Genomic DNA, 115343 nt, shown 5'->3' on the forward strand with positions numbered 1-115343 from the left:
TTCGCGGGCCGCGAGGCGGCGATATGAAGGCGACAGTCGTGACCATCGCCGCCGGGCGCCGACCGCATCTCGCCCGTCAATGCGAGGCGCTCGAGCGCTTCGCCCCGGAGTCGGAGCACGTCGTGGTCGACATGGGCTCGCAGCTCGCCGATTGGCGGATCGGTGATCCGCGGCGGCCCACCGTCATCCCCATGCCGTCGGCATCGTCTCCCCTCCCCCTTGCCGCTGCCCGCAATCTCGGCGCGCGCTCCGCTCTGGAAGCCGGCGCTGAAGCGCTGGTCTTCCTCGATGTCGACTGCGTACCGTCGGTCGACTGCCTCGGCTGGTACGGCGAAGCCCTGAACAGACGGCCCGATGCGCTGCTCACCGGCGCGGTCGGCTACCTGCCGCCCGGTGCGTCCTCGATCACGGCCACCGACAGCGACTCGCTCGACGACCTCGCCCGGTTCCACGACTTCCGCCCCCAACCCGCGCTGGGGCAGACGGTCGAAGCGGGACATCACCTCTTCTGGTCGTTGTCCTTCGCGGCGACCGCCTCGACCTGGGAGCAGATCGGCGGGTTCGACGAGAGCTACCTCGGGTACGGCGCCGAGGACACGGACTTCGGTGAGCGAGCACGAGTCGCCGGTGTTCCGCTCCTCTTCGTCGGCGGGGCCACGGCGTTTCACCAGCATCACGATGTCGAGTCGCCGCCGGTGCGGCACCTCGACGACATCCTGCGCAACGGCGCGGTGTTCGCCGAGAGGTGGGGGTACTGGCCGATGAGGGGCTGGCTCGAGGCGTTCGAGAACGACGGCCTGGTCTCACGCGACCCCGACACCGGCGCGTACCGCCGCGCGGTGGCCGCATGAGGATCGCGATCCTGTGCCACATGCACCATCCGATCCGGCAGCCCTATCAGGGCGGCACCGAGGCGCACACCGCGATGCTCGCCGATGCGCTCGTGGCGCGAGGGCACGACGTCACCCTCTACGCGAAGGAGGGGTCGGAGTCGCGTGCGCGGATCATCTCCCTGGTGCCCGCCGACTTCGACTTCGTCAATGCCGCTTCTCCGCATGTGCGGGAGCAGCAGCGCGGTTTCCTCGCTGAAGCGGCGTATCGGAGCATCCAGCTGATCGCGGCCGGGCGATACGACGCCGTCATCAACAATTCTCTGAGCTCGCTGCCGTTCCGCTCGCTGCGGGACCGGCCGATGCTGACGGTCCTGCACACTCCCGCCACCCTCGCGGACGTGACAGCCGTGCTGTCCCATCCCCTGTGGCAGCCGTCGATCCATCACGGCTATGCGACGGTCTCGCAGGCGAACGCCGTGTCATGGCGGCACCTTCTGCCCCAGGTCGAGATCGTTCCGAACGGGATCGACCTCGGCCGTTGGACATCGACGACGGCACCCCGGCCCGGAGTCGCGGTGTGGGCTGCTCGCATCACGCCGGAGAAGGGGCTCCACGTCGCCATCGATGCTGCGCGTCGCGCCGGGTTCCGACTCGAGTTCGGCGGTCCCGTCTCATCACCGTCGTACTGGGCGGAGCGGATCGTGCCACTGCTCGGCGACGACGTCGTCCACCGCGGGCATCTGGGTCACGATGAGCTGCCCGCCTTCCTCGCCTCGGGGGCGGCCTTCATCGCGTCGCCGCTGTGGGCGGAGCCGTTCGGACTGTCGGTGGTCGAGGCGATGGCGGTCGGAACACCCGTCGCGGCGCTCCCCAACGGTGCGCTGCCCGAGATCGTGACACCGCAGGCCGGTGCTCTTGCGGACAGCGATGACCCCGGATCACTCGCGCACGCGATCGTCGCGGCGTCGGGCAGAGACAGAGAAGCCGTCGCACGCACGGCATCCGCCTATTCGGTGGACGCCATGGTCGACGGCTACGAGTCGATCCTCGATCGACTCGTCAGTCGTTCCCGGTCGGCCGACGGCGCGGCCGACCTGCAGAACGCCTGAACTGCGGAGAGCACTACTCGGCGAGCGTGCGGTAGAGGTCGCGACGGACCCCGTCGAGCTGCTCGGCGAGAGCCTTGCGCTGCTCGGGAGTCGCCTCGGAGGCGAACTGCCGGATCGCGTTCGCGAGCTTTCCGAAGCTCGAGAACAGCGGGTCCTCACCCGGGTTCTGACCCGCGAGGTCGGCCCATGCGGAGGTCATCGCCTCGGCATTGTCCGCGGCGTAGGCGCGGCCTTCGTCGGTGAGGCGGTACTCCTCGCCGCGCCCGCTGCCGGTGCCTTCGACGAGTCCTTCGTCGACGAGCTGGGCGAGGGTTGGGTAGACCGATCCGGGGCTGGGCTTCCACTGGTTCTCGGTGCGCTCGGCGATGGACTTGATGAGTCCGTACCCGTTCGACGGGGCATCGGCGAGCAGCGAGATGAGGAGCATCCGCACGTCACCGCGGCGAGCGCGCGGACGTCCGCGGAAACCGGGGCCACCGGGGAAGCCGGGACCGAAGCCCGGACCGAAGCCGGGACCGCCGAAACCGAAGCCGCCGTGTCCGCCGGGGCCGCGACGGCGGAAGCGGTCGCGGGGACTGTCGTACTGATCTTGATTCGTGTGTTCGTTGTGATGGGGGTGCATGATCTCTTCTTTCGAAATGGGTGGTGAGCCGATCGGCTCCACGCCACGTTTGTAACGCGATACGTAACGATATATCGGTATATGTCAGAATGCAAGTGCCGCGTCTCCGCTCGACGGCGGGGAGAAGCGGCCGGGACCATAGACTTATGCGGTTCGTCCGCGAGCTGAGGAGCCCCTGCGACCGTGCCCGAATCCGCCGTCAGCATCCCCGTCGACTCAGTCGACGTCGCCAGCCGCACCCCTGAGAAGGAGCAGCCCTACGCGGCACTCGGTCTCAAGGACGACGAGTACCTCCGCATCCGCGAGATCCTCGGCCGACGCCCCACCAGCGGCGAGCTCGCCATGTACTCCGTCATGTGGAGCGAGCACTGCTCGTACAAGAGCAGCAAGGTGTGGCTGCGACAGTTCGGCCAGAAGGTCACGCCCGCCATGAAGAAGAACCTCATGGTCGGCATGGGTGAGAACGCGGGCGTCCTCGATGTCGGCGACGGCTGGGCCGTCACCTTCAAGATCGAGAGCCACAACCACCCCAGCTACATCGAGCCGTTCCAGGGCGCCGCGACCGGCGTCGGCGGCATCGTGCGCGACATCATCTCGATGGGCGCCCGTCCGGTCGCGGTGATGGATGCGCTCCGCTTCGGCGCGATCGACTCCTCCGACACCGCGCGGGTCGTGCACGGCGTGGTCGGCGGCATCAGCTTCTACGCCAACTGCCTCGGTCTGCCCAACATCGGCGGCGAGACCTACTTCGACCCGACCTACCAGGCGAACCCGCTCGTCAACGCCCTCGCGGTGGGCGTGCTCCGCCACGAAGACCTGCACCTCGCCAACGCGCGCGGTGTCGGCAACAAGGTCGTGCTCTTCGGCGCCCGCACCGGCGGCGACGGAATCGGCGGCGCCTCGATCCTCGCCTCCGACACGTTCGCCGAGGGCGGCCCCACCAAGCGCCCGGCCGTCCAGGTGGGCGACCCGTTCGCCGAGAAGGTGCTCATCGAGTGCTGCCTCGAGCTCTTCGCGGGCGATCTGGTCGAGGGCATTCAGGACCTCGGCGCCGCCGGCATCAGCTGCGCGACGAGCGAGCTGGCCTCCAACGGCGATGGTGGCATGGCCGTCGACCTCGACGCGGTCCTGCTCCGCGACCCCACGCTCACGGCCGAGGAGATCCTCATGTCCGAGAGCCAGGAGCGGATGATGGCCATCGTCCGCCCCGAGAAGCTCGAGGGCTTCCTGGCGGTCGTCGGCAAGTGGGACGTCGAGACCAGCGTTCTCGGAGAGGTCACCGACACCGGTCGCCTCGAGATCCGCTGGCGCGGCGAGAAGATCGTCGATGTCGACCCCCGCACCGTCGCGGTCGACGGCCCGGTCTACGACCGCCCGATCGCGTACCCGACCTGGCTCGACAACGTGCAGGCCGACACCGCCGCGATGCTCATGCGCCCCACCGAGGGCGACGATCTGCGCGAGCAGGTCATCCGCCTGACCGCGAGCCCCAACCTCGCCGACAAGAGCTGGATCACCGACCAGTACGACCGGTACGTGCTCGGCAACACGGCCCTCAGCTTCCCCGATGACGGCGGGATGGTCCGCATCGACGAGGAGTCCGGGCTCGGCTTCGCAGTCGCGACCGACGCGAACGGCCGCTACTGCTACCTCGACCCGTACCGCGGCGCCCAGCTCGCGCTGGCCGAGGCGTACCGCAATGTCGCCGTCACCGGCGCGACCCCGGTCGGCGTCTCCGACTGCCTGAACTTCGGCTCTCCCGAGAACCCCGAGGTCATGTGGCAGTTCTCGAAGGCCATCGAGGGCCTCGCCGACGGCTGCCTCGAGCTCGAGATCCCCGTCACCGGCGGCAACGTCTCGTTCTACAACCAGACCGGCACCCAGCCCATCCACCCGACGCCCGTCGTCGGCGTCCTCGGCATAATCGACGACGTCGCCCGTCGCATCCCGTCCGGATGGCAGGACGAGGGCCAGAACCTGTACCTGCTCGGCACCACGGCGCTCGAGCTCGACGGCTCGGCCTGGTCCGGAACGATCCACGGCCACCTCGGCGGCGTTCCGCCCGAGGTTGACCTGACGCGCGAGAAGGCCCTGGCTGACCTCATCCGCGCAGCCGCCAAGGAGGCGCTGATCAGCTCGGCGCACGACCTCGCCGACGGTGGACTGGCCCAGGCGATCGTCGAGTCGTCGCTGCGCTTCGGCATCGGCGCCCGGTTCTGGGTCGACGAGATCTGCCAGCGCGACGGGGTCGACGCCGCGACCGCCCTGTTCAGCGAGTCCACCGGCCGCGTCCTCGTCTCGGTGCCGCGCGAGGACGACGTCAAGTTCGTCGGCCTCTGCGAGGCCCGCCGCTACCCGGCTCTCCGCATCGGCGTGACCGACGGCGTGCCCGGCGAGAACCCGTCGCTCGACCTGCAGGGCTACTTCGGCATCCCGCTCGACGAGCTGCGCGAGGCCTCTCGCGCCACCCTGCCGGCCCACTTCGCCTGACCTACCCCCGCCGAGTTGCCCAGTTCAGCCCCTGAGATCGAGGTTCAGGGGGCCAAACTGGGCAAGTCGGTATCGGGGCGGCGGAACTTCGCCCTGTAGGCGATCGCCACGACCGCGCCCGCTGCCGCGAAGACCGCGCCCGCGATCGGCACTGCCGAGAGGCTGCCGAGGGCGATGACCCCGCTGCCCAGCAGGGAACCCAACGTGATGCCCACGTTGCTCGCGCTGTTCGCGACCGCGCCCGCCATCGAATCCGAGACGGCTCCCGTCCGGACCGCCGCAGTCGTGATCAGCGGACCGAGGGCGCCGAACGCGAGCACCCACACGGCGGAGTCCGCGACTGCCGGCAACGCGGAACCACCGACGAAGGTGAGCAGTGCGAGGGTGACCGCCACGATCGCGGAACTGGCGATGAAGACCGCGCCGAGGTGCCGGTCGGCGAGCACTCCGGCGACTAGCACCCCCGCGGCGCTCAGCACCCCGAGCAGGAGCAGCACCCCGCCGAGCGCTGCGTCTTCGATACCCGCGAGGCCCAGCAGGGGCGCGATGTAGGTGTACGCGGCATTGTGGCCGAGGTAGACGAGGCTGTTGGCGCTCACGATCGGAACGAGCCCCCGCCCCGGGCGGTACTTCGCCGTACCCGGCTCAGGTGCGGATGAGGACACGGACGGCAGCGCGATCACGACGACGATGGCGAGCAGGGCGGCAACAACCGCCATGGTCGCGAAGGACGCCTGCCATCCGAGCTGAACACCGATGAGGCTCGTGACCGGGACGCCGAGAACTGAGCCGAGGGACGCCCCCGCGAATGCGAAAGCCAACGCGCGGCCCAACCGATGGGGCGGGACGAGCGCGGCGGCGTACGCGGTGACGACGGAGTAGAAGACGGCGTGCGAGAGCCCGCCGAGCGCGCGTCCGATGCAGAGCACGAGGAAGTCGGGGGCGATCGCCCCGATCCCGTTCGACAGGGCGTATCCCGCGAGCGCCAGCAGGAGGAGGGTCTTCCGCGGCACCCGTTCGGTGACGACCGTCATCGGAATCGCCAGGACCGCGACCAGGACCGCGTAGACCGAGACCGAGAGCCCGGCCGTCGACTCCGGCACGTCCAGACCGCGGGCGACCTGCGGCAGCACTCCGATCGGGAGCAGCTCGCTCGTCACGGCGACGAAGGTCGAGAACGACAGCAGCGCGAGTCCGAGCGCGGTGCGGCGAGGCGTCACGAGCATTCCTTAGAAGCGACGGACGCCCGGTTGCGCCGTGGCCCCATCCAACCAGGCACCCCCGACCCGGTGAGTTGCCCAGTTCGGCCCCTCTCGACGCGATCGAGTGGGCGGAACTGGGCAACTCGGCGTTCAGCTGGCGGGGGTCTCCGCAACCGCCGGGGCCTCGGTGCGGTCCGCGGACCAGCCGCTGTGCGGCTTGGGCTTGGCGAAGAAGGCAACGATCACGGCGCCGACCAGGGCGACGGCCGCGGGGAGCAGGAGTGCCTGCCCCATCGCGGTCGAGAAGCCGTCCTGCAGGGCGGCGGGCAGGGCGCCCGACCCGAACCCCGCACCCGAGGCCTCACCGGCACCACCGGGCAGCTCGGCGGAGAGGCGCGACTCGATGAGCACTGCGATCGACGCGCTTCCGAGCACCGCTCCGATCTGACGGGTCGTGTTGTAGACACCCGAACCGGCGCCCGCCACACGGGGAGGGAGGTTGCGGGTGGCCGTATTCGAGATCGGCGCCCAGATACCCGCGTTGGCGAGGCCGAGGATGGCGCTCGGTATGAGCAGCATCCAGATCGGGGTGTCGGGGTGCAGCAGCACCGAGTACGACCCGAGCGCGATCGCGAACAGCAGGAGGCCGGCGACGGCCAGGTTGCGCGGGTTCACCTTGTCGATGATCTTGCCGACGACCGGAGCGAGTCCGCCCGACAGCAGCGCCATGGGAACGAGCATCAGCGCCGACTGCGTGGGAGTGAGACCGCGAACCGTCTGGAAGTAGAAGACCAGAGGGAGCGACATGCTGGTGATCGCGAAGCCGACGGTCGTGATGCCCGCGTTCGCGAGCGAGAAGTTGCGGTCACGGAACAGGTCGAGAGGGAGCAGCGGCTCGCCCTTGTTGACGCGCTGCCAGACCACGAAGCCGATGAGGACGACGATGCCGGCGATGATCAGCGACCACACCGAGATCGGCCCGACGATGGTGCCCCAGTCGTAGGTCTCGCCCTCCTGGATGCCGAAGACGAGCAGGAAGAGACCCACCGAGCTGAGCACGACACCGAGGATGTCGAAACGGTGCTTGCTCGTCGCGAGCTTGGGCACGTTCCGCAGGACGAGGATGAAACCGACGATCCCGATGGGGACGTTGATGAAGAAGATCCACTCCCAGCCGAAGCCGTCGACGAGCACACCGCCGAGGATCGGACCGACCAGCGTGGCGACGCCCGCGGTCGAACCCCACAGGCCCATGGCCGCGCCGCGTCGGTTCGGCGGGAAGATACGGGTGATGACCGCCATCGTCTGCGGCGTCATGAGCGCCGCCCCGATGCCCTGGAGGACGCGGGCGGCGATGAGGGTGCCGATACTGTCCGAGAGTCCGCAGAGCGCCGAGGCGATGGTGAAGATGGCGAGGCCGGCGAGGTAGATGTTCTTCGGTCCGAAGCGGTCACCGAGTCGGCCGGTCACCAGCAGCGGCACCGCGTACGCGAGCAGGTACGCGCTCGTGACCCAGATGACCGCGTTGATGTCGGTGTCGAGCCCGCGGAGGATCGCCGGGTTGGCGACCGACACGATGGTGGTGTCGATGAGGATCATGAAGAAACCGAGGATGAGCGACCAGAGCGCCGGCCACGGCTTGATGGGGGTTTCCATTGGTTCTGCTTTCGTGTGCGATGTCACCACGGGAGATCTCCCGTCGTGATGCGGTTCGAGAGGCGCTCGATCCAATCGATCTGCGCCTGGATGAGGTCTCGCCGGTAGTCGATGTCGATCCAGAACTTCTCGGGCACGCCCTTGGTGATCACCTTGGTGCGGGCCAGGTCGAGCAGGGTCAGCTGCGCACGCAGATGCACCGCCCTGGTGGCGAGGAGCTCGACGGTGTGCTCGGCGGTGAGGATGCTGGCCTCACTGAGACCGAGAGGGAACTCCGGATATTCGTCCGCGGGTTCCTCGAGCATGCCCGCGACCCGCTCCGCGAGCGCCGCCCGTCCGGTGTCGGTGATGGCGTAGGTCGTGCGCTCGGGCCGATTGCCCTCCCGATCGGTGCCCGCGGCGACCGCGAGGCCGTCCCGTTCGAGCCGAGCGATCGTGTGGTAGAGCGAGCCGGGTCGGAGCTTGACGATCCCGTCCTCACGCCGATGGAGCATGAGTTGATACATCTCGTACGGGTGCATCGGGCTCTCGACGAGCATGGCGAGCGCGGCGACGGCCAGCGGTGTGAGCATCGACTTCCCCTTCCAGCTCGAATATTCCACGTGGAATGTACCTGACGGATTAGGTAGTCGGCAACCCGCCGCCAGCTCGAGGTCGAATCGCGAGAGGATGAGGCGTGACCGTCCGCTTCGAGTGCCTGACCGAGACGAGCATGCCGGTCGAGCAGCTGTTCGACCTGTCGCTCGACATCGACGCGCATACGGGATCGATGGCCGCGTCCGACGAGCGGGCAATCGGGGGCGTGACATCGGGAGAGATCGGACTCGGCGAGACCGTGACCTGGAGGGCACGGCATTTCGGCGTCCCGATCACCATGACGAGCCGCATCACCGCGCAGGACCGGCCGACGTCCTTCGTCGACGAGCAGGTGCGCGGACCCTTCCGCCGCTTCCGACACCAGCACCTCTTCGAGGCCACGCCGGGCGGTTCCCGGATGCGGGACGTCGTGGAGTTCTCCGCGCCGTTCGGGCCGATCGGGCGGGTCGTCGAACGACTCGTGCTCGCACGCTACCTACGGCGCCTCATCGAGCAGCGGAACGCGTTCCTCGCCGATACGGGCCGATCCCCCAAGTCCTGACGACGCGGATCATCGAGCGGTGGGCCGTCAGGCTTCCTCGCCCGAGGCGATGCGCTCATGGTGGTGGATGACCTCGGCGACGACGAAGTTGAACCACTTCTCGGCGAAGACGGGGTCGAGACTCGCGGATTCGGCGAGCGCTTTGAGCCGCGTGATCTGACGACGCTCGCGCTCGGGGTCGGCGGCGGGAAGGCCGTGGGCGGCCTTCAACTCGCCGACCTTCTGAGTCGCCTTGAAGCGTTCGGCCAGCAGGTGAATGAGCGCGGCGTCGATGTTGTCGATGCTCTGACGGAACGACTGCAGCTCGTCGAGCGCTGCCGCGTCGTCGGGATCGAGCGGCTGGTTCAGGAGACTCATGCTCCGACCCTAGCGCCGCTCGACCCGACGTCTCGTGGGCTACTCGACGACGGTGAGGGTGACCTCGACGTTGCCCCGGGTCGCGTTCGAGTACGGGCAGATCGCGTGGGCCGCCTCGGCGAGCTTCTCGGCCTCGTCCTTGCTCACGTTGGGGACGTAGACGTCGAGTTCGACGGCGAGGCCGAACCCGCCGGCGTCGAGGCTGCCGATGCTGACGCTCGCCGAGACCGCAGCATCCTTCGTGTCGAGCTTCAGCTGCCGGCCCGCGCCGTGGAGCGCGCTGAGGAAGCAGGCGGAGTAGCCGGCTGCGAACAGCTGCTCGGGGTTGGTGCCCTCACCCGAGCCCCCCATCTCCTTCGGCGGGCGGGTCTCGAGGTCGAGACGGTCGTCCTCGGTGCGGACGCGGCCGTCGCGGCCACCTCCGGTTGCGTGCGCGATGGCGGTGTAGATGGCTTCCATGCATCCACGCTAAGTCGGCCCGGTTGCGAGAACGCCGACCCCCTCCGCGACCCAGGGGTGGGGGGTGGTGGTTCGTGTCCCAGGGCGCCGCTAGCGTGGGCGCCATGGACATCGTCGCCGACAGCCACGACCTCATCCGGGTTCAGGGCGCGCGGGAGAACAACCTCAAGAACGTCAGCGTCGAGATCCCCAAGCGCCGACTGACCGTCTTCACCGGGGTCTCCGGCTCCGGCAAGAGCTCGCTCGTGTTCGGCACCATCGCCGCCGAGTCGCAGCGCATGATCAACGAGACCTACAGCTCATTCCTGCAGGGCTTCATGCCCTCCCTCGACCGGCCCGAGGTCGACGTGCTCGAAGGCCTCACCACGGCGATCATCGTCGACCAGGAGCGGATGGGCGCCAACGTGCGATCCACCGTCGGCACGGCCACCGACGCGAACGCGATGCTGCGCATCCTGTTCAGCCGCCTCGGCGACCCCCACGTCGGCTCGCCCCAGGCGTTCTCCTTCAATGTGGCCTCCATCTCGGGCGCCGGTGCCGTCACGTTCGAGAAGGGCGGCATCACCACCAAGGAGCGCCGCGACTTCACCATCACCGGCGGCATGTGCCCGCGCTGCGAGGGCATGGGTTCCGTCTCGGACATCGACCTCTCCCAGCTGTTCGACGAGACCAAGTCGATCGCCGAGGGCGCGCTCACGATCCCCGGCTACACGGCCGACGGCTGGTACGTGAAGATCTTCGGCGCCGTCGTGCCGATGGACCAGCCGATCGCCTCGTTCACCGACAAGCAGCGCACCGAGTTCCTCTACGGCGAGTCTCGAAAGGTGAAGTTCGACAACATGAACCTCACCTTCGAGGGCCTCATCCCGAAGATCCAGAAGTCGTTCTTCGCGAAGGATCGCGAAGCGATGCAGCCGCACATCCGGGCCTTCGTCGACCGGGCCGCCACCTTCACCACCTGCCCCGAGTGCAACGGAACGAGACTCAACGAAGGCGCTCGGTCATCCAAGATCGAGGGCATCAGCATCGCCGACGCGTGCGCGATGCAGATCAGCGACCTCGCGCAGTGGGTGCACGGACTCGACGAGCCCTCGGTCGCCCCGCTTCTCGCCAAACTCGGCGAGACCCTCGACTCGTTCGTCGAGATCGGGCTCGGCTACCTCTCGCTCGACCGGCCTTCCGGCACCCTGTCGGGCGGTGAGGCGCAGCGCACGAAGATGATCCGTCACCTCGGCTCCTCGCTCACCGACGTCACCTACGTCTTCGACGAGCCGACCGTCGGTCTGCACCCGCACGACATCGAACGCATGAACGTGCTGCTCCTCCAGCTGCGCGACAAGGGCAACACCGTGCTCGTCGTGGAGCACAAGCCCGAGGCCATCGCGATCGCCGACCATGTCATCGACCTGGGCCCGCGCGCCGGAACCGAAGGCGGAACCATCTGCTTCGAGGGCACCGTCGACGGCCTCCGCGCCAGCGGCACCCTCACCGGCAAGCACCTCGACGACCGGGCCAAGCTCAAGGACTCCGTCCGCGCCCCCTCGGGCGCACTCGAGATCCGCGGTGCGAAGTCCCACAACCTGCGCGATGTGGACGTCGACATCCCGCTCGGCGTGCTGGTGGTCGTCACCGGTGTCGCAGGGTCGGGCAAGAGCTCGCTGATCCACGGATCGGTGTCGGGTCGCGACGACGTGGTGTCCATCGACCAGGCCGCGATCCGCGGCTCGCGGCGCAGCAACCCCGCGACCTATACCGGCCTGCTCGAGCCCATCCGCAAGGCCTTCGCGAAGGCGAACGGCGTGAAACCCGCCCTCTTCAGCGCCAACTCCGAAGGCGCCTGCCCGGTCTGCAACGGCAACGGCATGATCTATACCGATCTCGGCATGATGGCCAGCGTGGCCTCGACCTGCGAGGTGTGCGGCGGCAAGCGCTTCCAGGCCGCGGTCCTCGAGTACAAACTCGGAGGCAAGGACATCAGCGAAGTGCTGGCGATGCCGGTCACCGAGGCCGAGCGATTCTTCGCCGAAGGCGAGGCGAAGACACCGGCAGCCCACGCGATCCTCGACCGCATGGTCGACGTCGGCCTCGGCTACCTCAGCCTCGGACAGCCGCTCACCACGCTCTCAGGAGGCGAGCGTCAGCGACTCAAGCTCGCGACCCACATGGGCGAGAAGGGCAGCGTCTACGTACTCGACGAGCCGACGACGGGTCTGCACCTCGCCGACGTCGACCAGCTCCTCGGACTCCTCGACCGCCTGGTCGAGCATGGACGCTCCGTCATCGTCATCGAACACCATCAGGCCGTCATGGCTCACGCCGACTGGATCATCGATCTCGGTCCGGGCGCCGGCCATGACGGCGGCAGCGTGGTCTTCGAGGGAACCCCGGCCGACCTCGTCGCCGATCGCTCGACGCTGACCGGACAGCACCTCGCCGCGTACGTCGGCGTCTGAGGTCCCGGGTCAGGCCTTGGGCGAGGGCGCTGCAGCGATCTGCGCCACCAGCCCCGCGCGAACCGCGGGCCACTCGTCGACGATGATCGAGAAGATCGCGGCATCCCGCCAGGTGCCGTCGGCGCGCAGCTTGTCGCGACGGGTGATGCCCTCGAACGTCGCCCCGATCTTCGCGATCGCCGCACGCGAGCGCGCATTGCGGGCGTCGGCCTGCAGCTTGACGCGGCCGAACCCGCCTGCGAACGCGAGGTCGAGCATCAGCAGCTTGGCCTCGGGATTGACCTTGGTGCCCCACACCGTCGGAGACCACGCGGTCCAGCCGATGTGCGCGGCCTCGTTCGGCACGTCGAAGTCGGACAGTGTCGAGGTCCCGACGACCCGGCTGACGCCCCCTCGGTCGAGCAGACGGGCGACGAACGTGATCCCCGGCCCGTCCCACGCGTAATAGGAACGGGCGAACTCGACGAACCCGTCGAGAGTGTCGCGGTATCCCGCCGGCCCGCCGCCGTATCCGCCCGCGAAGACCTCGGAGTGCCCGATCGCCTCGAAGAGCTCGGGAAGATCCGCCTCGGTCAGGGGGTCGAGGCGCACGACATCGCCCTGCAGCGTCTGCGGGGCGGGGATCGTCGCGGTCATCTCAGTCGATCAGGTCGTGCCGGACGACGATCTCGTCGCGGCCGGGGCCGACGCCGATCGCGGAGATGCGGGCACCGCTCATCGCCTCGACCGCCAGGACGTACTCCTGGGCGGCGATGGGCAGGTCGGAGAACTGACGCGCACCCGTGATGTCCTCGTCCCAGCCCGGCAGCTCCTCGTAGATCGGAACCGCGTGGTGGAAGTCGGACTGGGAGACCGGCACCTCGTCGACGCGCACGCCGTCGACGTCGTAGGCGACGCAGACGGGGATGGTCTTCAGGCCCGTGAGCACGTCGAGCTTGGTGAGCACGAAGTCGGTGACGCCGTTGATGCGCGCGCTGTACCGGGCGATCGGAGCGTCGTACCAGCCGGTGCGGCGGGGACGACCCGTCGTGGTGCCGAACTCGAAACCGCGCGCCCGCAGCCACTCGCCGGATTCGTCGTTCAACTCGGTCGGGAACGGTCCGGAGCCGACGCGCGTCGTGTAGGCCTTGACGATCGCGATCACGCGGTCGAATCGGTTGGGCGCCACACCGGAGCCGGTCGCAGCTCCCCCGCTCGTCGCATTGGACGACGTGACGAAGGGGTAGGTGCCGTGGTCGACGTCGAGCATCGTCGCCTGGCCGCCCTCGAACAGCACGGTCTCGCCGCGGTCGAGCGCCTGATTCAGCACCAGCGACGTGTCGGCGACGAGAGGACGGAGACGATCGGCATACCCGAGCAGCTCGTTCACGATCTCGTCGGCCGCGATGGCGCGACGGTTGTAGATCTTCACCAGCAGGTGGTTCTTCTGGTCGAGGGCCCCCTCGACCTTCTGCCGCAGGATGCCCTCGTCGAAGATGTCCTGCACGCGGATGCCGACGCGGTTGATCTTGTCGGCGTACGCCGGGCCGATACCCCGGCCGGTGGTGCCGATCTGCCGCTTGCCGAGGAAGCGCTCGGTCACCTTGTCGATCGTGCGGTGGTAGTGCGTGATGATGTGCGCGTTCGCGCTCACCAGCAGACGGGACACATCGACACCGCGCGCGATCAGCGCGTCGAGCTCCTGGAAGAGCACCTCGATGTCGACGACGACACCGTTGGCGATGACGGGGACGACACCCTCGCTGAGGATGCCGGACGGAAGCAGGTGGAGTGCGTACTTCTTGTCGCCGATGACGACGGTGTGGCCGGCGTTGTTGCCGCCGTTGAACTTGACGACGTAGTCGACACGGCTACCGAGCAGGTCGGTCGCCTTGCCTTTGCCCTCGTCACCCCACTGGGCACCGATCAGCACGATGGCGGGCATGGCATTCCCCCTTCGGGATGTCTCGAACGAGCCACCCAAGCTTACCGAGCACCGCCCAGCCCCGCCGCGGCCCCGCGACGCGGCTGCAGTCGAACGGGAACACGCACTCGGCGGTGAGATCGTCCTGGCCCGTCCGCTCGTACTATCGGCAGATGGGCCGGCGCCACCTCTTCGTCTTCGCGCCGCTCGGCATCCTCGCCGTCGCTCTCGTTGCTTCGTCGCCCGCGCACGCGGTCGGCAACAGCTATCAGTGGAGCGGCGGCAGCTCCGTCGGGTTCGACACCAGCGACCCGACGAACTGGTCGGGTGCCGCAGGGCCGGGCTCCGGCGACGACATCTACATCCCCGCCGGTACCGACATGAACGTCGACGGGGGCCCGCTGACCGTCCGCCGGCTGATGGTCGATGTGGGGCAGGACTTCGGCATCTCCGGGCAGCCCATGACGATCACCGGGGAGATCGCCGTCACGCAGCCGGCCGGTTACGCGACGGAGATCGAGAACGACCTCACCCTCGACGATGTGGACTTCGTCTTCGTCCAGGACACGAACACCCTTTTCGTCAGCGGCCCGATGACGGTCGTCGGCGACGCCCAGCTGGGAGGCGAGGGCGACATCGTCGTCTCCGGTCAGGTCGCCGGTGGGAGCGTGACCGTCTTCGGCGACGGCGACCTCGTCCTGCGGGGAGGAGGGAGCCTGGCCGGCATCTCCGTGCAATCGGGGACCGTTCACGCCGGCTCGGTCATCACATCCGATGTCGCCGCGACCGGCGGAGTGCTGTCGGGCGGCACCCCGTCGAACACCGGCGGATCGGAGCAGAGCGTCGGCGCCGTCTCGCTCGGCTCGAGCGCCGTACTGTCCCCCGGGCCGACGCCCGGCGGAGACGACGAGGGTCTGTTCGCGACGACGGGGTCGTTGAGCGCCGCGCCCGGTTCGTCCGTCGTCCTCGGTCTCGGCGCAGCCTCGGACGCGGTCGCCGTGGCCGGCACCGCCGACATCACCGGAAGCACGCTGATCGTCCACCCACGCCCCGGACTCCAGGCGGGTGATCGCTTCGTCCCGATCACGGCGGGGGCCATCGTCGGCGAGTTCGCCGACGAATCAGGAACGCCCCTGACGGGCGGATCAACGTTCGTGCAGAGCGGTCAGCGCTGGCGCATCACCTACGGCACCACCGACATCGCGGTCGAGAACCTCGGTCCGGTGCCGACTGCAGGTTCCGCGCCGAGTGGAGCCGGAGCTCTGGCGGAGACCGGGCCCGCCGGGGCCGGCACGCTGGCCGCGCTCGGGATGACGTTCACCGCCCTGGGTGCCGCCCTCCTCGTCGCGACCCGGCTCGTACCGTCCTTCAGCCCGAGACGGCCACCCCGCTCCTCTCGCCGGTGACGCTAACTTGCACAGTGATGTGCAAGTTATTACGATGACGATATGCCTTCCTCGTCCACCCGTGCGCCCCGGCGGGATGCCGCGCAGAACCGGGAGTCGATCCTGACTGCGGCGCGCGCGGTCCTCGCCTCCAACCCCGAGGCGCCGCTCGAGGACATCGTCAGCGCCGCCGGTCTCACCCGCCGGGCGTTCTACGGCCACTTCGCGTCCCGCGACGAGCTGAGGGTCGAGCTCGCCCGGTCCGGTGCCCAGCGCGTCGCATCCGCGGTCGCCGACGCCGAACGGGACGACACTCGGATCACCCTCGCCCTGGTCGGCCTGCGGATGTGGGACGAGGTGGGCGATGTCCGCCTGCTCGCGCAGACGGCGGTGCGCGGACCGCTCCTCGGGGAACTCGCGGCTCCGCTCGCCCCCGTGCGCGCGCTTCTGCTGCGAACGGTCGAGCGGGGAGTGACGGCCGGGGAGATCCGGACCGACATCGAACCCGCCACCTTGGCCCGCCTGCTCGAGGCCTCGGCGATCGCCGTACTCGAGGAAGCCGCCCAGACCGGAATCGACGGTGAGGGAGCGCGCCGGCTCGTGGTGCGGTCGGTCCTCAGCATCTCGGGCATGTCCTGGCAGGAGATCGAGTCGCTGCTCGCTCAGACGGCCGAGTTGAGGGAAGGCGCCGCCTGATGCGCATCACAGCAGACCGGATCTCGGTCGGAACCGGGGTCGCCGCCGCGCTTCCTCCCGTCTCCTTGGAGTTCGCCTCGGCCGAGCCGGCCATGCTCGCCGTCGACACCGCGGATCGCCCCACGGTCCTCGCCCTCGCGGTGAGCGGACGGATGAGGCTGGGCGGCGGACAGGTCTATGTGGACGGGCGGATCGAGCCCGACCGGTTGCGCCGCGTGACCGCGATCGTCGATGCCCCGACTGTCGCCGAGCCCGCCGACACGGTCAGCACCCGGCACATCGTGCACGAGGAGCTCGTCATCTCGGGCCAGCGCGCGAACCGCGCAGCCGTCGAGCGACTGATCGGTCTCGCATCGGCCGACGACTTCGCCGACGAACCGCTCGGCGCGCTGCCGGGTGATCTGCGCATCCGGCTACTCGCCGAGACCGCGGCATCGCGCCCCGGCGTGCGGGCGCTGATCCTCACCTCTCCCGAACGGCACGGCGGCGACCCCGTCGAGCTCAGCCGCCTCATCGCGGACCTCAGCGACCGCGGCTTCGCGGTGCTCACCCTCACTTCGGCTGCCATGGTCACGGCGGTCGGCGGAACAGGAACACTCCAGTGACGATCCTCAACCTCATCGGCGCCGAACTGCGCCGGCTCGTCGCGTCGCCCCTCGCACGGCTCGCGTTCGTGGCGCTCATGATCGTGCCGCTCATCTACGGCGGCCTCTACCTCTGGGCCAACCGCGACCCCTACAGCGCGCTCGACAAGGTGCCCGCGGCGCTCGTCGTCGAGGACACCGGCGCGAACGTCGACGGCTCGACCACCAACTACGGCGACGACATGGCGAAGGGCGTGCTCGACGGGCATGACTTCGATTGGAGCGAGACCGACGCCGACACCGCCGCCGCCGGAGTCCGGAACGGGGACTACGACTTCAGCATCACCCTGCCGGCCGACTTCTCCCGCGATCTCGCGTCGGCATCGACCGACTCGCCGACGCAGGCCCGGATCACGCTCACGACGAGCGACACCAACAGCTACCTCATCTCGACGATCGCCGGTCAGGCCGCCAAGACCATCCGGTCCGAGATCGCCGAACAGGTCGGAGAAGAGGCCGCCAACCAGTTCCTCGTGGGCTTGGCGACGATCCGGGACGACCTGTCGGATGCCTACGACGGCGCCTCGCAGCTCGCGGACGGTGCCGCATCCGCCGCCGACGGGGCCGACCGGCTCGCCGACGGCACGAGCGCTCTCGCAGACGGTGCCGCGACACTGTCCTCCGGTGCCGACACCCTGGCGTCGGGCCTCGGGCGGCTGAACTCGCAGACCTCCGCCCTTCCGGGGCAGGCGAGCACGCTGTCGAGCGGAGCAGCGCAGGTCGCTGCCGGCAACGCTCAGCTCGCGCAGGCGGGAGCAAAGGCGGCTGAAGATTCCGCCGCGGCGGCAGCAGCCGTGCCTGTAGCTCGTGCCGACCTCGAGGCCGCCCTCCGCGCAACCGGCGCGCTCACACAGGAGCAGATCGACGAGATCATGACCGAGCTCGATCCCATCGGGGATGCAGTTCTGACTACCGACGCGACAGTCCAGGGCGTCAACGGCCAGCTCGGCGCGCTCGCCACCGGCAGCGCGCAAGTCGCCGCCGGTGCGAAGGCTCTGTCCGACGCGACTCCCACCCTCGCCGGGGCGGTCGCTCAGGCGACTGCGGGGGCTGATCGGCTCTCCACCGGTGCCGAGTCGCTCAGCAGCGGCGCGGCGACCGCGCGCGACGGCGCTGCCGCCCTCCGCGACGGCGTCGACCAGCTCGCGACCGGATCCTCGACACTGCGCGACGGTCTGAAGTCCGGCATCGACCAGATCCCCGATTCGACCGATGCTCAGCGCAGCGCCCAGGCGGCGACCATCGGCAACCCCGTCGATGTCACGACCGACGATCTCGCCGAGGCCACCGATTACGGGGCCGGCCTCGCGCCGTTCTTCCTCAGCCTCGCCGCCTGGATCGGCCTGTATGCGCTCTTCCTGATCGTGAAGCCGCTGTCTCGTCGCGCCATCACCGCGCTGACCAAACCGTGGAAGGTCACCCTCGCCGGCTGGCTGACCCCGGGCGTGCTCGGCATCGTCCAGGCCGCCCTGCTCGTCACGCTCGCGGGGTCGGTGCTCGGCTTCGGCATCGCGAACCCGATCGGGATGTTCGCGTTCGGTGCGCTCGTCGCTCTGACCTTCGCCGCCATCCTGCTCGCGCTCAACGCCCTGCTCGGGTCGGTCGGTCAGTTCATCGGGCTGGTTCTCATGGTCGTGCAGCTCGTCACCGCGGGCGGCACGTTCCCATGGCAGACGCTGCCCGAGCCGCTCGCCTGGCTGCACCGCCTGCTGCCGATGAGCTACTCGGTCGACGGATACCGGCACCTCATGTACGGCGGATCGTCCGGCGCCGTGCTGGCCGACATCCTTGTGCTGGTGGGGTGGCTGCTCGCAGCCCTGCTCGTGACGTATCTGACGGCGGCGCGGATGACGAAGTTCCGCACCCTCCGCGACCTGAGGCCGTCCCTCATCGGCTGACGCGCGCCCCGCCCGCCCATTGAGCCCGCCGAAATGAGCGGGATGCGCCTCGACCAGCTCAGCGGGCGACACCCCCGCCCATTGAGCGCAGCGAAATGAAGGGACCTACGCATCGCTCCGCTCAGCGAGCGGGACACCCCCGCCGCCCATTGAGCCCGTCGAAATGAGCGGCGCGCGCTTCGACCAGCTCAGCGAGCGGCACCCCCCCCCCCGCCCATTGAGCCCGTCGAAATGAGCGGCGCGCGCTTCGACAAGCTCAGCGGGCGGTGCTCCATCCGCCCCGGGTCAGGTGGGGGTGGGCGGGACGTGTTGGACGATCCAGGTGTGCATGACGATGGCTGCCGCCGCGGACGCGTTGAGCGAGCGGGTCGAACCGTACTGGGTGATCTCGACGGCGAGGTCCGCTGCGGCGAGCGCTTCGTCGGTGAGTCCCGGGCCCTCCTGACCGAACAGCAGCACACACGCTTCGGGGAGCGCGACCTGCTCGACGGGGCGGGATCCGGGAAGGTTGTCGACGGCGACGATCGGCAGCGACCGCTCCCGAGCCCAGTCGACCAGATCGGCGACGGTCTCGTGGTGGAGGACGTGCTGGTAGCGGTCGGTGACCATGGCGCCGCGCTTGTTCCAGCGACGGCGCCCGACGATGTGGACGGTCTCGGCGAGGAAGGCGTTGGCGGTGCGCACGATCGACCCGATGTTCATGTCGTGCTGCCAGTTCTCGATGGCGACATGGAACGGATGCCGGCGACGGTCGAGGTCGGCGACGATCGCCTCCATCGTCCAATAGCGGTACTCGTCGACGACGTTGCGGCTGTCGCCCCGCTCGAGCAGCTCGGGGTCGTACCTGAGGTCTGTGGGCCACTCCCCCGGCCACGGGCCGACGCCATGTGTGCTCAGCTCGACCGACGGCGTCGGCGCGGTGGGCTCGATGGGCTCGTTGTCGGGATCCTGCGGCACGACGCCCAGGCTATTCGACCCCCTGCTCAGCGAGAGGAGACGCGCGACTCCGCCTGCGTCCCGCCGGCCATGCTGGTCGGAGGGACCGAGGGAGAGGGCGGATAGTGGGGGAATGGTGAAGGCGCGCGGTCTCGAGGCTCCCCGTCTGTCGCGGGTGTCGCTCCCGCATCTCGAAGTTCCCGAGCCGGGGACCGAGTTCGTCGACGCGTCGCTCGACGCGTTGCGGCTCGAGTTCGACACCAGCGAGGTGAGTCTCGATCGCAGCGCCGTCATCGAATGCGACCTGTCCGACCTGCGGGTCGAGGTCCTGTCGGCGGACGGGTCGCGCTTCGCCGATGTCGTCGCGACGGGGATCGACGTCGTCACCTGGCGCGGCCACGACTCGTCCTGGCGCGACGTCGAGATCGGACGAGGGCGCATCGGCTCGATCGACCTGTCCGACAGCGATCTCAGCAGCGTGCGCTTCTCCGACCTGCGGATCGGCTACCTCGACCTGCGAGCCGCGACCCTCGGCGACGTGCTGTTCGAGCGCTGCCGGATCGGCACCCTCGACCTCCCGTCGGCGACGCTCAAACGGGTCGCGTTCGATTCCTGCACCGTCGACGAGCTCGACCTGCGCATGATCGACTGCGCCTCCGTCGACATCCGCGGACTCGAGGTCGGTGCACGCCTCGAACTCGCCGCCCGCCCGGGGCGGGAACCGCTCGCGGGCATCGTCGCGTCGCCCGAGCAGGCGCGCGACCTCGCCCCGGTGCTCGCGCGAGCAGCCGGACTCACCCTGCTCGACTGAGCGACGCGGTCAGGGGGCGAGGAGGAACTGCGCTCCCATCGGGTCCGCCGCGACGACCACGCCGTCGAGTCGCGGAGCGTCCGCCGATCCGCCTGCACGAGCGATCGCCTCGACCGTCGAATCCTGCGAGACCACGCGCAGGATCGGCCGCCACTGGGACTGATCCCCTGCCGTCAGCCGCGCCGGGTAGCCGCCCGCATCGAGGGTCACGAGACCCGAGGAGTCGTCGTCCGCGACGGTCCACCCGAGCACCTCCGTCAGGAACCGCACGGTCCCCGCGACATCGGCGGTGACGAGCTCGGCGCCGGCGAAGCGTCCCTCGACGGCCCCTACGGAATGCGGATCGAATTCGAGCGGCTGCCACACCCCGATGGTCGCGTCGAAAGGATCGGTGATCATCGCGACGATGCCGTAGTCGCCGAGCTGCATCGGGTCGAACGTGACCGCGCCGCCGGCGGCGAGCACGCTCTTCAGCAGAGCGGACATGTCATCGGTCGTGACGAACACGGTCCAGCGAGGCGGCCCCTTCGACTCCGGGATCGCCTCGGCACCCGCCACCAGCTCGTCGCCTGCCGCGAGCGCGTTGTACGGGTGGTCGTCCTCGACGACCGGTCGGAGCACCCATCCGAAGACCTGCCCATAGAAGGCGACCGATCGTGGGAAGTCGGTGCTGATGACATCCATCCATGCGAGCGGAGCGGTCATGCTCGAGCTCCCTTCGTTCGAAGTTCCGTAGTGGTCTCGATATCGAGGACTCCGTCGGCGGAGACGGCAACCAGGTAGTCCCTGGCCGCCGACTCGACGCTCACGAACCCTTCACGCACATCGGCTGCGACCGCCTCGGGATCGCGCTCAGCGGCCGGGCCGTAGCCGCCGCCGCCGGCGCCGTTCAGAACGACCGCCTCGCCGGCTCCGACGGGCACGTCGGTGCTCATGCCCGTCGACAGCTCATGGTCGGTCCCGGCGGCGACCCGCGCATCGTTGGCTCCCCGGGCGGCGGAACCGCCGCCACGTCCGGTGTCGGCGAGGCTGCCGGTGCGCTGGCCCTGGATCGTCAGGGATGCGGCCTCGTCGAAACGCCACTCGACGACGGTGCCGAGGCCGCCTCGCCACTTCCCGGGTCCACCGGTGTCGGTGACCAGCTCGTATCGGACCTTCATCGCCGGTGCCTGCGCCTCCCACACCTCCGCCGAAGCCGTCTCGATACCCGAGATGGAGAAGTGCTGGAGCGCGCTCGCCCCGTCTCTGCCGTCGAGGGCGCCGTAACCGATGGGCGCGGCGTCCCCGACCTGAACCATGCCCGACGGGAACTCCGCGAGCAGCGCCGTCGTGTGTCCCGCCGTGGGGGCGGGCACCCTCTCGGAGAGAGCGGGCATGAGGGCGGTGACGACCATCTCGCTCAGTACCGACGCGGCGACGTGCATCATGAACGATCCAGCGGGTGCCTGCGCGTTGAAGATCGACCCTTCGGGTGCCGTGACGGTGAGAGGACGGTACTCGCCGGAGTTCGCCGGCATCGTGTCCTCCGTCGTCAGCCGCTTGAGCGCCAGGCGGCAGGCGGCGACGGTCTGCTTGTACGGGACATTGAGTGCGCCGTACTGCTGCGGGCCCGAACCGGTGACGTCGACCTCGATCTCGGACCCGGAGATGCGCACCGTCACCACGAGCGGGATGACGCCCGGACCGTACCCGGTGTTGTCCAGCTCATCCTCGACGCGGTATTCGCCGTCGGGGATGCTCTCGAGCACCGCTCGCACGGCTCGCTCGCCTCTGTTCAGGAGCTCATCGATCGCGAGGCGATAGGACGCCTCGCCGTGCGCGGTGACCAGCGCCGCGATGCGGCCGGCTCCCGCGCGCGTCGCGGCGGCCGCCGACTTGAGGTTGCCGACGGTCTCCCGAGGCATCCGCGAGTTGGCGGCGACGATCTCGGAGATCACCTCATCGACCACGCCCGCTCGCACGAACTTCACCGGCGGCAGCATGAGACCCTCCTCGTAGCTGCTGTTCGCATCGGCGGGATAGGCGTTGCGAGCACCGGAATCGCCCATGTGCCCGCGGATCGCGCAGAATCCGACGAGCTCGCCGTCCGCGAACGCCGGGCTGACGACGGCGATGTCGGGCGGGTGCGCCCCCGTCAGGTAGGGCTGACTGCAGATCACCGTGTCGCCCTCCTCGAGTCGGTCGCGACCGAAGGCCTCGACCACGGCTTCGACCGTGAACGCGAGCGAGCCGACGTACTCCGGCAGCCCTGACGCATCGCCGACGACATTCACCTGGTCGTCGAAGACGGCGACGCTGAAGTCGTGCGAGTCGTAGATGGTGGGGGTGAGCGAGGTGCGGACGAACTGCGCGAACACCTCGCGCGCCGTCGAGGCCAGGCCGGCGCGGATGACCGCGGCGCTGATCGGGTCGGCGGTCGTCGGTTCGGGAGCGTTCATCGTGACATCACCAGATTCCCCTTGTCGTCGATGACCGCCGTCCATCCAGGGGGCAGCACCGTGGTCGTGGTGGGCTCCTCGACGATCGCGGGCCCCTCGACGCGGATGCCTTCGAGGATGTCGATGCGTGACCAGACCGGCCAGGTCGACCGCGTTCCGGCTGAGCGGTCTCGCACCTCACGGCTGGTCCGGGCACGTCCAGTGCCGGTGGCGTGCTGCGCGGCCGTGAACGGGGGCTTCGGCAGTTCGCCGATCGCCCGGACCAGATAGGTCAGGATCTCGGTGCCGCCGTCGACGGTGAAACCGAAGGCCGACTGGTGAGCGGCGTCGAACGCGGCCCGGAGCGCCGTCGACCCGCCGTCGTCGAACGGGATCAGGATCGTGTGCTCCTGACCCTCGTAGCGCATCTCCACGAATCGCAGCAGGGTGCTGTGCGACTCGTCGACGCCCTCCGCGCGCAGGGTGGCCACCGCTTCGTCGACGAGTTCGCCGAACGGAGCGACGAGGTCCTCCGGCGCGAAGTCCTCGGGGTTACGGATCAGCGTGCGGCTGCGCTCCTGGACCACGTCGAGCGTCTGCATGCCCCAGGCCGAGAAGACCCCCGGATGCGGCGGGATCACGACGGTGCCGATCCCCAGCTCCTCGGCCAGTCGGGCGGCCACCAGAGGCCCGCCTCCGCCGTAGGCGAAGATCGCGAAGCTGCGCGGATCCACTCCTTGGCCGACTGTCATCTCTTCGAGAAGGCGCGCCATCTTGGCCTCGACGACGCGAAGGATGCCGGCCGCAGCGGCGTCGACATCGATTCCGAGCGGGCCGGCGATCCGATCAGCGATCGCGGTGCGAGCCGCCGCGGCGTCGAGGGTCATGCCGCCGTCGATGAGGGTCGTGGGGAGCAGCCCGGTGACGACCGCGGCGTCCGTGAAGGTCGGCTCGGTGCCGCCGCGCCCGTAACTGACGGGACCGGGCGTGGATCCCGCGCTGCGGGGGCCCACCTCGAGCGCTCCCACGTCGTCGACCGATGCGAGGCTCCCGCCGCCGGCGCCGATCGTCGCGAGGTCGAGCATCGGCATCAGGTAGTGCTCGCCGGCGATCTCGGCCGATGGCGTCATGGTCGGCAGGCCGCCGCGCACCAGCGCGGCGTCGAAGCTCGTCCCGCCCATGTCGATCGCGATGATGTCCGACCAGCCGCCCGCCCGCGCGACCACAGCGGCGCCGGCGACACCCGCGGCGCATCCGGAGACGAGCGTGCGCAATGCACGTTCGCGAGCCAGTTCGACGCCCATGACGCCGCCGTCGCTCGAGGTGATGAGAAGGCGCCCGTCGAAACCACGGGCGACCATACCCTCCTCGAGCCGGTCGAAGTAGCGCGCCATCGTCGGTCGGAGGTACGCCTCGCCGACGGCCGTGGATGCGCGCTGGAACTCGCGGTAGCGGCGGGTCAGCTCGTGCGACAGCACGACCTCGAGTCCGGGGAACGCCTCCCGGATAGCCTCACCGGCGCGTCGCTCGTGCTCGGGATAGGCGTAGGAATTGATGAAGCACACGGCGATGGATTCGGCGCCCCTGCCGATCAGCTCGCGGGTGCGGGCGACGACCTGCTCGAGGTCGAGGTCGGTCTCGACCGTCCCGTCGGCGCGCACTCGGCCGTCGACTTCGGCCGACAGGCTCCGCGGAACGATGGGCGACGGCGCATCCCAGGTGAGGCGGAACGCCGGCCAGCTCGAGGTGCGCAGCACCAGCATGTCCCGGAACCCGCGGGTGGCGAGGAAACCGACCTTCGCGCCTCGCCGCTGGAGGAGGGTGTTGATGCCGATCGTCGTCCCGTGCGTGAACCGCTCGATCTGCTCGGGCGCGGCGTCCGCGCTCTCGAGGGCGGCCACGATCCCCTCGGCGGGCGCCTCTGCGACGGTCGGCTGCTTGCCGACCACGATGGTGCCGTCGGCCAGGTCGAGGGTGACGACGTCGGTGAAGGTGCCACCGACGTCCACCGAGGCTGCGAGCGGACGGGGGCTCACGCGGCGACCTCGTCGCGGATGATGCGTCCCCCCTGGAAGACGGCGGAGACGGGCCGCGTCGTGCGGAAGGGCCGCATGCTCAGCGGGTCGTCGTCGATGAGCACCGCGTCGAAGACGTACCCCGCGGCGATCCGCCCGTGGGTATCAGCGAGACCCATGAGCTCAGCACCTCCGAGCGTCGCGGCGAGCAGCACCTCGGGGGCGGGCATCCCCGCGTCGTGGAGCAGGGCGAGTTCTTCGAGGTTGCGTCCCTGGACGACCAGGTCGCTGCCCACCGCGATGCGGACCCCCGCTGCGCGTGCGACCTCGACCTGGCGGCCGCTCCGCGAGTGGACCTCGCGGACCCGGGCGGCGGCGCTGGCCGGAAGGAGCCCCTTGGCAGCGAGTTCGGCGAGCTCCTCCACCACGACGAGGGTGGGCACCAGCCACGCTCCGCGTGCCGCCATGAGGTCGGCCTGACGCTCGTCGAGGAACATGCCGTGCTCGATCGAGCGAACTCCGGCTTCGACCGCAGCCGTCAATCCGGCGCCGCCGTACGCGTGGGCTGTGACGGGGATGCCCGCACGGGTCGCCTCTTCGATCGCGGTGCGGATCTCGGCGTCGGTGAACTCGGATGTGTCGGGGTGGTCGCGGACCGTGGACAGGAGGCCGCCGGTCGTGCAGAGCTTGATCCAGTCGACGCCCGCGCGGGCCTGACGACGGATCGCCTTGCGCATCTCCTCGACCCCGTCGACGAGGTAGTCGCCTCGACCGGCGTACTCGGGGACGAGGAAGCCGCCGAGCATCTCCCGGCCGATGCTCGGCAGATAGCCGTCGGAGTGGCCGCCGGTCTGGCTGAGCGGGGGACCCGACACGCGCATCGTCGGGCCGGGCACCAGACCATCGGCGATCCCCTCGCGGATACCCGCATCCGACGTTGCCACGTCGCGCACCAGGGTGATACCCATGTCGAGCACGCGCCGCGCGTTGGCGGCGACCTCGAGTGTCCACCGCGTCGCCGTCATAGCCCCCATGAGGAACATGTCGTCGGTGAAGCAGCCGAGGTGCAGGTGGCAGTCGGCGAACCCCGGCATGAGGTACCGGCCGCGACCGTCGACCCGGACCACGCCGTCGGGGACGGGCGTCCCCTCCGGCTGGATGATCCCGTCGATCACGACGACTGTGGTGGCGGGGCCGAAACGGCCGGTCTCATCGAGGGGACGGACTCGCTCGAGTACCAGCGATCCGGGTGTCGGGGAGGTCATGCTCGGAGTTTCCCAACCGCCTCAAACACCTGTCAAGCGATAGGTATTGCCGCGGGAACATGTTTACAAAACGGAAACAGCGCCGTATTTTTCCGCGCTCTTATCCGGCTGAACCGGTCGGGAGAACGGCGGTCGGCTCACGGAGCACGAACGCCGCACCGAACGGATCGCGTGCCAGAACGGTCCCGTCCGAACGCCGCTCGCAGACCCCTCCGTCGCGGATCACGGCGTCGACGGTCTCGGCGTACGTCGTCGCAGCCAGGACGGGAATCCACGCTCCGCCGCTCCCCCGCAGCACCCGCGCATCCACTCCTCCCGCGTCGAACCGCACCCCGCCAATCGCCCCGGTGCGCGGTCGCCAACCGAGGGCCTGCTCGAGGAACTTCCCGGTCGCGTCCGGATCCGGCGTCTGGAGTTCGGCGCCGATCAGCCTCCCCGCTCCTGTCGCTCCGCCGAGAGGCGGGCTGGTCTCGGCTACCCCGAGTCCCGTTCCATCGGGGGCGAGCACGTAGGCGAGGCTGCCCCAGCCGGACAGCGGATACGGCTCGTGCCCGATCCGGCCTCCGGCGTCGACCGAACGGCGGAACAGTGCCGCGGTGTCTGCGGTGCCGACGTACAGCGTCCACGTCGAGGGCCCCTTGTGAGGCGGGATCTCCTCGGCCCCAGCAACCACCGTGCCGTCGGCGTCGCGCAGGAGGTGGTACGGGAGCCCGTTGTGCTCGATGGCGTCGTCCATGCGCCAGCCGAACACGCTCCGGTAGAACTCGGCCGTCCGTGTCAGGTCGGTGCTGATCACATCCATCCAGTGCAGCCGTGTCAGTGTCTCGATCACCTGGCGAGTGTGACCGGCCACCCGATTTCCTGTCAATCGACAGGAACGGGTCCGCGACTGCCGTCCGTCTCCCGTCGCGGAACCGACCGGCGTGACAGAATCGGGCGATGACGAGCGAGAGCGCACGTGTTCGGTCGGGACGCCCGCGCCTCGTCGACCGCGGTGACGATCAGCTCGACCCGCACGACCAGATCCTCGCCGCAGCCGCGGAGCTCTTCGCCGAGCGCGGCTACGGGGCCACGACGACGCGGGCGATCGCCGAGAAGGTCGGCATCCGACAGGCATCGCTGTACTACCACTTCGCCGGCAAGGACGAGATCCTCCTCGAGCTGCTCGAAACGTCCGTGAGGCCCAGCCTCGCGTACTTGACCGATCTTCTGCGGCACCCCGACCCCGCTGTCGCGCTCGCGGCGCTCGCCATCCTCGACGTCGACACCCTGATCGCCACGCCCCACAACATCGGCACCCTCTACCTCTCGCATGAGGTGCTCGAGCCTCGCTTCGAGAGCTTCCGCCAGGCGCGCGAAGCGCTGCGGGAGGCGTACAGCGAGTTGTGCGGGCGGATCGGCACCCACCTCGACGCCGATTTCCTCGGAGCGTGCTGCCTCCAGCTCGTCGAGCTCGTGATCACGCTCCGGCGCGACGGCGAGCCCCCGGCGTCGACGGCGATCGACATCGCCGCGGCCTGCCTCTCGGTCGTCGGCGTCTCACCGCCCGGCCCGGCGCTCGACCAGGGCATCCGGGTCGCCGGCGAGCTCCGCGCGAGACTCACCGCACAGCAGCCCGGCGAATCCTCGGCCACCGACGCGTGATCAGAGCGTGTCGCTGACCACACTCACGATCTTCCAGCGGCCGTCGAGCCGGACGAGCGAGAAGATGTCGACAGCGGGTGTGCTCGTGCCGTCGGGAAAGTCCATGCTGAAGCGCTGCAGGACCGAGGCGACATCGCCGACAACCGTGAAGCTGCGTTCACCGGGGGTCTCGACATACCCGTGCACGGCGAGATCGTCGCGCATCTGGGCGCGGGCATAACCCTCGTTGTCGAATACCCGGATGCGTTCGTCGCCGGGGAACAGCCGCAGGGCGAGCACAGCACCGGTCACATAGCCCGACGCGAACCGCGCCCAGTCCGGCTCTCCGCCCTCGTCGAAGGAGAGCGCGGCGTAGCTGTCGTCGATGATCGCCGCGATCTCCGCTTCGACACGGGTGGAACCGCCGGCCTCAGTCACGCACCGTCACCGTCGCCAGTCCTGTCGCGTCCTCGAGCACGCGATCGAGCCGCCTGTCCTCGAGAAGCGCCGACGCGCGGGCGTCGCTCTTCAGCACCGCATCGAAATGCGCCGTAGTGAGGCCCCGCCACAGCTCCTCCGTCGGTCCCTCCGGCGCGAGCTCGTCGAACGGGCGACAGACCCGGGCGACGACCTCCCAGTCGGTGCCGGGGTAGGTCTCGGCGCAACGATCGAGGAACGCCCGCATCCACTCGTGCCCGGTCTCGATGTTGTCGACGAAGTGATTGTGGTCGGCATCGAGGAGGACGACCATCCGACGCGTATCCGGCACCAGGTCGCGGTAGAGCTCGAACTGACCGAAGAGCGGCAGCATGCTGTCCCTCGAACCGACGAGCATGAGCGTCGGGACGCCGTGGTCGATGGGGCCGATCTTGTTCAGCTTGGTGGTTGCGCGCTTGCGGCCCTCACGGAACGTGGATCCTCCGCCGGGGCACATCGGCACCGCCGCTTTGATGCGCGGAGCGACGACCGGGCCGATGAGCGACGTCCATCCCCCGTAACTGGCCCCGGTGATCCCGATCTGCTCATCGGCGACGGGCAGGGTGTCGAGCGCGTGCTGGACGAGGAAGGGGACATCGCCGCGGCGGTTGTCCGCGATCGAATCCATGTGCGCGGCGAGGGCGGTCTCGTCACCGACACCCGCCTGCGAGGCGAAGAACTCGTCGACCTCGGGAGCGGTGCTCCCGAGGATGTCAGGGGCGACGACGAGATAGCCGTGCGAGGCGAGATGAGTAGCGACGAAGGTGGCCTCGCGCCGGAAGCCGGCCCAGCCGTGCACGTTGAAAACGACGGGGAACCGTCCGTCGAGCAGGGGCGCGTCGCGCACGGCCGCCTGGCGGGCGGGGTTGTCCGGATCCCAGTCGCTCGAGAAAGTGTCCTGGGTCTCCGGGTCGATGTCCCGACCCGCGATCGAGTCGACGGACGGGTAGTAGATCTCGACCGGGATATCGCGGCCGCGCGGCTCGTCGAGCCAGTACTCGGTCCGCACTCCGACGGGGTGGGTACCGCGACTGAACGGGTCGTAGGTGGTCATGTCGGTCCTTCGTTCTCTGCGGCTGCGTTGCGCATCCGTTGCGGGGTGGAGCAAAGAAGGTGGAACGGGTGACAGGAGAGCTCAGGTGGTCAGCGGGCGGTCGGCGGCGTCCCGAGCGACGCTCGGTAGGCGCGCCAGCCGCCGAACGCCGTGATATCGACCGCGGAGTCGAGCGCGTAGGGCTCGACGATGAACCCCGGAACGACGCGACCGTCCGCGAGGACGAGCTTGCCGATGCCGAGCGGGGACGGGATCTCGGCGACGAACGAGCCGAAGGCCGCGTCGTCCAGCGCCCAGAGTTCGACCGCGATGGACGCGCCGCCGTTCGCGACCCGGACGAGGCCCGGCTTCGGCGGAACCGTTTCGAGAGCGTAGAACCGGTACTCGGCCGCCGTCTCCGTCTCCTCCTCGAAGACGGCGTCGCGCTCGGTGAGCTGCGGATTGAGCGGTTGTCCGCGCAGGTGGGCCCCGACGACGGCGATAGTGATCATTCGAGCAGCTCCCCTGCGATGGTGGCGAGTCGGCGGTCCGAGAACGCGGGTCCGATGAGCTGCACGCCGAAGGGAAGCCCGTCGACCGTCCCCGCGGGAACCGCGAGCGCAGCCAGGTCGAGCAGGTTGGCGAAGTTGGTGAAGCGGCCCATCGAACCGTTGACCCCGAGCGGGTCCGCCTCGATCTCGGCGAGAGTCGGGTGCCGCACCGTTGTCGGCAGCAGCAGCGCGTCGATGTCGCCGAACAGTCGGCGCGCGACGACCTTGTACCGGTCGATGCGTTCCATGTCGGCGAACAGATCGGCGGCTCGCAGGTCGGCCGCTCCGAGGATGATGCGGCGAACGGTCGGGTCCACCTCATCCGGGTGAGCGGACACGAAGGCGCCGACGGCCGCGTAGCGCTCGGCGACGTAGGCGCCGCTGTACAGCAGGGCTGCTGCGTCGAGCAGAGGCTGGATGTCGACGAGGCGCACCGTGGCGCCCGCGTCGGTCAGGGACCGGACCGCATCGGCGAACGCCTCGGCCCATCCGGGGGCGAGGTCGCCGAGATCGAGTGGATCGGGCACCCCGATCACCCATCGCGCGGGGTCGGCCCTATCGGGGTCGGGCATCTCGCGGCTCAGGGGATCGGCCTCGTCGACGACCGTGATGATCTCGGCGGCCAGCCGGGCCAGCGCCAGGTCGGCCGCCATCACACTGACGGTCTCGTTGCTGCGGCAGGCGGGCACGACTCCGACCGCCGAAACCGTGCCCTTGGTCGGTTTCACCCCGACGAGTCCGCAGAGCGCGGCGGGCACCCGGCCGGACCCCGCGGTGTCGGTGCCGAGCGCGATGTCGGCCGCGCCGATGGCGACAGCGACCGCCGATCCGCTCGAGGATCCACCGGAGATCCGGGCGGGGTCGGTCGGGTGGCGGACAGCGCCGTAGGGGCTGCGGCTTCCGACGAGCCCCGTCGCGAACTGGTCGAGGTTCGTCGTCCCCAGCACGACGGCGCCGGCGTCGATGAGCAGCCGCACGACTGTGGCGTCGGCTTCGGGGTCGTAGGCGAATGCGGGGCACGCGGCGGTCGTCGGGATTCCTGCGACGTCGATGTTGTTCTTGACCGCCAGCAGTCGGCCGGCGAGTGGCAGGTCCGCGCCGTCCTGAGCAGCCGCCAGCGCGGCGGCGACCTCGGCGGTCACCTCGTCCTCGGGGCGGAGCGTGATCCAGGCCTCCGGCCGATCCGCGACGGCGATGCGCCGGTACCGTTCGGCGACGAGCAGCTCGGCGGCGGAGCGTGCACTCATGCGGGGATCCTCTCGAGTACGAGGAGACCCGCGCCGGCGCGGACCTGGTCGCCGAGCGATACGGCGACCTCGACGATCCGGGCCGGATACGGGGCGAGCACGGGGGCCTCCATCTTCATGGCCTCGAGGGCGAGCAGGCTCTGGCCCGCCTCGACGAGGTCGCCTACTCCCACGTCGATGCGGACGACGCTCGACACGAACTGCGCCTCGACCGCCTCGCATCCATCGGGGATCACCAGTGCGGGCGCCTCGGCGAGGACGGGCTCCTCGACGACCCTGTCGAACTCGCCCGCCTCCCGCCATGCCTCGCGCTCGACCGCGAAGGCGGCGGACTGACGCTCGCGGAACGCGGCGATCGAGTCCGCCTCGCGGGCGAGGAACGCCCGGTGCTCGGCGAGCCCGAACTCCCCATCCTCGATGCGGACGGCGAGTCGACCAGCCGCCATGTCGGCGCGCATCACCCTCAGTTCCTCGGAGCTGACGGGATACCAGCTGATCCGGTCGAAGAAGCGCAGAAGCCACGGCACGCCCGGCTCGAACGGGCCGCGTTGCACGAGCGTCGACCAGACCTGGATGGTCCGCCCGACGAACTGGTAGCCGCCGGGTCCCTCCATGCCGTAGATGCAGAGGAAGGCGCCGCCGATCCCCACCGCGTTCTCGGGGGTCCAGGTGCGGGCCGGGTTGTACTTGGTCGTGACGAGTCGATGCCGCGGATCGATCGGCGTCGCGACGGGTGCGCCGAGGTAGACGTCGCCCAGGCCGAGCACCAGGTACTCGGCGTCGAAGAGCACCCGGTAGACGTCGTCGACACTGTCGAGACCGTTGATCCTCCGGATGAACTCGATGTTCCACGGCGTCCACGGCGCATCCGAGCGGACACCGTTCATGTACCGCTCGATCGCCTCGCGCGTCGCCGGGTCGTCCCAGGACAGCGGGAGATGCACGGTGCGACTCGGCACCTTCAGCTCATCGACCCCGGGCAGCTCGCGATCGAGTCGCAGGACCACGTCGACGAGCTCCTCGATCGCGACCGAGCCGGGATCGAAGTGGATCTGCAGCGAGCGGATGCCGGGAGTCAGGTCGATGATGCCGGCAGCCATCGCGGGATCGACGCGGTCGAGGTGATCGCGCAGAGACTCGGCAAGCGCATGCACCGTCATGCGGCTCTCGAGTTCGAGGCTCATCGGGCCGTACTCGACGAGCAGGTTCGTGTCGCCGCTGCGCCGAGCGGTCAGGGCGGGCCGATCGGCGCGTTCGTGCTGTCGGGCGAGCACTCCTCCGTCGGAGACCGCCGCACGGTCGGCACGCGGCAGAGCAGCAGGATCGTTCCGCACCTCGGCGGCCTGCGCATCGCCGATGGGCACGAAACGCACCCGGTCGCCGGGGCTCAGCTGGCCGAGCTTCCACAGCTGCCCGCTCGCCACGGTCGCCGGGCAGGTGAAGCCGCCGAGACTGGGCCCGTCGGGGCCGAGCAGGATCGGCAGGTCGCCCGTGTAGTCGACCGCGCCCACCGAGTACGGGGTGTCGTGGATGTTCGACGGATGCAGTCCCGCTTCGCCGCCGTCCTCGCGCGCCCAGGTCGGCTTCGGCCCCATGAGCCGGACGCCGGTGCGGGCCGAGTTGAAGTGAACCTCCCACGCGGTGTCGTAGAAGACGTCCATGTCATCGGGGGTGAAGAACTCGGGCGCCGCGTGCGGACCCTCGAGGGCGGGCAAGACCCATTCGTCGGGGAACTCGGGTCGATCGGCGAGCGCCACGGGTGCGGCCGCGCCCTGCGCGGTCGCGCCGAGGAGGACGATGTCGCCGACGGCGAGCGGTCGACCCGACGGACCGCCGATGCCGCCCAGGTCGAAGGTGCTGGCCGAACCGAGCACGAGAGGCGCATCGACACCTCCGGCCACGAGCAGGTAGGTCCGCATGCCGCGCCGGGGTGTCCCGATCGAGAGCACTCCACCCGCGGGGACCTGCAGCGGCACCCACTGCTCGACTTCGGCTCCGTCGATCTCGACGAGCGTCGGCGCTCCGGTGATCATGACCGTGACGTCGGTGAGGAATCGCAGCGTCGGTCCCGTCGCAGTGATCTCGAGTCCGGGCGCGCCCTCGGCGTTGCCCAGCGCGACGTTCCCGAGGCGGAAGGACCGGTCGTCCATCGGGCCCGACGGCGGGATGCCGACGTGCCAGAGTCCGAGCCGCCCCGGCCAGTCCTGCACGGTGCAGAGCGTTCCCGCCCGGACGACCTCGAAGCGCGGGCGGCGATCGGTGACACCGTCGAGTGTTGCCGTGCTGTGCTCGGCGGCCAGCACGGACGGGGTGTCAGCCGCCGCGGCCAGCAGCCCCAGATTGGTGGCGACGCCGTCGATCCTGCTGCCGTCGATCGCGGCCCGGAGCGCGGCGAAGGCGGCATCCCGGGTCTCGGCGTGGACGATCAGCTTTCCGAGCAGCGGGTCGTAGTGGGCGGAGACGTCGCTGCCGACCGAGATGCCGGTGTCGAATCGCACGCCCTCGGGTGTGACGACCCCCGAGATGCGGCCCGTGCTCGGGAGACCGCCCAGGTCGGGCTTCTCCGCGTAGATCCGCGCCTCGACCGCATGCCCCCGCGGGGCGGGCACCGTGGGGAGTTCGGTCTTGCCGAGGCCCAGTCGCACCATCCACTCGACGAGGTCGACTCCGTGCACCTCCTCGGTGACGGGGTGCTCGACCTGGAGACGGGTGTTCACCTCGAGGAAGGCGACCTCCTCGCGAGCGGCGTCGTAGACGAATTCGACGGTGCCGGCCGATCGGTAGCCGACCTGCTCGCACATCCGCAGCGCGGCGGCGTGCATCGTCTCGCGCACCGAGGGCGGCAGGGCGGGCGCCGGGGATTCCTCGATGACCTTCTGGTTGCGGCGCTGGAGGCTGCAGTCGCGGTCGCCGACGACGACGACCCCGCCGAGGCCGTCACCGAACACCTGCACCTCGACGTGGCGGGCCCGTTCGACGAGGCGCTCGAGGAACACGTCGGCCGAGGCGAAGTTGCTCGACGCGAGCCGGCGCACCTGATCCCAGGCAGCGGTCAGCTCGTCGGCGTCGCGACAGGCGCGCATGCCGATGCCACCGCCGCCCGCGCTCGCCTTGAGCATGACCGGGTAGCCGATCGCGTCCGCCTGGGCGAGCGCGTCGTCGAGCGAGTCGAGCAGCCCGGTACCGGCGAGAAGCGGCACGGATGCGGCGATCGCGGCACCTCGGGCCGAGTGCTTCGCCCCAAAGAGCTCGAGCTGCTCCGGTGTCGGACCGAGGAAGACGAGACCCGCCGCTTCGACGGCACGAGCGAACGGGGCGCTCTCGGAGAGGAAGCCGTACCCCGGGTGGATGGCGCCGGCGCCGGCGTCGATGGCCGCGGCGATGATGCGGTCGTGGTCGAGGTAGGCGCGTGGATCCTCGCCGAGGTACACCTCGTCGTCTGCGGTGCGCAGATGCAGAGCGCCGCGGTCCGCGTCGGTGAATACCGCGATGCTGCGCAGCCCCATGCCTCGCAGCGTGCGCGCGACCCTGACGGCGATCTCACCGCGGTTGGCGATGAGGACCGCGTCGAATCCGCTCATCGGCTCTCGCTCGCCGCGCCGACCACGAGGCGGACGGGGGTGGGGTTGAAGCCGTTGCACGGGTTGTTGATCTGGGGGCAGTTCGAGATGACGGCGAGCACGCGACGCTCGGCGCGCAGTGTGACGGACAGTCCCGGCGCCGAGATGCCGTCGACGATGCCGAGGGAACCGTCGGCCTCGACGGGCACGTTCATGAACCAGTTGACGTTCGACACCTGATCGCGCTTTCCGAGTCCGTGCCTGCCCAGCTCGGTGAGGAAGTTCTCGACGCAGGCGTGCTGCGCGAACGTGTGGTGGCCGTATCGGAGCGTGTTGGACTCCCGGGAGCACGCACCTCCCAGGGTGTCGTGCCGGGCGACTCCGGTCGCCACGACGGTGAGGAGCGGAACGGACTCCGCGGTGAGGAGCACCGAGCCCTGCACCAGGTAGACGTTCTCCTGCTCGAGCAGGGTTGCCGGCGCGCTGTAGGCCTGCTGCAGGTCGTCGGCGTCGTAGGCGAGGAAGTCGACGGCCTGATTGCCGTCGAGGTCGATGATCTCGAGGGTCTCACCCGGCTCGAGGACCCTCGACCACGACGCTCGCGCGGGGAGGAGCACGTCGGCGGCGGTCATCGGGTTGCTCCGTTCGTGGCGGGCGGGGTATCTCCGCGCAGCAGCAGATAGCTCTCGGTGTTGAGGTAGGCGCGCTCGCCCTCCGGGCTCGCGCTCCACTCCGGATCGGCGGGCGAGGTCGGGACGCCACGCGTCGCGGTGATCTCGAGACGCCCGCAGGCGTACTCCGACCGCGGGTCGAGAGGGTGCGGTGCATTCGCGATGAGCAGGATGACGGGCATCTCGATCAGCAGCGTGACGGCGGCGCCGGCGGCGGCGGATCCGGTGAAGCGCGGGCTGCCGTCCTCCTCGACGACGACACCCTTGAAGAAGCTCAGCGCCGGGGAGATGTCGCGCGGTCCGAGCCCTCGCTTCGCCCCGGCGAGCTTCTGCAGTTCGCGACCCGCCGGCGACGGACCGTACACGCCTCCGTTGCCGTATCGGCGCTCGTTGCGGGCGGCGGACGAGACCCCGAAGACCGCGTCGTGCTGCCCGGAGCCGTCGGCGACGACCCGGGCGAGAACGCGGCCCTGATCGGAGAGCAGCAGCTGCCCCGCCGCCGAGTACACCTGCCACTGCACCTTCACGGTGTCGGCCACGTTCAGCCGTTCCTGCGGCTCCGACGCGTTGTAGAGCAGCACCGAGGCGCAGGCGTCCCCGTCGATATCGCGCAGCGTCACGACCGTTCCCCGAGCCAGGACCGCCGAGGTGTAGCTGCCTCCTGCGACGACCTCGGCCCAGACGAGTCCCGCTGCACGAGAGGGGTCGGCGTTCGGGTAGACGGCCGCAGGGAGCCAGGGCTGCGACTCGGCGACCGCGCCGCCCTGGGCCCTGGCGTGGGCCTTGGCCCCGGTGGTGTCCGCCGTGCTCGAGGGTGCTGCGCTGCTGTCGGCGTGAGGTGCGTCGGTCACTGCGCCACCCTCCCTTTCGTCGGGCTATGAGATCGGTATGCACCGAGCGCACTTTCTATTGCGCAATAGAAATACATCACATCCGATGTGTCGACCGATTGAACTTCGTGTTTCGAATGTGTTTCAGCTCGTCCGCCGCGCTCCGGGCGGACGCCCCGGTGTACTTTGGCGGGATGCCACGCACCGTCGGCCGCCCGCGCGGGTCTGAGTCCCCGACCGGTCTCGGAGCGACGCAGGACATCCTCTTCGCCAGTGCGAAGCTCTTCGCGCGCTCCGGTTACGGCAGCACCACCACCCACGCGATCGCCGAGGCGGCCGGACTCCGCCAGCCGAGCATCTACCATCACTTCGGCGGCAAGAAGGAGATCCTCCTCGCACTCCTGCTCGGCACCGTCCAGCCGTCGCTCGATGTGGCCGAAGCCCTCCTCGCGGACCCCCGCCCGGCTCCCGCCCGGCTGTGGGCGCTCTGCGCATCCGACATCGCACTGCTGAGCGGGGGCGAGGTCAACCTCGGCGAGCTCTACCTGCTCCCCGAACTCGGCGATCCGATCTTCGCCCCATTCCACGGCCTGCGGGATCAACTCGTCGCGGCGTATCGACAACTCGTCAACGCGTGCGACCACCCCGACCCGGAACTGGGAGCATCACTCGTCATCGGCCTGGTCGAGAGCATCATCCTGCTGCGCCGCCGGGCGCCCGAGAGCATCGACGAGAACACGCCTGCCGCATTCGCGGATGCTGCGCTGCGGATGCTCGGCCTCGAGGCCCCGATCGTGAAGCGCGCCGGAGAGCAGGGACGCCTCCTGATCGGCGACGTCCGCGCCATCGCCGACGCCTGGTCAGGCGTATCGGGCGCTCCCGCCTGACGAAACACGATTGAAATACACCGTTCAATCGGACGGAACAATGGGCCGCTTTACTTTCTATCGGCGGATAGAAACCCGGCCTCAGTGACGGGTGCGCTCCACCCCCTCCGCTGAAGCGCCACGTCTCCCCGTCCGTCCGATTGAAGGATGTCCCGCATGCGCCGCACCGTCCTGCTCACCATCGCCCTCGCCGCCAGCACGGCGATCGCCCTCACCTCCTGCGCCTCCGGAGGAGGCGGTGGGTCATCCGACTCGGCCTCCCCGCATCCCGGAACCGTCGTCTGGGCCCGCCCCGCCGCCATCGACGGCTGGGAGGGCGACAAGTGCATCTCGAGTTCCGGCCCGACCAACGCCGTCGTCTTCGATTCGCTGCTGCGCATCCAGACGCCGGATGGCAGCGGGCTGGTCCCCGGTCTCGCCTCCGAGTGGAGCTACGACGAGTCCACCTACACCTACGACCTCACGATCCGAGACGATGCCGCGTTCAGCAACGGCGACCCGGTGACCGCCGACGACGTGATCTTCTCGTTCGACGAATGGAAGGCGGGCCCGATCTCGGGCATCCTCTACGCATCGGTCGCCTCCGTCACCGCAGTGTCCGACAAAGAGGTGCAGGTCGTCATGGCACAGCCCGACACCTTCCTTCCCAACCTGCTCGCCTGGTGCAACTCGAACGTCTACCCGGCCGACTTCGCCGGCATGAGCCGCGACGACTATTTCGCGAACCCGATCGGCGCCGGCCCCTACGTCGTCTCCGACTGGTCCGACCCGGGCGGAACCACCGAGAGCATCTCGCTCGTTCCCAACGAGCACTTCTGGGGTTGGGAAGGCGAGACACCCGCCGTCACCGAGCTGACGATCGAGACCATCGTCGACCCGTCGCAGCGGGCACTCCAGTTCCAGTCGGGTGACATCGACATCCTCGAGCAGGTCGACCAGGCGACCGTCGCCCAGATCGGCGAGGATCACGCCGTCCCGACTCTCCCCTCGATCAACATCGGCATCGTCGCGAACACCCTCGCCGGCCCCGCCAGCGACCCCGTCGTCCGCGAGGCGATCTCGAAGGCCATCGATCGCGACTCCATCGCCGGCGCCCTCGGCGGCGGCACCGAGGCCGCCACCGGCATCCTCCCGATCAACGTCCCGGGAACCGCCGAACCGACAGAGCCGTACACCTTCGACCTCGACGCGGCGAAGGACCTGATGGCGAGTTCCGGATCGCCGGACGGACTGAGCATGCGCTACATGTACGACCCGTCGAACGCTGACTCCGACACCACCGCTCAGATCCTCGTCACCCAGCTGGCCGAGATCGGAATCGATCTCGAACTCGAACCGACCGACACCGCGACGATGAACGGACGACTCGCCGACGGCGACTTCGACCTCGCACGCAGCGGCGCGGGAGCCATCTCCCCGACGATCTTCGACCCGATCGGGCTGATCCTCGCCACCAGCTACGTCTACTCGGGCGTCGACGCGACGGTCATGACGGACAACTTCGTGACAGGTACCTCGACCACCGACGACGCCGTCGTCGAACAGGCCGTCGTCGCCATCCAGGACGACGCGCTGAAGCAGAACGGCTACATCGGCGTGATCGACCTGGCGACGAACTGGGCGGCTCAGTCCTACATCACGGGCTTCGTGCCGATCCAGTACATGGTCTACTACACCGACAAGCTCGGCTTCGCGGAGTGATCCCCCGCCGATGAGAGTCGCCCGCTTCCTCGGGATCCGCCTGCTGCAGGCGATCCCGCTGCTGATCGCCACCAGCGCTCTGAGCTTCCTGCTCCTGCGCCTGGCACCCGGCGACCCCGCCAAGATCCTGGCGGGTCCCCGGGCCAGCGAGGAAGTGGTCGCAAAGCTCCGGACCAGCATGGGCCTGGACGAGCCGATCCCCGTCCAGTACTGGAAGTACCTGCAGAGGGTCTTCGCCGGCGATCTCGGCAAGAACCTCAACGGCAACGCCGACGTCGCGGACATCATCTCCCGCGGCGTCGGCGTCACCGGACTGCTCGCCGTCGTCGCGATCATCATCACGATCCTCGTCGCGATCCCCGTCGCCCTCGCCGCCGCCCGCCGGCCGGGAGGTCCGCTCGACAACTCCATCCGCGTCGCGTCGGTCGCGAGCATCGCGGTTCCCGGGTTCTGGATCGGCCTCATGCTCATCGCCTTCGTGGCGCTGCCCACCAAGTGGTTCCCGGTCGGCGGCTGGCCCGACGACAGCAGCCGCCAGTTCAACGCCATCCTTCTGCCGGCGATAACCCTCGCGATCGGCATCATCCCGGTGCTCACCCGCAGCCTCCGTTCCGCGTTCATCGACGTGCTCGGCGCCGAGTACGTGACAGCCGCCCGCTCACTCGGTATCCCCGGCGGGCGGCTCATCCGCCGCTTCGTCCTGCGCAATGCGGCGGTTCCCGCGATCCCGGTGCTCGCATTCCTCATCGGGTTCGTGGTCGGAGGGTCCGTCGTCATCGAATCGACCTTCAATCTTCCGGGACTCGGTCAGACCCTGGTACAGGCGGCGCTCACCCGCGACGCCAATGTGCTCCAGGCACTCACCCTGGTGCTCGGCACGTCGGTGGTCGCCATCTACGTGATCGCCGATGTCGCCGTATCGCTGACCGACCCGAGAGTGAGCCTCACGTGAGCGCCGACACCTCCGCCATCTACGCTGCGGGCGGCGAACCGTCCGCGGCGGACGCTCCGCCGATCGGCGGCAAGCTCAAGATCAGGGCCGACAAGGTCGTCATCGGGGTCTCCGTGCTCCTGCTGATGCTCGTCGCGGGATACATCGTGCCCGCCGTCACCGGATTCACCGAGCTGGCCCAGGACCTCGGGAACCGCCTTCAGCCGCCGTCGACAGCTCACCCGTTCGGAACCGATGATCTGGGACGGGACGTCTTCGTCCGCGCTCTCTACGCCGCACGTCTCGATCTGCCGCTCGCCATCGCCGGCGCCCTGCTCCCTGCAGCGATCGGCACGACCATCGGCCTGATCGCCGGGTACTCGGGACGCATCGTCGACACGGTCCTGATGCGGATCGGCGACTTCGTGCAGGCGTTCCCGTCCTACGTCCTGCTCGTCGTCGTCGCCTACATCGTGGGACCGGGGATCGGCTCGTTCCTCCTCGCCGTCGGCGTCATCTCGTGGGTCGCGTACGCGCGGCTGATCCGATCGCAGGTCCTCGTCATCCGGGAACTCGATTACGTGCACAGCGCGCGTCTGGCGGGCCTGGGTCGCGGACGGGTGATGACACGGCACGTCCTCCCGAACGCGCTCTCGCAGACCCTGGTCTTCATGGCATCGGATGCGACGCTCTCCCTCCTCTTCCTGTCGGGAATCTCGTTCCTCGGTCTCGGTATCGCCGCGCCGACGCCGGAATGGGGCGGAATGATCAACGAAGGGCGCCTGTACCTCGCGACCGCCTGGTGGCTGACGACTTTCCCGGGTCTGATGCTCGTGCTCGCGGCCGGAGCCTTCGTGCTCATCAGCGACGGCCTCGATGACAGGAACCGCGCGTGACCGGGCCGATCCTCGCCGTCTCCGGCCTCAGCCTCCGCTCCGGTCCGGATCGGACCGTCGTCTCGGATGTCTCCTTCGAGGTGGCTGCCGGTGAATCACTCGGACTCGTGGGCGAGTCCGGTTCGGGCAAGAGCCTCACGCTGCGCGCCATCCTCGGGGTGCTGCCCGTCGGCATCACCCGGACCGGTGGGTCCATCGTGACACCGGCTCGGGTCGCGATGATCTTCCAAGAGCCCCTCTCCGCCATGAGCCCCTCGATGCGCGCCGGTGAACTCGTCGCCGAGGCGGTCCGCGCATCGAACCGGCGCATGCCCCTCGCCGCCGCACGCCGCAGGGCGCTCGAACTGCTCGGCGAGGTGGGGATCGCCGACCCCGAGCGCGTCCGAACCCGCTACCCGCACCAGCTGTCCGGCGGGCTCCGCCAGCGTGTGATGATCGCCGCAGCCCTCGCCACCGACCCCGAGGTGCTGCTCTGCGACGAGCCCACGACCGCGCTCGATGTCACCATCCAGGCGCAGATCATGGACCTGCTCGATCGGCTGCGCACCGAGCGGGGCATGGCCATGGTGTTCGTCAGCCATGACCTCGCCGTCGTCGCGGCCCTCTGCCAGCGCATCGCCGTGATGAAGGAGGGCCGGATCGTCGAGTCCGGGCCGACGGCGGAGATCGTCGCGCACCCGACGGCGCCGTACTCCATCGAGCTCGTGCGGTCGGCTCGAGCGAAGGCGGGCGCGATCCGCGACGCAGCCGCGGAGACACCGTCGGAGGACTGGCTCGTCGTCGACGACCTGACCGTGCGCTTCCCCGGTGCCCGCCGCCGTGACACGGTGACCGCCGTCGACGCGGTCTCCTTCCGCGTTCCGCGTGGGGGGTCCGTCGGAATCGTCGGCGAGTCAGGAAGCGGCAAGTCGACGATCGCCCGCGCGATGGTCGGGCTCGTCAGGCCGGGGTCCGGCGGGATCCTTCTCGACGGACGCCCCTACCGGGCGACCAGTCGCGGCGAGGCGCGACGAATCCAGATGGTCTTCCAGGACCCCATGTCCTCGCTCAATCCTCGTCGTCGGATCCGCTCGGTGCTGACCGAAGTGCTGCGCGCGCACGGCGCTCGAAGCGCAGCGGAGCTCGAGACGCGGGTCATCGAGCTGATGGATATGGTCCGGCTCCCGCATGACCTGCTCGACCGGTTCCCCCGCTCTCTGTCGGGTGGTCAGCGTCAGCGCGTGAGCATCGCACGCGCACTCGCGGTCGAACCCGATGTCGTGATCCTCGACGAGTCGATCGCCGCCCTCGACGTCTCGGTCCAGGCGCAGGTCCTGGCCCTGCTGAACGATCTGAAGCAGTCGCTCGGCCTCACGCTGCTGTTCATCTCGCACGACCTCGGGGCGGTGCGCGCGCTCTGCGACGAGGTCGTCGTCATGAGCCGCGGCCGGATCGTGGAACGGGGGATGGTCGACGAGGTGCTCCGCAACCCGTCTCACCCGTACACACGCCTGCTGATCGAATCCGAACCCGAGCTCCCCGCCGTATCCGGGGTGTGAGGCTCGCGCGGCGGCGGTGGGTCAGGCACTCCGCCGGCGACTGAGCGCGAGGAGCACCGTCGCGATCGTGGCGGAGATCCAGGGGACGAGGGGGCCGGACCAGGTCGCGAACGCGAGCGCTGCCGTGCCGCATACCGCTCCGATCGGCAGGGCCAGAACGGACAGGATCCGGAGCGGCTGACCGGTCTGCCGGCGCTCGGCCAGGTCCTGCATCGTCGTGGTCAGCGTGCCGGTGACATAGGTGGTGGTGATGCCGTCGACATCGGACAGCTTCCGCGCCCCGACCGTCTGCAGGGCGAGGGCCGTGCAGGCGAGCGCGATCACGACTCCGCGTTCGAGCAGACCCTGGCCGTGGAACGGCAGCCAGATCAGCACGACGACGGTCTGGACGACGATAGAGGGAAGGATCAGTCGCCGCATGACCCGGCGGGGGCTCGCCGGTCCCCCGACACCGGTCGCCGTGAGCCGGAACGCGGCGTAGAGCACGCCGGTGAAGACCAGGATGGCCACGACTGCGGTCCACAGGGTCGTTCCGAACTCCGCACGCGTGAACATGCCTGTGAGGATCAGGTTGCCGGTCATATTGGCGGTGAAGATGCCGCCGAGCGCGAGGAACGCGAACGCGTCGGCCGCTCCTGCCGAGAAGGAGAGGAGGAGCAGTGCGATGTGGATGAACCGGGTCCGGACCGGCGGCGCGGCCGTCGACACTGTCGCTGCACTGTCGCCGGGTTCGCGCGGTCCTGCCATCACGGCCCTCTCGTCATCGGCGCCGTGCCGGACGGGCGCTCGCGCCAAGTCAACACCGCGGGAGCACGTCGGCGCGGGAGGCGGATGTCGAAAGATCGACGCGCTCGAGCGCCGCGCGCGTCTGGGGAGGCCGACCCGTTGACCGCTCTTCGCATCGCTGCGCTCAGCGGGCGGTCGTCGACCCCGCGGGGCGGGCCGCTTACGGTTTGCTGGCCTTGCCGTCCAGCCAGAGCTCGTCGGACTCGTCGCTGTGCGAGCCCGACGTGCCGACGTGCTTGTCGCTGATACCCGGGCCCTTCTTGATGACGTGCACCAGGGCCATCCCGTGCCCGCGGCCCAGGTCGTAGTCGGCCTTCAGCCATTCGAGGATGACGCCGGCCTTCACGTCGGGAGCGTCGTACCCGCGCTCCTGCGCGATGGTCAGCAGCTGGCGCGGGGTGAGACCGGTCTTGTCCTCGATCGCGTCGAGATACGCCTGGAACGACATGGCATCACTCTCGCCGAGATGGGCATCGCTCGGCAAGGCTGCGGCATCTGGTTCACTGATCGGGAACCTCGAACAGACGAAAGGCCCCTCGATGCGCGCGATCTCGGTCACCCAGTACGGCGGTCCTGAAGAGCTGAAGGTCGTCGACGCCGCGGCGCCCGAGCCCGGCCCGGGGGAACTGCTCGTCGAGACGGCGGCCATCGGGGTGAACTTCATCGAGACCTACCAGCGCAGCGGAATCTACGCGGTCCCGCTCCCCTTCACCCCGGGAGCAGAGGCGGCGGGTCGCGTCATCGGTGTCGGTGACGGGGTGACGCGGTTCTCCGTCGGGGACAGGATCGCGACAGCCGATGCGGCGAGGACGTACGCCGAGTCCTTCGTCGTGTCGGAGCAGAAGGCGCTCGCCGTGCCGGATGCGATCGACGACGTGACGGCCGCCGCCCTGCCACTGCAGGGCATCACTGCGCACTACCTCGCACGATCCGTCTTCGCCGCGGGTCCCGACCACACCGTGCTCGTGCACGCGGGCGCGGGCGGAGTCGGCCTTCTGCTGACCCAACTGCTCTCCGCGGCGGGCGCCCGCGTGATCACGACCGTGGGCAGCCCGCACAAGGAGCATCTCTCGAGGGATGCCGGTGCCGATGTCGTGCTGCGCTACGAGGGCTTCGCCGGAGCGGTCCGAGAGCTGACGGGCGGTCGCGGTGTCGACGCGGTCTACGACGGAGTCGGCAAGGACACCTTCGACGACTCGCTCGCGTCGCTGGCGGTGCGCGGGATGCTCGTCCTCTTCGGCGCCGCATCGGGGCCCGTCCCGCCGGTCGACCCCCAGAGACTCAACTCGGGCGGATCGCTCCTGCTCACCCGCCCGAGCATCGCCCACTTCCTGACCACGCCCGACGAGCGCGCGTGGCGTTCGGAGGAGATCTTCGGCCTGGCCGCCTCGGGCGACCTGACCGTGCGGATCGGCGGCACCTACTCGCTGGCCGAAGCGGAGAACGCCCACATCGACCTCCAGTCACGCGCGACGACGGGAAAGCTCGTCCTCGTCCCCTGACCGCCGCACGAATCAGGAGATCAGGGCCCGAACGGGCCGATTCCGGGCCCATTGAGGCGGATACCGCGCTGGTATTCCTCGATTCGCGTTTGCGGCGGACCCGCGTATTGGGGTGCACCCCCGAAGTGCCGGGTGCGCTGCTCTCCCGGGTGGGTTCGGTACCGTTGGGTCGTCGGCGAATGCCGGCTTCGGTACGGAGGACTCTCGTGGCACGCAACGACATCGACTGCTGGCTCACCGATATGGACGGCGTCCTCGTGCACGAGAACCGCGCCATCCCCGGCGCCGCCGAGCTGCTCCAGCAGTGGACCGACACGGGCGCCCCGTTCCTGGTGCTCACCAACAACTCGATCTTCACTCCCCGCGACCTCAGCGCGCGGCTCCGAGCATCGGGACTCAACGTCCCCGAGGAGTCGCTCTGGACCTCCGCCCTCGCGACCGCCGACTTCTGCCGCTCGCAGATCCCCGGCGGCAGCGCGTTCGTCATCGGCGAGGCGGGCCTCACCACGGCCATGCACGAAGCCGGGTTCATCATGACCGAGACCCGCCCCGACTACGTCGTCGTCGGCGAGACCCGCAACTACTCGTTCGACGCGATCACGAAGGCCATCCGTCTCATCGGTGACGGAGCCCGATTCATCGTCACCAACCCCGATGCGACCGGGCCAAGCCAGGACGGGCCTCTCCCCGCGACGGGCGCGATCGCCGCGCTGATCACCAAAGCCACCGGCAAAGAGCCCTACGTCGTCGGCAAGCCGAACCCGATGATGTTCCGGTCCGCCATGAACCGCATCGGCGCGCACTCCGAGAACACGGCGATGATCGGCGACCGGATGGACACCGACATCGTCGCCGGAATCGAGGCGGGGCTGCACACGATCCTCGTGCTCACCGGCATCAGTGACCAGGCCGAGATCGACCGCTACCCGTTCCGTCCCGACGAGGTCATCCAGTCGGTCGCCGACCTCGTGTCGAAGGATCCCATCGAAGTGGAGATGTGATCTTCGCGCGCTGATACCCTGCCGGGGTACCCGGAAGGACGACCGATGAGCGACAGCGCGCACGAACACGCCTCTCACACGGAGCACGGCTACATCCGTCGGCAGGACGACTACCTGAAGCGGCTCCGTCGCATCGAGGGCCAGGTTCGCGGGCTGCAGGGGATGGTCACCGACGAGAAGTACTGCATCGACATCCTCACGCAGATCTCCGCCACCACCCGCGCGCTCGAATCCGTGGCGCTCGGCCTGCTCGAGGATCACCTCGCGCACTGCGTGCGGGAGGCCCTCGAGTCGGGCGGCGCCGAAGCGGATGCGAAGATCGCCGAAGCGTCGGCCGCCATCGCCCGGCTCGTCAAGAGCTGACGGGTTTCGGCGAAGGTTCCGCCCGACTCAGCCCGCGGCCACCGCGATGCTGCCGGTGAGCGGTCCGCCTCCCGCGAGGTTCGCGAAGCAGAAGTAGGAGCGCTGCCCTTCGGCCCACTGCTCCGGAGTGGCCGGGTAGGAAGCCTGGAGCTGCACATCCCCGTACGCGCCGGCCGCGGCGTAATCGATGACGGCGGGAGCCGAGCACAGCAGTGCGAGCTGGCTGGTCAGCGCCAGCTCGCCAGGGTAGGCCGCAGCGGGATCGGTGGAGAAGTCGCCGCGGGCCACGAGCTGTGCCGGATGCGGCTGGGCGCAGTCGACAACGGTGAAGGTCTGCTCCCACGGCGAGACGTAGGGATCGAGGCACTCCCGGCCGCCGAGCTCGTCCCACTCGTAGACGCCGGGGGCGACCGGCCCGACGACCGTCGTCGGTGCGGGCGTCGGGGTGGGGGTCGGGGTCGGAGTGGCCGAAGCGCTGCGAGTCGGCGCGGGAGCGACCGCGGCGGAGTCTCCGTTGAGCCTCGCTCCCACGACGAAGGCGGCGAGCACCCCGGCGAGTGCGATGACGCCGATCGAGACCCGGATGATCAGGCGCCGCCGAGCCGCTTCCTTCTCCTCCTCGATGCGTTCAGGGGCGCCCCCTGTCGAGCCGGGCTGCGCACCCGCTGCGATGGCGGTGGTCGGCGCCGTCGACACGGGGACGTTCGTCGCATCGGGCGGCGTCGGGAGCGAGCCGGCCGGTCCGTCGGCGGATGAGGGAACCTGCCCGGTCGCTCCATCGTCAGCCCTCGCGCGTCGAGCGCGGCGGGATCCGTCGGGCGGAGGGCTGTCGGTCACGTCAGGCGAGGCCGAGGTCCGCGAGCCCGATCGCGGAGTAGTAGGGGTAGCCGGCGGCTTCGATGATCTCCTTGGCACCCGTCGCACGATCGACGACGACGGCCACCGCAGCGATCTCGGCACCGACCCTCAGGAGTGCCTCGATGGCTTTGAGCGGCGAGCCACCGGTGGTCGAGGTGTCCTCGACGACGATCACGCGCTTGCCCTGCAGGTCGGGCCCCTCGACCTGCCGGCCGCGGCCGTGGTCCTTCGGCTCCTTGCGGACGACGAACGCGTCGTATTCCAGCCCACGGGCGGCGCCCTGGTGCAGGATCGCAGCAGCGATCGGGTCGGCCCCCATGGTGAGACCGCCGACCGCGTCGACATCGGGGATCTCGGCGATGAGGTCGAGCATGACCTGGCCGATCAGCGGAGCGACACGATGGTCGAGACTCACTCGTCGGAGATCGACGTAGTAGCTGGCCTTCTTGCCGCTCGTGAGCGTGAAATCGCCGTGGAAGACCGCGTCGGCCTTGATGAATTCGATGAGCTGGTCGCGCGCCTCTGTCACCTCTCAAGACTAACCAGCCACCCCCTTCCCCGCTCACGGACAGTCCGGGCGCTCGGTATCGTGGACGGCATGCGGATCGCGACCTGGAATGTCAACTCGATCCGAGCCAGAGTCGACCGAGTCGTCGACTGGCTCGTCCGCGACGACATCGACGTTCTGGCGATGCAGGAGATCAAGTGCCGCCCCGACCAGTTCCCCGTCGAGGCGTTCGAGAACGCGGGCTACGAGCTCGAGATCCACGGTGCGAATCAGTGGAACGGAGTCGCCTTCGCCAGCCGGCTGCCGATGGAGGACCCGCAGCAGGGCTTCGGCTCGATCCCCGGTTTCGGCAAGGCCGGTGACGACGGGGCGCTCCCGATCGAGGCCCGCGCCCTGGCGGTCACCGTCGAAGGTCTGCGGCTCTGGAGCCTCTACGTCCCGAACGGGCGCGCGCTCGGCGACCCGCACTACGAGTACAAACTCGACTGGCTCGCCAGACTGGCCGACGTCACCCGCGATTGGCTCGCCGCGAACCCCGAGACACCGCTCGCACTCATGGGCGACTGGAACATCGCGCCCTTCGACACGGATGTCTGGGACATCCGCCTCTTCGACGGCTCGACCCACGTCTCGCAGCCCGAGCGCGACGCCTTCACCGAGTTCGAGACGATCGGTCTCGCCGACGTCGTGCGCGAGCGCGTCCCCGTCGGGTACACCTACTGGGACTACAAGCAGCTGCGCTTCCCCCGCAACGAGGGCATGCGCATCGACTTCATCCTTGGCTCGCAGGCCTTCGCCGACATCGTCACCTCAGCCTCGATCGAACGGAACGAGCGCAAGGGCACCGCACCCAGCGATCACGTTCCGGTCGTCGTCGACGTCGAGATGCCGACCTCTCTCGACGACGATCGACCGATGATCTTCTGACACCTGCCCGATCCGGGGACAGGGCCGGCGCGACAGGCCGCGCATGGAGGGTATTCACAGGTCATCCGCACGCCCCGCACCCGCGGTGATCCCGAGGCTTCCTTAGTCTCGAAGGATGGCGCTGACCCGAACGCTCGCCATGCCGCTCGCCCTACCCCGGCGTGGACGGCATGTCGCCCACCGACCCTCTCCACAGCTCTCGAGCGCCTTGCGCTCCCTCATCGGCGTACGCAGGCCCCGCTTCCTTCGCGGCCCGCGGATGGAACGCCGGATCGACGCGCCCGTCCTGACCACCGCGCGACTGACTCTTCGGCCGCATCGCATCGCCGACGCCGAGGACTGGTTCGCGATCCAGTCCAGCGCGGAGGTGGTCCGCCACATCGACTGGCCGCTCCGGGACCGGGCTGCGTCCCGACTGCACCTGCGCGACCGCACCCGCCACACCTCACTGCTCCAGCCCGGCGACTTCCTCGCTCTCGCCGTCGTCCGCGACGGTCGACTGATCGGGGACGTGTCCCTGCACCTGCGCGAGATCGCCGCCCCGGAACGAGTCGCCGAGATCGGCTGGGTCTTCAACCCCGATACGGCCGGGAAGGGCTACGCGACCGAGGCTGCGGAGGCGCTGCTCCGGTTCGCAGCGACCGAACTCCGGGCCGTCACGGTGACGGCCCGGATTCGACCCCAGAACCACCGATCGATCGCACTCGCCCAGCGGCTCGGGTTCGACCCCGACGCCACGGGCGAGGTCTGGAGCGTGCACCCCGGACTCGTCCCGGCGGTCGGCTGACCCCGCGGCGGCCGAGGAACTACTCGACCCGCCGATCCGCGAAGAGGCCGCTCGCATCGGGCATCAGGAGTGCGGTCGTGATCTCCTGCGGCGTCCGCCAGACGAGGTGACTGACGTCCGTCGCCATGAAGCGCCCGGGTCGGCCCGGAGCGAACTCCGCGTCACCGCCGGCCCACCGCAGGTCCGTCGATACGGGCCCTGCATCAATCTCCGTCTCGGGTGCCGGTTCCGCGGCCTCGGCGCGCGGCAGCCGTTCCTGCGAACGCCAGATCCGGCCGATGAGCAGGATCAGCAGGCACGCCGCGCTCGTCAGGTCCGAGAACGTGCCGACGACACTGGCCGACCTCTCGACCTTGACGACCGCGAACCTCGCCCCCGCCGGTCGGATCTCGTAGGCGACATCGGCGCCACCCCAGCCCACGATGGTCTCGGGACTCGCGGCGCTCGGGGAGAGACCCGCCATAGACGCCCACACGGCGAAGATGTCGTCGTACACGATCCCAGTCTCGCAGTTCGGAATCGCGCCCGACGGATCGAAGCCTGAGGGACCGACTGTCACCAATCGTCGTCGGTGCCCGGGATCGAGGAGATGAGCAGGTCGGCGCTCTCGGGGAGGCAGACGGCGAAGAGCTCGTCCGCTGACGGATCGCCCTCGTCGTTCATCATCCGCAAGCCGACGATGGTGTTGATCAGCATCCCGTTGGCCATGAAGTCTCTCGCCTCGTCCGGACCGAACCCCGCCTCCTCGCGCAGGAGCTGCCACACCCCGGAGAACAGTCGCCGGGCGACGGGCCCGATCACGGGGTCGCCGCCGAGGAGGAACGCCGAGCTGATGACCTGAAGCAGCCCCCGCTCGGCCACCAGTTCGATGTAGGCGCGACCCATCCGATCGGCTCGCGCCTCATCCGGACCCGCGATCGCGGCGCGGAACCCGGAGGACAGCCGCGCGACCGCTCGTTCGAGCACCGCCAGGAACAGCTGCTGCTTCGAACCGAAGAGTCGCACCACGTAGGGCTGGCTCACCTCGGCCGCCTTCGCGACATCGTCGGTCGTCGCGCCCGCGTATCCCTTGGCACCGAACACCGCCGTCGCGGCTCGCAGGATCGACTCGCGCCGGTCCGCGCTGCTCATCCTCGGCTGCGGGGGCAATGTCTGCGACATGGTTGACAGGTTATCATCCGATTACTACCGTCAGGTAATCATTCGATTACAACCAGCAAGCGAAGGAACTCCGATGACCTCCACCCGCGCCGATCGCCGCGTTCGGCCGCTCTGGCTGATCCTGATCGCGACGTCGCTGCCGATGTTCATGGCCTCGCTCGACAACCTGGTGATGACCAACGCTCTGCCGGTCCTCCACCTCGAGCTCGGCGCCGGCGTCGAGGAGCTCCAGTGGTTCATGAACGCCTACACGCTCGCCTTCGCCGCAGGCATCCTCGGCGCTGTCGCGCTGGGCGACCGACTGGGGCGCCGCACACTGTTCGTCGCCGGCATCGCGGTCTTCACCCTGGCGTCGGCAGCGGCGGCCCTCAGCTCCGACCCGGGCCAGCTGATCGCAGCTCGAGCAGTCCAGGGGCTCGGCGGTGCGGCCATCATGCCGCTCTCGCTCGCCCTGCTCGCCGGGGCCGTCGCCCCGGAGCGCCGCCCGCTCGCTATCGGCATCTGGGGTGGCGTGTCCGGTCTCGGGGTCGCGACGGGCCCGCTCATCGGCGGCGCGGTGGTCGAGGGCCTCAACTGGCAGTCCATCTTCTGGATCAATGTTCCGATCGGCGCGATCTCGGTCGTCCTCGCCGCCGTGGTTCTGAAGAACAGCCGCGGTGCGCGTGCGCCCATCGACTGGGCCGGACTCCTCCTCGTCGCCGTGGGGCTGCTGGGGGTCGTCTTCGGGATCGTCCGAGGCAATGAGGCGGGCTGGTCGAGCACCGAGGTGCTCGGCTCGCTCGGAATCGGTGTCGCCTCCCTCATCGGCTTCATCGCCTGGGAGAGACGCGCGACTCACCCGCTTCTGCCGCTACGGCTCTTCCGCGATCGTTCCTTCTCCGTCGCGAACATCGTCGGATTCGCCTTCAGTTTCGGCATCTTCGGGTCGATCTTCCTGCTCATCCAGTACCTGCAGATCGTCCAGGGAGCCTCCCCCTTCCAGGCAGCTCTCCAGACCTCGCCCTGGACACTGGCGCCGATGATCGCGGCCCCGCTCGCCGGTGCCCTCGTTCCGCGACTCGGCACGCGGACCCCGATCATCACGGGACTCGTCATGGAAGCCGTCGCGCTGCTGTGGATCGTGATCCTCATGCCGACCGACAGCGGCTACCCGGCCCTCGTCGCGCCGTTCATCATCGCGGGACTCGGGATGGGTTTCGTCATCGCCCCGTCGGCGACGGCGGTGCTCGCGACCATGGCACCCGACGATCACGCGAAGGCGTCCGGGGCGAACTCGGCCATCCGCGAGGTCGGTGTCGCGCTGGGTGTCGCCGTGCTGACCGCGGTCTTCACCGGCGGCGGCGGAGAGCTCACACCGACGGGATACGTCGCCCCGGCCATCCCCGCCGTACTGGTGGGAGCCGCCGTTCTGGCGCTTTCGGCCATCGCCGCGATCGCGCTCCCCGGCCGCCGGCGGGCCGTCCCACCGGCACCGGCGGTGGAAAGCACCACGCACGAGCAGCTCGAGCCGGTGGAGGTCTGACCTCACCGGGACCCAGGAACCGGGGGTTAGAGTCGCGACGTGCAGACGACGCGATGGGTGGCCCCCCGATTCGGCGGGCCCGAAGTGTTCACCCTCATCACCGAGGAGCTTCCTCCTCCCGCCCCCGGTGAGGTGACGATCGAAGTGCGAGCTGCGGGCATGAATCCCGCCGACTACAAGTACACCCAGAAGACACCCGCGTCCGACCCGGCAACCCTCCCGCTCCCGATCGGATACGAGGTCGCCGGCGTCATCGCAGCTCTCGGTCCCGCAGCCGAGATCGCGAGCGGCGGTGGCGCCATCGGAGACGAGGTCCTCGCCTTCCGCGTTCGCGGCGGCTGGGCATCCCGCCTCAACGTGCCCGCCGCCGACGTCTTCGCGAAGCCCTCGAGTCTCCCCGATGCCGAAGCGTCGAACCTGCTGCTCGCAGGGACCACCGCCGCGGAGATGCTGCACGTCACCGGCGTGCAAGCCGGGGACACGGTCCTCCTCCACGGAGCCTCCGGCGCGGTGGGGGTGAGCGTGCTCCAGCAGGCGCGCCTGATCGGCGCGCGCGTGATCGGGACAGCGTCGGAGAAGAACTTCGATGTGGTGCGCCGCTTCGGAGGCGAGCCCGTCACGTACGGCGATGGTCTCGCGGAGCGCGTGCGTGCCCTCGCCCCCGGCGGTATCACCGCCGCCCTCGATTCCGTCGGCACCGATGAGGCGGTCGATGTCTCGCTCGCTCTCGTCGAGGACCGCCGGAGGATCGTGACGATCGCCGCCTTCCCGGGGGCGCAGGAGCACGGGTTCATCGCCATCGGCGGAAGGATGCCGGCCAGCGCGGCCTTCCGCGACGCCATCCGGCAGCGACTGATCGACCTCGCGGGCAGCGGTGAACTTCTCGTGCCCATCGCCCGCACGTTCCCGCTCGCCGACGCGCTGGAGGCCGTCGAACTCCTCCGCTCCGAACACCCCGGCGGGAAACTGGCCCTCATCCCCTGACGGGCACGGGCGGTCAGGTCAGGTAGTCGTTCACCCCGGTGACCCACTGGATGTGCCGGTCGGCGGAACGGCGGATCACGGCGTTCGCGTCGACGGGGATGACGTTGTCGAAGTTGCCGTAGAGCCGGTCGAACCGCAGCCCGCCCACCGCTGTCGCCACCCGGTCGACGACCGCCGCCGACAAGGGGATGCGGTTCGGATAGCTCCGCATGAAACTCACCGTGACCCTGTCCGGATTGGCGAAGATGGTGTCGCCGCTGAGCAGAACACCGCGACCCTCGGCGCCGTCCGCCCAGTGGAGGACCGCGCTTCCGGGGAAGTGTCCGCCGACCTGCAGCAGAGTGAGCCCCGGCGCGAGGTCGACAGCGCCGTTCCAGGGACGGATGACGTCGTCACGCCGCTGCACCCAACCCGCGTCGGCATCGGCCACGAGCACCGGCGCTCCTAGGCGCCTGGCCCACTCGACCTGCACCCCGAACATGTGCGGGTGGCTGGCGACGATCGCGAGCACGGGACCCAGGCCGAGGATCCGGTCGACGACGTCGTCGTCGAGGTAGCCGATCGGGTCCCAGAGCACGCTGCCGGCAGGCGTCGTCACCAGCTTCGACTGCTGACCGATCCCCACCTCGGGAGAGGTCGCCAGCGCGAGCAGACCCGGCTCGAGCTCGGTCGCCGAGACGGTCACCCCGCGTACGGCGAGTTCCTCGAGGGTCGTCCACTTCTGTCCGTCGGCGGGCACCCATTGGCGCTCGTCGGCGCAAATCTGGCATACATCGGTTCGCTGCGCGTGCTCGACCGCGCAGGTCTCGCAGATCCAGAACGTCATCATTCCTCCCCTTGCACGATGACATGTCCCGGGTCATGGCCGCTAGGCCGTGACCCCCGTGCGCTGAGAAGACGCTGAAGTTCCACGTGGAACATGTGAGACGGGGTTCGTTCTCCGCATCCCCCGCAGGTCGCAGGGCACCCGCTTTGGGGCGGCTCCGGTTCGTCGGAGTCACCTGGGCGGGCTAACGTATCCGGATGACCAGGCGCGCGGCGATCGTTGCCGCCCTGGCACTCGTGTCGCTGCTCGCGGGCTGCGCCGGGGTGGACCCGGTCCGGCCGGCCGTCCTGCCCACCCCGTCACCCTCGGTCAGCACTCCGACGACGTTCGCCGTCGTCGGAGACTCGTTGTCCGCGGGGTGCGTCCCGTACCCGGGCACGACGCCCGATGACTGCAGCTGGATCTTCAGCGCCGACGACGACCCGCGACTCGAGTACGTCGGGGGCTGGGTGCAGAGCGGCGCGCAGTCCACTCTGATGGCGGAGTCCGTGAGCCCAGGACGCGCCGATGTCCTGGTCATCCTCGCCGGCACCAACAATGTCTTCGGCAACGTGCCGCTCAGCCGGCTCCAGACCGACCTCGACAGCATCACCGACACCGTCGAATCGCGCGATGTGCTGCTCCTCGCCATCCCGCCGATGGAGTCCGAGGCCGGAACGACGACGGTCGCCGACGTGAATGCCTACCTGAAACTGCTCGCCGCCGACCGGGGCTGGAACTACTTCGACCCCTGGTCGGAGTACCGCGCCGAGGACGGGCACTGGGTGACCGGCGTCGCCCCAGACGGGGTCCACCCGACCGCGGACATCCAGCAAACGACAGGCCGCCGGATCGCCGCCTACATCGACGGCCTCACCCTCTGACCCGCTTCCCCCGCAGCGACGGGCGTTCCGGGCGAACGCGCACGTTCCGGCCGGCCCCGCACGCCGCAACGTGCGCGCGGCGGGCGCCGTTCACGGAGAACCGAGCCACCTCGCCAGGGGACGTCGGCTATGGGGCGGGTGCGCGCACGTTCCGGGCAACGGGGCCGGCCGCAACGTGCGCGTTCGCCCGGAACGCCCGCACTGGGGTGGCACGAGAAGGAGGGGCGCACCCTCGGGTGCGCCCCTCCTATCCTCGTGTTTCTAGAACTCCCAGTCCTCGTCCTCGGTGGCGACCGCCTTGCCGATGACGTAGCTCGAACCCGAGCCGCTGAAGAAGTCGTGGTTCTCGTCGGCGTTCGGCGAGAGCGCCGACAGGATCGCCGGGTTCACGTCGGTGACGGTGCTCGGGAAGAGCGACTCGTAGCCGAGGTTCATCAGCGCCTTGTTGGCGTTGTAGTGCAGGAACTTCTTGACGTCCTCGGACAGACCGACCTCGTCGTAGAGGCTCTCGGTGTAAGCGGCCTCGTTGTCGTACAGCTCGTACAGCAGCGAGAACGCGTAGTCCTTCAGCTCGTCGCGCTTGGCCTGGTCGACCAGCTCGAGTCCGCGCTGGAACTTGTAGCCGATGTAGTAACCGTGCACCGCCTCGTCACGGATGATGAGGCGGATCATGTCGGCGGTGTTCGTCAACTGCGCGCGGCTCGACCAGTACATCGGCAGGTAGAAGCCCGAGTAGAAGAGGAACGATTCGAGCAGGGTCGACGCGACCTTGCGCTTCAGCGGGTCGTCACCGTGGTAGTACTCCAGGACGATCGAGGCCTTCTTCTGAAGGAACTCGTTGTCCTCGGACCAGCGGAACGCCTCATCGATCTCAGGCGTCGACGCCAGCGTCGAGAAGATCGACGAGTAGCTCTTCGCGTGCACCGACTCCATGAACGCGATGTTCGTGTAGACGGCCTCCTCGTGCGGCGTGAGCGCATCCGGGATGAGCGACACGGCGCCGACGGTGCCCTGGATGGTGTCGAGCAGGGTCAGACCCGTGAACACGCGCATGGTGAGCTGACGCTCCTGCGGCGTGAGCCGCGCCCACGACTGCACATCGTTCGAGATCGGCACCTTCTCGGGCAGCCAGAAGTTGTTCGTCAGACGGTTCCAGACCTCGAGGTCCTTGTCGTCGACGACGCGGTTCCAGTTGATCGCGCTCACGCGGTTGATCAGTTTGAGCTTTTCGGTCATCGTGTCCTGTTTTCGTCTGGGTGCCGTCGTGCGAGGAAGGGCTGTGGAGCCGGGGCGAGCACCGCCCGCAGCAAACGCTACGAGCGGTGCCCCTCCGGACTCAGAGCATGCAGCTGACGCAGCCCTCGACCTCGGTGCCTTCGAGCGCGAGCTGGCGGATGCGCACGTAGTAGATGGTCTTGATGCCCTTCTTCCACGCGTAGATCTGTGCGCGGTTGACGTCGCGAGTGGTCGCGGTGTCCTTGAAGAAGAGGGTCAGCGAGAGTCCCTGGTCGACGTGCTGCGTTGCCGCGGCGTAGGTGTCGATGATCTTCTCGGGGCCGATCTCGTACGCGTCCTCGTAGTACTCGAGGTTGTCGTTCGTCATGAACGGCGCCGGGTAGTAGACGCGACCGAGCTTGCCTTCCTTGCGGATCTCGATCTTCGACGCGATCGGGTGGATCGACGACGTCGAGTTGTTGATGTAGCTGATCGATCCGGTCGGGGGCACCGCCTGCAGGTTCTGGTTGTAGATCCCGTGCTCCATGACGCTCTGCTTGAGCTCCTCCCAGTCGCCCTGGGTGGGGATCGCGATGCCGGCGTCGGCGAACAGCTGCGCGACGCGGCCGGTGGCCGGCGCCCACACCTGGTCGGTGTACTTGTCGAAGAACGAGCCGTTGGCGTAGTCCGAGTTCTCGAAGTTGTCGAAGCTCAGACCCGTCTCGATGGAGATCTGGTTCGACGCGCGGAGAGCGTGGAACAGCACCGAGTAGAAGTAGATGTTCGTGAAGTCGATGCCCTCTTCGCTGCCGTAGTGGATGCGCTCGCGAGCGAGGTAGCCGTGCAGGTTCATCTGGCCGAGGCCGATCGCGTGGGTGCGGGCGTTGCCGGCGGCGATCGACGGGACGGCGCGGATGTTGCTCGCGTCGGACACGGCGGTCAGAGCACGGACCGCGACGCCGACGGTGCGACCGAGGTCGCCGCCGTCCATGGCCAGAGCGATGTTCATCGAGCCCAGGTTGCAGGAGATGTCCTTACCGATCTCCTGGTAGCCCAGGTCTTCGTCGAGGACGCTCGGCGTGTTGACCTGGAGGATCTCGGAGCAGAGGTTGCTCATGTTGATGCGGCCCTGGATGGGGTTGGCCTTGTTGACCGTGTCCTCGAACACGACGTAGGGGTAACCCGACTCGAACTGCAGCTCGGCGAGCGTCTGGAAGAAGTCGCGGGCGTTGATCTTGGTCTTTCGGATGCCCGGGTTGTCGACCATCTCGCGGTACTTCTCGCTCACCGAGATGTCGGCGAAGGGCACACCGTAGATGCGCTCGACGTCGTACGGGGAGAAGAGGTACATCGCCTCGTTGTTCTTGGCGAGCTCGAACGTGATGTCGGGGATGACGACGCCGAGGCTGAGGGTCTTGATGCGGATCTTCTCGTCGGCGTTCTCACGCTTGGTGTCGAGGAAGCGCATGATGTCGGGGTGGTGGGCCGACAGGTAGACCGCACCGGCGCCCTGACGTGCGCCGAGCTGGTTGGCGTAGGAGAAGGAGTCCTCGAGGAGCTTCATCACGGGGATGACACCCGACGACTGGTTCTCGATCTTCTTGATGGGGGCGCCGTACTCGCGGATGTTGCTGAGCAGGAGGGCGACACCGCCGCCGCGCTTGCTGAGCTGCAGGGCCGAGTTGATGCCGCGCCCGATCGACTCCATGTCGTCTTCGAGACGGAGGAGGAAGCAGGAGACGAGCTCGCCGCGCTGCGACTTGCCGGCGTTGAGGAAGGTGGGTGTGGCCGGCTGGAAGCGGCCCGACACCATCTCGTCGACGATCTCGATGGCGAGGCCCTCGTTGCCGACGGCGAGCGTGAGTGCGGTCATGACGACACGGTCCTCGAACCGCTCGAGGTAGCGGCTGCCGTCGAACGTCTTGAGCGTGTAGCTCGTGTAGTACTTGAACGCGCCGAGGAAGGTCGGGAAGCGGAACTTGGCCGCGTAGGCGCGGTCGTTGAGCGCTGCGATGAACTCGTACGAGTACTGGTTCAGGACTTCGGCCTCGTAGTAGTCGTTCTCGACCAGGTAGTCGAGGCGCTCCTTGAGGGAGTGGAAGAAGACCGTGTTCTGGTTGACGTGCTGAAGGAAGTACTGGCGCGCGGCCTGGCGGTCGGCGTCGAACTGGATCTTGCCGTCGGCGTCGTACAGATTCAGCATCGCGTTGAGCGTGTGGTAATCGAGCTGCACGGGTGCCACCGTTGCCGGTGACAGTGTTGCGGTGCTCATAGGGTCTCCAATCCATCCCGGACGATGCGCACATCGTCGGGGGTTCCGAATACTTCGAAGCGGTACAGGTGCGGTACGCCCGTCTTCGCGGCGATGATGTCGCCGGCGATTCCGTAGGCGGTGCCGAAGTTGGTGTTGCCGGCGCCGATGACGCCGCGGATGAGGGACCTGTTGCCCACGTTGTTGAGGAACCGGATGACCTGCTTGGGCACCGCGCCTTCCCCGTTGCCGCCTCCGTAGGTCGGCACGATCAGCACGTAAGGCCGATCGACCAGCAGCGGCTCATCCCGCGCGTAGAGCGGAATGCGCCGTGCCGGCAGGTCGAGCTTCTCGGCGAATCGGTGCGTGTTGCCCGATGCGCTCGAGAAGTAGACGACCTCGTTCACGTTGCTCACGCGATGCTTGCGCTGAGCTCCTCGATGCGGTCGGGACGGAAGCCCGACCAGTGACCGTCGTCGGTCACGACGACCGGGGCCTGCATGTAGCCGAGGTCCTTGACGGTCTGCAGTGCCTGCTCGTCGACGGAGACATCGAAGATCTCGTACTCGATGCCCTTCTTGTCGAGCGCACGGTACGTCGCGGTGCACTGGACGCAGGACGGCTTGCTGTAGACGGTGATGGCCATGATGGGCGCCTCTTCTCCCCTTTAGGTTGACGTCGTCTGCTTGATTCGGGACCCTGCGGCCGCCTGATGGGCGGCCGGTCGGGAGGTGATGAAACCCTCTTCAGGTAAACGCTGCCAACACTGCGCTTATGCCCGATCTGGTGTGATCCGGCAGCGACTCCCCAGCCGCAGATCGATACTACATATGCGCACCGACATTGCGAGCGACCACTACATGATGTGATCGGCGCGTCGCGGTCAGACGGCCCCGAAGTGGGTCGTCTGTGGATGGAACGTGGCCCTGAATCAGGCTTTTCACCCTTCTGGGGACAGGGTTGTCCACAGCCTGGGATATCTGTGGAGGGTGTTCGTGCGGCGTGTCGGGACCACAATCGGTGGTGTGACGGAGTTCGGGGCAGCGGATGCGGCGTGGGCGGCCGCGCACGTCGTCGTGGTGGGTGCCGCGACGGTCGGTCTCGTCCGGGTAGCCGACGTGGTGGCGAGCGCAGCAGCCCTGCTCGACGGCCTCTCGGATGCGGAGCGGAACCGCTACGCGGACCTCGCGCCCCGTGCTCGGCGCGATCGCTTCCTCGTGGGCAGAACGTTCGTGAGGCAGGTCGCGGCGCGGCTTTTCGATGTCTCGCCCTCCTCCCTCTCGGTCGACGCGCAGTGCCCCGACTGCGGCGGACCGCACGGCAGGCCGGTGCTCGTCGGTGGGCCGGCCGGAGTGTCGATCAGCATCGCCTACAGCGCCGACATCGTCGCGGTCGCGGTCAGTGCCGACCACGTCGTCGGCATCGACGTGGAGATCGCCGGATCACGGGCGGAGGAGCTCTCCGCACTGGCGGTCGGAGTCACAGCGTCGTCGGGCGCGGACGCGCTGCGGACGTGGACGCGGGTCGAGGCTGCCCTGAAGGCGGATGGCCGGGGCCTGCGTGTCGATCACTCGGCAGTGGAATTCGATCGCGTCGACGATCAGCTGATCGCCGCTGTCCCGGGAGACTCCGGCATCTTCTCGCGCTTCGCGATCACCGACGTGGACCCCGCGGGCCTCGCGTCACCGGCGATGGTCTCCCTCGCCGTTCGCTTTCCCTGATTTCGCCCAGCTGGGACTTCCGCTCAGCGGGAGGTGCACGGCATCAGCGGTAGGACACACGGCGTCCTCGGTCCCAGGACGCCCGGATCTCCTGCTGAGCGCAAGGGAGGGAGGTCAGAGGGACGGGAGGCGGGTCTCGCGGAGCCAGGAGGTGAAGAAGGCGGAGGGGTCGGCGAGGCCGAACTCGGCGGCGAGGGTCTCGAAGTCCTCTGTGGCGACCGTTCCGTGCCGATGCCGGTCCGTCCAGGCGTGCAGCAGATCGCGGAACCGGGCGTCGCCGATCCGGAGCCGCAGCGAGTGCAGGAGCAGGGCCCCCCGCTTGTAGACCCTGTCGTCGAACATGTCGGCGGCCCCGGGGTCGCCGAGCAGCAGATCCTGGGGCAGACGCGACAACCGCGTGTGGAAGGTGCGGGCCATCGCATCCGCGGTCGGCCCGCCCGAGTGCTCCGACCAGAGCCACTCGCTGTAGCAGGCGAAGCCCTCGTTGAGCCAGATGTCCCGCCAGCGGGCCAGGCCGACGCTGTTGCCGAACCACTGGTGGGCGAGCTCGTGCGCGACGAGACGCTCGGATCCGCTGCGCCCGTCGGTGTGGTTCGACCCGAAGATCGCCATCGCCTGGGCCTCGAGCGGGATCTCGAGCACGTCCTGGGTCACGACCGCGGTGAAGGAGGCGAACGGGTACGGGCCGAACTCCTCGTTGAAGAACTCCATCATCCGTTCGAGGGGGAGCAGATCGTGCGCCACCCGCCTCTCCATGCTCGGCGGGAAGCAGATCCTCGCCGGGACACCGTCGAGCACCCGGTCGACGGTTCGGTAGCGACCGATCTGGACCGTTGCGAGGTAGCTGCTCGTCGGTTCGGGCTGCGCGTAGATGCGGGTCACCCGCCCCCCGCGGTCGGTCGATCCGACCAGGGCGCCGTTCGCGACCGGCTCGTATCCGCCGTCGGTCGTGACGCTGATCCGATAGGCGGCCTTGTCGTCGGGCCGGTCGTTGCACGGGAACCAGGTCGACGCTCCCGACGGCTGCCCCGCGACCAGGACACCGTCGGTGAGCTCCTCCCAACCGACCGGGCCCCAGGCGGAGGTCCGCGGATGAGGAGCGCCGCCGTACTCGATGTCCAGTTCGACGGATGCGCCCTCGCCGAGCGGCGACACCAGACCGACGACCAGCTTGTGGGGCGTGACCGACGAGCGAGCCAGCACCCCGTCGAGGAGGACCCGACCCGCCCGCAGCCCGGAGAAGTCGAGGGCGATCCTGTCGAGATCGCGGAGAGCGACGAGCCTGATGCGTGCGCGCCCCTGGAGCCGGTTGGTCTGCACCCGGTAGTCGAGCGTCAGGTCGTAGCTCTCGACGTGGTAGCCCGAATCCCCGATCGTCGGCAGGTACGGGTCGCCCGAAGCCGGAGGAGGAGTCGCCCGGGTCGCCTTCGGCGTCATCGGCGCTTCGTCGTGCGAGGGCGGGCGGTGCGGTACTCGGCGACCCGCACATCGCGCCACGGACCGATCGGATTGCCGCTCCAGCGGGTGCCGACCGGCACCGTCTCGCCGCGCATGACGAGGGATGCGGGACCCACCGTGGCGTTCTCCCCCACCCGTGACGCGGGCAGGATCACCCCGTGCGGGCCGAGCGTCGATCCCGGATCGAGCGTGGCGGTGTCGGTCGTCATGACTCGATCATGGAACAGATGCGTCTGGACCACACATCCTCGGTTCACACTCGCACCTGCGCCGAGGGTGACGAGGTCGGCCTCGGGCAGCCAGTAGGTCTCGCACCAGACCCCGCGGCCGATCCGCGCGCCGAGGCTGCGGAGCCACCAGACGAGAGCCGGTGTGCCGCCGGCCCGGGCCGCGAACCAGGGGGCCGCCACCATCTCGACGAACGTGTCGGCGAGCTCGCTGCGCCAGATGAACGACGACCAGAGCAGGTGATCGCCCGGCCTGACCCGGCCGATGAGGATCCATTTCGCCGCCGATGACACCGCGGCCGCGAGCGCACCCGCCCCGATCAGGACGATGCCGCTGCACGCGATCGCCAGTAGGCCGGACATCGAGGCGAGCGCGGCGAGCGCCGCCCCGGCGAGCAGACCGATCGCCGCGGACACGATCACGGGGAGGACGCGTCCTGCCTCCCATGCGGCACGCGCCACCCGGAGCCGGATCGGCGGGCTGTAGGTGCGCTCGACGTCGCCGTCGACGGCGCGGCGGCGGAGTCGGACCGGGGGCGACCCCATCCACGACGAGCCCGCCTTGCTCTTCACGGGAGCGGAGGAGAGGACGGCGACGAGTCCATCGCGCGGCACGACGTGGCCCGCGGCCGCCATGCCGGAGTTGCCGACGAAGGCCCGTTTGCCGATCTCGGCGTGCGCGAGGCGGACGAAACCGCCGCCGAGGTCGTACCCCGCGACCATGGTGTCGTCGGCGAGGAAGGCGCCGTCCTTGATGGTCGTCATCGCGGGGATCAGGAGGACCGTCGACGCCTCGACGTCGGTTCCGACTCGGGCGCCGAGCAGGCGCAGCCAGACGGAGGTGAACATGCCCGAGTAGAGCGGGAAGAGAAGCGTTCGGGCGAGGTCGAGCACCCGCTCGGTTGCCCAGACCTGGAGGCCGATGCGCCCGCGCACGGGGAACACCCCCTCACGGAGTCCCAGTCCGAAGAGCCGGACGGCGGCGAGGACCAGAGCGGCGAGGGTGAGACCCCAGACGAGTACGGCGGGGACGAGGGCGAGGAGCGCGGCTCCCAGCGCAGACCCGAGGTCGTCGGCGCCCCGCACGGCCGCCGCCACGACCGCTCCCCCGGCGAGGAAGGCGATCACCGGGAGCAGGGACACCGCGATCGATGCCGCGGCGTAGGCGAGCACCCACCGTGAGCGGCGAGGCGGATGCTCCGCCGGCCACCACGGCTCCGCCGACCCGACGCGCGCGGCGGGAGACCCGGCCCAGCTCTGCCCGGCCCGCACCCGTCCGAACACCGCGGAGCCGGGGGCGATCTCGGCTCTCTTGCCGATATGCGCGCCCGGGAGGAGAGTCGACCGGGCGCCGACGCGCGCATCGGCGCCGATGCGGACGGCGCCGAGGCGGAGGACGTCGCCGTCGAGCCAGTAGCCCGACAGGTCGACCTCCGGTTCGATCGAGGCGCGGGCGCCGACGCTGAGCATCCCGGTGACCGGCGGCAGCGAATGGAGGTCGACGTCCTCGCCGATCTTCGCCCCCAGTGCTCGTGCGTAGTAGAGGATCCACGGGGCGCCGGCGAGGGACACGGCACCGACCGCCTCGGCGATCGTCTCCGCCGCCCAGAGCCGCAGGTGCACGGACCCGCCGCGCGGATAGTCGCCCGGTTGCACTCCCCGCAGCAGCAGCCGCGCGGCGATGACGGCGAGCGCCATGCGTCCCGGAGGTGTCACGAACACGATGAGCGCGGGGACGAGCAGCCACCACGACGCCGTCGGCAGGAAGGCGAACCCGCCGAGGGGGGCCAGCAGGGTGCCCGCGGTGACGAGGTAGACGAGCCAGCGCACCCCCTCGATCGTCCGGATGAGCACGCTCGCGACGGTCTGCGCGACCTGGGCCGAGCGCGGAACGGGCCGGATGGGCCGCATGTCGATGGGAGCTGCCGGCTCGGCGGATCGCGAGCGGAGGTAGGCGAGCATCGCGCCGAAACGCGGGTGCGCGTAGATCTCGGCGACCGCGAACTCGGTGTCGCGCTCGCGGATGAGCGCGACGAGTCCTGCCGCGGCGAGCGAGCTGCCGCCGAGGTCGAAGAAGTTCGCGTCGTCGTCGGTGACGGGCAGGCCGAGCACCCGCTGCCACTGCTCGCGCAACCAGCGCACGTCGTCGTCGACCGACTCGTCGGCATCGTCCTGACCGGTCAGCGGCCACGGAAGGGCGGCGCGATCGACCTTGCCGGAGGTGCGGACGGGCAGATCGTCGACGACCGCGAGGACGGGCACGAGCGCTGCGGGCAGTTCGGCCCTCAGTCGCTCCAGTGCCGCGGCCCGGTCGAAGCCGCCGGGGTCGGCGAGCGCCAGGTAGCCGACGAGGATCTGGACCCCCGCCGCCGTCGTGCGGACCGCGGCCGCCGCGCCCGAGACGCCCGGGAGCGCCTGCAGAGCCGACTCGACCTCGCCGAGCTCGATGCGGCGCCCGCCGACCTTGACCTGGTCGTCGGCGCGCCCCTGGAAGACGAGCCCCGAACGGTCGAAGCGCACGAGGTCACCGCTGCGGTACGCGCGGTCCCAGCCCAGGGTCGCCATGGGCGCGTACTTCTCCGCGTCCTTCGCCGGGTCGAGGTAGCGCGCGAGGCCGACGCCGCCGATGACGAGCTCCCCCACCTCGCCCTCGTCGACCGGAATCCCCCCGCCGTCGACGACGGCGAGTTCCCACCCGTCGAGCGGCAGCCCGATCCGGACGATCTCGCCGGGCAGGAGTCTCGCCCCGCAGGCGACGACGGTGGCCTCCGTGGGGCCGTAGGTGTTCCACAGCTCGCGGTCGTCGGTCGCGAGGCGCTCGGCGAGCTCGGGCGGGACGGCCTCGCCGCCGAAGATCAGCAGGCGCACGTTCTCGAGCGATTCCGCGGGCCACAGTGCGGCAAGCGTCGGCACGGTCGAGACCACGTTGATCCGCCGCGTCGTCAGCCACGGGCCGAGGTCGACGCCGCTGCGGACGAGGTCGCGCGGCGCGGGGACGAGGCAGGCGCCGTGACCCCATGCGAGCCACATCTCCTCGCAGGACGCGTCGAACGCGACCGAGAGTCCGGCGAGCACTCGGTCGCTCGGGCCGAGAGGGGCGTCCTGCAGGAACATCCGGGATTCGGCGTCGACGAACGCCGCAGCCGAGCGGTGCGAGACGGCGACGCCCTTGGGGGTGCCGGTCGAGCCCGAGGTGAAGATGATCCAGGCGTCGTCGTGGATGCCGGGCCGCTCCCCCGCCGAGGCGGGCGAGGGAGGCCGGCCGGGTCCGAACAGGGTCGCGGTCCTGTATCGGTCGCCGTCTCGGCGGGGCGCGAACTCGCCTCGACCGGTGACCACCCCGACGACGTCCGCTTCGCCGAAGACCAGCGCAGCCCGCTCATCGGGGTCGTCGACGTCGACGGGAACGTAGGCGGCACCGGCGGTGAGCACCGCCAGGATCGACAGGTAAAGCTCTCGACGCCCCGACGCGAGTCGCACGCCGACCCGATCGCCGCGGGACACGCCCGCCTCCCGCAGTCGGGCTGCCGCGAGGTCGACCGCCGTCATCATCTCGCGATAGCTCAGTGCCCCCGCCGGGTCCTCGATCGCCGACGATTCGGGGTGGGCCGCTGCCGTCGCCGAGAGGATGTCGATGAGCGTGCGGGGGGCCGGAGCGTCGCCGGACCCACGCAGTATGCGGTCGTCGATGTCGATGGCCTCGCTCCTGTCTCCCCGCTGGAGGGGCACATGGTAGCGGAGCCGGGTGACGCGGAAACGACCCGTCCGCACGTCGATGCGTGCGGGCGGGTCGTTCCGGTGACGGCGCTGGCGCGGGGGGTCAGCTCGCGTCGGAGTCGGTCTGGCCCGACTGCCCGCTGTCCGTCCCGTCCTCGGTACCGGGGCCTCCCTGGGCGGGTCCGCCCTGCCCGGGCAGGGTGCCGCGATCGCCGGGGAATCCGCCCTCGGGAAGCTCTCCGCCCGGGCCGACGAGTCCTCCCGGACCGGTGATCGAGTTGCCCGCGATCGAGTATCCGATGAACCCACCGGCGACGCCGCCGATGGCGATCCCGCCGACCAGGGCGACGGCGATGAGGACGGGGAACAGCCAGCGGGCGCGCTGGGGCCTGTCGGGAGCGACGGGTGCCGGCGCGGCCGGTGAGGCCGCGGGTGCGGGTGCGGGCTGAGCTGCCGCGGGTGCGGGTCGCTCGGCGATGGTCTCGGTTGTTGCGGTGTCGGTCATGGCTCGCGCCACCTCCTGTGAACGGTAAGGAAGCAGCACCGTACGAAGCCCGCCAATGAAGCCGCCCAGGACGGGGGAAGAACCCCATGTGGCTTGGCGTTGCGTGCCGATCGTCTCCCCCACGAGCCGCCCGCACCGCGGCCACTGCCCGGGTTCAGAGGAGCGGCGGCACCGTGGGAGCGATCGGGACCTCCAGTACCGTCGGGCCACTCCGCTTCCAGGCAGCGGTCGCCGCGGCCGCGACCTCGTCGACGGTCGTCGCTCTGACTCCGTGGCAGCCGTACCCCTTCGCGAGGGCGACGATGTCGATACCGGGGATGTCGAGCCCTGGCACACCCGGAGTCTCCTCCAGCACGGCGAACGACTTGAGAATCGCGTATTCGCCGTTGCGGGGAACGACGAACAGGATCGGCAGGTCGTGCTGAGCTGCGGTCCAGATCGCCTGCACGGAGTATTGGAACGACCCGTCACCGATGATCGCGATCACGGGTCGGTTGCGGCCACTGTCGCGCTCGCCCAGAGCGATGCCGACCGACGCGGGAAGATCCCAACCGAGGCCGCCGCTCGCGAAGGTGTAGAAGGTGTCGGGTTCGGTGATCGGCCATGCCGCGTGCAGTTCGGCGAGGTTCGAGGGCGACTCCTCAACCAGAACAGCTCCGTCGGGACGGACCGACGCGAGCGCGTCGAACAGCTGCCGGGCGCTCAGGATTCCGTCCGACGTCGCGGCCGGCTCAGCCTGCGGCTGCGAAGCGAGCCGATGCTGCTGGGCCGGCTCCAAGACCGCTCGGTTCGTTCGCGCGGCGACCAACTCGGCCAGCGCTTCGAGGGCGATGACCGAGTCGCTGACGAGGCTGTCTCCCACGGGTGCCTTGGCCGCCTCGGCGGGATCGTCGGTGATGTGCAGCAGCCGCATCCCGGAGGGCAGGTAGTCGCCGGGCACGTACGGGTAGTAGCGGAACACCGGCGCACCCACGACGAGCGCTAGGTCGTGCCCGGCCAGCTTCCCGGCGAGCGGCCCGGTGGCGAACGGGAGTCCGCCCCTGTACAGCGGGTGGTCCTCCGGGAACGGCGCCCGCTCGGAGGCGGGAGCAGCCCATACCGGCACGCCGAGCTTGTCCGCCAGCGCGATCGCCTGGTCCCAGCCGGAGCCCCGGGCGATGCTCGCGCCGAAGATGAGGACCGGCGATTGCGCCGCCGATATGGCCGCCGCGAACTCCGCGATTCGTTCGGGATCGGGGGCCACACGGGTCGACACGGTGCGAACGATCGCCGTGCCGAGCGACGCCTTCTCCCAGTCGTCGAGCGGGAGCGAAAGGAAGACGGGGCCGGCGGGCGGCTGCATGGCGATCGCATAGGCGCGCATGAACGCGGCGGGTACGTCCTCGGCTCGGACGGGCTGGTAGCTCCACTTCACCCACGGCTTCGGCAGCATCTCGGGCTCGACGTTGGTGAGCCACGGCTCCATGAGGAGCATCTCGCGCGTCTGCTGACCGGCGGTGACGATGAGCGGGGTGTGGTTCATCGATGCGGTGAGCAGGTTGCCCATCGCGTTGCCGAGACCGGCGGCGGTATGGACGTTCACGAGCGCGGGCGCACGCGTTGCTTGGGCGTAGCCGTCGGCCATCGCGATGGCGGATGCCTCCTGCAGGGCGAGCACGAATCGGAAGTCCGCCGGAAAGTTCTTGAGGAACGTCTCCTCGGTCGAACCAGGGTTCCCGAAGAACGTGGTCAGCCCCAGCTTCCGCAGCAGCTCATGGGTCTCGTCCCTCACCGTTGTCGCCATCGCCACTCACTTCCGCTCGAATCCCGGCGGAAACACACTATTGGCGTGATCGACGCGAACCGGGGATCCGAGCCCGGGGCGTCAGTGGAGGAGAAGCGACACCAGGAGCAGGACGGGAAGCGACCCGATGGTCGTGATCAGCACCGCGTCGCGAGCGATGACGACCCCGCGGCCGTAGCGCTGCGCGTAGTTGAAGACGTTCTGGGCGCTCGGGAGAGCTGCGAGCACGACGACCGCGCGCAGGGTCTCGGAGTCGAGGCCGAGGAGCAGTCCGCTGCCCCAGGCGATGAGAGGCATCACCAGCAGCTTGAGCAGCGAGGCGACGATGACATCGCGCCGCGCACTGCCTGACGCGAGCACGCGCTGGCCGTGCAGCGACATCCCGTAGCTGATCAGCACGACGGGCACCGCCGCGGCCCCGACGATCCGGAACGGCTCCATCACGGGGTCGGGCAGCTGCGTGCCGGTGATGGAGAGGATCACGCCGAGGACGGAGCCGATCAGGATGGGGTTGCGGACCGGCTGCAGCAGGATCCGGCGGAGCGACACCCCACCGTGAGTCGTCCAGTCGAGAACCGTCAGAGCGATGGGGGTCAGCACCAGCAGCTGGAGGAGGAGCACGGGGGCGGAGTACGCCGGGTCGCCGAGCACGTAGACGGCGACCGGAATGCCGATGTTGTTCGCGTTGACGTAGCCGGACGCGAGCGAACCGATGACGGTCTCGGGGATCTTCTGCCGGAAGACCAGGAGAGCGATGCCGGCGAAGACCACGATGCAGATGACCGCCGAGATGGCGGCGACCGCGAGGGTCGAGGAGAAGAGCGAATGGACGTCGGCGTCGGCGAGAACCGTGAAGAGCAGACACGGGGAGAGGACGAAGAAGACGAGCCGGCTCATGACCCGCGGGGCGTGCTCGCCGAGGAGGCCGATCCGGCCGACGACGTAGCCGATGGCGATGATCACGCCGATCACGCCGAACCCCGTCAACACCCCCGCCATGACTCAAGTCTGGCCCGTCGCGGGGTGGGGATCGTACAGTCGGACGATGAGCACAGAACAGAGCGCCGTCGGCGACTCCTCCCTCCCGGCCGGAACGAGCGGGGCAGCGGCGAGGACGCGACGCACATGGGACCTCGTGCTGTCGATCGTCCTCCTCGTCGTGCTCGTCGGTTTCGGCGCGATCGCCGCGTTCGCCGGGGCGTTCCTCGCTTTCGCGAGCGATCCCTGCACCGCTCAGACCTGCGACTACGACCTGCTGAACGCGGGTGTGCTGACCGCGATGCTCTCGCCCGTGGTGATCGCCCTGATCGCGATCATCGTCACCGTGCTGCTGCTCGTGCGTCGTCGCCTGGCGTTCTGGGTGCCGCTCGCCGCCTACGCGCTGATCACCGCCGTCTGGGTGACCGCCGCGATCGTGGTGTCGTCCGCGGTGGAGGTCTGACCCCGTCGTCCTCCGGTGCGGATCAGTCGAAGAAGCCGGCTCCTTCGAGTGCGTCGAGCGCGTCCGCGCGACTGGTGACGCCGAGCTTGCGGTAGAGCGTCCGCGCCTGCGACTTCACGGTGTTGTGCGAGACGGACAGCGATTCGGCGACGGAGACGAGAGAATCGCCGGTGCGCAGGCGGGATGCGAGCACCGATTCGCGGGGCGAGAGTCGCGGGAGCGCCGACCGTACCCGGTCGACGACGGGGAGCTGGGTCAGCTGCCGGACGAAGTCGTCGACCTGGAGCGCCAGCTCCGGTCTGCGCTCGCCGAGCCGCTGCGCGAGACCTCGGATCTCATCGGGCGCCAGCGTGAGCAGGGGTGTCAGCGACCCGGACTGCAGGATGAGACGGAATCCCTCTTCGAACGCCTCATCGGCTCGTGCCCCCTGCCCGAGGCGCAGATGCGCGACCGCGCGTCGGAAGAGCAGCGGAGGGACCGTTCGAAGACAGTGGTCGGGCCCCAGCTTCATGCACGCGTCGGTGACCAGGAGCGCGTCCCTGTTCTCGCCCAGCAACAGGTAGGCGGCGGAACGCTGCATGTCGAAGCAGAGAGCGTGGCTCCAGGGCGATCTTCGCCCCTGGAGCACCCGGAGCACACGCCGCGCCTCCCCTCTCGCGAGGAGCAGGTCGGCTTGGATACCGAGAGCGAATCCGCGGACCATCGGCAGGATCCCGGTCGAATTGGCGTCGCTGAGGACTCCCATGAGCAGAGGAATCGCAGTCGCGTGGTCGTTGATCGCGAGCAGCGCCATCGCCTCGGCGCTGTCGGCGGTTGCTGTCCATAGTCGATTTCCGGGTTCAGCGCTCCGGAGTTCGCCCGTGATGCGCCGCAGCTCGCCTGAGTCGAGGGTCGACGAATGTATGAGGATCTCCCCGAGGAGGAGCGAGTAGAAAACCGCCGAGACCTCCCAGTGGTGGGCGGCCTGGAGCTGTCGGCATGCCGCAGCGCTGCGTTCCGCCTCCTCGTACTGTCCGTTCAGGGCATACCCCACCGCGAGCAGGGTGTGCGCCCGGAACACCAACTCGTCCTGCGCCGCCAATGTCGCGTAGCTGAGCGCTTGGAGTGCGGAAGCCGTTCCGGGACGGACGTTCCCGGGTGTGAGGAATGCTTCCGCCGCCGCCGATAGCAGCAGACTGAGCCGGTCGGCGTCGAGCCGGTCAGCGGCTCGAGCTACGGCGATCTCCGACTCGGCGAGCCGAGCCGCCTCTGCGGGATCGCCCATTCGGGCATGTGCGACCACAACGGCTGCCGCCACACGGGATCGCTCCGTCTCGTCGCTGCCCCGGATGAGGGCGTCAGCATAACGGCGGGCGATGTCCATGAACGCGGGAGCGACCTCGGAACCTCCGGGCAGCATGGACGCGATCAGCGCGTCGACCGCATCCAACGCCTCCGGGGGGAACGTCGCCGCGGGTGGCCTGCGGATCGGCGCCCTGCTGCTCACGCCACTCCCGTCCCTCGTCGCCTCATACCGCACCCCCGACGGTGTCCCCCGGTTTCCTGGACACCCCACACCGGAGTCCCCCGCAGATGAGGACTCTAGAGGGAAGGGTGCAGGACGCAGGTCATCCACTCTCGAAGACGTCGGGTGAATCCGAGGGTGAAATCTTCCGAAGTCGTGTCGGCGTCGTCTCGCCCGATCACCGTCTGCAACATCCTTCGGAGAGCAGCACCGGGCGCCCTCGCGTCGTCTCGCCTCATGGCCGATGCCGCCCCTCGATCCAGACTCACCACTTCGGAGAAGACCTTGAGAAGAACACGCACCAGCGCGGCCCTCATCGCCGGCCTGTCCATCGCTGCGATCGCCCTGTCGGCCTCCCCCGCCTACGCCGCCGACGGCCGCACGCTCCCCGCTGGCGACGCGCTCTACGCGGTCGACTGCGAGGACACGCCCAACCAGCTCTATTCAGTCGACTCCGTCACCGCGCAGGCGACCCCCATCGGATCGGGCGCGGAACTCGCAGATTCGACGTGCGCCGGTCCCGGCGCGTACGACCGAGTCTCCGGTCTCGCGTACTACATCGACTGGAACGACGTGGGCTCACTGCGTTCGATCGATGTCACAACCGGTGTCAGCACAGCGATCGGCGAGCTGAGCATCGACGGCGTCAACGTCTTCCCCGACTCGATCGCGATCGGCACCGACGGAATGGCCTACGCGATCATCCAGGACACGTTCGAAGACGGCGACTCGGGCATCTTCAGTGTCTCCGGTCTCTACGCCCTCGATCTCACGACCGGCGATCTCACGCCGATCGACGCGACCGGCGATCCGGGCGTGGACTACTACGGTTTCAGCGTCGACCCCACCACGGGTCTCTTCTACGTGATCGACACCGAGGGCAACATCGCCTCCATCGACGTGGCCACCGGCATCCAGACCGCTCTGGGCACGGTCGACTTCGACGGCGACAACTCCACCTGGACGCTCTCCATCGACTCCAGTGGCATCATGTGGGTCGAGAACGACGGCTTCGACGCCGACCTGTGGAGCGTCGATCCCTCCGACATCGGCGGCGCCGACTCCTTCTCGGGCATCATCGCGCTCGACGCGGCGAACGCTGAGGCCACGTCCTTCTACACCGAGTCGGTGTTCATCGGACCGGCTGCCGTCGTCCCCGCGCCGCCCGTCCCCGCAGTCGTCGTCCCGGCCGCTGTCGACCCGGCTCTCGCCGAGACCGGAGTCGACGCCGCACTGATGGGAACGCTCGGAGCATCGGCCGGGCTCGCCCTCCTGCTCGGTGGCGCCCTGGTCATCGCCGGCCGCATGCGCCGCAGGGCACGCGCCTGACGCTCGCGCTCTGAACGAACGGCCCCCGCGGATCCACCTCGGGGGCCGTCTCCGTTCGCGGAGAGATCAGCGTTCGACGATCGCGAAGCCTCCCGCCGGGAGCCGGGCGGTGGCGTCGCCGCTCACCGCCCGCTCCTCGATGAGGGTTCCGGCGCGGTCGTAGCTGCGCAGCATCCCGTCGCCCTGGCCGACCACCGTCGCGTCCGTCTCGCCTCGCGAGTTGTTCTGCACGAGGTCGCTCGTGGCATCGCCGCCGAGGGAGAGGCGTGCGACAGCCGGGCGGACGAGCAGCGCGTCGATGTCGACCGCGCCGGTCACCAGCCGAACCGTCAGCTCGCCGCTGCCCTTCGGCACCGAGCGCTGCAGCGACTGGGGCAGGAGGGCGCCGGAGGCGGCGGTGATCCCCTGCTCGCCGACCGTGTGCGTGAGGAGGCCGACGGGCTGACGACCCGAGGTCCACAGGGTGCGCGGCACGGTGGCGGTGCCCTTCTCGATCTGCCAGGAGACGGGCTCGACGAGTCGCGGGGCGTCCGAGCGGCCGAGCTCGAACCGCGCGCTGTCGCCTCGACCGAGGTGCAGGTAGGCGCCGCTCCACGACGACTCCTCCGTCCAGGACGACTCGGGCGTGATCACCTCTCCGCCTCGAGTCACCGCGGTCTCGGCCTCGACGACCGTCAGACCGTCGTGGCTCACCGCGACATCGGTGGCGGTCGCGCGCGCCGCCACCTCGGGATGGGCGTCGAGCGCGATCATGCTGAGCAGTCCATGGATGGTGCTCTCGGCTCCCGAGTTGCGGTTGATGGCCCCGTCGGCTCCGATTCCGTCGAACGTCACCCCCGTCGCCGGGTCGTACATGGCCTCCCCCGCGGGGTTGGCGCCGAAGAACCAGGCGGCCTGCATCCCGGCGAGGTCCGTGAAGGCGCTGCTGCCGGTCGCGTCAGCCACTCGGAGCAGGTTCTGCACCTGCGAGTCCGCACCGTAGGCGATCTGCACCCGCTCGGTCGGGGTCGGGTACCAGGCGTTGTCGGGCCCTCCCGCCGTGAGGAGGGTGGGTGCGAACCGGGCAGCGTCGACGACCGCCGGTTCGAGGAGAGCGGGGTCGCCGAGCGCCTCCGACGACGCGACGAGCCCCGCCGTCATCTGCGACGACCACGCGTGCCACATCGAACGCGACTCCGCCCAGGGCAGCACGGCGCCGTAGGGCCAGCTCGCGGCGCTGCCGTCGGTCGCGGTGGTGCGGGCGAACGCGTCGAGTCCCTCCGCGAGCCGTCGGGTGCTCTCGCGCACCGCCGCGTCATCGGGTGCGGCCGTCACGTAGCTCGAGAGGCCGAGCAGGGCCTCGGCAGTCGCGTCGGCGCCGTCGACGATCAGCCAGGCGGGAACCTGGACCCCGTCGGCGGGGACGTACTCGCCGTACCGGTCGAGGACTTCGCGATCGACGGCGGAGACACCCAACCGGAGGCGATCCTGCAGGAAGGCGGCGAACTCGGGGTCGGTGTCGCGGAAGGCCGCGTAGCCCTCGCCGAACGCCCACAGGGTGCGGGCGAGCCAGTAGCTGTCCTCCGAGTCGCTCGGGTCGGGCAGCTCGACGGGTTCGGCGCTGGGGTTCAGCTCCCCGTCGGTCTGCATCCAGAGGACGACGTTGCCGGCGTCCTCGCCGTCGGTGGTCTGGAAGTAGGCGAGCGAGCGGAGCACCTCGTAGGCCTTCTGCCTGCTCTCCTCGGAGCCGGACCGCTGCCAGTCGCGCAGGTAGACCACGGCGGTGCGGGACACGTCGTCGCTGTTGTAGGCGCCCTGGGTGTAGTCGCCGGTCGCGGGATCGAGCTGCCCGCCTCCCACGCGTTCGAAGGTGCCGCCGTCGCGGGCGTCGGCGTAGGTCCACGGGAGGGTGAGGTCGGGCTCCTCGGCGATGCGGTAGGTGCTGTGGCCCGGCACCTCTCCGGGCGCGGCGGTGTCGAGCAGGTAGTCGAGGTGCGCGGTGTTGGTGAGTGCGGACCCCTCCGCGGGTGCCGCCGTCGCGCTCATCCCGCCCACGGTGACCGAAGCCACGGCGAGCGCGAGCGCTGCTGTCGTCGCCGCGATGCGGCGGGGAAGGTTCGTCATTGAACTTCTCTCTCTTGCCTGATCGCCCGCCGGGCCCCGGGAGCTGTACCGGGGCCCGGCGGGCGAGGGTGCTAATCGGTGGTGCGGATGAGTCGGGCGACGCCGATCTTGGAATCGGCCATGCCGTAGAAGACGAAGAGCTGGCCTTCGATCTCCTCGATGGCGGTGGGGAAGACCACGTTGGGCACGATGCCGCTGCGCTCGTCGTCGGTCTCGGGTGCGAGCAGCGGTTCGGGCGTGCGGGCGATGACCTTGGAGGGGTCGTCGCCGTCGAGCAGGATCGCTCCGGCCGCGTAGTTGACCTTCTGCTGCTGCGCGAATGCGTTGTCGATCACGCCCGTGACCCCGTGGTGAATGAGCAGCCACCCCTCGGGCACCCGGATCGGGGCGGGTCCGCCGCCGATCTTCAGCTCCTCGAAGGGGAACTCGGGTCCGGCGAGGAAGCGGTGGCGCGTCCACCGGGCGAGGTTGGCGATATCGCGCGCCACCTCGTCCACGGGCACGTAGCTGATCCAGATGCTCTGCCGCGAATCCGGCACACCCGCGGGCAGCCGGACCCCCTGACCCGGCTTGGTCTCGCCGAGATCCCACATCGGCCGGTGCAGTACCGCGAACGCACGGGTCCCATCTGGCGCGGTGACGGCCTCGGGGAAGAACACCGTGTCCTTGTTGTGGTACAGCCCGAGATCGGTGTCGAGCGCGTCGTCGTAGGAGAACGTGGCGGGCCCGAGCCGGCGCCACTCGCGCAGATCCTCCGACACCGCGACGGCCGTGCGGGGCCCGAGCGGCCCGTAGGCGACGTAGGTCATCACGTGCATTCCGAGTTCCGGGATGTAGGTGACCCGGGGGTCCTCGACCCCCGCGTTCCCGACGCCGCGCTCCCACCCGCGGTCGGGTGCGAGCACGATGCCCTCGCGTTCGACTCCGACGGGGACGCCGTCCTCGATCACGACGCGGGCGATGCCGACCCGGGACACGTTCCCCTCGGCGACCAGGCGCGGCAGCAGATACAGCGTGCCGTCGGGGGTGTGACCGCTCGCGGGGTTGAGCACCCCCTCGGCCTCGAAGCTGTTGCCCGGCTCGGGCTCCATCACGATGCCGGCCCTCTCGAGTCGGTAGGGGACGGTGGTCAGTGTTCCGGGCATTGTCATCCTTTCACTCCGGATCCGAGGTCGGTCGAGACGAAGTAGCGCTGGAACACGATGAACAGCACCACGACGGGCGCGGCGAGCACGACGGCTCCCGCGAGGGCTGCACCGAAGGGGTTGTCGGTCGATGCGGCCACATTGGAGATGTAGTTGGCGAGCGAGACGGCGAGCGGCTGCTTCGCGGCTTCCTTGGTGATGAGGAACGGCCAGAGGAACTCGTTCCACGGACCGATGAACGTGAGCAGCACGCCGGTCACGAGGGCGGGCCGCACGAGCGGAAGCGCGACGCTCCACAGCAGTTTCATCTCGCCCGCCCCATCGATCCGGGCGGCCTCGAACAGCTCCTTGGGGAGCTGCAGGAAGTACTGCCGGAAGATGATGACCGCCGTCGAGTTGATGAGGAACGGCAGGATCATCCCGAAGTAGTTGTCGCTCAGCCCGTAGTCGCGCGCGATGAGTACGTACAGCGGGATCTGCAGCAGCTGGAACGGGATCACCTGGACGAGCAGGACGAGCGCGAACGTCGCCGAACGGCCCCTCCACTGCAGCATCGCGAGCGCGTAGCCGACGAGCACCCCGAAGACGACCGTTCCGAGGAGCACTCCGCCGGTGAAGATGCCCGAGTTCACGAGCCCGGTGAGCAGGTTGATGCGCTCGTTCACGGCGATGTAGTTGTCGAGGGTCAGGTTGCCGGGCTCGGGGATCGCGCCGGCGAGGGTGGGGTCCACCTTCTTCTGCAGCGAGCCGATGATCATGTAGTAGAAGGGGAAGAGGAACGCGACCGCTCCGACTCCCAGCACGATGGCGCGGAGGACGACCTGGAACCGGGTCATCCCCGGCTTGCGCCCACCCGTCGACTTGACCGCGGGGGCAGCCGTGGCGTCCTTCGGGACCGGAGCTGTGCTCGCGGCCGATGCGGTGGCGGTCATGACTCCCTCTCTCCGACGAAGCGGTTCTGCAGGAACGCGATGAGGAGGACGAGGATGACGAGCACGATGCCGATCGCGGCAGCGGTGTCGGGCTGTCCCTGCTGGATTCCGAGCTGGTACATGAGCAGCACCGGCGACGCGGAGGCGCCGTTCGGGCCGCCGCCGTTCGTCAGCAGGTACGGCTCGGTGAAGAGGTTGGCCCCCGTCACCGTCGAGACGAGCAGCACCAGCAGCGTGGCCGGGCGCACTGCGGGCACGGTCACCGAGATGAACTGCCGGAAGGTTCCCGCCCCGTCCGTCGAGGCCGACTCGTACAGCTCCTTCGGCACGTTCTGCAGCGCTGCCAGGTACAGCAGGATGTAGAACCCCAGCTGCTTCCAGGTCACGTAGAACGCGATCGTCGGCATGGCCAGGTTGTCGTTGATGAGCCACGATGGGTTCGGCGCGAGCGGCCCGAGCAGGGAGTTGACGAGTCCGTCGTTGTTGAACAGGAAGAGCCACACCGCCACGACGGCGACCGACGCGGTGACGTAGGGCACGTAGTAGCTGACCCGCAGGAACGTGCGCAGGTGCACGACCTTGTTCAGTGCGGTCGCGAGCACCAGCGACAGGATCACCGTGAGGGGCACGTTGATGATGAGGAAGACGCCGATGTTGCCGAACGAGCGGATGACCCGAGGGTCGCTGAACGCCGCGACGTAGTTCTCGAGCCCGACGAACGGACGATCGACGCTCGCGCCGGGGGCGGCGAAGAAGAAGTCGTGGAACGAGATCCACACCGCGTAGACGATGGGGAAGGCGAACACGATGATCACGAACGCCAGGTACGGGCTCGAGAACAGCAGTCCGAGAGGCTGCCGACCCATGATGCGGTGCCACAGCGACCGCTTCGGCTTGCCGGGGCCCCCGGCGCTGACGCGCGCCGGGGAGCCCGAGGTGATGGTGGTCATCGTGCGGCCTACGGCTGACCCGCGAGGTCGGTGACCTTGGCGGCGGCGTCATCCATGGTCTGGTCGACATCGCCCTTGCCGAAGATCACGGCGCTGCTCCAGGCATCGCGGATGTCCTGCAGCATCTGCACCGTGTTCGGGCCCGACGGGACCTCGATGGTGCGACCGGCCTGCGAGCCGAACAGGTTGTAGGCCGGGTTGGCGGCGAAGTAGTCCGCGTAGGTGTCCTGCAGGTTCTGGCGCAGCGGCATCTGCCCGGTCGTCTCGAGGAGCTGACCGTCCTGGTCCTCGCTCGTGGCGAACTTCAGCACCTCCCACGCCGTTCCCTTGTTGTCGCAGGCGCTGAACAGGCCGACGTTCTTCGCGTCGCTGAAGGTCCAGGTGTCCTCCGCCGGGGTGCCGGTCGGGGTCGGCACGGGGACGACGCCCCAGTCGATGTCCTTGTAGACGGACACGGCCCACGGTCCGACGATCGCCATCGCCGACTGGCTGTCCGCGAATGCGTCACCCTGGTACTGCTCCTGGTTGGAGAGCCCATCGGCGTACAGGGTGGCCCAGAAGTCGGCGACCTCGTGCCCGGCGTCGTCACCGAAGGTGGCCTTGCCGTCCTCGACGAGGCCCGTTCCGCCTGTCGCCGCCGCATACAGCGGCATGAAGTCGAACTGGGTCTGGAAGAACTCCGAGGTCGGCGCGGGCATGATCGCGTAGGGCGCGGCTCCCGACTCCTGCAGCGTCTTCGAGGTCGCGAGGAATTCGTCGTAGGTCGACAGCGGCGGGTTCTCGGCGTCGAGCCCGGCCTGCTGGAACATGGCCTTGTTGTAGAAGATCATCACAGGGTTCGACTTCCACGGCATCTGGAAGTACTCGCCGTCGGCGTTCTGGTACTGCTCGGCCAGGTCGCCGCTGCGGTCCTCGATGTACGAGGCGCCGTCGGGGAACGACGAGAGGTCCACGAGGCCGCCGGCCTTCTCGAACTGGCCGACTGCGCTCGGCGCGGTGTTGAACACGAGGCACGGAGCGTTGCCGGCGGTGATGGCGGCTCCGATGACCTCTTCACTGCTCTTGCCGGCGGGGATCTCCTGGCCGGTGATCTGCTCGTCGGGGTGGTCGGCGTTCCACGCCTCGACCATCTGCTTGCCCCATGCCACCTCCTGCTCGTTGTTCGAGTACCAGATGGTGATGGGACCTGTTGCACTGAGATCGTCGGACGATCCGCCGCCTCCGCTGGCGCACGCGCTCAGGCCGAACGCTGCGACCGTGGCGAGGCCGATACCGGCCAGCCACCTCGTCTTCGAGGATGTAGTCACCTTTTCTCCTTATCTAGAAGGGCGGCTCCCGCCGCCCTTGCTGCTACGACCGCGGCGACGCGGTCGAGTTCCTGATGACCAGGCCCGCGGGGGCGAGGTCGACATCGGGCGCCGTGCCGTCGGCGACGAGCGCGAGCAGGGTGCGCGCCGCTTCGGCGCCCCACTGGTCGGGCCGCGTGCGGGCCGACGTGAGCGACGGATACACGTAGTCGGCGATCTCGGAGTCGTCGAATCCGGTCACCGAGAGGTCGTCGGGGAGCCGCAGACCGCGCTGGTGCGCGATGCCGAGCCCGGCGATCGCCATCGGATCGTTCGCGTAGACGATGGCGGTGGGCGGCTCTGCGAGGTCGAGGAGACCCGTCGTCGCCGCGGCGCCCTGCTGCGCGCTGAAGTCCGTCTCGACGACGAGCGACGGATCGAGGCCCGCCCGCTCGAGGGCTCCGCGGAAGGCGCCCTCGCGGCGCACCGCGTGCAGCAGGCCGCGAGGGCCGGCCACGTGGGCGATCCGCTCGTGGCCGAGCTCGATGAGATGCTCGACGGCCGCTCGGATTCCGTTCGCGTCGTCGAGGACGACGGCCGGATTCGCGCCACTCCCCTCGAAACGGCCCAGTGTCACCGCGGGGAGGCCGAGCTCTGCGAGCAGGGCCGGACGAGAGTCGCGCTCCCGCAGGTCGGTGAGGAAGACGCCGTCGACGCGCTGGTCGGCGGCGAAGGTGCGGTAGACGCTCTCCTCCGCGGCGGGTTCGGCGACGACGCTGAGGACCAGAACGCGTCCCTGCTCGGCCAGCACCTGCTCGACGCCCGAGATGAACGCGGGGAAGAAGGGGTCGGCCGCGAGAACCCGGGCGTCGCGTGCGATGACGAGTCCGAGGGCGAACGAGGTGCGGGTCGACAGCGATCGGGCCGCGATGCTGCGGCGATAGCCGAGGTCGTCGGCCACCCCGAGGATGCGCGCGCGGGTCTCGGAGGAGACGCCGGGGCGGTCGTTGAGCGCGAACGAGACGAGGCCCTTACTCACGCCTGCCGCGCGGGCGACATCGAGGATGGTCGGCTTGCGCTCCATGGCAGACCTCCTCGCTCGTCGTCGAACCCGGTGAACTGAACCGGTTTAGGCACCGTATGCCGAGTTCCTGAGGGTTGGCTGGCAAATGCGCGGACCGTCCGTCCGATGCGCCGGGGACCGCCATCCCGCATCGAATCGACCGCCCGGGGCGCAGCGAACGCGCGTCGGACGCAAAGAAAACGCCATCTCACGCAACAGATCGCCCCCCGCCGCCTGCGACCCTGGGAGGGACGGAAACATTTCCGGCCCGACCGACGAGGAGGCGAACATGACCAGCACCGCGACCAACGCGACGATCATCGGCGAACCCGAGGTCGTCGAAGACCTCCCCGCCGCGTGGCACGACCTCAAGTCGGCCGTCTCCGCGCTCCAGCCGCTGCAGCAGAAGGACGGCGCTCTGGCCGAATCCGCCTTCCGCGACGCCGCTCACCTCCTCGTCGAGCGCATCGTCGCGGGCATCGACGAGCTCGCGCCCCTGTTCCCGCACGACGCCGACTACCTCGCAGCCCTGCGCACCGACTTCGCCAGATGGGAGGCCGATGGTTTCGGGGTTCCCGACTTCCTCGATTCGCTGAACGCGTTCCAGCCGCAGCAGCACCGCATCGACGGGCTGCGGCACCTGGTCGTGTTCCCGATGTACACGCAGAACGGCAGCACCGAGCGTCTCGTCGAGGCCGTCCTCGTCGAGACGATCTGGCCCGAGTTCATCGATGCGCTCGAGACCGGCGACTACTCGAATGCGCTGTTCGTGCCGATCCGGTTCGTCGACTTCACCTCCGGCTACGACACGAACTCGGCGGTCCTGTTCCCCGAGACCGTCGCGATGCGCGCCGTTCCGACCTTCACCTGGGGTGCGATCTTCGCCGACCGCGAGGCCGCGCGCTTCCGCCGTGTCACGACGGCCGCCGCCGAGATCACGAAGCTCGACCTGCCCGCCGACGCCCGACGACTCGTCTCCGACCAGAGGGTCGCCGAGGAGACGTTCGTCATGTGGGACCTGATTCACGACCGCACCCATATGCGCGGGGACCTGCCGTTCGACCCGTTCATGATCAAGCAGCGCATGCCGTTCTTCCTCTACTCGCTCGAGGAGCTGCGCTGCGACCTCACCGCCTTCCGCGAGTCGGTCAAGCTGGCCCGCGCAGAGTCGACTGACGACCTCACTCGTGACCGCGCCCGCCTCGTGCAGTACGCGGTGCTGTTCGACCGCCTGTTCCGCTTCCCGCTGACCGGCAGTCGGGTGCGCAACTACGACGGGCTCGGCGGTCAGCTCCTCTTCGCCTGGCTGCACCAGCACCGGGTGCTGCACTGGACCGATGTCTCGCTCGCGTTCGATTGGGATGCCGTGCCCGATGCGGTCGTCGCCCTGTCGGACGCGATCGACGAGCTCTACTGGCGTTCGATCGATCGTCCCAAGACGGTGCACTGGCTCGCCGCCTACGACCTGGTCCGGTCGGTCCTCTCGCCGCACCCCGCGTCTCAGTGGGCGCGCGGCCTGCCCGACGAGATCCTCACCGGAGCACCGAAGGGCTTCACCGACGCCGTTCTCGACGACGAGTTCCCGCTCTCGATGTTCTACGAGGCGCTCGGCAAGAAGATGGCCGGCGTGATCGAGTCGACGGCGGGCATCACCGGTCGCACCACCCCCGCCGGAGCCGCCTAGCGGGGCACGTCCGCCAGGGCGGCCTGGACGGCTCGGATGTTGGCGCCGAGCACGCCCGAAGCGAGAAGGCCGGACCCGAGGGGTCCGGCCGGGTCGGCTCCCAACAGCGGCAGACGCTGCAGCGCCGACCGCACGAGCGCGCTCATCCGGGCCACCTGCCAGCGGATCTCCTCAGCCCCCGCGGATTTGTCATCGGGCGAGGCGAGGGCCACCGCCTTCGCGGCGTAGGCGGCAGCACCCAGCGCGTGAGCTCCCATGTGGGCGACGCCGGCGGCTTGTCCCGCAGACCAGGCGGCTGCTTTCGCAGCGGGGGAATGCACGGCGTGCGAGGCCCCTCCGGCGACGAACCGTCGGCGGATCTCCCCCGCCGCGTCGAGCTCACCGCGAGCGAACGCACGCGCGCGGGCGATGCCGTCGCGCGGTCGATCATCGCCGGGAGCCTCCGCCTCGAACAGGAACAGGACCCGCTCCGCGCAATCCGCCGCCCAATCCGCAACCCGGCGACGATCCTCTTCACTGAGAGCTTGCGGCGACAGCATCCCCCCACCCTCGCATGGTCGCGACTCGCCCGTCAGGGTTGGTAGCCGATCAACCAGGTCAGGCCGAACCTGTCGGCGACCTGGCCGTCGTAGTCACCCCACGGTCGCTCCTGCAGGGCATCGAGGACCCTTCCCCCGTCAGCCAGCGCGGCGAACCAGCCCCGCATCGTCGAAGCATCGGCCGTGCCGAGCAGCGAGAACAGGAGACCCTCGACGCGAAGCGCAGGCTCGCCGTCGCCCGCGTCGGCAGCAAAAATCTGCACGGGTCCGTCGAGAATGCCATGCGCGACTGCATCCGGGGGCCCGTCGGTGCGACCGAAATCCGCGAAGGTATGCAGAGCGAGCTCGCCGCCGAAGACGTCTCGGTAGAACATCAAGGCGGGACGAGCGGTCCGGGCGAAATGCAGGTACGGGACGAGGCCGGTCATGGCCCTAGTCTCACCCGCGCACCGGATGTGACGCTCGACTCCGCGCGCTTCGGACACGACCCGTTTCTCGTTCCACTCCCTGCCGGACGGACGCACGGAGGTCAGGGCCGAACACACGAAGGGCGGCGCCGTCGGGTTCTCGACTGCGAAGGGCGTCGTGGGCGGTGCCGGACGGGAGATGCTCGACGCTCTCGTTCGAGCATCTCGCGCCCGCTCATAGCGGGCGGCGCGGGTCACCGCCGTCGAGATAGTCGACGAGAGCGTCGAGGTCCTCGAGCTGGAGGTCGAATCGGTCATCTTTTGATGGCCGTTCCGCGCCAGGTCGGGCGATGTAGGCGGTGCGGAAACCGAATGCGGCCGCGGCACGGAGATCCCATGGGTGGGCTGCCACGAAGAGCGTCCGGGTGGGCTCGATGCGGAGGGCGTCGATCGCGTGCCGATACGCGGCCGGCGCCGGCTTGAAGGTCCGGACGGATCCGGTGGAGAGCGCGATGTCCCAGCTGATCCTGTTGGTGTTGGCGAGACGTGCGAGCGAGTCGAGATCCCCGTTGCTGAGACCGGCGACGAGTCGGTTCCGGCGGAGCGCCGCCGTCGCGGACGCGACGTCCGGCCACGCCGGGTACCCGGCCTCGATCTCCGCCAGCTGTGCCGCATCGGCGGCCGTGAGCTCGCCGCCGGCGGTCGACACCGCTGCTCGAGCGGACTCGACGACGAGTTCCCGGTGAGGACGCCAGGGCTCATCGCCCTCCACCACCGCGCTCATCCGGAGGTCCAGCGCTGCGGCCCACCCAGCAAGCAGATCGACGGTCCCGTCCGAGCCGGTTTCGGCGGCGATGCGGGCGGCAGCGCTCGCCCAGGTCGCATCCTCGTCCACCAGGGTCCCGATGACATCGAAGACGACGGCGTCGAGCGCCTCCGGCTTCACTGGTGCATCCTCCATACGGTCCACTCAAGCAGACGTCGCCGGACGTGCACGAGGGGCCGGACGGACACAGGACTCACCCCGGCGGCTGCCGCCGTCGACGAGTGAAGATCAGGTGGACCACCCCGGATGGTGACGGGGTCGCCTCAATCTCGAAGCGCTCCTCGAGGCCTTCGAGCCCGTCCCAGAGACGCTCGCCCCGGCCGAGGAGGATGGGCACCAGCACGATGTGCATGTGGTCGACCAGGTCGGCCTCGAGAAACGCGCGGACCGTGCTCGCACCGCCGCCGATCCGGATGTCCAGGTCGCCGGCGAGTGCGCGAGCCTGTTCGAGAGCGGCCGCGGGCTCCGCATCGACGAAGTGAAAGGTGGTACCGCCGTCCATCTCGAGCGTCGGGCGAGGGTGGTGCGTGAGCACGATCACCGGGGTGTGGAAGACGGGGTCATCGCCCCACCATCCCTTCCACTCCTCGTCCTCCCATGGTCCGCGCTGCGGTCCGAACTTGTTGCGTCCCATGATCTCGACGCCGACGCACGACCCCCAGCCGCTTGCGAACGCCTCGTCGACACCGTGAGACCCCTCGGACTCGCCGTGGATGCCCATGTCCCGGAACGTCTTCGTCTCGAACGCCCACTCCATCAGCCGCTGACCTGCATGACCGAACGGCGCGTCGAGCCGCTGGTCCTCCCCCGTCCCGAAGCCGTCGAGTGAGATCGAGAAGTTGTGCACGCGAACGCGGGACATGTCTGCTCCTGGAGGTGCTCAGCGATTCGCGATCACCATATGGCGCGAGACCATCGCATTCAAGACCGATTGACCGGCGGCCCAACGAGAGCGGGGCCACCCGCCGATGGCGGGTGACCCCGGGCTCGTCCCGACGATCGAGGGTCACTCCGCGTCGGGGACCGCGACGATCTTGCCGCGGAGCTCGCCCGCGGCCGCGCGGCGGTGGATCGCGGGCAGATCGCTGAGCGGAACGCGCTCCGTGACCTCCACGGAGATCTCGCCGCTGTCGACGAGCGCTACGAGCTGCGCCAGCTCGTCCACGATCGGCTGGACGTACACGCCCACCGCCCGCACACCCCGCGACTCGTCTCCCGGCGTGGTCATCCACGCCGTGGTGGCGACCACGACGCCGCCGTCGCGGACGAGGGCGACGAGCTCGGTGAACTCATCGGGGTCGATCGGAGCCAGGTTGAGCAGCACATCGACCGGCTCGGAGACCGCATCGATCAGGGAGACCTCGGTGTGATCCACGACCTCGTCAGCCCCGGCCGCGGCGACGCCCGCCCGGCTGCGCGGGCTTGCTGTCGCGATCACCTGGGCGCCGGCCCGCTTCGCGAGCTGCACGGCGTACCCGCCGACCGGCCCGCCCGCGCCGACGATGAGCACCCGCTGGCCGCTCTCGAGACGAGCCTCGTCGAACAGCGCCTGCCACGCGGTGAGGGCGACGGACGGGAGCGCCGACGCGTCGGCGAGCGGGATGCTCGACGGCGCTGCGGTCAGAACGCTTGCGGGCGCGACGACGTACTCCGCCGCCGAGCCGTCCTCCGTCATCGGGAGGAATCCGACCACCCGGTCGCCCACCGCGAGACCGTCGACGCCGGCGCCGATCTCGTCGACCGCGCCGGAGACGTCGTAGCCGGGGATGTGCGGAAGAGCGACGGGAATCGGCAGAGTGCCGGACCGGATTCCGTTGTCGGCCGGGTTGAATGCCGACCCCGCGACCCGGATCCGCACCTGACCCTCAGCCGGAACGGGCTTCTCGACCTCGTCGTAGCGGAGGACATCGGCGCCGCCGAACTCGTGGAACTGAACTGCCTTCATCTCTTCATCCCTCTCGTTGTTTGCTTCGAATCCGAAGCACTGAGGCGAACGTAGCACCGCTTCGAATTCTTAGCAACTACTTCGACTTCGGAGCATCTGCTAGGTTGGCGCAATGGCAACCGAACAGCCGGCGTCGCTCGATCCGACGCAGCTCGACGCCTACTTCGCGCTCATCGAGGTGACGAGCCTGCTGCGGCACGCGGTGGAGCAGCAGCTCAAAGACGCCGGCGATCTCAGCTACGTGCAGTTCCAACTGCTCGCGCGGCTCGGCGATTCACCCTCGGGGAGTCATCGCATGACCGACCTCGCCGACGGGGTGGTCTACAGCCGCAGCGGCCTGACCTACCAGGCGCAGCTGCTCGAGCAGCGCGGTCTGGTCACGCGTGCGCCCGCGCCCGACGACGAGCGCAGCACCATCGTCACGATCACGGACGAGGGGCGCGCGGTGCTGTCGAAGGTGTTCCCCGGACACAGGGCTCTGCTCACCGAGCTGCTGTTCGACCCGCTCACCACCGCCGATGTGTCCGCTCTCGCCGGCGTGCTCGGACGGGTGCGCGATCACATGCGTGCGGCGCCGCCTCGCTCGGCCGCCCCGCGCCGCCGGAAGGGCGCCTGACCACGGACCCCCCGGGGACACGTCCGAACACGGACGTCCGACGCGGCCGCTCGAACCTGCCCGCTCAGATGACCGGCCACTCCGCTGGGCCGGGGGTGCCCGCCGGGTACTCGTCGAGCGGCACCGAACCGTTGCGGAACGCCTCGAGCACCGGTTCCACGATCCGCCAGCACTGTTCGGCGGTGTCTCCGCGCACCGCGAGAGTCGGGTCGCCCTCGAGGATCCCCTGCAGAACCTCGGCATAGGCGACCATCTCGCCGGCCCCGAACTGCGCCTCCATCACACTGCGATCGAGTTCGAAGGGGTCGCCGGGACCGTTGATGTTGAGGTCGAGTGCCATCTCGTCGGGTCCGAGCGAGAGGCGCAGCACCGACGGCTCGGCCGTTCCGGTGAATCCGACGGGCAGATGCGACGGCGGACGGAAGGTGATGACGATCTCGCTGCGGCGAGCGCCGAGAGCCTTCCCCGAGCGCAGTGTGAAGGGGACCCCGTGCCAGCGGGCGTTCGAGATCTGCACGGTCATCTCGGCGAGGGTCTCCGTGCCCCGCGCCGGGTCGACCCCGGGCTCATCGACATAGGCCGCGAGCGTGCGGCCGGCATCCTCTCCGGCGCTGTAGCGGGCACGATGCGAGGAGCCGATCGGGTCGTCGTTCCAGACCGAGGTGGCGCGCAGCACGACACCGATCCCATCGCGGAGATCTCGTGCGCTGAGGCTCGCAATGGGCTCCATCGCGACCACGGCGAGCACCTGCAGCAGGTGGCTCTGGATCATGTCCGCCAGGGCGCCGGCCTTGTCGTAGTACCCCGCCCTGCCCTCGAGGCCGAGAGCCTCGTCGTAGCGGATGACGACCGACTCGATGTGCTCCGCCGACCACACCGGCTCGAAGACGCGATTCGCGAACCGCACCCCGAGCACGTTCACGACGGTGGACCGGCCGAGGAAGTGATCGATCCGATACACCTGGTCCTCGGGAACGAGCTTCTCCAGCTGCTCATTGAGCGCGTGGGCGCTGGCCTCGTTCGTGCCGAAGGGCTTCTCGAGCGCCAGGATCAGTCCCGCGGGGAGTGCGACGTCCTCGAGGGCGACGCAGGCCTTCGCCGCGATCGCGGGCGGAAGCGCGAAGTACAGGGCCACCCGGCCATCGGCTCCGGCGATCAGCGCCTCGAGGTCGGCCGCCCGGGTCACATCTGAGCGTCGGTAGGTGGCCCCTGCTATCACCGCGTCGACCGCGTCGCCGGTGGAGTCGGTCTTCGCGAAGGACGTCGTGACCACTTCGCGCCAGTGCGCGTCATCCCACTCGTCCATGCCCGCCCCGATGAGGCGGATGCGACGGCCGGGCTCGTGCGTGAGCAACTGGCCGAGCGCCGGCAGCAGAAGACGCGACGCGAGATCTCCCGACGCACCCAGGACGACCAGGGTCGTGGTGGGTGAAGCCGATCCGTCTGCACCGCTCGGCGCTTCTGTCATGTCCGCTGCTCCCTCGTCGCGTCCCGCTGCCGTGCTCTCGTCGAGTGCGCGGGCTGTCGTGCGGCACTGTATCGGCACAAGTTGGACGGAATCCGGCCTCCGCTGTCTCGGCAGCGAGCTCGCCGATAGCCTTTTGGGGCCTGCACACCTCTCGGAAGCGACGGTCATGACGAGTACCACCACCGCCCGCACCCGCTCGCAGCGTCTCGACGCGCTGCCCTGGACCCGGAAGCACTTCCGTCTTCTCGGCGGCAGCGGCATCGGCTGGGCGCTCGACGCCATGGACGTCGGCCTGATCTCGTTCGTCATCGCGCAGCTCGTGGTCGTCTGGAACGTCGAAGCGGCCGATCTCTCCTGGGTCGCCTCCGCGGGATTCCTCGGTATGGCGATCGGGGCGAGCGTCGGGGGACTGCTCGCCGACAAGATCGGTCGGCGGCAGGTGTTCGCGCTGACGCTCCTCGTCTACGGCCTCTTCACCGGTCTGTCCGCGCTGTCCTGGTCGATCGCCGCGCTCGTCGCGCTGCGCTTCCTCGTGGGCCTCGGCCTCGGCGCCGAGCTGCCGATCGCGTCGACCCTCGTGAGCGAGTTCGCACCCGCCCGGATCCGGGGCCGGATCGTCGTGATCCTCGAGTCGTTCTGGGCCGTCGGCTGGACTGCTGCCGCCGTGATCGGCTACTTCGTCGTCCCGACCAGCGACGACGGCTGGCGCTGGGCGCTCGCGTTCGGGGCCGTTCCCGCGGTCTACGCCATCTTCGTGCGGCTGGGACTCCCCGAATCGGTCCGGTTCCTCGAGTCGAAGGGTCGCCACGCCGAGGCGGAGAAGGTCGTGCGCGATTTCGAGAGCGCCGCCGGCGTCGCCTCACCGCCCGAGGTCGCCGAGCCGTCGACGCCTCCCGCCGCGACCGTCCGGCCCCTCGCGACCCTGTTCGGTTCTGCGCTGCGCCGCCGCACGCTCTCGCTCTGGCTCGTCTGGTTCTGCGTCAACTTCGCCTACTACGGCGCGTTCATCTGGCTGCCGACCCTGCTCGTCGCGCAGGGGTTCTCGCTTGTGCGCTCGTTCGAGTACACGCTGATCATCACGCTCGCCCAGCTGCCCGGATACGCGGTGTCCGCGTGGCTCGTCGAGAAGTGGGGTCGCCGCGTCACGCTCGCCGTCTTCCTGCTCGGGTCGGCGGTCGCCGCCGGACTCTTCGGCACGGCGGGGGACGTCACGGCAATCCTCGTCTTCGGCTCGCTGATGTCGTTCTTCAACCTCGGAGCCTGGGGTGCGCTCTACGCGGTGACGCCGGAGATCTACCCGACCCGTGTTCGCGGAACCGGCGCCGGCTGGGCGGCCGGTTTCGGTCGGCTGGCATCGATCATCGCTCCCCTGTGCGTTCCGGGCCTGCTCGCGCTCGGCGGGGTCGTCCTGCCGTTCGGCGTGTTCGCCGCGGTGTTCGCGGTCGCGGCGATCGGCGCGCTCATGCTTCCGGACCTGCGCGGCAAGTCCCTCGAGGACTGACCCCGCCGAGCCGGTCGAAACGACGGCTGCACGCCACCGGCAACTCCCTTCGCTTCGCTGCGCTCAGCGGGCGGGGCCAGGCCGCCGTTGAGCGGAGCGAAACGACGGCCGCACACCCCACGCAAGCCCCTTCGCTTCGACAGGCTCAGCGGGCGGGGCCACGCCGCTAGGCCGCCCGTTGAGCGCAGCGAAACGAAGGCCGTGGGGGCAGGCCGCCCGTTGAGCTCGTCGAAACGAAGGGTCCACACCCCACGCAAGTCCCTTCGCTTCGCTGCGCTCAGCGGGCGGGCGGGTCAGCCGCCGGTGGACTCGCCGAAGCCGCTCTTCCCCGTCGAGCCGAAGCCGCCCGCGAGCGGTGCGCGGTCGCCCGTCTTCGCTCCGGACGGCGCCGGGCTGACGACGTCGGACTGGATGCGCGATCCGGGTGCCGCGAAGCCGCCGTTCGCGACGGGCGACCAGCCCGCGACGAGCGGCGAGTTCCAGCGGCCCGCGGCGAAGATCAGCGGACCGACCCAGGCATGCCCGTAAGCGCCGTGATACCCCTCGGTCGACTCGCAGAGGTCCTCGGGATCGTCGACGATCGACTCCCCCTGCTCCTCGAGCTTGCGGATCTGTTCCGTGACGTCGGCGATGCAGTCCTCGCGCGTGTTGTACTCGGGTCGCTCCGCGTCCTCGGGGACGACGTACTTCTCGCCGTCGGCGCCCTCGAGCACGATGCCGTCGTCGGGCGCGGTGCAGCCGGCGAGCGCCAGGGTCGCGCCCGCGATCGAGACGGCGGCGAGCACGCCCGTGCGGGCACCTCGCGACTGCCGGGCGAGACCCGTGAGCGTGAGCGAGCGGGTGAGACGTCGGCGTTCCGTCATGGTGAGTCCTCGATGAAGTGGGGAACGAACTCGGCGAGATCCCCCGTGATGGGTCCGCTGGTCTCGCGCAGATCGATGCCGGCCGGAGTCTCTCCGACGATCCAGCTGCCGACGATGGCCGTCTTGCCTCGGATCGGTGCGAACCGTGCGCGGGCCTGGTAGATGAAGCCCTCGTCGCCGTATCCGCCGCCGTTCTCCGCGATGGGGAACCCCGATCCGTCGAACACCGTCACGTTGGCGCCTTCCCGGCCGAGCCGCGGTTTCGACACGTAGGGCCGGCGACGGAACGGCTCGGCCGTCGCGAAAGCGGGCAGCAGGTTGGGATGGTCGGGGAAGAGCTCCCACAGCACCACGAGGAGCTGCTTGTTGCTGAGCAGCAGCTTCCAGGCCGGCTCGACCCACCGGGTGGCCTCACGACTGCGCAGGAGGAACCCGCCGAACTGCTCGGTGACCATCCACTCCCACGGGTACAGCTTGAAGATGTGCCGGATCGGTTCGCCGTCCGCGTCGACGAAACGGGCCTCGTCGGTCTGCCACTTGATGTCCTCGACGAAGACCAGCTTGGTGTCGAAGCCCGCGGCCTCGGCGGTCTCGGCCATGTACGCGACGGTGTCGAAGTCTTCGACGATGAGCTCGCCGTCGCCCGAATCGTGCAGCGAAGCGAGGTGCAGGCGTGCGCCGTCCGGCAGTCCCCAGCGCGACGTGCGGATGTGCTGCCACTGCTCGATGAGCTGCTCGTGGAGGCTGTTGAACTGGTCGGCCCCCTCGCCGCGGCTCTCGGCGAGCCACTGCCACTGGGCAGCGGCCGTCTCGACGAGCGAAGTGGGGGTGTCGGCGTTGAACTCGAGCAGTTTGATCGCTCGATCCCCGTCGTAGGCGAGGTCGAAGCGGCCGTAGACGGTCGGATCGTCCTCGTCCCAGGATTCGCCGACGAGGTCGTGGAAGGGGGTCGGGATTCCGAACTCCGCGTACCGGCGTTTCCGCACGATGTGCTCGACCGCGTCCATGCAGCGGTCGAAGAGCTCCTTGGTCGCCGCCTCGATCCGCTCGATCTCCTCCAGCCGGAACGCGTAAGCAGCGGACTCGTTCCAGTACGGCCGACCGCCCTCGGATTCCATGTCGTAGAAGCTGAAGCCGACCTCGTCCAGTCGGGCGCGCCAGTCGGGGCGGGGAACGCTATCGACTCGGCGCATGATCACCGTCGACGGGCCTGTTCACGCCCGCAATCCTAAGCGGCGGATCGGGATCGCCCTCCCGGGGAGTCCGCCGTCGCGCGCAGACTTCCGCGGGCACTGGGCCCACCGCGCACGCGTGCGCGCATGTTCCGGCGTGCGGGGCCGGGCGTAACGTGCGCATCGAGCCGGAACGCCCGCCCCTTGCGACCTGGGAGGATGGGAGGGTGAGATTGCATGATGCCGACAAGCGCACGTTCGCGTCCGACAACTACGCGGGCGTCCACCCCGAGGTGCTGACGGCCCTCGCCGAGGCGAACGGCGGGCATCAGATCTCGTACGGCGAGGACGTCTACACGGCGAAGCTCGGCGAGGTCATGCGCGAGCAGTTCGGCGAGGCCGCCGAGGTCTTCCCCGTCTTCAACGGCACCGGCGCGAACGTCGTCGCCCTCACCTCGATGCTGCCTCGATGGGGCGCCGTGATCACCGCGAGCACAGCGCACATCAACACCGACGAGGGCGGCGCCCCCGAGCGGGTGAGCGGCCTCAAGCTTCTCACCGTGCCGACCCCGGACGGCAAGCTGACCCCCGACCTCATCGCTCTCGAGGCGTGGGGCTGGGGCGACGAACACCGCGCCCAGCCGCTCGCCGTGAGCATCACGCAGACCACCGAGCTCGGCACGCTCTACACGCCGTCCGAAGTGCGCGCGATCGCCGACTACGCGCATGAGCAGGGCATGGCCGTGCACATGGACGGCGCCCGCATCTGGAACGCGGGCGCCGCGCTCGGGGTTCCGTTCCGCGAGTTCACCACCGACGCCGGTGTCGACGTCGTCAGCTTCGGCGGCACGAAGAACGGCCTGCTCGGAGCCGAGGCGATCGTGGTCCTCGATCCCAGCCGGGTGCAGGGCATCCTCTTCCTCCGCAAGCTCAGCATGCAGCTGACCAGCAAGATGCGCTTCGCGAGCGCTCAGCTGCTCGCCCTCTTCGACGACGGCCTCGGGCTGCGCGCGGCCGGTCACGCCAACGCGATGGCCCGCCGACTGCGGGACGCCCTCGAGGGCACCCCCGGACTGGCCTTCAGCCAGGAAACGCAGGCGAACGCCGTGTTCGCCGTTCTCGACAACGCGGCCGCCGACCGCATCCGCGAGCAGTACCGCTTCTACGACTGGGATCGGGCGGCCGGGCAGGTGCGCTGGATGTGCGCGTTCGACACGACCGAGGCCGACATCGACGCCTTCGCGGCCGTGATCACGGCCGAATTGACCCGCTGACCGGTCCCCGCGTGCAAACCGTGAGCCCGGTGGGCGCGGCCTAGGAGTCGACCCCGACAGCGGGAGCCGACCACGGCTGCTGCCTACCGTTGCGGATGCGCTCTCCCACCCTGGTCACACTCGCCCCTCTCGTTCTCGTCGTCGGCCTGCTCACCGGGTGCACGGCCGGTGACAACCAGACCCCCAGCGGCACGACCCCCGAGGCGGTGGATCCGGGCGCCCTCCTCGTCGCGCTCGAGGAGGTGGCCCCCGGGCTCGGAGACGATGGGTCGGTGACGGTCGCCGACGCCGTCTGCAAGGCGCTCGACGACGGCGAGGACAGCGACGCGGTCGACGAGCTCGCCCTCGAGCAGCTCGGTCCCGTGGCCGACGGTGAACTGACGATCGATCAGGCGCAGTCCGCGGTGCGGGTCATCGCCACCCAGTACTGCGAGTGACGAGGGACGGCTGCCGCGGCAGCCGGTCGGACGGGCTACGCCGGTCTGTCGGTGCGCAGCTGCATCGTCAGCGGATCGGCCACCGAGCCGTCCTCGCGCAGGAGAGCCACGCGCAACGTCGCACCCGTCGCGCCGTCGACGGCGTGCGTCGCTTGGGGCACCCGAGGGGGCCGGTGTTCGTCGCCCCACTCGGCGAGCGCGATCAGCACCGGACCGAGCCCGCGCCCCGCATCCGTGAGCAGGTACTCGTCACGCGTGCGCCCGCCGTCGCGGTAGGGCGAGCGCTCGAGGACACCGAACGCCACGAGTGTGTCGAGCCGGTCGGTCAACACGTCGGGGGCAACCCCGAGACGTTCGCGGATCTCGGCGAACCGCGTCCGCCCGAGGAACGCCTCGCGCACGACGAGGAGCGTCCACCGCTCCCCCACGATCTCGAGCGTGCGGGCGATGGAGCAGTTCGGAGTCCTGGCGGACAGAGCGACGACCACGCGTCGAGCCTATCAAGCTAGCTAGGTTTTTCCTATTCAGCCTGCTAGCGTGACGCGAGTCCGGTCCGAGCAGATGAAGAAGGCGCCATGATCACCTTCCCCCTCCGGGGTCAGTTCTGGACAGGTGCCGCAGTGGCAGGGCTCAGCCTGTGGGCGAGCGGGGCGCCCTCGGCGATCTATCCGCACTACGCGAGCGAGTGGAATCTGCCGACCGCGACCACGTCCGCGATATTCGCGATCTACCCGCTCGTCCTCGTCCCCGTTCTCCTCCTATTCGGTGGACTCTCCGACTTCATCGGGCGGCGCGCATCGATCCTCATCGGCATCAGCGCACTGACCCTCGGGGCCCTCTCGCTCGCGCTCGCGCCCGATGTGGCATGGGTGTTCGTCGGCCGCGCGCTCATGGGACTCGGCGTCGGTCTCTCACTCAGTCCCGCCACCGCAGCCATGGTCGACGCCGGCGGGCCCGACGGCGCCGCCCGAGCGAGCAGCGCGACGACCGCGTCGACGGCGACCGGCCTGGCCCTGGCCACGCTGGTGAGCGGCGCGATGCTGCAATACCTCCCGGATCCGCTGCACCTGTCCTACTGGGTCCTCGTCGTGCTGTCGGCGATCACCGCCGCGCTCGTCTGGTTCATGCCGCGCAACACGGTGGACGCCGCCCGCGGCCGATGGCGGCCGAGCCCGCTGCGCGTCCCGGCGGGTCTGCGGACCGGCTTCGCCTCCGCGGCTCTCGCCGTCTCCGGCGCCTATTCGATCGGGGCGATCTTCCTCGCGCTCGGCGCGCAGGTGGCGAAGGATCTCGTGCATTCCGACAGCGACCTCGCCAACGGGGCGGTCCTCTCGGTATCCGCCGTCGCGATCGGCGTCACCGCTCTCATCGCGCGACGCGGAAGGCTCCGCCCGCGCATCTCTATCGCGGCCGGCGCGGTCGTCGCCGTCATCGGCCTGCTTCTGTTCATCGCCGCGGGCCTCGTCCTGTCGCTCCCCCTGTTCCTTCTGGCGTCCGCGATCGGCGGGGTCGGCTACAGCCTGCTCTTCGCCGGCGGACTGGGCGTGCTCACCGCGGCGGCGCCGGTCCGCCACCGGGCGAGCGTGCTCTCGTCGGCGTACACCATCGCCTACCTGACTCAGGCGACTGTCGCGTTCGGACTGGGCGCCATCGCCACCAAAGCGAGCCTGCCGCTCGCCGTCGATATCGGAACGGCGATCGTGGCCGCGATCGGAGCCGCCGCGGCCCTGGTCGCACTGGCTCATCGCGCGCCACCCGCTCCCGCTGCCTGAGCGGTGACTGTGAGTTCTGAATGAAGTCTTCCTGACCCCCGTTTGCAGCGTGTTTGCTGTCGGTCAGCTGATAGCTCCACCCCCATCTGCTTGAAGCTCGGTGATGAGCGCGGACGCCCCTCCGGCTCTTCTCCGGAACCCCGCTCACCCGAACCCGAAGGCCACCCATGCCCCTCTCCCGCCTCTGGCGGGCTGCGATCGCCGCGCCCGCAACCGCCCTCCTCGCCGTCGGCGGCGTCATGATCACCGCCGCCCCGGCTCAGGCCGCACCCGGAACCCTGATCGTCTCGGCACCGACCGACGGCGCCGCTCTCGAGTCCCGTTCCGTCGACGTCGTCGGCACGGGAACCGACGGGGCAACCGTGCTGGTCGCCACCGACACGGGAGTCTTCGGCCCTGTGACCGTCACCGACGGCGCGTTCACCGTGCCGGTCGCATTCGCCGACGACGCGGTGGAGACCCAGTCGATCGCCGTCGTCCAGACCGTCGCCGGCGACAGCGAGCCGGACGAGCTGCTGCTCACCGTCACACTCCCTCCCGTCGAGGAGGAGCCTGCGACGCCCGCAGGAGTCATCGAGGTGACCAGCCCCCGGGAAGGCGAGACCCTTTCGGCGCGGACGGTGACCTACACGGGCACCGCACCGGTGGGCGCGACCCTGACCGCGTCGACCGAGTACCCGCTCCTCGGCGAACTCACTCTCGGCTCCGTGCCGGTGGACGCCGACGGCAACTTCACCTTCGTCGTCCCGTTCGCTCCGGCGACGGAGAACCCGGTCAGCGTCACCTTCTCGGGAGTCGACGCGGACGGCATCGCCCTGGAGGCCGTCACCGTCTCGAACGACCTGCCCGACCCGGTCGCCGCGCCCGTGATCACCGCGCCGACATCGGCCGCGATCGTGGGAACGTCCGTGACCTTCTCGGGAACCGGTATCCCCGGCAACGGAATCGCGCTCGTCGTCGTCGCGGCGGATGAGGCCAGCGCCGCTGCGCTCTCCTCGGTCGATCCGCTGAGCCTGGCTACCCCGATCATCGTCCAGCCCGACGGGACCTGGACGGCGACCTACACCCTCGCCTACGGCAGCTTCGCGGTGACCGCGGTGCACACCAGCGACCCCACCACCACGCTGATCCCCGAGATCCTGTCGCTGCCGTCGGAGCCGGTCGCGTTCAGCCTCGTCGCACCGATCGTCACGGCCTCCGCCTCGAACACGGGTCCGATGCTCGCGGAGACGGGTCCCGCGCAGGCCGGGTTCCTCGCCCCTGCCGCGCTGCTGTTCCTCGGAGCGGGCGCACTGCTGATGGCGGCGCGCCGCCGCGCAGCTCGGAGCTGATCGCTCCGGAGCCCGTTTCGCACCTGTCCGCTTCGGGTAGTCCTCGGACTGCCCGAAGCCGACAGGAGGGCGGTCTCAGCGTCGTCGTTGCAGGGCCGCGAGGCGTTCCTCGGCGCGATCGGCTCGGCGCTCCGCCTGGGCGACGGCCTCGTCGGCGTCGTCCTGATCCGCCGCCGAACGCCGCACCTCGCTCGTCGCCGATGACAGATCGGACTCGAGCTCGTCGAGCTGCCTCTGCAGGTCGGCGATGCGCACGCGAAGATCGTCCCGTCTCGTCTTCGCCTCGGTATGACGACCGGCGGCGTCCCCTTGCGCTGCGATGGCGGCGCGGAGTGCAACATCCGCTTGGTCGACCTCGTTCCGCCGGTCGGCCAGCTCCTTCTCGCGCTTGGCGCGCGCCAGCTCGATATCGTTCGGCTTCCCCGCCGACGCGGGCCGCTTGGCAGTCCGCGTGCTCGGAGTGGCGGCGTCTCCCCCGGCGACAGCGCCCTCGAGGTCGACCGCGTCGAACCCTGTCGATGCGAGAGAGCGCACCAGGCGCCCCGTCATCACCGCCGACGTGGCGTCGCTGTCGGCGAGCGCCGCGCCCAGCGTCTGCTCCAGCTCGTCGCGCGCCGCGGGCGTGATCTTCTGCCCGAGCTCGTCGCCGAGCTTCTGCGCCTCCCCGCCGAGCTGGGCGACGACCTTGCGTCTCTGCTGGACGAGCGCGCGGAGCGCATCCGAGTCGAGGTCCGCCTGCGCCTCCCGCAGCGAGTCGCCGAGTGAGCGGACCGCGTCCATCACGTCGGGGCGGTGCCGGACGAGAGCATTGACCGCCCAGGCGGCGACCGAGGGCTTGGGAAGCCGCCCGATCTGGTCGGCGAGCGCCCGATCGCCGTCTGATCTGGCCTGCCTCACCGCGGCGGCGCGCGCCGTGATGAAGGCGCCGGGCAGCTCGTCGTAGAGGCCGTCGGCGATGTCGACGAGGCCCAAACGTCAGGCCTCGACGAACTCGAACTTGGCGACCACGAGTCCCTCGCCGCCGGGTGCCACGTCGACCCGTACGGTGTCGCCGTCGCGGATCTCACCGGCGAGCAGCGCGTTCGCGAGCTTGTCGTCGATCTCGTGCTGCATCAGTCGACGCAGCGGGCGAGCGCCGTAGATCGGGTCGTAGCCGCGCTCCGCGAGCCAGGCGCGCGCATCGGGGGTGACCGCGAGCTGCAGTCGACGCTCACCGAGGCGGCGCTCGAGCCGGTCGATGTAGAGCGACACGATCTGGCCGAGGTCGTCGGTCGACAGTGCCGAGAACACGACGATGTCGTCGAGACGGTTGACGAATTCGGGCTTGAACGCCTGGCGCACGAGCGCCTGCACGGCCTCCTCCTTCTGCTCGGTCGTCAGGGTCTGGTCGACGAGGAACTGGCTGCCCAGGTTGGAGGTGAGGATGAGAATCGTGTTGCGGAAGTCGACCGTGCGCCCCTGACCATCGGTCAGGCGGCCGTCGTCGAGCACCTGCAGCAGGATGTCGAACACCTCGGGGTGGGCCTTCTCCACCTCGTCGAGCAGCACGACGGAGTAGGGACGACGTCGAACCGCCTCGGTGAGCTGTCCGCCCTGCTCGTATCCGACGTATCCGGGAGGCGCCCCGACCAGTCGGGAGACGGCGAACTTCTCGCCGTACTCGCTCATGTCGATGCGCACGAGGGCCTTCTCGTCGTCGAACAGGAACTCGGCGAGCGCGCGGGCGAGCTCGGTCTTGCCGACGCCCGTCGGACCGAGGAACAGGAACGAGCCCGTCGGGCGGTCGGGATCGGAGATGCCTGCGCGGGTGCGCCGCACCGCATCGGAGACCGCGGCGACGGCTCTCTTCTGCCCGATGAGCCGTTTGCCGAGTTCGCCCTCGAGGTGGAGCAGCTTCTCGGTCTCGCCCTGCAGCAGCCGGCCCATGGGGATCCCGGTCCAGGCGGCGACGACCGCGGCGATGTCCTCATCGGTGACCTGGTCGTTCACCATGCGCGGCTCGTCGGGCGCCTCCTCGGCGCGCTCGGCCTCGAGCAGCTCGCGCTCGATGACGGGGATCTCGCCATACAGCAGGCGGGATGCCTCCTCGAGGTTGCCCTCGCGCTGCGCTCGCTCCGCGCGGATCTGCAGTGCGGTCACCTTCTCCTTGAGATTTCCCACGCGGTTGAGATCGGCTCGCTCGCGCTCCCAGCGCTTCTCGAGCTCTTGGAGCCGAGCCTGGCGTTCGGCCAGGTCGATGCGCAGCTTCTCGAGGCGGGACTTGGAGGCGTCGTCCTTCTCCCGCTTCAGCGCCATCTCCTCGAGCTTCAGCCGATCGACCGAACGTCGGAGCTCGTCGATCTCGACGGGAGCCGAGTCGATCTCCATCCGCAGTCGCGAGGCGGCCTCGTCGATGAGGTCGATGGCCTTGTCGGGCAGCTGACGCGAGGGGATGTAGCGGTTGGACAGGGACGCGGCGGCGACGAGCGCCGAGTCGGCGATCGACACCTTGTGGTGCGCCTCGTAACGGTCCTTCAGACCGCGGAGGATCGCGACGGTGTCCTCGACACTCGGTTCCCCGACGTAGACCTGCTGGAATCGACGCTCGAGGGCGGCGTCCTTCTCGATGAACTGGCGGTACTCGTCGAGCGTCGTCGCGCCGATCATGCGCAGCTCGCCGCGGGCGAGCATGGGCTTCAGCATGTTGGCGGCCGCGACCGAGCCCTCGCCCCCACCGGCACCCATGAGCGTGTGCAGCTCGTCGATGAAGGTGATGACCTGGCCGTCGGAGTCGTTGATCTCCTTGAGGACGGCCTTCAGCCGCTCCTCGAACTCGCCGCGGTACTTCGCACCGGCGATGAGAGCGGAGATGTCGAGAGCGACGAGCTGCTTGTTCTTCAGGGAGTCGGCGACGTCTCCCGCGACGATGCGCTGCGCCAGCCCTTCGACGACCGCCGTCTTGCCGACACCCGGCTCGCCGATGAGCACGGGGTTGTTCTTGGTGCGGCGGGTCAGGACCTGGCTGACGCGACGGATCTCGGAGTCGCGTCCGATGACAGGGTCGAGCTTGCCGCTTCGGGCGATCTCGGTGAGGTTGATCCCGTACTGCTCGAGTGCGGATTTGGCGTTCTCGTCACTCGCGGGGGCGCCCTGCATTCTGGCCATCCCTGCCTCCTTCTGGTCCGATACCTCACGACTTGAGTCTGGCTGACTCAACTTTACTCGTGAGCGTCGGTCAAAGCCAGGTCGAGCAAGGGGTCGGCGCACGCCGTGAGCGAACCGAGCTACCCGTCGACGGTGTCGAGCAGCCCGGACTGCAGCCAGCCCAGCCAGTCGTAGACGTCGCCGATCGGCCCGAGCCGAGGGTCGCCCAGGCGGTCGACACCGATCCGAGCGGCGAGCGCGAGCCGGATGTCGTTGAGGGCGAGGAGCCACTCCTGTGCCGCGGCCTCGTCGAGGGAGAGGCGCGATCCGTCGCCGTGCTCATCGGCGGAGAGGAGGAGCAGACGCGTGAGGCGGCCGCGCTTCGCCTCGGCGATGCGCTCCCGGGTGAACCGCGCGAACTCGGCGGAGGCCTCGGGGTCGTCGTCGCCATAGGCGGCGGGCAGGAGGCGGTCGAGCACCGGGTCGTCTCCCTCAGCCGCGTCGAGAGTGTCGTCGAGGCCGACCGCGAGACTGGTCAGCACATCGACCTCCTCGGCCGAGAAGTCGCGCTCGATCAGGTCGCCGACGCGGACGAAGCCGGAGTTCACTCGTCCGCCCGTCGGAGCGTCGCCCAGAGCCCGTAGCCGTGCATGGCCTCGACGTGGCGCTCCATCTCCTCGCGCGTGCCCGTCGCGACGACAGCGCTGCCGCTGTTGTGCACCTGCAGCATCAGCCGCTCGGCCACGGGCTTCGTCATCGCGAAGTAGCTCGTGAACACCCACGTGACGTAGGTCATCAGGTTGACGGGGTCGTCCCAGACGATCACCACCCACGGCGAGCCCAGGCCGAGCTGCACGTCGTGCTCGATGAGTTCCTCTGTCGAGACCACGTCTCCACCCTGCCATGTCCGGGTTGCGGGCGGCTGAGCGATGTCAGGCGGCGACGGGGACGATGGGCGGCTCGGTCCGGTTGCGAGCCCGTCGCCGGAGGTACCAGCGGATGGCGGCGCCGAGCATCCCGAGGACGCCCAGGATCCCCGCTCCACCCGCCATCATCTCCTGCGGCTGCGCCACCGGTGCCGGCTCGATCGTCGGAGCCTGGGCGACGTCGAGGGTCGCGGCGTCGACGGAGGAGCCGACCGCGGTGGGGGCGCCGATCGTCCCGGCCACGATCGAGGTGACGGCGATGCTGCGGGCCGAGCCGGCTGCCGTGGTGGCCGCGGGAACCGCCGCGGTGGCGCTCCCCGAAGCTCCACGGGACCCGCCCTTGCCGCCGGTCCCGGTCACGGTGCCGATGGTCGAGCCCGTCTTCGTGGTGGGCGCAGCACCGATCGTCGGTTCCTGGACCGGGTCCTCGACGATGACACCCCCTCCGCCGGCGGGGGCCGCCGACGCGGTGAGGGCTCCCGTCCACTGGGTCCAGGCGCTGACACCCGTCGCGTTCGCGGTGCGAACCCGGATCAGGTAGGACTGCCCTTCGACGAGCCCGCCGACGCGGTAGGCGTTCGCGACAGTGGAGGTCGCACCGTTCTCGGTGACCAGCAGAGAGCCGATGTCCTGCGAGCCCACGCTGCGCCACTCGCCGACCTGGCCGGAGGAGACCGGTGCGATCTGCCAGCCGAGAGCGAGCACGGGGGCGCTGACGGTCGAGGTGCCCTCGAACGCGGCGAGGATGGAGCCGCGTCCGGTTCCGATCGTGCGGAACACGGGGGCGGCCGGAGCCGACACGGGGGTCGTGTTGGCGCTGGGGGTCGAGATCGCCCGACCCGAGCCGTTCTCCGCGATCGCGCGGACCTGGTAGGTCGACCCGTTCGTCAGTCCCGACAGCAGGTACCGGTCGCCGACGAGCGAGGCGCTCACCGTCGTCCAGGCGCCCAGGCTCTGCACCCAGCCGTGGGCGGGGGCGACCGATGCGGCGAGGCGTCCGGCGCTCGGCGGCACCGCGGATCCCGTCTGCCCGACGGGTGCCGCCGCGAAGCGGACCTCGGCGACCTGCCAGACGATCGTCGAGGCCGGAGCTCCTGCGGGTGATGCGATCGATGCGGCGACGGCGATCTGCGCATCGCGCCCGGTGACGCTGCCGAGGACCGGCGCGGCGGGCGCGGAGACGGGCCGGACCGGTGAAGCCGTCGTGGAGAAGCTGATGCCCCGCGCGTTGACCGCGATGATGCGCACCAGGTAGTCGTGTCCGTCGGTGAGGCCGTCGAGGACGTACCGGCCCGCCGCCGCCTCGGTGACGGTCACGTCGTGCCAGGGGCCTCCGGCGCTCATGTCCCTGATCTGCCAGCGCGCGTCAGCGGGCTCGCTCGAGCGCCCGGGCGCCTCGGGGAATGCAGCCTCGACCTCGATCGATCCCGGCAGGGCCCGCACGGAGGCGACCTCCGGCTGAAGGGGGATCCCGAGCGCCGTGAACGCGGTCGAGTAGGTCCAGGCGCTCGCACCGACATCGTTGACGGCGCGCACACGCACCGTGTACCTCGTTCCGACGGCGAGGTCGCTGATGGTCGCCGTGCCGTCGACGAGCGACGGGGTCAGGTCCGTCCAGACGCCCGCCGCCTCGTCGCTCTCGGACGCCAGCTGCCATTCGAGTCCCTGCAGCGGCGCGCTCGCGGACGAGGTCTGCGACACCTCGAGCGCCACTCGGGCGTCGTCGAGGGCGGGTTCGCCGAGCGTCGGCGACGACGGCGCTGCGACCGGGGTCGCGGAGCCCGACTGCGCGCTCCAGCCCGACTGTCCGACGTCGTTGACCGCGCCGACGCGGAAGCGGTAGTCGGCGCCGTTCTGCAGACCGCTGACGACCCATGCGTCACCGGCGGCCGTGGCGGAGACGGTCGTCCAGGTGTCTCCGTCATCGGCGGAGACCTGCCAGCGCGCATCGCTGCCGAGGCTCGGTCGTGCGTCCTGCGATGCGAAGTCGACGACGAGGCTCACCGATCCGTCTCCACGGGTGGCCGACACCACGGTGGGCGTCGACGGCGCACGGATCGCTCGGATCGTCGTCGATTCCGCCCAGGGCCCGGCGCCCACCGCGTTCACCGAGCGCGCGCGCACCCGGTAGTCGCCACCCGCCGAGAGAGGCGCGAAACTCCATCGTCCGGATTCCGCGCGCCCGGGGTTCACGGAGACCCAGGAAGTGGAGGCGCCGCCGACGATCGTGGCGATCTGCCACTCGACGGAGTCGACCGGATTCGCCGTTCCCCCGGGGAACGAGGCGGCCAGCTCGAAACCGCCCTCGACGCGAGTGACCCTGCCGAATACCGGCATGACGGGCAGGGCGAGGGGACGGACCGTGACGGTGACGTCGGCGCTCGACCCCGCGGCATTCACCGCGTGGGCGCGCAGATCGACGGAGCTGCCGTTGGGCAGGCCCGAGAAGGTCCATACCGTTCCGGAACGGGAGGGGGCGGTCGGGATCCAGGTATTCGAGCCCCGCACGGAGTAGGCGAACACGAGGGCGCCCGGATCACTCGGCCGCGCGGCCGAGGACGGCACGGCGAGGGTCCACACGGCGCTGGCGTCACCGGCGATCGCGGACACAGTCGTGGGGGCATCCGGGGCGGCGACGGGCCGAGCCGTGACGGCGGCCGAGCTGAGGTACTCGGTCCCCGTGGCGACGTCGGAGCCTCCCACGGTGCTGACCCGCACGTCGTAGTCGACCCCGTCGGTCAGTCCGGTGATCAGCGTCTGTCCGACCTCGGAACCCTGGATGTCCGCGCGGGACCAGGCGCCGACGCTGCCGGAGGGACGCCACTGGACCCGGTATCCGCCCGGCGACGGCGCGGGGACCGGCGGGGTCCAGCTCACCCGCAGAGATCCGGATCCGGCGGCGACCGCGGAGACACCGGTCGGGGCGAGGAAGCCCATCGTCTGCTGCGAGGTCGCACGGACGACCATCGAGGCGTCGTTCCCCCAGATCCGCTCCTCGATGCTGAGGTCGTAGAGCCCGCTGGGCAGGTCCTGCATCGTGAAGGTGTAGCTGCGGCCGTACTCCGGCGCCAGCGTGATGCTCTGGGCGTAGATCTCGCCCGTGGCCGTGTTCCGGGCGATGAACCGGTACTCCCAGCGTCCGGTCTGGCTCGAGGCGAGCGTCACCTGGGCTCGGAAGACGTTCTGGGCGGTCTTGGTGATCGACACCGTGTCGAGCGCGGCCTGCGCCGACGCGGTCGGCGCGGGCCCGAAGGCGATGGAACCGGCTCCCGCGAGCAGCGCGAGCACCGCGACGACCGCGAGGAGGCGGTGTCGCCCGGTCCCGGTGCGGGACCCCCGTGCATCGGCGGCGGACGGGGCTGTGCGCAGCCCCCGGGTCATCGGACCCCTCTGAGCACCGTCAGGACATCGCGGACCGTGTCGGCGAAGCCTCCCTTGGGCAGCGGGGGCAGACCGGCGAGGTCGCGGTCGATGAAGCGGGAGAGGCGGAGGCGGCGGAGGCGACCGTTGACGACGCTGGCGGCTCCGACCGCAGCACCCGTGGCTGCGGTCGCGCCGACTGTTCCCGCCAGGAGCACGGGAACGGCCTCGTCGCCGCGAAGGGAGAGGAGCTCGTCGAGCCCGCCGGGCTCCGAGGTGTCGGCCTGGGGTGCAGCGGGGACCGTCGGCTCGGCGACGACCGGCGCAGCGACGGTGATGGGGTACTCGCCCGAGACGGGGAGCCCGTCGGTGCCGACCGCGGTCAGAACGAGGGCGTCGTCACCGGGTGCGATGTCGTCGGGCAGGGCGAAGGTCGCGTCGATGGCGCCGTCGGCCCCGACCGTGCCCGTGGTGAGGACGGCGGAACTCGAGCGGAGGGTCACCTGGTACGGCGAGGAGGCCTGCAGGCCCGAGGCCATGACACGCGCGCTGCCTCCCTGGATCGCGCCGTCCTCGCGCGGGACGACCGCGAAGGCGACGCTGACCGGCGAGGCGGTCGCGGCGGGCGCCGTCGACGGCGCCGCCGCCTGAGGAACAGGTGCCGCCTCGGGCGTCACGGCCGGTGCGGGGTCCCCCGCGATGCTCGCCGAGACGGTGACGGAAGAGGATCGGGCGCCGTCGGAGATGGCGGTGACGGTGGCCGACCACTCGCCGGCCGGAAGTCCGGTGAAGGAGGTGGAGCCCTGTTCGGCTCCGACGGTTCTGGTGTCGGTCGCGCCCCGGGAGTCGCGCCAGGCGATCTCGACCTGTGTGACGCCCGGGTCGGTGTACCACTCGACGCGGACGTTGCCGATCCCGTCGGTCGATGCGGTCACGAACGGTTCGGCCGGTGCCGACACCGCGAACGCGGGCACGGCGGGGAGCACGGGCAGCAGAACGGGAGCGGCCGCGAGCGCGAGCGCGAAGAGCGCTGCCCCCAACGGTCGCCTCACTGAACCCTCTGCGGTGCGCGACATGTCCCGACGAATCTACGAAGGATCGTGGCGCCGCACATCCGGGCCGTCTCACGAATGTTCGCAGAGCGAACATCGGCCGCTCACCGGAGCCGTTTTCCCCCTCGGACGGGGTGCAGGAGCCCGAGTCGGGAGTCGTCGGATGTGGGGGAAGCGGAGGCGGGAGTGGGTCAGTCGCGCTGGCGCAGCGCGTTCCGTCGCCTGCTCAGCGCGAAGGCGACGGCGCCGCCGAACAGCAGCAGAGCGGAGGTGCCGAGCGCCTCACCGGGGTCGGCGCCGGTCGCGGCGAGAACGGCACCGCGCTCGGCACCGCTCGGGGCGCCGGATGTCGGAGCACCGGCGGGCGCAGGGTCGACGGTGCCGGCGAGCACGACCGAAGTCGAGTTGGCGGGGTTCGCCGCATCGGCGACGGAGAGGGTCGCACTCCATCCCCCGGCAGTGGTCGGGGTTCCGAGCAGGCCACCCGTCGCCCCGAGAGTCAGGCCGGTCGGCAGAGCACCGGAGCTCACCGACCACACGTAGTCGCCCGTTCCGCCCTCCGCGGGCAGGGTCACGGACAGCGGGACTCCGACGGTCATCACGGACGGGGGAGTCGCGGAGCTGGTGAGGGCGGCCCGGTAGGTCGTGATCGTGCCCGACAGTGTTCCGATCAGCACCCGATCGTCGGCGCCGACCGCGATCGAGTAGGAGTCGCTTGCGATGGTCTGCGACGTCGTGACGGCATATCCCGCCGGGCCCGGCCGCGCGACATAGAGGGTCTCGGGGGCGCCGAACGAGCCCAGCGAGACCGCGAGGAGTGTTCCATCGGCGCGGAAGGCGACGCCGTACAGCGCGGGCCCCACCGTGACCGTCGACACCGAGTAGGCGGAGCCGGACGGGGAGGGGGTGAGGATCGTGACGTCCTGCGAGGTCTGATGGGAGATGGCGACGGTGCCGTCGGGGGCCACGGCGACGAAGCGCGGATCGGGCGCTACCGGGACCGATTGCGCGAGGGTGTAGCCGCCGCCCACCGAGGGCTCGACGATCCGCAGACTGTCGCTGCCGTAATCGGCGACGAAGATGGTTCCGTCTCCGTCGGTCGCCACGCCGAGAGGCGTCGTCGCCACCGGCACCGAGCTGATGACGGAGAACGCGCCGCCGCTCTCACGGAGGATGTTGATCGAACCCGTCGTGCGGTCGGCCACGACGACGTCGCCGTCGGGTTCGAGCGCGACTCCGAACGGATCGTTGCCTGTGTAGGTCGCCGCCAGGGTGTAGCCCGACGGGGCGGCCAGGTATTTCCCCACGGTGTTCGACGCGTTGTCGCCGACGATGACCGAGCCGTCGGGCGCGACTGCGAGGCTGCTGACGAATCCACCGACGGTGCCCTCGCCGTAATCGACGTAGGTGTTCGAGAGTGCGGAAGCGGGCGCCGAGGCTCCGAGAGATGCGACGACGGCGACGGCCGCTCCGATGGTGACCACGATCGCACGGCGCACTGGACTTCCCTCCCCCTCGACGGCCACCGCGATGTGCGGCGGTCCGAACGCGATCGACAGTAACGACGGCGGGGGCACCGGGCGTTGATCCTCGCGGAGAGCCTCCGGATCAGCGGCCGAAGAGTGTCAGTCCTCGTATCGGGGACGCCAGACGACGACCTGATTGGGCCGCCGGGCGCGCACGCCGGCGCGCATCGAGATGACCTCGCCCTCGACTCCCGCCGCGAAGACCCGGCGGCCGGGACGCTTGAGGAACTCGTCGGCGAGCGCCGCCTCGAGCTCGCGGACCCGGTTGCGGAGACCCGCGACCTCGTTCTCGAGTTCGAGGATGCGACGGATGCCCTCGAGGCTGATGCCGTCGGCGCCGAGCCGGGCGACCTCGCGGAGCTGGACGATGTCGCGCATCGAGTAGCGGCGGGACTTGCCCGCGGTGCGGCCCGGCGAGACGAGACCGATCCTGTCGTACTGGCGCAGGGTCTGCGGGTGCATGCCCGCGAGTTCGGCCGCTGCGGCGATCGCGAACAGCGGCGCCGTCGTCACATCCTCTTCCACCGTCGACTCCTACTCGGTCGCCTTGGCGCGGAAGAGCAGGTCGGCGCGCGGGTCCTCGGTCGGGCCCGCGGCCTCGAACGCCTTGAGCGCCTCGCGCTGGGCGTCGTTCAGCCGACTCGGGACGGCGACTTCGATGCGGGCGAGCAGGTCGCCGGTGCCCTTCGAGGTCGAGACGCCGCGGTCCTTGACGCGCAGCACCTTGCCGCTCGAGGTGCCGGGGGCGACCTTCAGCTTGACAGGATCGCCGCCGAGGGTGGGGACCTGGATCGTCGCGCCGAGAGCCGCCTCGGGGAAGGTCACCGGGACCGTGATGCGGAGGTTGTTGCCGTCTCGCTCGAACACCGGATGCTTGCGCACCGAGACGGTGAGGACGAGATCGCCCGGCTCTCCGCCGTCGGGGCTCGGCTCGCCGCGACCGCGGAGCTTGATCTTCTGACCGTCGCTCACGCCCGCGGGGATCTTGACGTTGATGGGCTTGCCGTCGGCGCCTTGCAGGCGAACGGTGTCGCCCTTCGTGGCGGTGATGAAGTCGACCGTGGTCGTGGCCGAGATGTCGCGGCCCGGGGTCGGACCACCGAAGCCACGGAAGCCTCCCGAGGTCTGGCCGAAGCCGCCCTGACCGAACCGCCCGCCGCCGCCACCACCGCTGAACATCGAGAAGATGTCGTCGAAGTCGCCCGAGTTCGCTCCTCCCGGCCGTGCCCCGCCCGGCCGCGCACCGCCGCCGAACATGCCGCCGAAGACATCCTCGAAGCCGCCGGCCTGGCCCCCGCCGCCCGCGGTGAAGCGGGCTCCGGATCCCATGGCACGCATCTGGTCGTACTCCGCGCGCTGCTGCGAGTCGGAGAGCACCGAGTAGGCCTCGCTGATCTCCTTGAACTTCGCCTCGGCTGCCGAGTTGCCCGGGTTCGAGTCGGGGTGGAACTGCCGCGCGAGCTTGCGGTACGACTTCTTCAGAGTCGACTCATCGGCGTCCTTCGAGACGCCGAGGACCTTGTAGAAGTCCTTGTCGAACCAGTCTTGGCTTGCCAATGGCGTCCTGAGTGCTTTCTTCGAGAGTGAGTGTCGTGAGAGGATCGGCCGGTAGGAAGCGCGGGTCCACCCGCCTGCTTCCTACCGGCTCGGTCGATCTATTCGGGGAGGTCGACCACGACGCGTGCCACCCGGAGGGTCACGTCGCCGATGCTGTATCCGCGCTCGACCACGTCGGCGACGGTTGCGACCGTCACCTCGGGGTTGGGCTTCTGGAAGATCGCCTCGTGCTGGTTCGGGTCGAACGTCTCGCCGACCTGCCCGAAGGCGACGAGCCCGATGCGCTCGCCGCTCGCACGGAGCTTCTGCGCGATCGTCGTGAACGGGCCGCCCTCGACCAGGTCGCCGTGCTTCTCAGCCCTGTCGAGGTCGTCGAGCACGGGAAGGAGGAGCTTGGCGACATCGCCCACCGCGCGGTCGCGTTCGACCTGGCGGTTCGCCTCGGTGCGCCGACGGTAGTTGGCGTACTCGGCGGTGACCCGCTTGAGGTCGGCGAGGTGCTCGCTCTCGATGTCGGTCGGCACGGTGGCCGCTCCGGCGGAGACGTCCTCGAGGAACGACAGGTCGTCCTCGTTCAGTCCGTCGTCGGAGCCACCGGTCGGCGTCTCGATGTCGGGGCCCTCCATCGACATGAAGCCGGGCTCGGCGGAAGCCGACTCAGCGGACTCGTCCGCGTCGTCGGCCCCGCCCGAGAGGCCGTGGTCCTTCGGGTCTTTCGGGTCCTTGGGAACCATGATCCGCCGTCCTACTTCTTGGTGTCGTCGTCGTCGTCGACCACTTCGGCGTCGACGATGTCCTCATCGCTCGAACCGCTGTCGGTGGGTGCGCTCTCGCCCGTGCCCGGCTGTTCCGCCGAGGCCTGGGAGTAGATCGCCTGGCCGAGCTTGGTCTGGCTCTCGGACAGCTTGTCGGCCGCGGCCTTGACCGCGTCGTCGTCCTCGCCGGCGAGAGCCGACTTGAGGGAGTCGACGTCGGCCTGGACCTCGGACTTGACGTCGGCGGGGAGCTTGTCCTCGTTGTCCTTGATCAGCTTCTCGATCGAGTAGACGAGCTGCTCGGCACTGTTGCGGACCTCGGCGGCCTCGCGGCGGCGCTTGTCCTCCGCTGCGTGCTCCTCGGCCTCGCGGACCATGCGCTCGATGTCCTCCTTGGGCAGCGACGAGCCGCCGGAGATGGTCATCGACTGCTCCTTGCCGGTGCCCTTGTCCTTCGCGGACACGTGGACGATGCCGTTCGCGTCGATGTCGAAGGTCACCTCGACCTGCGGGACGCCGCGGGGCGCCGGGGCGATGCCGGTCAGCTCGAACGTGCCGAGCGGCTTGTTGTCTCGGGTGAACTCGCGCTCGCCCTGGAACACCTGGATGGCGACCGACGGCTGGTTGTCGTCGGCGGTCGTGAAGGTCTCGCTGCGCTTGGTCGGGATCGCCGTGTTGCGGTCGATCAGCTTCGTCATGATGCCGCCCTTGGTCTCGATTCCGAGAGACAGCGGGGTGACGTCGATGAGCAGGACGTCCTTGCGCTCGCCCTTCAGCACACCGGCCTGGAGAGCGGCGCCGACGGCGACGACCTCATCGGGGTTGACGCCCTTGTTGGGCTCCTTGCCGGTCTCCTTCTTCACGAGCTCGCTGACGGCGGGCATACGCGTCGATCCACCGACGAGCACCACGTGGGCGATGTCGGCGACCTTGACGCCGGCTTCGCGGATGACGTCCTCGAAAGGCTTCTTGGTGCGGTCGAGGAGGTCCTTGGTCAGGTCCTCGAACTTGGCGCGCGTGAGGGTCTCATCGAGGTTGGCGGGGCCGTTCTCGGTCAGCGACAGGTAGGGCAGCTGGATGCTGGTCGACGTCGAGCTCGAGAGCTCCTTCTTCGCCTGCTCCGCGGCCTCCTTGAGGCGCTGGAGGGCGATCTTGTCCTTCGAGACGTCGACACCGGTCGACTCCTTGAAGCGCTGGATCAGCCACTGCACGACGCGCTGGTCCCAGTCGTCGCCGCCGAGGCGGTTGTCGCCGGCGGTGGCGCGGACCTGGATGGTCGAGAAGTCGTCGTCCTTGCCCACTTCGAGCAGCGAGACGTCGAAGGTTCCGCCACCGAGGTCGAAGACGAGGATGAGCTCGTCCTCCTTGCCCTTGTCGAGGCCGTACGCGAGAGCGGCCGCCGTGGGCTCGTTGATGATGCGGAGCACGTTGAGGCCCGCGATCTCACCGGCCTCCTTGGTGGCCTGGCGCTCGGCGTCGTTGAAGTAGGCGGGCACGGTGATGACCGCGTCGGTCACGGTGTCGCCCAGGTACTGCTCGGCGTCGCGCTTGAGCTTGGCGAGGATACGCGCCGAGATCTCCTGCGGCGTGTACTTCTTGCCGTCGATCTCGGTGGTCCAGTCGGTGCCCATGTGGCGCTTGACGCTGGAGATGGTGCGGTCGACGTTGGTGACGGCCTGACGCTTGGCGGTCTCACCGACGAGGACGTCGCCGTCCTTGGTGAAGGCGACCACGGAGGGGGTGGTGCGGAAGCCCTCGGCGTTGGCGATGACTACCGGCTCGCCTCCCTCGAGGACTGCGACCACCGAGTTGGTGGTTCCGAGGTCGATGCCTACTGCACGTGCCATGTGTGTTTTTCTCCTTGTTCGACCTGGCGGTCGGTCAGCGGGTCTGGATGACCCGCGGATGTATCTGAATGAAGTCTGTCGCAAGACTTGAGCCTTGCGGACTCAACGTTAGTACGCCCCCGCAACGAGGTCAATACGAACGCCGGAAAAGCTGAGTCAGCTTGGCTCAACTTACGCCGAGGGCCCCGCGACGCGGAGTCGCGGGGCCCTCGGTGCCGATCAGTCGATCAGTAGGCGTTCGCCGGGCTCTGCCTGCGGCGGCGGGCCGAGGCCCACCAGGCGCCGGCGACCAGGAGGAGGAACAGCGCCAGCAGCGACGCTCCTGCCGTGAGGATCATGCCCGGAGTGGACCAGGTCGCCGTCGGCTCCGAACCGCTCTCCGACGTGCCGCCGTCACCCGAGGCCGAGCTGCCGGATTCCGAGGCGGCCGAGCGTGTGCCGGTCGCAGCCGTGGTCGACGCGCCGGCCGAGGCCGCCGCCGCGGCGGTCGCGACGTCTGCCGAACCCGAACCCGAACCCGAGCCGGTGCCGGTCGACCCGGCGCCGTTCCCGCCCGATTCGCCGCTGCCGCCGTTGCCGGTGCTGCCGCCGCCGGTGCTCCCGCCGTTGCTCCCGCCGGAGCCGACGCCACCCGCGGGGGTGGGGTCGATCCCGTTGGGAATGCCGTCGCCGTCCATGTCGGGATCCTGGTCGTTGGGGATCCCGTCACCGTCGATGTCGGAGTCCTTGTCGTCCGAGGTGCCGTCGCCGTCCGAGTCCGTCGTCGAGCCGATGCCGTTCGGCGTCGGGTCGAGCAGGTTCGGAGTCCCGTCGCCGTCGGCGTCGGGGTCGAGAGCGTTCGGGATCCCGTCGCCGTCGATGTCGTCGTCGTAGGCGTTGTTGACGCCGTCGCCGTCGATGTCGGGGTCGGACTCGTTGGGGATCCCGTCACCGTCGATGTCGGCCGCGGTGCCCGGGCCGTGCGGTGTCGTGTCCCCGGCGTTCGGAGTTCCGTCGCCGTCGGCGTCGGGATCGGTCCCGTTGGGGATCCCGTCACCGTCGATGTCGGGGTCGAAGACGTTGTCGATTCCGTCGCCGTCCACGTCGGGGTCGGACCCGTTCGGGATACCGTCACCGTCGATGTCGCCGATGGTGCCGATCCCGTTCGGGGTCGTGTCCGACGAGTTCGGGGTTCCGTCGCCGTCGGCGTCGGGGTCGGACCCGTTCGGGGTCCCGTCGCCGTCCACGTCGGGGTCGAAGACGTTGTCGATGCCGTCACCGTCCACGTCGGGATCGGACCCGTTCGGGATGCCGTCACCGTCCACATCGGGATCGGACCCGTTCGGGATACCGTCGCCGTCCACATCGGCGTCGGTCCCGTTCGGGATGCCATCGCCGTCCACATCGTCGTCGATCCTGTTGGGGATGCCGTCACCGTCGATGTCGTTCGAGGTTCCGGTCCCGTTCGGGGTCGGGTCCGACGCGTTCGGAGTTCCGTCGCCGTCCGCGTCGGTGTCGGATCCGTTGGGGATGCCGTCACCGTCGATGTCGTCGTCGAACACGTTGGGTCGACCATCGCCGTCGATGTCCGAGTCGGAGTCGTTCGGGATGCCGTCGCCGTCGATATCGGACGCGCTGCCGATGCCATGGGGCGTCGGATCGGACCCGTTCGGGGTCCCATCGCCATCCGCGTCGGTGTCGGACCCGTTCGGGGTCCCATCGCCGTCCACGTCGTCGTCCCACACGTTGTTCACGCCGTCGCCGTCCACGTCGGGGTCGATCGCGTTCGGGATCCCGTCACCGTCGATGTCGTTCGAGGTGCCCGGGCCGGCCGGCGTCGTGTCCGACCCGTCCGGGGTTCCGTCGTTGTCGTCGTCGGGATCGCTGGCGTTCGGGATTCCGTCGCCGTCGATGTCGCCGTCGTACACGTTGTTGATGCCGTCGCCGTCCATGTCGGGGTCCGAGGCGTCGGGGATGCCGTCGCCGTCGATGTCGCCGATGCTGCCGATGCCGTTCGGCGTCGAGTCGGACCCGTTGAGGGTCCCGTCCGCGTCGGCGTCGGTGTCGGATCCGTTGGGGGTTCCGTCACCATCCACGTCGCCGTCCCAGACGTTCGCGATGCCGTCGCCGTCGACATCGGGATCGATGTCGTTGGGAATGCCGTCGCCATCGACATCGCCGACCGTTCCGGGTCCGCTCGGTGTCGTGTCCGAGCCGTCCGGGGTGCCGTCGTTGTCGTCGTCCGGGTCGGTGGCGTTGGGGATTCCGTCGCCGTCGATGTCATCGTCGTAGACGTTCGGGATTCCATCGCCGTCCATGTCGGGATCCGACGAGTTCGGGATCCCGTCGCCATCGATATCGGTGGCGGTGCCGATCCCGACGGGCGTCGGGTCGGACCCGTTCGGCGTCCCGTCGCCGTCCGCGTCGGTGTCGGACGCGTTCGGGGTCCCGTCGCCGTCCACGTCGGTGTCCCAGACGTTGTTCACGCCGTCGCCGTCCACGTCGGGGTCGATCGCGTTCGGGACGCCGTCGCCGTCGATGTCCACGGCGTTGCCCGGACCGCTCGGGGTCGAGTCGCTGCCGTCGGGAGTGCCGTCGTTGTCGTCATCGGGATCGCTGGCGTTGGGGATGCCGTCGCCATCGACGTCGTCATCGAACACGTTGGGGATTCCGTCGCCGTCCATGTCGGGATCCGACGAGTTGGGAATGCCGTCGCCGTCGATGTCGGTCGCGGTCCCGATGCCGTTGGGCGTCGAGTCCGAGCCGTTCAGGATGCCATCGCTGTCGGCATCCGGATCGGATGAGTTCGGGATCCGGTCGCCGTCCACGTCGGTGTCCCAGACGTTGTTGATGCCGTCTCCGTCCACGTCGGGGTCGGTCGCGTTCGGGATGCCGTCGGCGTCGATGTCATTCGAGCTGCCCGGGCCGGACGGAGTCGCGTCCGAGCCGTCGGGGGTGCCGTCGTTGTCGTCGTCCGGGTCGGTGGCGTTGGGGATGCCGTCGCCATCGATGTCGCCATCGAAGACGTTCGGGATTCCGTCGCCGTCCATGTCGGGATCCGACGCGTTCGGGATGCCGTCACCGTCGATGTCGCCCTCGGTTCCGATGCCGTTCGGCGTCGAGTCCGAGGTGTTCGGGGTCCCGTCGTCATCGGCATCGAGATCGGTGCCGTTCGGCGTCCCGTCGCCGTCGACGTCGGGATCGAATACGTTGGCGATTCCGTCGCCGTCGACATCGGGATCGATGGCGTTCGGGATTCCGTCGCCATCGATGTCGAACGAGGTGCCCGGGCCGGACGGCGTGGTGTCCGTCACGTCGGGCGTGCCGTCGTTGTCGTCGTCCGGGTCGGTCGCGTTCGGAATGCCGTCGCCGTCGATGTCGCCGTCGAAGACGTTCGGGATTCCGTCGCCGTCCATGTCGGCATCGGAGGCGTTGGGGATTCCGTCGCCGTCGATGTCGCCGATCGAGCCGATGCCGTTCGGGGTCGAGTCCGTCCCGTTCGCGGTGCCGTCGGCGTCCGCGTCGGGGTCGGAGGCATTCGGAGTGCCGTCGCCGTCCACGTCGCCGTCCCAGACGTTGTTCACGCCGTCGCCGTCGACATCGGGGTCGGTCGCGTTCGGGATCCCGTCCGCGTCGACGTCGCCGAGGCTGCCGGGACCGCTCGGGGTCGTGTCGCTGTCGTCGGGAGTGCCGTCGTTGTCGTCGTCGGGGTCGGTCGCGTTCGGAATGCCGTCGCCGTCGATGTCGCCGTCGAAGACGTTCGGGATTCCGTCGCCGTCCATGTCGGCATCGGAGGCGTTGGGGATTCCGTCGCCGTCGATGTCCGCAGCGGTGCCGATGCCGTTCGGGGTCGCGTCGGAACCGTTCGGGGTCCCGTCGCCGTCGATGTCGGAATCGATCGCGTTCGGGGTTCCGTCACCGTCGACGTCGCCGTCCCAGACGTTGGCGATGCCGTCGCCGTCGACATCGGGATCGATGTCGTTGGGGATGCCGTCGCCGTCGAGGTCGCCGACCGTGCCGGGACCGGCGGGGAAGGTCTCGAGCGAGTCGTCGATCCCGTTCCCGTTGCTGTCGGAATCGACCGCGTTGTTGATGCCGTCGCCGTCCATGTCGGGGTCGTCCTCGTTCGGGATCCCGTCACCGTCGATGTCGCCGATGGTTCCGATGCCGTTCGGGGTCGGATCCGACCCGTTCGGGGTACCGTCGCCGTCGGCGTCGGGGTCGGAGGCGTTCGGAAGGCTGTCGCCATCCGCATCGGTGTCCCACACGTTGTCGATGCCGTCGCCGTCGATGTCGGGGTCGGACCCGTTCGGGATGCCGTCACCGTCCACATCGGGGTCGGACCCGTTCGGGATGCCGTCACCGTCCACGTCGGGGTCGGACCCGTTCGGGGTGCCGTCGCCGTCGACATCGGAGTCGATGCCGTTGGGGATGCCGTCTCCGTCGATGTCGCCGAGAGTTCCGGGGCCCGTGGGCGTGCTGTCGACGGTGTCGAGCTGCCCGTCGCCGTCGTCGTCGGGGTCGGAGGCGTTCGGGATGCCGTCGCCGTCGATGTCGCCATCGAAGATGTTCGGGATTCCGTCGCCGTCGATGTCGGAGTCCGCGCCGTTGGGCACGCCGTCGCCGTCGATGTCGCCGACGGTGCCGACACCGTTCGGTGTACCGTCGGAGTCGTTCGCGAGTCCGTCGCCGTCGATGTCGGAATCCGAGGTGTTCGGGGTCCCGTCACCGTCGACATCGTCGTCGAAGACGTTGTTGATGCCGTCGCCGTCCACATCCGGGTCGATCGAGTTCGGGATTCCGTCGCCGTCGTAGTCGGTCGCCGAGCCGAGTCCGTTCGGCGTGCCGTCGGATGCGTTCGGGGTACCGTCGCCGTCGATGTCGGGGTCGGACGCGTTGGGGATGCCGTCGCCGTCCATGTCGGGGTCGACCGCGTTGATGACGCCGTCGCCGTCGATGTCGAGATCGTCCTCGTTCGGGATCCCGTCGCCGTCGATGTCGGCGAGCGTGCCGATGCCGTTCGGGGTCGGGTCCGACGCGCTGGGCGTCAGGTCGCCGTCCGCGTCGTCATCGGTCGCGTTGGGCTCGCCGTCGGCGTCCACATCGTCGTCGAAGACGTTGTTGATGCCGTCGCCGTCCACGTCGGGGTCGACGCCGTTGGGCAGTCCGTCACCGTCGATGTCGGGATCGACGTCGTTCGGGATGCCGTCGTTGTCCTCGTCGCCCGTGACGACGGGCGGGTTCGGATCGGCCGGGACCGAGGTGGCCCTCGAGGACGGTGTCAACGTGCCGTTCCAGCCGGCCCAGTCGCTCGCCCCTGCGGCGTTGATCGCACGGACGCGGATCTGGTAGCCCGCGTCGTTGGTGAGACCCGAGACGCGGTAGGCGTCGGGAAGGGTCGCCGCAGAGCTTCCGCTTCCGACCTGCAGGGTGCCGATGTCGGTGCCCGTCACGGCGCGCCAGGCACCCGCGCTCGAACCGGTCGCGTCGGCGATCTGCCACTCGAGACCCGTGACCGGCTGCCCGGCCGACGAGGTGCTGCCGAGCGCGGCGACGATCGAGTGGTCCTGCCCCGCCGCCGCTTCGAAGGTCGGCACCGCGGGAGCGGCGACCGGCGCCGCCGACTGCGAGCGCACCCAGGCGCTCGAGCCCGAGCTGTTGGTCGAGCGCACGCGCACCGCGTAGGTGGCGCCGTTGGTCAGACCGGTGATCGTCCACTTGCCCGAGACGAGCGCGGGAGTGACGCTCTGCCAGCTTCCCGTCGACGAGGTCCACCACTCGGGTGTCGTCGCCCCTCCCGCGAGAAGGCCGCGGCGGGACGGGACGTCGGTGTTCGATGCCCCGGAGGCGCCCGCACTGGATGCCGTGTACTGGATCTCGGCGATCTCCCACTCGACACCCGTCACGGGTGCCGCCGTGGTGGCCGGGATGGCGGCGGTGATCGCCAGCGTTCCGTCGCCCGGCGCGATACCGGTGATCGCCGCGTCGGCGGGGGCCGCGATCGGGCGCGCCGCCGTGCCGACGGTCGGCGTCGCGGAGCCGAAGCGGTTGGTCGCGGTGACGCGCACGAGGTAGTCGACACCGTTGGTCAGACCGCCGATGCGGAACGTGCCGAGGGTCTCGGTCGCGGTGACCGTGCGCCACTGCGGGCTGCTCGTGTTCTCGGCGACCTGCCAGACGGCGTCGGCCGCGAGGCTGGGCCGGACCGCGGAGGTCGGGAACCCGGCCGTCACCTCGATCGCGGCGTTCTTCGCCACCGGGGTGCCGAGCGTCGCCGGGAGCGGTGCCCCCTGCGCGGTCACGGTCGCCGAGGTCGCCCACGCGCTCGAACCCGAGGTGTTCGAGCTCGCGAGACGCACGCGGTAGTCGGTGCCGGGTGTCGTGCCGGTGAAGTACGCAGCGCCCAGCGAGGTCGTGGGGGTGGCGACCGT

At 69.6% G+C, this 115343-nt stretch carries 100 protein-coding genes (2 of these 100 running past the window's edge); 35 read left to right on the top strand and 65 right to left on the bottom strand.

What is annotated here, in order from left to right:
* The 3 genes in view from DDQ50_RS02165 to DDQ50_RS02175 are tightly spaced (each overlapping or abutting the next) and all read left to right on the top strand, a layout consistent with a single transcriptional unit that may run on beyond the window.
* Window positions 1-27, top strand: the final stretch of a protein-coding gene (locus DDQ50_RS02165) for a glycosyltransferase (RefSeq protein ID WP_116755084.1). It extends 969 nt beyond the left edge of the window; only the last 27 of its 996 coding nucleotides appear in the window; its start codon lies beyond the left edge, outside the window; the stop codon is at window positions 25-27.
* A complete protein-coding gene (locus tag DDQ50_RS02170; RefSeq protein WP_116755085.1) occupies window positions 24-851 on the top strand; it encodes a glycosyltransferase family 2 protein in 828 nt (275 codons plus the stop codon). The genes DDQ50_RS02165 and DDQ50_RS02170 overlap by 4 nt, the downstream gene beginning before the upstream one ends.
* Window positions 848-1942 carry a glycosyltransferase gene (locus DDQ50_RS02175; protein WP_116755086.1) on the top strand — a complete coding sequence of 365 codons (1095 nt, stop codon included), beginning with the start codon at window positions 848-850 and terminating at the stop codon, window positions 1940-1942. The genes DDQ50_RS02170 and DDQ50_RS02175 overlap by 4 nt, the downstream gene beginning before the upstream one ends.
* 13 nt (window positions 1943-1955) lie before the next feature.
* Here DDQ50_RS02175 and DDQ50_RS02180 read toward each other — a convergent pair whose 3' ends face one another.
* Window positions 1956-2564, bottom strand: coding sequence for a PadR family transcriptional regulator (locus DDQ50_RS02180; RefSeq protein ID WP_116755087.1), 609 nt, complete (start codon window positions 2562-2564; stop codon window positions 1956-1958).
* A gap of 183 nt (window positions 2565-2747) precedes the next feature.
* Here DDQ50_RS02180 and purL point away from each other — a divergent pair, with 183 nt between their 5' ends.
* Complete coding sequence (gene purL, locus DDQ50_RS02185) at window positions 2748-5054, top strand: phosphoribosylformylglycinamidine synthase subunit PurL (RefSeq protein WP_116755088.1); 2307 nt, start codon at window positions 2748-2750, stop codon at window positions 5052-5054.
* A 44-nt stretch (window positions 5055-5098) separates the two neighbouring features.
* Here purL and DDQ50_RS02190 read toward each other — a convergent pair whose 3' ends face one another.
* The 3 genes from DDQ50_RS02190 to DDQ50_RS02200 all read right to left on the bottom strand — a co-directional run bounded on the left by DDQ50_RS02190 (window position 5099) and on the right by DDQ50_RS02200 (window position 8484).
* Window positions 5099-6274, bottom strand: coding sequence for an MFS transporter (locus DDQ50_RS02190; protein ID WP_165829660.1), 1176 nt, complete (start codon window positions 6272-6274; stop codon window positions 5099-5101).
* Between the two features lie 132 nt (window positions 6275-6406).
* Window positions 6407-7912 carry a DHA2 family efflux MFS transporter permease subunit gene (locus DDQ50_RS02195; RefSeq protein ID WP_116755090.1) on the bottom strand — a complete coding sequence of 502 codons (1506 nt, stop codon included), beginning with the start codon at window positions 7910-7912 and terminating at the stop codon, window positions 6407-6409.
* 23 nt (window positions 7913-7935) lie between these two features.
* Window positions 7936-8484, bottom strand: coding sequence for a PadR family transcriptional regulator (locus tag DDQ50_RS02200; RefSeq protein ID WP_116755091.1), 549 nt, complete (start codon window positions 8482-8484; stop codon window positions 7936-7938).
* Window positions 8485-8588: 104 nt separating this feature from the next.
* Between DDQ50_RS02200 and DDQ50_RS02205 the strand changes: the two genes are divergently transcribed.
* Window positions 8589-9050 carry an SRPBCC family protein gene (locus DDQ50_RS02205; RefSeq protein WP_205663553.1) on the top strand — a complete coding sequence of 154 codons (462 nt, stop codon included), beginning with the start codon at window positions 8589-8591 and terminating at the stop codon, window positions 9048-9050.
* 27 nt (window positions 9051-9077) lie between these two features.
* Here DDQ50_RS02205 and DDQ50_RS02210 read toward each other — a convergent pair whose 3' ends face one another.
* Window positions 9078-9407: a chorismate mutase gene (locus tag DDQ50_RS02210; protein WP_116755092.1), complete on the bottom strand. Its 330-nt coding sequence runs from the start codon at window positions 9405-9407 to the stop codon at window positions 9078-9080.
* Window positions 9408-9446: 39 nt separating this feature from the next.
* Entirely contained in the window at window positions 9447-9866 is a 420-nt protein-coding gene (locus DDQ50_RS02215; RefSeq protein ID WP_116755093.1) for an organic hydroperoxide resistance protein, read from the bottom strand.
* A 104-nt stretch (window positions 9867-9970) separates the two neighbouring features.
* On the opposite strand from DDQ50_RS02215, the gene DDQ50_RS02220 reads away from it, so the two are divergent.
* Window positions 9971-12319 (top strand): ATP-binding cassette domain-containing protein, encoded by a 2349-nt coding sequence (locus tag DDQ50_RS02220; RefSeq protein ID WP_116755094.1) that lies wholly within the window; start codon window positions 9971-9973, stop codon window positions 12317-12319.
* Between the two features lie 9 nt (window positions 12320-12328).
* Here the strand turns inward: DDQ50_RS02220 and DDQ50_RS02225 are convergent, their stop codons facing one another.
* The gene (locus DDQ50_RS02225; protein WP_116755095.1) at window positions 12329-12955 is read right to left on the bottom strand and encodes a GNAT family N-acetyltransferase; all 627 of its coding nucleotides are present in this window, start codon (window positions 12953-12955) and stop codon (window positions 12329-12331) included.
* A gap of 1 nt (window position 12956) precedes the next feature.
* Window positions 12957-14243: an adenylosuccinate synthase gene (locus tag DDQ50_RS02230; RefSeq protein WP_116755096.1), complete on the bottom strand. Its 1287-nt coding sequence runs from the start codon at window positions 14241-14243 to the stop codon at window positions 12957-12959.
* 152 nt (window positions 14244-14395) lie between these two features.
* On the opposite strand from DDQ50_RS02230, the gene DDQ50_RS02235 reads away from it, so the two are divergent.
* Genes DDQ50_RS02235 through DDQ50_RS02250 form a run of 4 tightly spaced genes read left to right on the top strand, consistent with a single transcriptional unit; the run spans window position 14396 to window position 18845 of the window.
* The gene (locus DDQ50_RS02235) at window positions 14396-15628 is read left to right on the top strand and encodes a hypothetical protein (protein WP_133245881.1); all 1233 of its coding nucleotides are present in this window, start codon (window positions 14396-14398) and stop codon (window positions 15626-15628) included.
* A gap of 42 nt (window positions 15629-15670) precedes the next feature.
* On the top strand, window positions 15671-16303 hold the full coding sequence (locus DDQ50_RS02240; RefSeq protein WP_116755098.1) for a TetR/AcrR family transcriptional regulator: 633 nt from the start codon (window positions 15671-15673) through the stop codon (window positions 16301-16303).
* Entirely contained in the window at window positions 16303-16908 is a 606-nt protein-coding gene (locus tag DDQ50_RS02245) for a P-loop NTPase family protein (protein WP_116755099.1), read from the top strand. Before DDQ50_RS02240 ends, DDQ50_RS02245 begins: the two co-directional genes overlap by 1 nt.
* A complete protein-coding gene (locus DDQ50_RS02250; protein ID WP_116755100.1) occupies window positions 16905-18845 on the top strand; it encodes a YhgE/Pip family protein in 1941 nt (646 codons plus the stop codon). Before DDQ50_RS02245 ends, DDQ50_RS02250 begins: the two co-directional genes overlap by 4 nt.
* 285 nt (window positions 18846-19130) lie before the next feature.
* Here the strand turns inward: DDQ50_RS02250 and DDQ50_RS02255 are convergent, their stop codons facing one another.
* Window positions 19131-19802 carry a TrmH family RNA methyltransferase gene (locus DDQ50_RS02255; RefSeq protein WP_377940281.1) on the bottom strand — a complete coding sequence of 224 codons (672 nt, stop codon included), beginning with the start codon at window positions 19800-19802 and terminating at the stop codon, window positions 19131-19133.
* Window positions 19803-19914: 112 nt separating this feature from the next.
* On the opposite strand from DDQ50_RS02255, the gene DDQ50_RS02260 reads away from it, so the two are divergent.
* Window positions 19915-20592, top strand: coding sequence for a pentapeptide repeat-containing protein (locus tag DDQ50_RS02260; protein ID WP_116755101.1), 678 nt, complete (start codon window positions 19915-19917; stop codon window positions 20590-20592).
* Window positions 20593-20601: 9 nt separating this feature from the next.
* Here DDQ50_RS02260 and DDQ50_RS02265 read toward each other — a convergent pair whose 3' ends face one another.
* The 5 genes from DDQ50_RS02265 to DDQ50_RS02285 all read right to left on the bottom strand — a co-directional run bounded on the left by DDQ50_RS02265 (window position 20602) and on the right by DDQ50_RS02285 (window position 27121).
* Window positions 20602-21297: a VOC family protein gene (locus DDQ50_RS02265; RefSeq protein WP_116755102.1), complete on the bottom strand. Its 696-nt coding sequence runs from the start codon at window positions 21295-21297 to the stop codon at window positions 20602-20604.
* On the bottom strand, window positions 21294-23030 hold the full coding sequence (locus DDQ50_RS02270; RefSeq protein ID WP_165829661.1) for a hydantoinase B/oxoprolinase family protein: 1737 nt from the start codon (window positions 23028-23030) through the stop codon (window positions 21294-21296). Before DDQ50_RS02270 ends, DDQ50_RS02265 begins: the two co-directional genes overlap by 4 nt.
* Complete coding sequence (locus DDQ50_RS02275; protein ID WP_116755104.1) at window positions 23027-25045, bottom strand: hydantoinase/oxoprolinase family protein; 2019 nt, start codon at window positions 25043-25045, stop codon at window positions 23027-23029. Before DDQ50_RS02275 ends, DDQ50_RS02270 begins: the two co-directional genes overlap by 4 nt.
* Window positions 25042-26289 carry a metal-dependent hydrolase family protein gene (locus DDQ50_RS02280; protein ID WP_116755105.1) on the bottom strand — a complete coding sequence of 416 codons (1248 nt, stop codon included), beginning with the start codon at window positions 26287-26289 and terminating at the stop codon, window positions 25042-25044. The genes DDQ50_RS02275 and DDQ50_RS02280 overlap by 4 nt, the downstream gene beginning before the upstream one ends.
* A gap of 100 nt (window positions 26290-26389) precedes the next feature.
* On the bottom strand, window positions 26390-27121 hold the full coding sequence (locus tag DDQ50_RS02285) for a VOC family protein (RefSeq protein ID WP_165829662.1): 732 nt from the start codon (window positions 27119-27121) through the stop codon (window positions 26390-26392).
* Window positions 27122-27228: 107 nt separating this feature from the next.
* On the opposite strand from DDQ50_RS02285, the gene DDQ50_RS02290 reads away from it, so the two are divergent.
* The gene (locus DDQ50_RS02290) at window positions 27229-27933 is read left to right on the top strand and encodes a TetR/AcrR family transcriptional regulator (protein ID WP_116755106.1); all 705 of its coding nucleotides are present in this window, start codon (window positions 27229-27231) and stop codon (window positions 27931-27933) included.
* On the opposite strand, the gene DDQ50_RS02295 is transcribed toward DDQ50_RS02290, so the two are convergent.
* The 7 genes from DDQ50_RS02295 to DDQ50_RS02320 all read right to left on the bottom strand — a co-directional run bounded on the left by DDQ50_RS02295 (window position 27934) and on the right by DDQ50_RS02320 (window position 36302).
* Complete coding sequence (locus DDQ50_RS02295; RefSeq protein WP_116755107.1) at window positions 27934-28350, bottom strand: nuclear transport factor 2 family protein; 417 nt, start codon at window positions 28348-28350, stop codon at window positions 27934-27936. It lies immediately after the preceding gene.
* Window positions 28343-29443: an alpha/beta hydrolase family protein gene (locus DDQ50_RS02300; protein WP_116755108.1), complete on the bottom strand. Its 1101-nt coding sequence runs from the start codon at window positions 29441-29443 to the stop codon at window positions 28343-28345. Before DDQ50_RS02300 ends, DDQ50_RS02295 begins: the two co-directional genes overlap by 8 nt.
* A gap of 89 nt (window positions 29444-29532) precedes the next feature.
* Entirely contained in the window at window positions 29533-29934 is a 402-nt protein-coding gene (locus tag DDQ50_RS17450) for an allophanate hydrolase-related protein (protein WP_240614204.1), read from the bottom strand.
* On the bottom strand, window positions 29931-31220 hold the full coding sequence (atzF, locus tag DDQ50_RS02305; protein WP_240614205.1) for an allophanate hydrolase: 1290 nt from the start codon (window positions 31218-31220) through the stop codon (window positions 29931-29933). The genes DDQ50_RS17450 and atzF overlap by 4 nt, the downstream gene beginning before the upstream one ends.
* Window positions 31217-34801, bottom strand: a complete 3585-nt coding sequence (gene uca, locus DDQ50_RS02310; protein WP_116755109.1) for an urea carboxylase — start codon at window positions 34799-34801, stop codon at window positions 31217-31219. Before uca ends, atzF begins: the two co-directional genes overlap by 4 nt.
* A complete protein-coding gene (locus DDQ50_RS02315; protein ID WP_116755110.1) occupies window positions 34798-35412 on the bottom strand; it encodes an urea amidolyase associated protein UAAP2 in 615 nt (204 codons plus the stop codon). Before DDQ50_RS02315 ends, uca begins: the two co-directional genes overlap by 4 nt.
* On the bottom strand, window positions 35409-36302 hold the full coding sequence (locus tag DDQ50_RS02320) for an urea amidolyase associated protein UAAP1 (protein WP_116755111.1): 894 nt from the start codon (window positions 36300-36302) through the stop codon (window positions 35409-35411). The genes DDQ50_RS02315 and DDQ50_RS02320 overlap by 4 nt, the downstream gene beginning before the upstream one ends.
* 173 nt (window positions 36303-36475) lie before the next feature.
* On the opposite strand from DDQ50_RS02320, the gene DDQ50_RS02325 reads away from it, so the two are divergent.
* The 5 genes from DDQ50_RS02325 (at window position 36476) to nikE (ending at window position 42234) form a co-directional block, all read left to right on the top strand.
* Window positions 36476-37168, top strand: a complete 693-nt coding sequence (locus DDQ50_RS02325; protein ID WP_116755112.1) for a TetR/AcrR family transcriptional regulator — start codon at window positions 36476-36478, stop codon at window positions 37166-37168.
* 156 nt (window positions 37169-37324) lie between these two features.
* Complete coding sequence (locus DDQ50_RS02330; RefSeq protein ID WP_165829663.1) at window positions 37325-38869, top strand: ABC transporter substrate-binding protein; 1545 nt, start codon at window positions 37325-37327, stop codon at window positions 38867-38869.
* A 10-nt stretch (window positions 38870-38879) separates the two neighbouring features.
* On the top strand, window positions 38880-39821 hold the full coding sequence (locus DDQ50_RS02335) for an ABC transporter permease (protein WP_116755114.1): 942 nt from the start codon (window positions 38880-38882) through the stop codon (window positions 39819-39821).
* Entirely contained in the window at window positions 39818-40696 is an 879-nt protein-coding gene (locus DDQ50_RS02340; RefSeq protein WP_116755115.1) for an ABC transporter permease, read from the top strand. Before DDQ50_RS02335 ends, DDQ50_RS02340 begins: the two co-directional genes overlap by 4 nt.
* A complete protein-coding gene (nikE, locus tag DDQ50_RS02345) occupies window positions 40693-42234 on the top strand; it encodes a nickel ABC transporter ATP-binding protein NikE (RefSeq protein WP_116755116.1) in 1542 nt (513 codons plus the stop codon). Before DDQ50_RS02340 ends, nikE begins: the two co-directional genes overlap by 4 nt.
* A 21-nt stretch (window positions 42235-42255) precedes the next feature.
* On the opposite strand, the gene DDQ50_RS02350 is transcribed toward nikE, so the two are convergent.
* Together DDQ50_RS02350 and DDQ50_RS02355 are read right to left on the bottom strand one after the other, a co-directional pair.
* Window positions 42256-42981 carry a DUF1275 family protein gene (locus DDQ50_RS02350; RefSeq protein ID WP_116755117.1) on the bottom strand — a complete coding sequence of 242 codons (726 nt, stop codon included), beginning with the start codon at window positions 42979-42981 and terminating at the stop codon, window positions 42256-42258.
* 199 nt (window positions 42982-43180) lie between these two features.
* A complete protein-coding gene (locus DDQ50_RS02355; protein ID WP_116755118.1) occupies window positions 43181-43468 on the bottom strand; it encodes a DUF4287 domain-containing protein in 288 nt (95 codons plus the stop codon).
* Window positions 43469-43559: 91 nt separating this feature from the next.
* On the opposite strand from DDQ50_RS02355, the gene DDQ50_RS02360 reads away from it, so the two are divergent.
* From DDQ50_RS02360 to DDQ50_RS02370, 3 genes are all read left to right on the top strand, one after another.
* On the top strand, window positions 43560-44522 hold the full coding sequence (locus tag DDQ50_RS02360; RefSeq protein WP_116756042.1) for a quinone oxidoreductase family protein: 963 nt from the start codon (window positions 43560-43562) through the stop codon (window positions 44520-44522).
* A 206-nt stretch (window positions 44523-44728) separates the two neighbouring features.
* Window positions 44729-45523, top strand: coding sequence for an HAD-IIA family hydrolase (locus tag DDQ50_RS02365; RefSeq protein ID WP_377940282.1), 795 nt, complete (start codon window positions 44729-44731; stop codon window positions 45521-45523).
* A gap of 45 nt (window positions 45524-45568) precedes the next feature.
* Entirely contained in the window at window positions 45569-45886 is a 318-nt protein-coding gene (locus DDQ50_RS02370) for a metal-sensitive transcriptional regulator (RefSeq protein ID WP_116755120.1), read from the top strand.
* A gap of 27 nt (window positions 45887-45913) precedes the next feature.
* On the opposite strand, the gene DDQ50_RS02375 is transcribed toward DDQ50_RS02370, so the two are convergent.
* Window positions 45914-46723 carry a septum formation family protein gene (locus DDQ50_RS02375; protein ID WP_165829664.1) on the bottom strand — a complete coding sequence of 270 codons (810 nt, stop codon included), beginning with the start codon at window positions 46721-46723 and terminating at the stop codon, window positions 45914-45916.
* A 1-nt stretch (window position 46724) separates the two neighbouring features.
* On the bottom strand, window positions 46725-47273 hold the full coding sequence (gene pyrE / locus DDQ50_RS02380) for an orotate phosphoribosyltransferase (protein ID WP_116755122.1): 549 nt from the start codon (window positions 47271-47273) through the stop codon (window positions 46725-46727).
* Window positions 47274-47342: 69 nt separating this feature from the next.
* On the opposite strand from pyrE, the gene DDQ50_RS02385 reads away from it, so the two are divergent.
* Both DDQ50_RS02385 and DDQ50_RS02390 read left to right on the top strand, forming a co-directional pair.
* Window positions 47343-48179, top strand: a complete 837-nt coding sequence (locus DDQ50_RS02385) for an exodeoxyribonuclease III (protein WP_116755123.1) — start codon at window positions 47343-47345, stop codon at window positions 48177-48179.
* Between the two features lie 115 nt (window positions 48180-48294).
* Window positions 48295-48966 carry a GNAT family N-acetyltransferase gene (locus DDQ50_RS02390; RefSeq protein ID WP_240614206.1) on the top strand — a complete coding sequence of 224 codons (672 nt, stop codon included), beginning with the start codon at window positions 48295-48297 and terminating at the stop codon, window positions 48964-48966.
* Between the two features lie 19 nt (window positions 48967-48985).
* Here the strand turns inward: DDQ50_RS02390 and DDQ50_RS02395 are convergent, their stop codons facing one another.
* Both DDQ50_RS02395 and DDQ50_RS02400 read right to left on the bottom strand, forming a co-directional pair.
* On the bottom strand, window positions 48986-49462 hold the full coding sequence (locus DDQ50_RS02395; protein ID WP_133245882.1) for a hypothetical protein: 477 nt from the start codon (window positions 49460-49462) through the stop codon (window positions 48986-48988).
* A gap of 59 nt (window positions 49463-49521) precedes the next feature.
* Window positions 49522-50127, bottom strand: coding sequence for a TetR/AcrR family transcriptional regulator (locus DDQ50_RS02400; protein WP_116755125.1), 606 nt, complete (start codon window positions 50125-50127; stop codon window positions 49522-49524).
* A gap of 73 nt (window positions 50128-50200) precedes the next feature.
* Between DDQ50_RS02400 and DDQ50_RS02405 the strand changes: the two genes are divergently transcribed.
* Window positions 50201-51649: a DHA2 family efflux MFS transporter permease subunit gene (locus DDQ50_RS02405; protein ID WP_116755126.1), complete on the top strand. Its 1449-nt coding sequence runs from the start codon at window positions 50201-50203 to the stop codon at window positions 51647-51649.
* A 39-nt stretch (window positions 51650-51688) separates the two neighbouring features.
* Window positions 51689-52633 (top strand): NADP-dependent oxidoreductase, encoded by a 945-nt coding sequence (locus tag DDQ50_RS02410; protein ID WP_116755127.1) that lies wholly within the window; start codon window positions 51689-51691, stop codon window positions 52631-52633.
* Window positions 52634-52646: 13 nt separating this feature from the next.
* Here DDQ50_RS02410 and DDQ50_RS02415 read toward each other — a convergent pair whose 3' ends face one another.
* Window positions 52647-53459, bottom strand: coding sequence for an MBL fold metallo-hydrolase (locus tag DDQ50_RS02415; protein WP_116755128.1), 813 nt, complete (start codon window positions 53457-53459; stop codon window positions 52647-52649).
* Window positions 53460-53656: 197 nt separating this feature from the next.
* Between DDQ50_RS02415 and DDQ50_RS02420 the strand changes: the two genes are divergently transcribed.
* A complete protein-coding gene (locus DDQ50_RS02420; protein ID WP_116755129.1) occupies window positions 53657-54322 on the top strand; it encodes an SGNH/GDSL hydrolase family protein in 666 nt (221 codons plus the stop codon).
* A gap of 261 nt (window positions 54323-54583) precedes the next feature.
* On the opposite strand, the gene nrdF is transcribed toward DDQ50_RS02420, so the two are convergent.
* The 4 genes from nrdF to nrdH all read right to left on the bottom strand — a co-directional run bounded on the left by nrdF (window position 54584) and on the right by nrdH (window position 58434).
* Window positions 54584-55558, bottom strand: coding sequence for a class 1b ribonucleoside-diphosphate reductase subunit beta (nrdF, locus tag DDQ50_RS02425; protein ID WP_116755130.1), 975 nt, complete (start codon window positions 55556-55558; stop codon window positions 54584-54586).
* A 100-nt stretch (window positions 55559-55658) separates the two neighbouring features.
* The gene (nrdE, locus tag DDQ50_RS02430) at window positions 55659-57809 is read right to left on the bottom strand and encodes a class 1b ribonucleoside-diphosphate reductase subunit alpha (protein ID WP_165829665.1); all 2151 of its coding nucleotides are present in this window, start codon (window positions 57807-57809) and stop codon (window positions 55659-55661) included.
* Window positions 57806-58195, bottom strand: a complete 390-nt coding sequence (nrdI, locus tag DDQ50_RS02435; protein WP_116756045.1) for a class Ib ribonucleoside-diphosphate reductase assembly flavoprotein NrdI — start codon at window positions 58193-58195, stop codon at window positions 57806-57808. Before nrdI ends, nrdE begins: the two co-directional genes overlap by 4 nt.
* A gap of 5 nt (window positions 58196-58200) precedes the next feature.
* On the bottom strand, window positions 58201-58434 hold the full coding sequence (gene nrdH / locus DDQ50_RS02440; RefSeq protein ID WP_116755131.1) for a glutaredoxin-like protein NrdH: 234 nt from the start codon (window positions 58432-58434) through the stop codon (window positions 58201-58203).
* A 379-nt stretch (window positions 58435-58813) separates the two neighbouring features.
* Between nrdH and DDQ50_RS02445 the strand changes: the two genes are divergently transcribed.
* Window positions 58814-59509, top strand: a complete 696-nt coding sequence (locus DDQ50_RS02445; RefSeq protein ID WP_133245883.1) for a 4'-phosphopantetheinyl transferase family protein — start codon at window positions 58814-58816, stop codon at window positions 59507-59509.
* A 114-nt stretch (window positions 59510-59623) separates the two neighbouring features.
* On the opposite strand, the gene DDQ50_RS02450 is transcribed toward DDQ50_RS02445, so the two are convergent.
* The 5 genes from DDQ50_RS02450 to DDQ50_RS02470 all read right to left on the bottom strand — a co-directional run bounded on the left by DDQ50_RS02450 (window position 59624) and on the right by DDQ50_RS02470 (window position 68198).
* On the bottom strand, window positions 59624-60946 hold the full coding sequence (locus DDQ50_RS02450) for a M1 family metallopeptidase (RefSeq protein WP_116755133.1): 1323 nt from the start codon (window positions 60944-60946) through the stop codon (window positions 59624-59626).
* On the bottom strand, window positions 60943-64890 hold the full coding sequence (locus DDQ50_RS02455) for a Pls/PosA family non-ribosomal peptide synthetase (RefSeq protein ID WP_116756046.1): 3948 nt from the start codon (window positions 64888-64890) through the stop codon (window positions 60943-60945). Before DDQ50_RS02455 ends, DDQ50_RS02450 begins: the two co-directional genes overlap by 4 nt.
* A 124-nt stretch (window positions 64891-65014) precedes the next feature.
* On the bottom strand, window positions 65015-65416 hold the full coding sequence (locus tag DDQ50_RS02460; protein WP_116755134.1) for a hypothetical protein: 402 nt from the start codon (window positions 65414-65416) through the stop codon (window positions 65015-65017).
* Between the two features lie 154 nt (window positions 65417-65570).
* Window positions 65571-67187, bottom strand: coding sequence for a benzoylformate decarboxylase (gene mdlC / locus DDQ50_RS02465; RefSeq protein WP_205663556.1), 1617 nt, complete (start codon window positions 67185-67187; stop codon window positions 65571-65573).
* Between the two features lie 93 nt (window positions 67188-67280).
* On the bottom strand, window positions 67281-68198 hold the full coding sequence (locus DDQ50_RS02470; RefSeq protein WP_116755136.1) for an AEC family transporter: 918 nt from the start codon (window positions 68196-68198) through the stop codon (window positions 67281-67283).
* Here DDQ50_RS02470 and DDQ50_RS02475 point away from each other — a divergent pair.
* A complete protein-coding gene (locus DDQ50_RS02475) occupies window positions 68197-68640 on the top strand; it encodes a DUF6264 family protein (RefSeq protein ID WP_276308373.1) in 444 nt (147 codons plus the stop codon). The genes DDQ50_RS02470 and DDQ50_RS02475 overlap by 2 nt on opposite strands.
* A 22-nt stretch (window positions 68641-68662) precedes the next feature.
* On the opposite strand, the gene DDQ50_RS02480 is transcribed toward DDQ50_RS02475, so the two are convergent.
* Window positions 68663-70126, bottom strand: coding sequence for a helix-turn-helix domain-containing protein (locus tag DDQ50_RS02480; RefSeq protein WP_133245885.1), 1464 nt, complete (start codon window positions 70124-70126; stop codon window positions 68663-68665).
* A gap of 303 nt (window positions 70127-70429) precedes the next feature.
* Here DDQ50_RS02480 and DDQ50_RS02485 point away from each other — a divergent pair, with 303 nt between their 5' ends.
* Window positions 70430-71473, top strand: coding sequence for a DUF6923 family protein (locus DDQ50_RS02485; protein WP_133245886.1), 1044 nt, complete (start codon window positions 70430-70432; stop codon window positions 71471-71473).
* A gap of 66 nt (window positions 71474-71539) precedes the next feature.
* On the opposite strand, the gene DDQ50_RS02490 is transcribed toward DDQ50_RS02485, so the two are convergent.
* From DDQ50_RS02490 to DDQ50_RS02515, 6 genes are all read right to left on the bottom strand, one after another.
* The gene (locus DDQ50_RS02490; RefSeq protein WP_116755140.1) at window positions 71540-73576 is read right to left on the bottom strand and encodes a hypothetical protein; all 2037 of its coding nucleotides are present in this window, start codon (window positions 73574-73576) and stop codon (window positions 71540-71542) included.
* Between the two features lie 71 nt (window positions 73577-73647).
* A complete protein-coding gene (locus DDQ50_RS02495) occupies window positions 73648-74727 on the bottom strand; it encodes a glycoside hydrolase family 130 protein (protein WP_116755141.1) in 1080 nt (359 codons plus the stop codon).
* The gene (locus DDQ50_RS02500; protein WP_116756047.1) at window positions 74724-75557 is read right to left on the bottom strand and encodes a carbohydrate ABC transporter permease; all 834 of its coding nucleotides are present in this window, start codon (window positions 75555-75557) and stop codon (window positions 74724-74726) included. The genes DDQ50_RS02495 and DDQ50_RS02500 overlap by 4 nt, the downstream gene beginning before the upstream one ends.
* Window positions 75558-75649: 92 nt before the next feature.
* Window positions 75650-76603, bottom strand: a complete 954-nt coding sequence (locus DDQ50_RS02505; RefSeq protein WP_116755142.1) for a carbohydrate ABC transporter permease — start codon at window positions 76601-76603, stop codon at window positions 75650-75652.
* Between the two features lie 8 nt (window positions 76604-76611).
* The gene (locus tag DDQ50_RS02510; protein ID WP_377940283.1) at window positions 76612-77910 is read right to left on the bottom strand and encodes an extracellular solute-binding protein; all 1299 of its coding nucleotides are present in this window, start codon (window positions 77908-77910) and stop codon (window positions 76612-76614) included.
* 43 nt (window positions 77911-77953) lie between these two features.
* Window positions 77954-78973, bottom strand: coding sequence for a LacI family DNA-binding transcriptional regulator (locus DDQ50_RS02515; RefSeq protein WP_116755143.1), 1020 nt, complete (start codon window positions 78971-78973; stop codon window positions 77954-77956).
* Between the two features lie 268 nt (window positions 78974-79241).
* On the opposite strand from DDQ50_RS02515, the gene DDQ50_RS02520 reads away from it, so the two are divergent.
* The gene (locus DDQ50_RS02520; RefSeq protein WP_116755144.1) at window positions 79242-80636 is read left to right on the top strand and encodes a DUF6421 family protein; all 1395 of its coding nucleotides are present in this window, start codon (window positions 79242-79244) and stop codon (window positions 80634-80636) included.
* Here DDQ50_RS02520 and DDQ50_RS02525 read toward each other — a convergent pair.
* The 5 genes from DDQ50_RS02525 to DDQ50_RS02545 form a co-directional block, all read right to left on the bottom strand.
* Complete coding sequence (locus DDQ50_RS02525; protein ID WP_116755145.1) at window positions 80633-81175, bottom strand: putative immunity protein; 543 nt, start codon at window positions 81173-81175, stop codon at window positions 80633-80635. The two genes, DDQ50_RS02520 and DDQ50_RS02525, sit on opposite strands and share 4 nt — an antisense overlap.
* A gap of 32 nt (window positions 81176-81207) precedes the next feature.
* Entirely contained in the window at window positions 81208-81603 is a 396-nt protein-coding gene (locus DDQ50_RS02530) for a VOC family protein (RefSeq protein ID WP_116755146.1), read from the bottom strand.
* A gap of 214 nt (window positions 81604-81817) precedes the next feature.
* Window positions 81818-82528 carry a haloacid dehalogenase type II gene (locus DDQ50_RS02535; RefSeq protein WP_165829666.1) on the bottom strand — a complete coding sequence of 237 codons (711 nt, stop codon included), beginning with the start codon at window positions 82526-82528 and terminating at the stop codon, window positions 81818-81820.
* 73 nt (window positions 82529-82601) lie between these two features.
* Window positions 82602-83270 (bottom strand): dihydrofolate reductase family protein, encoded by a 669-nt coding sequence (locus DDQ50_RS02540; protein ID WP_116755148.1) that lies wholly within the window; start codon window positions 83268-83270, stop codon window positions 82602-82604.
* Between the two features lie 144 nt (window positions 83271-83414).
* Window positions 83415-84353, bottom strand: a complete 939-nt coding sequence (locus DDQ50_RS02545; protein WP_116755149.1) for an NADP-dependent oxidoreductase — start codon at window positions 84351-84353, stop codon at window positions 83415-83417.
* Between the two features lie 112 nt (window positions 84354-84465).
* On the opposite strand from DDQ50_RS02545, the gene DDQ50_RS02550 reads away from it, so the two are divergent.
* Window positions 84466-84969, top strand: coding sequence for a MarR family winged helix-turn-helix transcriptional regulator (locus DDQ50_RS02550; RefSeq protein ID WP_116755150.1), 504 nt, complete (start codon window positions 84466-84468; stop codon window positions 84967-84969).
* 64 nt (window positions 84970-85033) lie between these two features.
* On the opposite strand, the gene DDQ50_RS02555 is transcribed toward DDQ50_RS02550, so the two are convergent.
* Window positions 85034-86437 carry a glucose-6-phosphate dehydrogenase gene (locus DDQ50_RS02555; RefSeq protein ID WP_116755151.1) on the bottom strand — a complete coding sequence of 468 codons (1404 nt, stop codon included), beginning with the start codon at window positions 86435-86437 and terminating at the stop codon, window positions 85034-85036.
* A gap of 166 nt (window positions 86438-86603) precedes the next feature.
* Here DDQ50_RS02555 and DDQ50_RS02560 point away from each other — a divergent pair, with 166 nt between their 5' ends.
* Entirely contained in the window at window positions 86604-87938 is a 1335-nt protein-coding gene (locus DDQ50_RS02560; RefSeq protein ID WP_116755152.1) for an MFS transporter, read from the top strand.
* Between the two features lie 293 nt (window positions 87939-88231).
* On the opposite strand, the gene DDQ50_RS02565 is transcribed toward DDQ50_RS02560, so the two are convergent.
* Both DDQ50_RS02565 and DDQ50_RS02570 read right to left on the bottom strand, forming a co-directional pair.
* Window positions 88232-88801 (bottom strand): DUF1190 domain-containing protein, encoded by a 570-nt coding sequence (locus tag DDQ50_RS02565; protein ID WP_116755153.1) that lies wholly within the window; start codon window positions 88799-88801, stop codon window positions 88232-88234.
* On the bottom strand, window positions 88798-89994 hold the full coding sequence (locus DDQ50_RS02570; RefSeq protein WP_116756049.1) for a glutathionylspermidine synthase family protein: 1197 nt from the start codon (window positions 89992-89994) through the stop codon (window positions 88798-88800). Before DDQ50_RS02570 ends, DDQ50_RS02565 begins: the two co-directional genes overlap by 4 nt.
* A gap of 206 nt (window positions 89995-90200) precedes the next feature.
* On the opposite strand from DDQ50_RS02570, the gene DDQ50_RS02575 reads away from it, so the two are divergent.
* A complete protein-coding gene (locus DDQ50_RS02575; protein ID WP_116755154.1) occupies window positions 90201-91247 on the top strand; it encodes a threonine aldolase family protein in 1047 nt (348 codons plus the stop codon).
* Window positions 91248-91342: 95 nt separating this feature from the next.
* Window positions 91343-91684 carry a hypothetical protein gene (locus tag DDQ50_RS02580; protein ID WP_116755155.1) on the top strand — a complete coding sequence of 114 codons (342 nt, stop codon included), beginning with the start codon at window positions 91343-91345 and terminating at the stop codon, window positions 91682-91684.
* 35 nt (window positions 91685-91719) lie between these two features.
* On the opposite strand, the gene DDQ50_RS02585 is transcribed toward DDQ50_RS02580, so the two are convergent.
* The gene (locus DDQ50_RS02585) at window positions 91720-92172 is read right to left on the bottom strand and encodes a winged helix-turn-helix transcriptional regulator (protein WP_240614207.1); all 453 of its coding nucleotides are present in this window, start codon (window positions 92170-92172) and stop codon (window positions 91720-91722) included.
* Window positions 92173-92259: 87 nt separating this feature from the next.
* Here DDQ50_RS02585 and DDQ50_RS02590 point away from each other — a divergent pair, with 87 nt between their 5' ends.
* Both DDQ50_RS02590 and DDQ50_RS02595 read left to right on the top strand, forming a co-directional pair.
* Window positions 92260-93456 (top strand): MFS transporter, encoded by a 1197-nt coding sequence (locus DDQ50_RS02590; RefSeq protein WP_116755156.1) that lies wholly within the window; start codon window positions 92260-92262, stop codon window positions 93454-93456.
* A 167-nt stretch (window positions 93457-93623) separates the two neighbouring features.
* Window positions 93624-94787 carry a hypothetical protein gene (locus tag DDQ50_RS02595; RefSeq protein WP_116755157.1) on the top strand — a complete coding sequence of 388 codons (1164 nt, stop codon included), beginning with the start codon at window positions 93624-93626 and terminating at the stop codon, window positions 94785-94787.
* A 75-nt stretch (window positions 94788-94862) separates the two neighbouring features.
* Here DDQ50_RS02595 and DDQ50_RS02600 read toward each other — a convergent pair whose 3' ends face one another.
* From DDQ50_RS02600 to DDQ50_RS02655, 12 genes are all read right to left on the bottom strand, one after another.
* Window positions 94863-95759: a coiled-coil domain-containing protein gene (locus DDQ50_RS02600; protein ID WP_116755158.1), complete on the bottom strand. Its 897-nt coding sequence runs from the start codon at window positions 95757-95759 to the stop codon at window positions 94863-94865.
* A 3-nt stretch (window positions 95760-95762) separates the two neighbouring features.
* The gene (locus tag DDQ50_RS02605; RefSeq protein ID WP_116755159.1) at window positions 95763-97931 is read right to left on the bottom strand and encodes an ATP-dependent Clp protease ATP-binding subunit; all 2169 of its coding nucleotides are present in this window, start codon (window positions 97929-97931) and stop codon (window positions 95763-95765) included.
* A 119-nt stretch (window positions 97932-98050) separates the two neighbouring features.
* Window positions 98051-98518, bottom strand: a complete 468-nt coding sequence (locus DDQ50_RS02610; protein WP_165829667.1) for a DUF2017 family protein — start codon at window positions 98516-98518, stop codon at window positions 98051-98053.
* Window positions 98515-98799, bottom strand: coding sequence for an ATP-dependent Clp protease adapter ClpS (clpS, locus tag DDQ50_RS02615; RefSeq protein WP_377940284.1), 285 nt, complete (start codon window positions 98797-98799; stop codon window positions 98515-98517). Before clpS ends, DDQ50_RS02610 begins: the two co-directional genes overlap by 4 nt.
* Before the next feature lie 43 nt (window positions 98800-98842).
* Window positions 98843-102217 (bottom strand): fibronectin type III domain-containing protein, encoded by a 3375-nt coding sequence (locus tag DDQ50_RS02620; protein ID WP_116755161.1) that lies wholly within the window; start codon window positions 102215-102217, stop codon window positions 98843-98845.
* Window positions 102214-103272: a hypothetical protein gene (locus tag DDQ50_RS02625; RefSeq protein WP_133245887.1), complete on the bottom strand. Its 1059-nt coding sequence runs from the start codon at window positions 103270-103272 to the stop codon at window positions 102214-102216. Before DDQ50_RS02625 ends, DDQ50_RS02620 begins: the two co-directional genes overlap by 4 nt.
* A gap of 167 nt (window positions 103273-103439) precedes the next feature.
* A complete protein-coding gene (locus tag DDQ50_RS02630) occupies window positions 103440-104747 on the bottom strand; it encodes a Vgb family protein (RefSeq protein ID WP_133245888.1) in 1308 nt (435 codons plus the stop codon).
* 126 nt (window positions 104748-104873) lie between these two features.
* Window positions 104874-105299, bottom strand: a complete 426-nt coding sequence (locus DDQ50_RS02635) for a heat shock protein transcriptional repressor HspR (RefSeq protein ID WP_276308375.1) — start codon at window positions 105297-105299, stop codon at window positions 104874-104876.
* 9 nt (window positions 105300-105308) lie between these two features.
* Window positions 105309-106331 carry a DnaJ C-terminal domain-containing protein gene (locus DDQ50_RS02640; protein WP_116755164.1) on the bottom strand — a complete coding sequence of 341 codons (1023 nt, stop codon included), beginning with the start codon at window positions 106329-106331 and terminating at the stop codon, window positions 105309-105311.
* Window positions 106332-106429: 98 nt separating this feature from the next.
* Window positions 106430-107065, bottom strand: a complete 636-nt coding sequence (grpE, locus tag DDQ50_RS02645) for a nucleotide exchange factor GrpE (protein WP_116755165.1) — start codon at window positions 107063-107065, stop codon at window positions 106430-106432.
* 11 nt (window positions 107066-107076) lie between these two features.
* Entirely contained in the window at window positions 107077-108933 is a 1857-nt protein-coding gene (gene dnaK / locus DDQ50_RS02650; RefSeq protein WP_116755166.1) for a molecular chaperone DnaK, read from the bottom strand.
* Between the two features lie 227 nt (window positions 108934-109160).
* Window positions 109161-115343: the 3' portion of a hypothetical protein gene (locus tag DDQ50_RS02655; protein WP_116755167.1), read on the bottom strand. The gene runs 3456 nt beyond the window's last position; only the last 6183 of its 9639 coding nucleotides appear in the window; its start codon lies beyond the right edge, outside the window — the gene reads right to left on this strand; its stop codon occupies window positions 109161-109163.

Source organism: Amnibacterium flavum, assembly GCF_003097495.1.
GTDB classification, from domain to species: Bacteria; Actinomycetota; Actinomycetes; order Actinomycetales; family Microbacteriaceae; genus Naasia; species Naasia flava.

Coding starts and splice junctions, on each gene's coding strand:
- DDQ50_RS02280 (WP_116755105.1), bottom strand. CDS start 26,289: ATGACCTCCCCGACACCCGGATCGCTGGTACTCGAGCGAGTCCGTCCC.
- DDQ50_RS02210 (WP_116755092.1), bottom strand. CDS start 9,407: ATGAGTCTCCTGAACCAGCCGCTCGATCCCGACGACGCGGCAGCGCTC.
- nrdH (WP_116755131.1), bottom strand. CDS start 58,434: ATGGCCATCACCGTCTACAGCAAGCCGTCCTGCGTCCAGTGCACCGCG.
- DDQ50_RS02565 (WP_116755153.1), bottom strand. CDS start 88,801: ATGACGGAACGCCGACGTCTCACCCGCTCGCTCACGCTCACGGGTCTC.
- DDQ50_RS02230 (WP_116755096.1), bottom strand. CDS start 14,243: ATGCCCGCCATCGTGCTGATCGGTGCCCAGTGGGGTGACGAGGGCAAA.
- DDQ50_RS02495 (WP_116755141.1), bottom strand. CDS start 74,727: ATGACAATGCCCGGAACACTGACCACCGTCCCCTACCGACTCGAGAGG.
- DDQ50_RS02560 (WP_116755152.1), top strand. CDS start 86,604: ATGACGAGTACCACCACCGCCCGCACCCGCTCGCAGCGTCTCGACGCG.
- DDQ50_RS02420 (WP_116755129.1), top strand. CDS start 53,657: ATGACCAGGCGCGCGGCGATCGTTGCCGCCCTGGCACTCGTGTCGCTG.
- DDQ50_RS02620 (WP_116755161.1), bottom strand. CDS start 102,217: ATGACCCGGGGGCTGCGCACAGCCCCGTCCGCCGCCGATGCACGGGGG.
- DDQ50_RS02265 (WP_116755102.1), bottom strand. CDS start 21,297: ATGACCGCTCCGCTCGCATGGATGGATGTCATCAGCACCGACTTCCCA.
- DDQ50_RS02330 (WP_165829663.1), top strand. CDS start 37,325: ATGCGCCGCACCGTCCTGCTCACCATCGCCCTCGCCGCCAGCACGGCG.
- DDQ50_RS02450 (WP_116755133.1), bottom strand. CDS start 60,946: ATGACGCCGAAGGCGACCCGGGCGACTCCTCCTCCGGCTTCGGGCGAC.
- DDQ50_RS02400 (WP_116755125.1), bottom strand. CDS start 50,127: ATGTCGCAGACATTGCCCCCGCAGCCGAGGATGAGCAGCGCGGACCGG.
- uca (WP_116755109.1), bottom strand. CDS start 34,801: ATGAGCGGATTCGACGCGGTCCTCATCGCCAACCGCGGTGAGATCGCC.
- DDQ50_RS02300 (WP_116755108.1), bottom strand. CDS start 29,443: ATGACCACCTACGACCCGTTCAGTCGCGGTACCCACCCCGTCGGAGTG.
- DDQ50_RS02240 (WP_116755098.1), top strand. CDS start 15,671: ATGCCTTCCTCGTCCACCCGTGCGCCCCGGCGGGATGCCGCGCAGAAC.
- DDQ50_RS02270 (WP_165829661.1), bottom strand. CDS start 23,030: ATGAACGCTCCCGAACCGACGACCGCCGACCCGATCAGCGCCGCGGTC.
- DDQ50_RS02225 (WP_116755095.1), bottom strand. CDS start 12,955: ATGACCGCGACGATCCCCGCCCCGCAGACGCTGCAGGGCGATGTCGTG.
- DDQ50_RS17450 (WP_240614204.1), bottom strand. CDS start 29,934: ATGATCACTATCGCCGTCGTCGGGGCCCACCTGCGCGGACAACCGCTC.
- DDQ50_RS02360 (WP_116756042.1), top strand. CDS start 43,560: ATGCGCGCGATCTCGGTCACCCAGTACGGCGGTCCTGAAGAGCTGAAG.
- DDQ50_RS02195 (WP_116755090.1), bottom strand. CDS start 7,912: ATGGAAACCCCCATCAAGCCGTGGCCGGCGCTCTGGTCGCTCATCCTC.
- nrdF (WP_116755130.1), bottom strand. CDS start 55,558: ATGACCGAAAAGCTCAAACTGATCAACCGCGTGAGCGCGATCAACTGG.
- DDQ50_RS02570 (WP_116756049.1), bottom strand. CDS start 89,994: ATGCGCCGAGTCGATAGCGTTCCCCGCCCCGACTGGCGCGCCCGACTG.
- DDQ50_RS02370 (WP_116755120.1), top strand. CDS start 45,569: ATGAGCGACAGCGCGCACGAACACGCCTCTCACACGGAGCACGGCTAC.
- DDQ50_RS02415 (WP_116755128.1), bottom strand. CDS start 53,459: ATGACGTTCTGGATCTGCGAGACCTGCGCGGTCGAGCACGCGCAGCGA.
- DDQ50_RS02200 (WP_116755091.1), bottom strand. CDS start 8,484: ATGCTCACACCGCTGGCCGTCGCCGCGCTCGCCATGCTCGTCGAGAGC.
- DDQ50_RS02520 (WP_116755144.1), top strand. CDS start 79,242: ATGACCAGCACCGCGACCAACGCGACGATCATCGGCGAACCCGAGGTC.
- DDQ50_RS02215 (WP_116755093.1), bottom strand. CDS start 9,866: ATGGAAGCCATCTACACCGCCATCGCGCACGCAACCGGAGGTGGCCGC.
- grpE (WP_116755165.1), bottom strand. CDS start 107,065: ATGGTTCCCAAGGACCCGAAAGACCCGAAGGACCACGGCCTCTCGGGC.
- DDQ50_RS02290 (WP_116755106.1), top strand. CDS start 27,229: ATGACGAGCGAGAGCGCACGTGTTCGGTCGGGACGCCCGCGCCTCGTC.
- DDQ50_RS02355 (WP_116755118.1), bottom strand. CDS start 43,468: ATGTCGTTCCAGGCGTATCTCGACGCGATCGAGGACAAGACCGGTCTC.
- DDQ50_RS02180 (WP_116755087.1), bottom strand. CDS start 2,564: ATGCACCCCCATCACAACGAACACACGAATCAAGATCAGTACGACAGT.
- DDQ50_RS02245 (WP_116755099.1), top strand. CDS start 16,303: ATGCGCATCACAGCAGACCGGATCTCGGTCGGAACCGGGGTCGCCGCC.
- DDQ50_RS02315 (WP_116755110.1), bottom strand. CDS start 35,412: ATGACCGCCGCCGACGTGCTCCTCCCCGCGCGAGCGTCGTGGTCGAGG.
- DDQ50_RS02235 (WP_133245881.1), top strand. CDS start 14,396: ATGGGCCGGCGCCACCTCTTCGTCTTCGCGCCGCTCGGCATCCTCGCC.
- DDQ50_RS02500 (WP_116756047.1), bottom strand. CDS start 75,557: ATGACCCGGTTCCAGGTCGTCCTCCGCGCCATCGTGCTGGGAGTCGGA.
- DDQ50_RS02530 (WP_116755146.1), bottom strand. CDS start 81,603: ATGACCGGCCTCGTCCCGTACCTGCATTTCGCCCGGACCGCTCGTCCC.
- DDQ50_RS02170 (WP_116755085.1), top strand. CDS start 24: ATGAAGGCGACAGTCGTGACCATCGCCGCCGGGCGCCGACCGCATCTC.
- nrdE (WP_165829665.1), bottom strand. CDS start 57,809: ATGAGCACCGCAACACTGTCACCGGCAACGGTGGCACCCGTGCAGCTC.
- atzF (WP_240614205.1), bottom strand. CDS start 31,220: ATGAGTGCACGCTCCGCCGCCGAGCTGCTCGTCGCCGAACGGTACCGG.
- DDQ50_RS02555 (WP_116755151.1), bottom strand. CDS start 86,437: ATGACAGAAGCGCCGAGCGGTGCAGACGGATCGGCTTCACCCACCACG.
- DDQ50_RS02515 (WP_116755143.1), bottom strand. CDS start 78,973: ATGGAGCGCAAGCCGACCATCCTCGATGTCGCCCGCGCGGCAGGCGTG.
- DDQ50_RS02545 (WP_116755149.1), bottom strand. CDS start 84,353: ATGAAGGCAGTTCAGTTCCACGAGTTCGGCGGCGCCGATGTCCTCCGC.
- DDQ50_RS02325 (WP_116755112.1), top strand. CDS start 36,476: ATGCCACGCACCGTCGGCCGCCCGCGCGGGTCTGAGTCCCCGACCGGT.
- DDQ50_RS02505 (WP_116755142.1), bottom strand. CDS start 76,603: ATGACCACCATCACCTCGGGCTCCCCGGCGCGCGTCAGCGCCGGGGGC.
- DDQ50_RS02550 (WP_116755150.1), top strand. CDS start 84,466: ATGGCAACCGAACAGCCGGCGTCGCTCGATCCGACGCAGCTCGACGCC.
- dnaK (WP_116755166.1), bottom strand. CDS start 108,933: ATGGCACGTGCAGTAGGCATCGACCTCGGAACCACCAACTCGGTGGTC.
- DDQ50_RS02460 (WP_116755134.1), bottom strand. CDS start 65,416: ATGACCGACACCGCAACAACCGAGACCATCGCCGAGCGACCCGCACCC.
- DDQ50_RS02475 (WP_276308373.1), top strand. CDS start 68,197: ATGACTCAAGTCTGGCCCGTCGCGGGGTGGGGATCGTACAGTCGGACG.
- DDQ50_RS02605 (WP_116755159.1), bottom strand. CDS start 97,931: ATGGCCAGAATGCAGGGCGCCCCCGCGAGTGACGAGAACGCCAAATCC.
- DDQ50_RS02580 (WP_116755155.1), top strand. CDS start 91,343: ATGCGCTCTCCCACCCTGGTCACACTCGCCCCTCTCGTTCTCGTCGTC.
- DDQ50_RS02625 (WP_133245887.1), bottom strand. CDS start 103,272: ATGTCGCGCACCGCAGAGGGTTCAGTGAGGCGACCGTTGGGGGCAGCG.
- DDQ50_RS02525 (WP_116755145.1), bottom strand. CDS start 81,175: ATGCTGTCGCCGCAAGCTCTCAGTGAAGAGGATCGTCGCCGGGTTGCG.
- DDQ50_RS02175 (WP_116755086.1), top strand. CDS start 848: ATGAGGATCGCGATCCTGTGCCACATGCACCATCCGATCCGGCAGCCC.
- DDQ50_RS02220 (WP_116755094.1), top strand. CDS start 9,971: ATGGACATCGTCGCCGACAGCCACGACCTCATCCGGGTTCAGGGCGCG.
- DDQ50_RS02260 (WP_116755101.1), top strand. CDS start 19,915: ATGGTGAAGGCGCGCGGTCTCGAGGCTCCCCGTCTGTCGCGGGTGTCG.
- DDQ50_RS02490 (WP_116755140.1), bottom strand. CDS start 73,576: ATGACGAACCTTCCCCGCCGCATCGCGGCGACGACAGCAGCGCTCGCG.
- DDQ50_RS02350 (WP_116755117.1), bottom strand. CDS start 42,981: ATGGCAGGACCGCGCGAACCCGGCGACAGTGCAGCGACAGTGTCGACG.
- DDQ50_RS02595 (WP_116755157.1), top strand. CDS start 93,624: ATGCCCCTCTCCCGCCTCTGGCGGGCTGCGATCGCCGCGCCCGCAACC.
- DDQ50_RS02405 (WP_116755126.1), top strand. CDS start 50,201: ATGACCTCCACCCGCGCCGATCGCCGCGTTCGGCCGCTCTGGCTGATC.
- DDQ50_RS02390 (WP_240614206.1), top strand. CDS start 48,295: ATGGCGCTGACCCGAACGCTCGCCATGCCGCTCGCCCTACCCCGGCGT.
- DDQ50_RS02470 (WP_116755136.1), bottom strand. CDS start 68,198: ATGGCGGGGGTGTTGACGGGGTTCGGCGTGATCGGCGTGATCATCGCC.
- DDQ50_RS02540 (WP_116755148.1), bottom strand. CDS start 83,270: ATGTCCCGCGTTCGCGTGCACAACTTCTCGATCTCACTCGACGGCTTC.
- DDQ50_RS02385 (WP_116755123.1), top strand. CDS start 47,343: ATGCGGATCGCGACCTGGAATGTCAACTCGATCCGAGCCAGAGTCGAC.
- DDQ50_RS02590 (WP_116755156.1), top strand. CDS start 92,260: ATGATCACCTTCCCCCTCCGGGGTCAGTTCTGGACAGGTGCCGCAGTG.
- DDQ50_RS02335 (WP_116755114.1), top strand. CDS start 38,880: ATGAGAGTCGCCCGCTTCCTCGGGATCCGCCTGCTGCAGGCGATCCCG.